The following is a 110206-nucleotide window of genomic DNA, read 5'->3' on the forward strand; positions in this document are numbered from 1 at the left end:
TCTAGGAGGTAATCCCAACTCTTTTCTTCTTTTGGCTTCTCCCATATTTAGTAAAAAAAGGTCTGATGCTCCAAGATAATTCAACTTTGAAACTAAGCCTAAAAAAAATAAGAAACTCTACTTTTATTAAAGTATTAGAAAGACATCTTTAATGGTGATTTTAATATCAGTTTAATTAGGGTAACTCTAAAAGGTTCTTAATACTTAGAGATCTTCCCAAGTATAACCGTCGTAATTTTTGAGCCATTTGATTTAGATCTTTATAAGACCATATTTTTGTCTTTGTCTGATCTAAAAAATTTTTATTAGCAAGTGTCATATATTGAATAGATTTTGAGTAATGTAATATATGCCTCTTGTGTAATTTAGGCTTCTCAACCTCAGGCCACTTATCATCTACAAAAGATGATATCCAGACCTATCGATTAGCAGATATAAATCATTATCTATCTATGTAAAAATTTTTCTTCTCCCAATAAAGGCAAAGAAAAAAATCTCCCAATATTGAAGTAACGACTAAAAATATTTACATGTATAAATGGTATCAGCGTAAACCGATAAAAGGGCTAAGTTGACAATCTTATCAACTCATGAATTTCATCTATAACTGATATTTTAAACGATTTTGTTCTATTCCTTCCTTAGGTTTTAATAATCAATATTTGATTGCCTATTCCTTTTTAATTCACCTCTTTTCTTCTTTGACTCAATTCTCCTCCTCTGTGATGAGCGAGTAGGTATTGTCTCCCTTCTTGTCTTTGGAGGTGGCTTTAAAAGATCTCGTAAGGTTGAAGTAAGTCTATTTATAGCTAATTGTCTATTTTGATATTGTGTTCTTTTATCTTGAACAGCTATACAAATACAACCATTAGAAAGCTTGACTTCATCCTGAATTGAGATTCTAAATTTCTGGTATGGAGTTAAAGTTTTTGATTCAGATACGTTAAATACAATTTCAGCTCGACTGTCTGCCTTATTTACGTTCTGTCCACCAGCTCCTGATGATCTAGAGAATCTCCACTTTATTTCATTACCTGGTATTTCAAGATTAGAATTAATCCTAAGATTCATTTGTCTACTTTATCCAGCCAATCGAAGTGAGCTCATTTCTAATGGATTAGGCTTTTTGGGTTCTTTAATCTCATTCGGAGAAAAGAAAATGGATGACTGAGCATTGGTTACCTCTCGACATTTTTTATTAGGGCCACAAACAAATAAATATGTATCCACATCAACACTTGCATCTGGAAGCTTTATGCAAGTAGCTCCGAAGTTCTTTTCAAGCAATACCCACATTTTCTTTTTATCTATACATTCTTGGAAGAGGTCATTAGGATTATTTTCACTAATAACACCTCTTACATTTAAAACAAAATAACGATTAATAAAAATTTCTTTTGCTTTAATTTCAGACTCTTTGCTAGATATTCGTGCCATATAATGGCAGTCATCTAAAACGTATTCCTGACTATCTAATTTAGATAGTATCCATCCAATATCTTTCGAACTTACCCCTTTCTCAATAAGAAAAAATTCGAATGCTCGTTTATCAGTAGGACCTCTCCCCATTTAAAAGGTTCCAACAATTTGTTATTGATTATGACACATAGAACTAATTTGGTTCAATAAACATCACCCTCAAAACGTTTACAAACGAATTAGTTCTTTAAATAAAAAAACGAGCACTTTCATCAGTCGATGAAAGATTAAATAGAGAAACAAAAGAGAGATTAATGATTGGATAAGAAAAAATTATTCGTACCAGCAGATTTACTAATTCCCTTTGAAAAAATTTTGGTGTGTTTACCCATCCGATATATCTGATTTAGAAGCTAAATTCCATTTGTCAGATTTTTTATCTGATCTTATTTATTGCTCTCTCGAGCAAATACTTAACGCTCTTTTTCATGACCACCATTCAGCAGCAGCGTTCTTCGTTGCTCAAAGGTTGGCCACAATTCTGCGAGTGGGTTACTTCCACCAACAACCGTATCTATGTCGGTTGGTTCGGTGTTTTGATGATCCCTTGCCTTCTTGCGGCAACAACTTGTTTCATCGTTGCATTTATCGCTGCTCCTCCAGTTGATATCGACGGTATCCGTGAGCCAGTAGCTGGTTCATTCATGTATGGAAACAACATCATTTCTGGTGCTGTTGTTCCTTCAAGTAACGCTATCGGCCTTCACTTCTACCCAATCTGGGAAGCAGCAACTCTTGATGAGTGGCTATATAACGGTGGCCCTTACCAGCTTGTAATCTTCCACTTCCTTATCGGTATCTCTGCATACATGGGACGTCAGTGGGAGCTTTCATACCGTTTAGGTATGCGCCCATGGATCTGTGTTGCTTACTCAGCTCCTGTATCAGCAGCTTTCGCTGTATTCCTTGTTTACCCATTCGGTCAGGGTTCATTCTCTGATGGTATGCCTCTAGGAATTTCTGGAACATTCAACTTCATGTTCGTTTTCCAGGCTGAGCACAACATCTTGATGCACCCATTCCATATGGCTGGTGTAGCAGGTATGTTCGGTGGTGCTTTGTTCTCTGCAATGCATGGTTCTTTGGTTACTTCATCACTTATCCGTGAGACCACAGGACTTGATTCACAGAACTACGGTTACAAGTTTGGACAAGAAGAAGAGACATACAACATCGTTGCAGCTCATGGCTACTTCGGTCGTTTGATCTTCCAATATGCAAGCTTCAACAACAGCCGTAGCCTTCACTTCTTCTTGGCTTCATGGCCAGTGATTTGTGTTTGGTTGACATCTATGGGCATCTGCACCATGGCGTTCAACTTGAACGGTTTCAACTTCAACCAGTCTGTAGTTGATACTTCAGGCAAGGTTGTACCAACCTGGGGTGACGTACTTAACCGTGCAAACCTTGGTATGGAAGTAATGCACGAGCGTAATGCTCACAACTTCCCACTTGACCTAGCAGCTGCTGAGTCTACTTCTGTAGCTCTTGTTGCACCTGCAATCGGTTAAGTCTTTAACTTGATTTTCTTAAAGCCCTCTTTTTGAGGGCTTTTTTTTTGACCTTTTAGGTTTAGTAAAATAAAAGGAGAGGAACAAGAAATTCTTTATATGGCGTTGTAACTGTTAAGTCCTATATCTCAACCTCTATGCAAAACCTATTAGAGGTTTATAAAGAAATAACTGTTTACTACTCATCTTCACTTGGCTCCGCGAAATGAATATATCTAAATTTCTATTAATTGATGCTGTATTAGTAATTGCAGCAATCCCACTTATTTTTTTTGTTTCAGGTGGCAAAAGAAAGTCTCCATTTTTACGAAGTTCAAGTAAAGAAGAATTATTGAGAAAGGCCTCAGGCAAACTCCCTGACAAAGAAAAGCTTAGAGAACTTGAAAAATTTGCAACAGAACAAGGTAGTGGAATTGAATTTGATTCAATTATTGGAATTTGGAAATTTATATCAATATGGAAAAAAGACATCGACGAAGAAGATCCCATTTTTAGTTCATTGCTTAGAGTCTTCTCTGCAAAAATAGAGTTCAGGAAAGACCTTTTAACTAAAAATTCAACTGAATTGTCTGTTATCGCCTCAATTCAATTTGGACTGTTCAGTATAGGGTTTTCAGGAACTGGTTATTTAAAAGGAAAACAACCTTTATTACCATTCTGTTTAAATCTAATTGAACTCAAAGCGGGTTCAGATATTTTATTGAGAAGATCTCTTAAAGAACAGGAAGACAAGGAGAAGTCTTTTTTTGCCATGATTGCATTAGAAGAAAACGAAGAATTACTTTCAGCCAGAGGTCAAGGAGGTGAAGTCGTGATTTGGTTGAAAGATTGAATTCAAGAGCAAAGAAGATCAGATTAATCTTTATAGTCATTCATGAATTTTGTATAACCATCTAGTTGGACGCATTTAAATTGAATACTGTTTAAAATTGAACTTTTAAATGCCCGAAGGACCAGAGATTAGACGAGCTGCAGATAAGATAAGTAAAGTTTTAATTGGCGAAGAAATTATTGAAAGTAATTTTTACTATGAACGAATAAAGGAGAAAGAGGAGATAGTCAAAAACCAAAATATCAAAGACATAACAACTAGAGGAAAGGCAATGCTTATCCGATTCAAGAATAATTGGTCAATGTATAGCCATAATCAGTTATATGGAAGATGGACAGTAAATTTAAATACAACAAAAGTCAAATCAAGAAGAGCTCTTAGAGTAGTTTTCACAACAAATAAACATGCTGTTAGATTGTGGTCAGCGACAGATATTGATTTAATTCCAACAGATGAAGAGAATGAACATTCATTCTTAAAAAAAATTGGGCCTGATGTCCTGAGTGAATCTTGCAGTTTAGATTTAATAGAAGAAAGATTAACGTCAACAAGTTTCCATAAAAAGAAAGCCTCAACTTTGATGCTTGATCAGGCTTTCTTTGCTGGATTAGGTAACTATCTTCGCTCAGAAATCTTATTCGATGCAAAAATACATCCAGATGATAGACCGTTTGATCTTGATAAAACGAAAATTACCCAATGGGCAAAATCAATAAAAAACATCTCACAGTTAGCCTATAAAACTGGAGGTTTTACAGTCTCAAAATCATTAGCAGATAGAAACAAAGAGAATGGAGAGCCAAGAAGATCTTATAGACATGCTGTTTTCATGCGACACCAATATGAATGTTTAAATTGCAAGGATCGTATAGAAAGGAAATGGTATGGGAAAAGGAAAGTTGATTATTGTCCGAGCTGTCAAATTCAAAGAGGTAAAATCAAACCCACCAAATAATGGTTTTTTTAGCACTTGGCGAATAACAAAAATTTAAGACAACATATGTTTTTGATGAACATATATAAAAGGTAGACGTACTTAATTGTTTATAGGATTAAAAAAATCGGCTATCAAAAGATCCTCTCTTTTTAGCAACGCAAACGTTGTCCCCTTATAGCCTCTACATACTCGCAATTTATCAGTCAAAACGGTTGTATCTAGCCAACCCGTTTGAGCTGTTTTAATTTCCGATAAAAAGACCATATTTTTACCAAACACCTGTGGTCCTATTATCCCTGCTTTTTCAAAGGTAACGTTTATGCGTTTTTGATCAATAATATCCAACTTTGCCAAGATATTAGTCGATAAAAGTTTGCCAAGAAATCCCTTAGGGCTCAGAAAGTTAAGTGCTCTGCTTTTGTCTAGGTCTAATATTTGAAAATTATTTAATAACGGAGAATAATTTAGAACAGGAGATTTCGAGCTACTCCACCTCAATTCCCAGACACCCATAAGTCTCTCAAATTGATTTGGTATGTCTACAGCAGATTCAAATTCCGATAATTTAATCAAATTTTCTATTTTTTTTTTGATTTTGGCGATTTCTCAAGAGTTTCTATTAATTTTGAAATGCTATTCATGATTTAACCCATTGATTATTAAAATAAAAATGATGATAAAACTGCTTCTCTGAAGTAGAGAGAGTGAAATAATTTTCAGTCTCTCTACTCGAACAAATGAAATATGTGAACTTTTTAAGGGTTATTATTAAAGTGTTCTTGTTCACATTTTTTTTAATCTTATTAGATAAAACTAACTTCTGAAAGGAGAGTTATAGTAGGCTTTATTAACGGTATAAAGAGTATACAGAGAAACAGCTATACCTAAAAAGCCAACGACTAAAATTGGTGAAAAAGATGGGAAAGAATAGGTAGGAATTGAAGTCATAATGAGCGATAGATTTACATTTACGTTCTAAAAGATCTAAATTTCAGATGCCAGGGGTTTTCACGGTAGTAAATCACGGTTAACCCTCCAATGGATTAAGCGGGAGAGAGGAGGTAATAGCCCTCTTTTTTTTATTATTTATGCTTTGGAGTCTTAAGAAGTTCTTTCTTTAAATTGGTCAGGTATTGGAAAATCCTCTCGTATTTGTTTTAAACGTTTTTTGTAAATAGTTTCATAATCTGGATCACGGCTTTTATATGCGTTGTAATTTTGCCCTTCAAAATCTTCTTCTTTAATTAATTCTTCTACTTGCTTAATAAGGTCTCTATAGATATTTGCTCCTACTTTCTGTTCTTGAGTAAGTTCGCTTCCGTGAGAATCAGCGTATTGAATAATCCCTTTGTAAGTAAAAAGCCATTGTCTCCTTGCCAGTGGATCTAATGCGATAACTTCTTTAACTATAAAACTTGTACAAAGTTTGAACTTTACTTCTAAATCGTTAGTGTCAATCACAAAGGAAGAAAATTATCGCCTCTGAATTGTAGATGGAAATTTCAAATTCATTCATTCGGTTTGAATCCCTCAACAGAAATAGTTTTAATTTCATTATCAGTTGAGTGATATTGATTCATTTTTTTCTTCATCTCCGAGTTACTAGCCAAGGGAAATACTCCAAGTGCCGCAATAAATGGGAACAGAGTTTTTATTGTTTTCATTATTTTTCCAGCAAAACGATCTCTTTAACCTACATGACTTTTTCTTAATCAATAAGCTCAAGAGAATAGACAGTATCTTCGTATCCATTTGCCTTATCCCACTCCTTCATCTCTGGAGTACTTGTAGCGTCAGCAAAACCATCGTGATCTATGACTTGAAGTATTAAGTGACTTTTACCGTCATTTACTTTAATGAGTTCATATTCTATGACGTACTTATGACCTTCCTCTTGATGGAAGTCAGCTACAAATTTCTCGAAAGATTCAAAAGGACAGGTAAAGGTAGAAACGATAAGGGTATTCATGAAGACTACGTGATTATTTTCAACAGCTTTGCACAATCACCTTGAAATTTCTGCTCGGAAGGATATCTCTTCATCCTCTTCTGACATTTCAGGATAAATGATACCTTCGGCTCTACAAGTATGGGTTGGTGAATTTCATTAGCATTTCATGGCCTCTTCGATGATAGAAATCTCTCTTGTGTTTCTTCTAGTAAGTCCACGCAGGTCTAATTGAAAACGTATTACCTCCAATGCAAGCTTGTTAAATCGAAAGGTGGCTTGAACATATCCATGTGAGTAATCAGATTCAAAATATCCAAAACCTTTCAAGCCTTTTACGAGTAAATAGCTATCAAAAATTTTGCTGTACCACCTGATCAGCATACTGTTATCCATAATGTCAGCGATAGCTATACGGGATATGGTCTTAGTTCTTACAGCAAAGTAATCATTAAGGTCTTGGTAAATAGGTAAATAGAATTTCATTAATCCTTTCTAGCTGATCTTAATCTCATAACAAATGTAATATGTAATCTCCATTTTAAGGCTATAAAAAACATAGGAGGCTTAATAGCTTCATTTAATTTATAGGACTATTGATCGATGGTTTCATTTGCTAGAGCAAGAACAAGATCATTACTATCAAGGCTATGGCCTGTAACAGAAAAAAACCTCAACAATCAAACAATTGAGTCGCACAAGTCCAAAAAGCTGATTGAAGATATTGCCGAGCAAAACAAGTGTTTCCTAGAAGCAAGCAAGAATGGTGGGATGTGGTTTTCTTAGAACATTGACTTAAAGACAGAGTGGAGACCTATATCTCAATGATATGGGCGTAAGGATTAGGGCCTGAGATCAAGCTCTTCAAAAACAAGATAATAGTTTTTGTTGAATTTATTTAATTGGAATCACCAAAATAGATAAAAAACTATTTTGGTGATTCTTTAAACCTGCAAAGTATTGAAACTTAAAATATCGAATTCTTTTAAAAGAAATAAATTATTGAACATCAATTATTTACTTGCCTCTTCTTCAATGTGTTTTTTAAGGGTATAACCATGACAATCAAATGGATATTCGGCCCTGGTCATCTCGCTTGCCTGAGTCTTATCAGCATCATTACCTCTAAATTTTCGACAATCACATATAAAGTCCATCTTGGTTCCATCTTTATAATCCTTCACTCTCGCATCTAACCATTCTCTTGCTTGCTCTGGCATCTCATCACAAGCAATCCATGAACCCCAGAACAGTGCATCAAACATTTGTATTGCTTCTGCTCTTTTATTTGGTCCTGCCAAGTCCTCACAAAAATTTCTTACTGGACAGTCTTTTCTGCTGATATAAAACTTTTTAGCTTGATTCTCATAACCTCTAACATATGTTTTTTTATTATTTACTGCATCCAAAGCAGCGTTTAATTGATCTCCTCCAAATGTATTGGTTATTCGCGCTTTATCAATTGATATCTGACCAGTCAGTTCCGTTTCGCTTTCATTAGCGACATCATCTCTTCTGACATCAAATTGTCCAAGCACTTCAATTTGTTCAGTCATCGAGGTGAAACTCTTCTTCCAATAGATTGAATTTTAATCTAATTTGTTCAAAACGATCTATGGCTTAAAAAGAAAAGTCCTTTTAATTATTAATTGATGTCTCTTCCCAATTATCTCGCTTTTTGAAAGAACTTTTCCATTTCTGACTTGGTACTCTAATCCAATAAATTGATTGCTTAATTGATCCATTTGACAGACTCTTTTGGAAACTCTTTTTATTTTCCATTTCCTTTGCATTCCACCATCAACTTGTTTCCAGTCTTTTTTCCAAGTGAGATAAGTTCCTCCTTCATGAACCCATTTATCACATTCTTTTTTAGCCTCTATTTCATCAAAAGTATCTGCATTCAGAGGAGGGAAAAGAATCAAGGATATTACGAGCAATAACGTGCGTTTCATAAAGCAATCATGATTTGAAAGTTTATTTCTCAAACCAAATTAAGTCGTGTAATCCAACTCCCAGATAAGAAAAAGAAAAGTAGAGAAAAATGAATTAATAAGATTATCAATATTAATCCAATTTTCTTCCAAAGGAAATATCAGATTAACTTTATAAATTTCTAGCTGACTCTTGATGCTGCAGTTACAACTAAGAAGTTATGACTAATTGATTTTCACACCATTACAGTTGAAGCCGCTGCACTGAAGCTTGAATAAGAGAGATAGAACAAAATGATGAAAACTCGGAACCGCCTTATCTAGACCAATGAAAAATATTAACAAAGAAATTAATGTAATTGATAGATATTGCATCCAGTGAATACCAAGTCTATCTAACCCATGGTTATTAAAATCTTTGATCTCCATTAGATTTATTTGGAAAATCCTAACTTAAGAAAAATTATGTAGTGGCTTTAGTTAAGCGAAACTTTAGGTAAAACTTATTTATTGGATCCTTTGTTGAAAAGATTTTTACGCAAAATTCATCTAAATGCTGAATTAGCGGCTTAAAAGGGTTCATATCCATTGTCTTGTCCTATAACTAAACGATTACTGAAGAACCAACTTGGAATGCACCAGCCAAAAGAAGTAAAGCAGGTAGGTTCCAAAGCACTAGAACTTTGAGAGCAGTCTTTTTATAGGTTGCAGCAGTCATTTTGATTTTAGGAGGAAAGAATTTCAGAGAAATACAGACCTAAATCTCTGATGGAACAAAGTTAAGAAAGTACTTGCTTTGAGTGAGGTTCGGTCGGGGTAGGGCTAACCGTGGAATAAATTTTTCTTATGGATCTGAAATTCTTTAACCCTGCATCATGTAAACGAGAAATACAGTAAAAATTGCAAGTTTTACTGCTACAAAATAGGGAATAAGCTTTTTAATTCTTGTTTCGGCTATTGATTTCGTAGTTGAAGTCATATGAGACCTAAGCTCCCAAAAGTGAAACCAATTCCGCAGAAGAAAGCAAATTCAGCTAAATCTCTGCATCCTGATGGGATTGAATTTAATGCAACGTTAATTCGTTGAGCCATTTGACCTTGTACTCGCAGGTGAATGTGGAAAGATACTACAAAAGTAAGAACAAATACCCAGACACGTGACAGTTCAAAGGTGGGGTTTTCGAGAATTAGTTAAACTTATGATTCAGAATACCTTTCACTTCAACGTAGTTGTAAAAAACCAGCAAATAAATTGCTCCAAAAATAATCACCCATTGAGCAGAATCCTTTAAAAACTCTTTTCCTTTATTTTTCATTGATATGTTGAGCATTAAGGAAAATAGCTTTATAAATCCGATAATGCAGCTAAAAAAGTTTAATTTCTTTTGACTTATAAATAAGCATTTTCAAGTCAAAAAATAGATCACCCATACATTGAAAGTCCCTAAAAGTGGGAGGTGCTGTCTTCAATAAATTTCTTTAGCTAAATATTCAATATAATTTTTCAAAGTAAAACCATGAGAATCATCATTACCTTTTACAAAATCAATATCATCAATAAGGTCTAAATTATGTCCCGCCATTAGCTCCTTCACTCTGGCATTAAACCAATCCTTGAGGGGTTTCTCTATTGCATCTTTTTGATGTTGAGACCATAGATAGGTATCAAAAGCTTTTACAGCATCCTCTCTACTCCACTTTGGTAGACCAAGAAAATGATTTTTAACAGGACAATCTTTTCTATTGATATAGTGCCTTTTCGCAGTCTTAGACATTCCTCTTACATACCGTTCTTCTGCATGTGTATTTTTAACTAACAACTGACCTGCCGTATTTTCATCTTTAACTTGAACCTCCCTCCTCCGATCCTTGAGACCTAAAACTTGTATTGGATCCATAACTAGTTGGCTTTTTTAGTATCACTGAATTTCGAACGAAAATTTTTGAATACATTTTTCCAGTAATTAAGCACAGAATCAGGGATAGGTTTATCTAGGGGCATTTGGTAAAGAGAACTTCAAACATTATTTTTAGCCGCTTTTCATGCCCAGACAGAATTTGTTTCACTTCCTCACTATGAACAAGTTTGATTTCGCCTGAATCAAGGTTTGTGACTTGAAAAGGTTTGGAGGCAGCTGGGTCTCTAGCTCCTACAACAAATGAAAGAACTTTCGCAATCTCATCTTCATTAACAAGAACGGTATCTCCAAGTTTAACTTTTAGAAATTTAGGCTAACTCATCTTTTTATTTTGTGCCGTTTCTGATTAATGGTTTCTTTGGAAAAAAGGACGTGACTAATAGATCAAAAAACTTTTCCTAGTAAGACGAATCAACCTCCACCAACATAGATGAGTAGGTTTGCTTGTTTAGAGACTTCAAGGATTGAAATCAATCTTTTTTTAATTTTCTTGCGATCAAGACAAAAGATAGTGCCCCTGAGACAAGGACAATATCAACAAGCAAGTGATAGTTTATATCCATTCCTATTTAAGAAAAGGAAGAAATTTGCTGAAGGTTGCAGGAAATGATCCAATGATCAGAGCCAACACTCCAAGGACAACAGCCACAATCGCAGCATCTACTAAAAGATCCTTCCAGTTATATTTCATAAACGCATCATATTGCTTTTCCTGTTTAATTTTGATGGGATTAAAAACCAGCTTTAACGGTTGAGATAAATCTTGCATCACTGTATAACCCACCCTCGATTCTAAAAGTAATAGTGATTTCTAAAGCAAGAACCTATGATGATCACCCATACCATCAAGTGGGTAGTCGTTTTCAAGCTGTTCAACAACTTTAGTTGAAATATTAAATTTACTAATTAAGTTAAAGATCCTTTTGTTAATCAAACGAAAAATGAAGGCCATAAAACTTTTCAAGTTGTGTTTGTTATAACCACAAGCCCGATACTTGCAAGTAGTTAATACGGAAAAGAAGTTTTATTTAGGTACAACAAAAATCTGATTAAGGTTTCCCAACCACTGTTATGCAATGGTTTATTTGTTAGACGAGTGTTTAAATGTGCAGGCGAGCTTCGACACTCTTGCATAATTTACTTTTTCTCTCTCTGACAGTATTACTTAGAGGATGCATCACTTCTTGAAGTGAAGCTGGAGGAAGCTATCCAACCGGTTGGAATCCATCTTTTCCTGGTCAGCCAGGAACTTTCACTTGTGATGGTGCTTCTGGCCAATATGCTTAATTCTATTGCGAGACAGGTGAACACCCCAACATGTGTGATTGCTAGGTAATTGTCTAAGACTTAATTAATTGATAGCCTTTCACGAGGTTATATAGCCCCCATCCAAAACCTCCAAGTACAAGGCCATAAAAAACAAATGGAACTATTGGATTTTTATACAAAAAAGACCTAACTTTTTTTTGAATATTTTCTTTATCAAGTACCGGCAACTTTAACTCAACTGGTTTTTCTCTTGGAGGGAGTCCCAATTCTTTTCTTCTTTTAGCTTCTCCCATAAAAAAAGAGGACGTAATTCTCTAAAGATAAATCGGAGTTAGTCTTTGGCTTAAAAAGATTTAGACGGTTTAATAAAAAAAATCATTCATTAAGCATGACTGAAAAAGTTGACCCAAAAGAATATGAGGCCGCATGGGAATCTGTTTTAGATTGCGTGGATGGGATGAAAGAAGAGTTCAGTTGGTCAAAAGATGTAATTGCCAAGATGCTTAGAGAACTTGCTGAAAAAGTAGAAAGCGAAGAGGGCTAAAAAAGATTAAAATAATTTCATCAAGTTAACGACTTAGCTCTGCTAGCAACTGCTAGCTCAGGTCTAAGAAGTAAAAGACCTCCCCTAAAAAGGAGGTTTTTTTGCGTGTGTTGCTCTGGTTGGTGATATGAATTGACAATCTCTTTGATTTTCGAAGCATGAACTCAACCTAGTTCTCCTTTGTCCAATTCATTGGTATTACTTAATTCGTATAGATTTTAAGGGCCACCAACTTTTTTAAATTAGCAAATTTTATACATGCGAAATACATTATGTGAATACCCTCTAAGTAAAACAAATAATTAATTCTAGAAAGGGATAATTAAATCTATTCTGAGCAAATGGGACAAGAGCTTAATCATCAAGTAATAGCGAGAAATTTAGCAAAGGCTATGGCAGACAAGGCAAATCAAAATGAACTTAGAAGGTTGTACGAAGAGACAATGTATCAGCAGTTCATCTCAATGGAAAAAAGTGAATTATCTGAGCTTTTATGGCATGGATAATCAAACTCAAACACTTGGGTTTTAGAATTTAAAAAATCTTGTATTAGCAAATCATGCAATATCTTTTTGGTCTTACTCTTTCAGAAATGGGAATAAGTCCTTTATTACTCGCCATAATAATTTCCTTTAGCATTTTATTTATCGTTGCCTTTGGTCTTAGCTCAAAAAATATGGATAGTGATGGAATTATGAATTGGATGATGAAAAAGCCTGAAGACTGGATAGGAAATAAAAAGTCATAACGCATCCGTCAAACTTTCTTGTTCAATTTCCTTTAACTTTAGGTTGATATCGTTCAATCTATTTTTAGCCATAGAAATATATTCTTCTGCACCGTATCTTCCTTCAAAGGTTTTAGTTTCTCCTTGAAGAAATTCCTTGTACATTTTTATATCCCTCTCCCATTGATTTCTGGCTTCAATTAAAGATTTATATTGACTACTCATTTTAGATATTCAAAAAATTGTTTGATTGGGCTTAGAAGTAACAAAAAATGAAATAAATGAAATTATGTTTGCACTCAAGCGACCCATAGGTGTTGAGATTGATAAAGATCTTTCAAAATTCCTAACTAAATCTAATCTTGACTGCTTTATGGTCTTTTCACCTCTGGTATTTAAAATGTCTTCAATTATCTTATGCATTTGCTCATGCATGGGGTGTGAGTTGTTAATACTCCAATATCTATCTAAAGCATGAAGCTTACTATTACTAAAACATTCCGCTCGACTTTTAAAGAAGACAGAATCAGCAGATGACAAGAACATATACTTTCCTAGGCATGAAAAATATGTTTTTTTAATTTTCGCTCCTACTAGCAAAAACAGTCTAGAAAAAATGAAACAAAACCTTGTTTCTTATTTACATTAAGGCATCGTTATGCAAATGCTTCGCATGAAGCTGGTATTCCTTTAGCTAACATTCCGGCTGCTATGGATCACACCACAGAAGTGCATCATCAAAGTTATGAAAGATTCATTCCAGACGGTACGGTTGATCTGTATGCCAAGTGCAACGCGAGGGCCTCATAAATATGGAAAAAAGACTCAACTCGCTCAAATACTTTGCTCCTCTAGTTCAGATAGTCCTATGCCCTGTAACTATTCTGTTTTTATGGACTGTGTTTACAGGTTCTGAAGTAATCCCTGAAGTTAAGGAAGAATCAGTTCGTAAAGAATAGAAAAACGTCTAATATTGACATCTCATCAAAAGTGACTGAAATTAATTCTCAAGTGTTAATTCAATCAGAGAAACCCGTGGACTTTAATACCACCAAAACACAAGAAGGTTTTTTATCTAAAATATTTTCTCTTATGAATAAGAACCCCAATTACAAAATGTTGGGAGCACTTGGAATGATGCTAGTGAATTTTTCTGTCTGCGTAACAATCGCTAATTGGCTAAAACATTCAAGTCTGGTTTCCTAAGGGGCAAAAGGTTTAGTCATAATGAGAGCATGGCACTAGATCAACTCAAGGCTTTTCTTACAGAGCTTCAAAAAAATAAAGAATTACTCAATGCCATAAGAGTTGCTGCTACCGCGAATGAAATTGCAGAAATAGCATCGGGATTTGGTTATCAATTTTCTGGTAATGAATTAAAAGCAGCCTCAAAAGAGAATATTCCTGGTGTAAAAATCAAAAAACAAGACACATCTCCCTCTTATAGCTTTGGTGAGAGTGGAATAGATCCAAATGAAAAAAATTATAAAAGTGGTAACTAATGGGAATAGCAATCACATATGCCATTGCAAATCTTTCAGTCCTTGGAATTTCTTTTTATATCACTTATAGAATGACCAGAAAATAAAAACCTTTATATGAAAAATCAATAACAAAAAAATATAGTCAATTTAATTTATTTTAAATGTGAGATGTTCTTAAAACAGAAATTAATTAGCCGAATTTAGAAGCAACAAAGATAGCAAGTATGGATAGTTTTGCAGCGATGCCAAAAGCAATTACTTTTCCAAAACTTGAACCATCTCTTGTCTTAGATGTATCAGCTGAAGTCATGAGAAAGAATAAGTTGAACCTCGAGCGGTGTTAAATCACTATTTTCTATTCCCCAAAGCTCGCCATTGTCTGAAGCTTCAAGGATGGATTCGTAAAAATCAGGTGAAAAATTTGAAGGCATTGTTTTAATTAAACAATTACAGAAGAAGCAACATCAAAAGAACCTGATGCAAGTAGAAGAGCAGGGATGCAGAAAAGAGCTAGGAACTTAGCTGCTGAAGAATTATCGATTGAAGTCATTTCAGGTAGGGGGTGATGATTTTTCGGTGATACAGGGGTTGAACATTCCATTCACCGATGTGACAAATATAAAAAGTAGTCTTTAAGTAGTGATGTTCGGTCGAGGTAGTGCTTTCCACTCCCTTCGTACAAATGGGAGAAGAGGACGAACGTCTAGCAGGTAGGGCCCATGAAACTCTTTACTCCTTTCACCATTTCAGAAAAAGACAACTGAGATCGTTGGAGAGTTATAACTAACAGAAGAAGAGAAGATGAGAACCCATTTAGGACAAACCACTTCGATAATTAAATAAGCTTTTCTTATAAATAAAATTAATTCTCATAATCAGAACGAGTGGGTAAAAACTCACAGTACAGTAAAGTTTTCTTTATATTTATTTTATATTTAGAGTACAACCATGACTCCTGAAGCAGAAAAGTTTAACGGTTGGGCAGCAATGCTCGGTTTCGTTGCAGCCTTTGGTGCATATGCAACAACAGGTCAAATCATTCCTGGAATCTTCTAAATGGAGCTCAACCCATTTAAGCCTTATCAACAATTTTTTCAAAAATTATTGAAAAGATCTAATAAAAATTCTTAACGGTCTGGTTAAGAATTTTTTTATTGGAATTTATTAACGACTAAAGATTCTATAAAACATTTGAAAAGTCTTGCCGTAAAAAATAGAACACGACGGTAATGCAGTTATCTTCCTTCAGGTAACTAAATTTGAAATTTTCATCAAAATTTTCTAAAGCAATAAAAAGGCCTCTTCCGTAATGACAGAGAAGAGGCCTTTTTTTATTTGATTTGAAAGGTAGGACTATACAATTCCTGGGATGATCCAGCCTGTAATTCCGTAATTAATGACTGCTGCAAAGAAGCCCATCATCGCTAGACGACCGTTCATTTGCTCTGCTGTTTTCCAGTAGTTAGTTTCTTTGTTCATTACACAACACCTGGGATAATTTGACCTGTTGTTAGATATGCACCGATGAGTGCCCAGCATCCAACAAAAGCTGCGTAGCCATTGAGTCTTTCTGCAATGACTTTGCCTTCTTCTACTCTTGGAGTTTCAGTCGTTTGGTTTTTCATTAAACAACACCTGGGATAAGTTGACCGGTTGTTAGGTAGATACCTGTTAGAAGAACGAATGCCATCATGGCTGGTCTGCCGATGCTTCTTTCTAGGATTGTTTTGTTAGATGGTTGCATTGTTTTTAATAGTTACTTATTAGTAGTTATTGGTTTAGAAAATTCCAGGAATGATTTGACCTGTTGTGAAGTATGAAACCAAAAGGCTGACCATCCCGATCATTGCCCAACGGCCATTTGTCTTCTCAGCTTCTTCTGGATAGCTGGTGTAGTCCTCTACAAGCTGTGGCTGTGTTTCACGGCCAAAGATGTTTTGCTTGCCGTACTCAGTGATTACCTGAGAAGAAGCTGCGTTGGAAGAAGTTGTCATTACTGGGATTGCGTTGATGTGAATGAATGTAAAGTATGAATTTTCTAAATGAAAGATACGGTCGGGTACGGCTTCTTCTAATAATCAATAAAAATAAGTCTCAAACACTAAATACAACAACTACTTAGAGAGATATTGATCCAATGATTAGATCTATTGATGACTCTAATAAGTATAAATAGCCCGAACTGGATAGCCCTACTTCAACCGTCCTACTACTATTAAAAGCTTCTATTATGTTTTATTCATCTTTTTTAAATCTACTAAACCAGACTTTTAGTCATGCTTGCAATCAACAAAACTACTGCTGCAAAACTAATCATTCTCTGGAATCTTCCTGCACTACTTTTATTAGCTAGTGCTTATGAAGTTGGTACTACCGTATTTGCTTAACTCACAATGACATCATCTAAAAACAGCCCAAAAAATTGGTCCGAGTGGAACAACGCGAAGCATTTCACTGATTATTCAAGAGATTCAGGCACAGGCAAATTTGTTCGCTTTACGATTGCTGCCTTACTCTTCGTTCCTGTTGGGTTCCTTGCTTACATGACAACGATCTAGGTTATTAAAGCAACCTAAAACAATTGATTGAATACTATTTAGACTGGTTTTTATTGGTCTGTAAGCTTTTTGAGTTGTTCAAGTTAATAAAAAAATTTAAAGTCTAAACCTGAGAGAAGAAGGGGGTCAGATTGACTGAAGATTGAGAAAATAATAATCAGAATTTTCTCTCAAACAATCGAATTTAGAGATTTTATTAACTTTACTCATCAGAGAGTTGATTAAAACAATTAAATTTTAGAAGTATGATTAAGAAGATATTTTGAATAACTTTCTTTAAGTTGTTTAACTTGACATCCATTCTGCAATAGAAAATCCGTTAAAGCAGAATTGATAAAACTTTGTCTATCAAAGTCAGAACTTGATTCAATAAAATTCTTCATCTCTGAGAAAAGGAGCTCTGGAATCTCTGTCTCTAAGCTCATATGTTTCCTCTCATAGATTTTTTACAAAACATACTTTGAGAATAAAAACGTCTCATTTCTATAGATGTGACACCCTTTTCCAAAAGGTAACCAGAGATGGCCGCTTGCATTAATCGATGTTGATCCCAGTTTGGATGTTCATCTATAAATTTTCTAATTGCATCATTCAGATAGACAGGTACATCTTCTATAAAACTAACTATCGACTCAGTTTGACTATTAATAGAAAGACTTTTCCTCTGATCTATTTTTTTTTGTTGCACCGTTTCTAACCCAGGATTGTGCATTAAATATTTCTCGGTTGAGAGACCAGTATCAAGGATTTTGGTTTCAAGTCAAGGAACACAAAAGGTCAAGTCTTAAGGTGTCTCATCAAGAGATCCTTTGGGAGAAAAGGGTGTCAACAGGAAAGAACAAATATAAAGACTAGCTTGTATATATCATCACCAAAAAAGCATTATTTGAAGGATTTTCCCCTGAAGTCCAGCCTGAAAGGGTTTATTTGTTCTTCTCTGTGGAAAACATGTTGAAAACAAATCAATTTCTCTTAGAAAACCATTTAAAACTTGATTGATTAGATTATCTTATGAATGATATAAGATTTTTTTTAAGACTCATCAATTAGTTGGATAAGGACAATTAAACATTATCTAGTCTATTTGTATATTCATTTTTTGAGGAACATATAAGCCTAGGTGAAGGATCTGCTGATTAATATTCTTTCTCTAGATCAGTTTGATGCGCTTTATCTGAAGAAAAAAGGACTAATCATAAACTTAATTTTTATTCTTTTGAAAATAATATAAAAAACTGAGAGATGGCTTTATATAGTTGATCTCTCAAAAACTTATGCTTTAAAACTCTATGAATTTTTCTATGTTTTTGAATTCTTTGAAAAGTTGGGATCAAATATTTTAAATTGTGGAAAAGTATTGAGTTATACAAAGAATAGTTTTGGAATGTAAACACTTTCAAATCAAATCTTTAGGGGAATATCCAAGACAAACAACCGAGTTCAAAAAAGTTTTTCGTTAAAGAAAATATAAATAACGAAAACTTGTAGGTAATAGGTTGCAATTTCATACGGAATCCATTTGCTCCTGAATTTGATTTTCTTCTAGGAGGACTTTTTAGTAAAGTGCTTTGAAATTTTGCAGCTGCATTTGATCAATAACCACTAGAAGGCAATCTAGATGTGAATATTTTTAATTAATTAACTTCTGTTCAACACAAAACTCTTAATTACAAATGTTTTAGAGGTAATTTCCATACATATGCATTGAATAGAGTCAATCAACCAATGACTAATCCAGTCGAATCAATGGTTATCTCGTTAGGTAATGAACCTGCAGAAGTCCTTGGATTCAAAACAGAAGAACAAATAGAAACAGCCTTAATCCCCTTAATGGAAGAAGTTTTAACAAATGAAGCCATTTCTCTTAAATAAACCAATTAATGAAGAAGAAGAAGACTGAAAGAATGCGAGACTAAATCACCTTATAAATTGTAAAAGGTCCTGGTATAGACACAAAGAGTATTAACTCCAATTTCAAGTTCAAGATTACTAGCTAGATATTAATTAACAGATAAGTCTTAGACGAATGAATGCTGATAAGCAGCTTAAAGACATCTTGCATATGGCAGTCAATAATGCTGTTTCAAGAATGAAAATTTTAAGAAGAGCTGCCGATCGTCGCTGCTTATTCAATGAATACAAGGAATGGCTAGGAGAAAGTATTAATGATGAAGTTTTAGTAATTCCTTCAGAGATCATTCAAAACGAATTAGATAAATAAAAAAGACTTTCTAATCACCTCAGGGAAAGACTACAAGAGACTAGATTCAACTTATTGAGCTTGGAGATAAGTTCCTAAGCTAAAGATTAAAATTACTCATAGATGTAAATATTACTAATTCAACTAAAAGGGTCTTTTATAATATTGATTCAAAGATTGCTTGGTAGGGTCAATAGCAAGCTCATCATGATCATCTATTTCGAATAGCTAATAAAAATGACAGAAGACTGGACCACAACTGATGAGCTAAAGAAAGAAATTATAACCGCCGTTTATCAGGATATAAATTCTCAAATAGAGGAAATGGTTGAAGATCTTGGCTGTCCTAGAAGTTTTGCAGAAAATTTATTAAAATCCATAGCTGACAACTTTAAGGATGGAACAAAAGCAGTCAAGAATGAATCTTCCTATTCTTCTCGTCATGCATCAACACCAGAGCATGAGAAAGGTGCTGAAGAAATAGTGAGCAAGTATGAGAGAGAAGCAAAGAAGGCATCCTCTGATTTATTGAATGTTTTCAACAAAAAAATAAAAGTTACTGGAAATAACGATGAACAAAGTTCTTTATATTCCTCTCGACATATCTCAACTCAAAACGAAGAAAAAGGAGCTGAAGCAATAGTTACTAAGAACGAGGAAAAAATTAGGAATGCGATGAAAAAGGAAAGGTCGTAATCCGAAATAGGAATCACGGCTGGAGCTGGAGAAAAATGACTGGGTTTATTGGGTAAGATCTACTATTTTCAGTAGGTGGGGATTGGCATGATTCCTCTTGACTTGTAATAAGAATTTCTTATTGTTCCTCTGTACTTATTTTCTGATTTTTAAAAGATGACTTTTGCAAATACATATATCTATAGCGATAGAAGTATTTTTGATCTAAAGACTTTATTAGAGGCAATTAGATTTATTATTGTTAATTCTATTTTGGCCTTTATTTTTTTATTTCTTACTGTTGAAGAATTTGAATGGTCAATATTTTCTTCTAGAGAAAGAATTAAAGATAAGGTTATTGACGAAACGTCATGGAATATCAAAACATTAATCTAAAAGAGGTTAGGACTGGAGCTGGAAAAAGATTGCTGGAATTAATGAGCTTTGTCTAACTAGTATTTAGTATTCGTAACTGGTCTAAGGCTTAGCGTATTATTTTTATTTTTGTTCTTGATCTTCTTGTTCCCATGCTTGAAATTGGAAATAAAATATTGCGCAAATCGCTACGAAGATTGAAAGCAGTCCCGCCCAACCCAAAAACTTTTGTTCGGTAAAAAGATTAGTCAGCGATGACTGTTCGACATAACTAGCATCCATCTCGTTTTGAATATTCCCAGTCCATTCGTCAGCAGCAAAATAAATATTCCTAAGTAAATCAAGCATTTCAGCACTGGTACTTAATAAGAAGACTAGTAAAAAGAAAACCCTCACTGTGGAGGGTTGGCTAAAATTGTGTGAAGGGAAAGACCACACTTTTTAATTTAACGAACTAAGGAAAAGGATTTCACCAGCCATCCCCTGATCTGACTGAAGCCAAACAAACCTTTCAATACTAACTTCCAACGTATTAATTCCTTAAAAAGAAGTTCTCTTAAACTGAAGTTTGGTTGAAGTAGTGCTTTCTACTTTCTTCTTACAAATAGGAGGAGTAGATCAAAGGCGAAGCAAAGAGTGGTTATAAGACAATCAACACTCCTTTCACCATTCCTCAAAAAGACAATTGCGATCTTTGCAAGATTAAAACTAACAATAGAAAAGCAACTGAAAATCGATTCTTAGATAAATTGTTTAAACTCAACTAAAGAGACAGTTTTGATTTTGTTTTCGACTGACCTCGGTCAATTGAAAAAGTGATCTTTTGGTTTATAAAAATGAAATGCCTAAAAACGTAAGTGATAAAGAAGAAAAAATCAAAAGTAGCTCAGTAAATTTCATGTAGGCGTTGGAAGTTATTCTGGCTTAGAGCACCATCATTAAGCTAGCCACGTCAATCTTTTTCGACTCAGATTTTCCACAAATAAGGGGGTTCAAACATTAAATCGATACAAGTTAAAGCTGGATATTGAGCAAGATTGCAAAAATCTATGGAGTAATTCCTAATACTTTCATGTGATGGTCTATGCCTTAACGCTTCCTGAGATAAATAAAGAAATAAACAATCCAAAACACAGCTATATAAATAAAAAAAACTGCTATTGGGTTTAACCCTGCCACCGATGCATATTTCAGCCCTAAAGGTATTGAGGCAAAAATAACACTATATCCAATCAGGTGATTAAAAACTCCCCAGCTTCGGAAGTAGCAAGACAAGGCAAATCCCATGAGAACTAAAACTGCGAATATTGCCATCTATCTTTTATCCTTTTTCATATCGTAATTAAATTTGGTAGAAGCTTTGTTGCCTTGCCAACTAAGAGTGCCTTGATACATGTCCTCACCTTGTAAATATCTAATTGCCTCATTCGACATTGGATCAAGTGAAGGTGCTTCAACTATTCCCTCTTGAGGCATTGGCCCAACATCTTCTGCTTGAGCTGCAAGAGGGCAGAAAAACAAAAGAAGACCAAGAACAAAAGAAAAGAGTTTTTTCATCTAATCCAAACTTTCCGCATAATCTCTGAGAATTTCTGCAATCACATTTGATGGAATTTCTTCTTGAGCGTCCTTGCAAAGATCAAAGAACTTATCCATGAACTCTTTTCTGGAGGCTCTAATAAATAATAGATAAACGTCTATTCTGAACTGAAACTTTATAAGAAATTTGCAATAATTCCATATACTTGTTTTTATTCTTGATGTCTCTAGAAACAACAATATTCACTTTTAAGATTTCAGTTCCCTTTGAAGAATGGGCAAAAGGATTTGATAGTCCAGACATTGACGCATTACACAAGGCGAATGCAGTTACACCTTTATATCGTGGAGTTAGTAAAGATGATCCTCAATCTGTGGTAGTAGTCCATCAAGCAGAAGAGGGAGTTGCGAAAGCAATGTTTGAAGGAGCAAGAGAACCAATAGAAGCTGGCGGTCACATTTGGGATTCAACCGTTATTACCAGTTACTTGTCAGAATAAGAAACGTCTATTACTTCTTTTGGGTCCTTTGTTAATTAAATCAATAGGGGTCACCCATTCGAAGTTCACTTAGAAAGTTATTCCAGATTTATTCCAGACGGAAATGCTGATTGATACGCTAAAAAGAATTAAGCCGCTAAAATTACAGTTTGAGTGCACCTTTATTTTCAAGTGTTAGGTCTGGAGATACCATTCTGGTTGGCGAGAATGAAATCTGCAAAGTTCTTTCATTTACTGGAGGTTCTAGAGATCCAGACGCTCCCTCACTATTCCAAGTGGCGAATGTTGATACAGGTGAAATTAAGCACGTTCATGCTGCTGAAGTGAAAGAGATAGTTTGCAGATGGGAGAAGGAAAGACTGAATCTTCCTGCTGAATTGCCACTAAGTAACTTCCTTCCAACGGTTGAAAACTATGAGAAAGAAGTAAGTAAAAAGAAATTGAGAGGCAATGAGGAAAGCAAAGATTGGAAAGACCTACATCATATAACTGAACCTGAAGTCCATCCAAAGAAATATTTTGACCAGATAGAGGTGTTTGGATCCATAGAGAAGCGTTCATGGATCCATGGTCCAAAGTCACCAAAAAGTTTCTTTATAAATGAATCAAAATGTCCTGTAAGAAACCCCTTCGACAGAATCAATGGCTTAGTAAGGGAAGAGGGAGTAAAAATGTTTGATGGTTTGGTTTGACAGAGTTGGCATGAAGATGGAAATATTCCAAAAGAAGCTAAAGAGTGGTTTGATGCAAGAGTGGAAGATTTTATAGCTGGAACAGATATTGATCTTGTTTGTAATTGTCGAAGATTTAGAGGTCAAGATGATTCTGTAGGTCTACAAGCTAAACACCCTTGCGATTGTCATGGCTATACATTGAAAAAATATATTGAATTTTTAGCTGACAATTAGGAACAAGAATTTCCTTTGCCTAGTCTTCAAGCCATAGACCACGGACTGACATTTTCAGGTCAGTCGAAAACAAAATCAAATCTCTGCCTATAAAGGTTTCTAAAAAGGTTATCTAATAATGGATTCTCAACTGCTTTTCTTTTTTTAGTTTTAATTCTGCAAAGGTCGTAATTGTCCTTTTTTGGGATAGTGAAGGGAGTAAATAGCTTCATAAACCTCTTATGGCTACACCTATGGTCTACTCCTTCTTTGTTCTGGTTAGGAGTAGGAGAACACTACTAAAATGAGAATAAAAGATTAACTCTTTAAGCCATAGACCAGCTTCGAACAGAAGTTGAACTAGATCTCTAGATCAGCTGGAAAGGTTTTAGGAAACTCTCATCACTTCAATCATATTTTTACAAAAACTCCATAAACTCAAAAACTTCTCAATAAGAGGATAATATTTTTAGGATTATTCTAGAAATTTGATTTATCCAAAGACATTACAACTTGAATCTGGAAGTGATCTTCTTAATAGTCTTCAAGCTCTGGCGACAAAAGAAAATAAATTAGGATATGTTTTGAGTGTAGTAGGTAATTTATCCATAGCTAAATTTCAATGTCCGGGGAAAGGAGAAGCTACTACAATTAAAAATCATCTAGAAATAATAGGCTTGAATGGAACAATATCTCCAAACAAATGTCATCTTCATATAAGTCTTTCAGATGGAGAATGCAAGGTATGGGCCGGTCACCTAGAGGAGGGGACGATAATACTAAAAGGCGCTGACTTATTAATAGGATTTCTTGATGAGACTATAAGTAAAAAAGAAGTCAATACTAATCAGCAAGCAGTTGAAATATTTATACTTCCAGATTGTCCATGGTCCTCGAGAGCTGTTCGGATGCTAAGAACATTACAAATACCACATGAAATAAAAGTGATCGAAAATGATGAAGATTTTAATTCCCTTCATAAAAGAAGTAATTATTCGAGCTTTCCTCAAATTTTCATAGACGAAGAATTTATCGGTGGCTACACAGAATTATCTGAACTTCATGCTTCAGGCAAATTAAGCAGTTTTTAATGATGAAGAAGTTATCAAAAGGAATAAGAAAGTTTCAGAAGAAATAGCAGCTATGGAAGTTATGCCAGGACTGGAGCAATATTGCAAAAAATTATGGAGCTAATCCTAATTCTGTTAGTCGGAGATCTATGGCCTAGAAAGTTTATTGATAGTCTTATCAGACTTTTTTAAAATTTTTAGAGCCTCTTTTCTTGAGGTACAAGCATCAGCCTTTGCTTGAAGTTTTAAAAGTTTGGAGTGTTGTTTTTCTAAGTTCATCCAACGATAGGATAAAAACGAAGATGGAAAGCTAACAACTTTTATCATTAACCGAGAGAGGTCTAATCGTAAAGTTCTCTAATTTGTATATTTTGAGCAAGACAATAGAAAACCCCCTTGTTTAAAAGGGGGCTAACTAACTTTAATAGTTACTCAAAGTTCCTAATAGTGTCTTGAAGAGGTGACGCCTAGAGTAGGAAATGAGGCTAATCAACTTTTCTGGAAGACTTTAGGTTTTGTTTATCAAAAAAAGTACAGACCTACTTTTGATGAATTTGCGAAGAGAGGACAGGATTTCACCGACTGTCCCCCGATCTAAACTGATTTGGTGATGCTCACGTACCACGCCATCAACTTGTTATTAGCTTAAAAAGAACTTCTCCACTCCTGATGTTCGGTTGAGGTAGGGCTTTCCAATCTTTGCTTGTTTTTTAAGTTGATTTCACCTATAAATTAATTGAGGCCAAGCCTCATCAAGACATAAATTGACTTCATATAGTACGAGTCAATTTAATAACCCCTTTAGTTATTGGAATTTCTAGAGGGGTTTCTTGTTTTAACTTTTTTAATTGGATCAATAAAAATGGGGGCCAATGCCCCCAAGACAAATCGACTGTCAACCGAATTTTCACCTTAACTGCTAGGTGGTGGTCTTTGGCCTAAATGTATCGAAGGATGCGGCAGCCTAAAAATACGTGCGATACAAATACATCAAGAGTTACCTCTCCACAATGGCAAAAGAACTTAAGGTTTCTTCGTCCTTGCTAACTGTTGGCGTAAGCGTACTTCTGACGCTGGAGCAGCTACATTCTCTAACTATTTAAATTCCTTTACTGGGATAGGTTTGACTTCGTTTTCGACTGACGGCTTTTGATTCATTTGTTTCCACATAGGCGAATTACTAGCCAAGAAGAAAACTCCAATAGCAGCGATAAAAGGGAATAGATTTTTAAATTGCTTCATTGCTGCTGCTGTCGCTTATGAATTTCTTCCTCATAAGTGGAAACTATCTCTTTCACTTCAGCAGCATGAACGTGCTTAATTTCACCTGTATCAACATTCGCCACTTGGAATAGTGAGGGAGCGTCTGGATCTCTAGAACCTCCAGTAAATGAAAGAACTTTGCATATTTCACTCTCGCCAACCAGAACGGTATCTCTGGATCTGACCTTTAAAAATAGTGGCTCTTCGCATGTATCAATTTTTTTTTGATCCATAAAGATGGGGGCTAATGCCCCCAAGATAAATCGACTGTCAACAATTCAATTCTGAATTAAGAATCCATTGATGCAACTTCTTCACGAAATTGCTTTTGTCTTTCTTCAAAAACTGAAGGTTTGTAAGAAGTAAATACTCCTTTTTTAAATGTTGCAAGTTGAGCGGCATGAAGCATTTCAGCTTTCTTGATTCGCTTCTTGGTTAGGACTAGGTTGTTCATGACCTTTTCAATTACTGGAAATCCCGTTCCCTACTTCCATTTGATGCACCCCATGAGTTGAGGCGAACGTATTGATAATCTAACAAGCTAATTAGAAAGAATGAAATAATCTACGAGTACGGTTTCTTAGATAATCACCAGTCCATTAAATTCCCTCAACTCCCTTTATTTCATAAAGTTCATGGACGCATTATGGATGCAAAGAAAATAAGCATTAAAAAAGACACTGATTTAATTTGAAATCAGATATTTGATGATTGAGAGAAGTGTGATGGTAATTATTCCGTAGGTCCAAATAGAACTGCTATTTCTAGATAAGTTATCCATCCAATTTGGAAGTTCATTGTTCTCCGAGATAAACACGAAGAGGAATCCAATAATCAGGATTGGGGTAATGAAAGCAAGAATGAGGTTCATTTATCAATTTTCATTAAAGAGATAAAGAGTTATCCACAGATACTCTGAAAAACTATTGGTTAATTTTAGCTATTACAGCCTTTTTCAATAAAAAAGACCCTAGGTATGGTGTCCTACGGCCTGGGTGATGGGGATACTATTTCTAGCCCCGTTTCCTCGAAGAAGCAACCCCCGCCATATATGGCGCTCAATAGTGAAGTTTTGTTATGTGAATCTTTATATGGTGTTATGAGATCTTGAAAGATTCTGAGTCCTTACTAAGGTTTCTATGACTGGGTGATGGGTCTCAGTCCTTTGGTTCATAAAGGTCCAAGCATCGGTAACACAACATGAGGCTTGACCTTTACTTCTTTCAAATTAATTCTATGAATCTTGGATTGCTTTTTCTTAAATCAATTTCAACTGGTGTGATTACTTCAGATGAAATGAATTGGCTAACATCAAATCAGACTCACTTTTCACGAGTTGAAGAAGCGACAGCTTTGAAGCTTGGTCGACTACTAGATCGAGGCTTAATTCAAGTTGGTTGTCGTATTGGTCACAACTAAATATTCATTCGACTACTAAAAACAGAATCAAATCAAGTCAAGCTTTGGATCAGCCCTAATTGTTTGACCTAATTTACTGCGCTGACTATCATTTTTAGCATCGCTGGGTGATGGGGATCAGTCAGTTAAAGTTCCTAGCCCTTTTCTTTGAGGGCTTTTTGATTGAAGAAATATTTTCATAGACATCTATTTTCTTTAATTTCCTTTGTTCATATTATTTACTGGATGCATCACCTCTAGAGGTGGGATGGGGGAACTATCCATCATATGAGAATCAATTCCGACCTAGTAATGCAGGTGATTATTCTTGTAGTAGGTGTTCTTCTCCTGTTTATTCTGCTTCATGAGAGCACTACGAACTAAGCAACTGTTAAGAGGTAATCTATATCTTAAAAATGAGCGTAAAGATCAAACAAAATACCACCAATTAATTCCCCTAATGAAAAATTAAATCCATTATTTGATTTGGTTGGAGTAGATGTATTATGAGATTTTATAGAAGTCATTAATTAGCCGAATTTAGAAGCAACAAAGATAGCAAGTATGGATAGTTTTGCAGCGATGCCAAAAGCAATTACTTTTCCAAAACTTGAACCATCTCTTGTCTTAGATGTATCAGCTGAAGTCATGAGAAAGAATAAGTTGAACCTCGAGCGGTGTTAAATCACTATTTTCTATTCCCCAAAGCTCGCCATTGTCTGAAGCTTCAAGGATGGATTCGTAAAAATCAGGTGAAAAATTTGAAGGCGTTGTTTTAATTAAACAATTACAGAAGAAGCAACATCAAAAGAACCTGATACAAGTAGAAGAGCAGGGATGCAGAAAAGAGCTAGGAACTTAGCTGCTGAAGAATTATCGATTGAAGTCATTTCAGGTAGGGGGTGATGATTTTTCGGTGATACAGGGGTTGCACATTCCATTCACCGATGTGACAAATATAAAAAGTAGTCTTTAAGTAGTGATGTTCGGTCGAGGTAGTGCTTTCCACTCCCTTCCACAAGTAAAAGGAATAGTTCAAGGTCTAGCAGGGAAGATTGACTAAATTATTTATGGTTTTATTCTCGATCTTCTTGTTCCAATAATCGCAAATCAAAGAACATTGCGGTTAATGAAATTAAGATTAAAAATAGTCCAGGTCAGAACCAAAACCTATCTTTGCTGGAGATGTAGTCAGCGTTGAATGGACAACACAATGAAATTACTGGTGTCAATAAGGGGCTTGAATGAAATTATTAACTGTCTGATCAATATTTAATTCTGTTCTGCAGTAGACATTTCAAAGATCGAGGCAGCGCTAACAACAAAGAGTATTCCGAACATTATTCCGTGAGATGGCGTAAACATAAGGATTCAAAAAGGTGTATTCAAATAAGAAGTTAAAAGGGTACTTCGTTGTAGTAAAAATACGACTTTTTTTTAGGGAGTTCTGCACACTGACAGGACATACAAATCCGTTAGAAGATAGGTGTGTTTGAAAATTTGAAACTGTTTACTTTTTAAGTATTCCTAAATCAAAATGACCGATCTTTGACGTACCAAAAGTTGACAAAGAAAAACATACAAACATGTTCAAACCATCTATCCAGCCACATGAAATCATCTAACTTTTATCTCTCATTTTTCAGCCGAAGACCACTAGAAATGAGTTTGTTTTTTGTTTATTGCGGAGCATTAGCTTGTTTCGTTAGTTCTATAGGTCATTATTAAGAAATCAAAATGAACTCTTCTAATAATTTTTTTCAAAAGCCAATAGCAATGACGTTCGCTTTTGTTGTCTGTACTTATTTAGCTGATTCTTTAGTTGGTAGCTTTGTATGAAAATTCCAACTATTAGCCTTAAAAGAGCCCTTGAAGTGACAATGAAGGATGCTGTAAAAAGAATAAATGAATTAGATGGACTGAATGAAAAAGCACTTAGAGAGGAATACAAAGAATGGATTGAAGCAAGTGAAGGTAGCAAAGACCAGCCACATGTCCTTTATGCCAATCAAATCAATATTGAAAAAAGTTAGCTCATAAAGAAAAGATCAATAAGATACTTAATTTTAGAAAGTATCTGTAATTCAAAAGAAAACAAAACTTTTAGACAAAAGGGATTGATTGATTCATTTAAAATAAGGTAAAGAAATATTGACAGAGCATAGGAAATAGCTGATCTATACGAAGTACTACTACACTTGTTAGATGTAGGCTAAGTCAATCTTAAATTTAATACACAAATCATTTGTACATTGACAATGATTATCGTTTTAGCGAGTGTGTCTGTATCGATCCTTACTTCGACTATGGATTCTTACACCAAAGATATTCATAGATATGCTTTCGCAATGTTCAAGGCTGCAAGGTCTATGCCAGCCGATCTTGTAGAAAAGCTTGATCACATTAAGCAATTAAGATTTAACGTTCAATTACAGGTATTAAGAAAAAGAATCAACAGACGTATCACCTAGAAATTAACTTTTTATTCAACTTTTCGTAGTGTTCTCCTACTCCTAATATGCAAACAGAAGGATAAGACCAAAAGTCTAGCAAGGAGGGCTTGTGAAACTTTTTACTCCATTCACCATCCTTAAAAAGGAGAATTGCGACCTTTGCAGAGTTGAGAAAACTAATGCTAAGAGGGGAAATAACCCCTCTTTCATTTTTTTTGTTGCTGATAGTTACTGTGTGAGTACTTCTACTGTTCAGCGGTGTAGTAATTAAATTTCTTTTTTAGTCAGTTTCTCTTGATCGAGTAAACATATAGTCTTCCCATGCTTCATAGTCGTGATTGCATAATGCTCTTATAGCCTGATTCTTTAAACATTCTTCGTAGTTCTCGGCTTCTTTAAGCGAGTCGAATCTTGTACCGTCAAAAGATTCGTAGATAGTAATTTCTTTGACCACATTTTCAAATTACCCTTCTACATCTATAAACAAATGATTGATTAATGACAAGTTTCAGGTGAGACCTGAAAAGAAAAAATACCAAATAAAAACGATTGCGTTTAAGCCAAAGGTCACTGAAATCCCAATGATCTTGAATTTCCTTCCAACATCATCTGAACCAGAATTTAATTTCACATCAGGCATCGTTATTCTCATTTGATTGATTTGAGGCTTTCTCAAGGAACTCGACAAATTCTTTTTGCTTTGGAGTAAGTTCCTCTTTCTCTTTCTTCCCATTTTTGATTAATGGATTGTTTGGGAAAAAGAATGTAACTAGTCGCCCAAAGTAAAAAGCTCCTAGTAAAACAAAACCACCACCACCCACATAAATCAGCAGGTTGCTTTGTGTAGAAGTTGCAAAAATTGGAACCATTAATCCTTTTTCCCGTAAACGAATATTTGAAAAGGACTGATCTAAATCAGCCCTTGTTATTCAGAGGGCCATCGACTGTCGACCTTCTTTATTCAATCAGAAAGCGTTTATTTATTCAGTCGGGACAGTGGTCTTTTTACCTTTAGCTCCTGCTGAGGCGCTAAAAACCACCATCTCTTCATCACCTATGTTTTGACAATAATGAGCAGTATCCTGAGATGAAGCGAAGCTTTCACCAGCTCCTAATGTCAGTGATTGTCCGTCACTGGTTTCACAATAAAGAGTTCCTCTCTGAACATAAATAATCCCAGGCTGTGGATGTAAATGAAGAGGTGTTTTAAAACCAGCTTGAGCAGTTATTTTTTCAAGTTTCATTTCTGCTTTCCCTCTCGGGTACTTAAAAGAATCTCCATTCCACGATTCAGTTGCACTGATAAGAGTTTCTACTACCACTGGTTCAATGGATGTTTGCTTCTTTGGACTACAGGCAACTATTGGGATAGAAATTCCTGCTGTTAGTGCAAGAAGTAAAATGCGTCGCATAAAGCTATATAAATACCAGCTCGTTATAGCTGATCTAGATCAATCAGACATCTATTAAAAAAGGGATGACATAAAAACCCGAACTGGTTAGCCCTACCTGAACCGGCCTGTAGGAATATGGGCATTGCACTTATGTTGTAGACATCCTCACACATCTAGGAACAGCTTTTAGCCATGCTTGCATTAAACAAATCTACCGCAGCTAAACTATTAGTACTATGGAATCTTCCTGTACTTCTTCTATTGGCAGGTGTTTTTGAAGTTGGATCTAAAGTAATGGTTTAAGCTGATAATTATTTTTTACTTCTACGATTTGCTTTTCTAGTTCCGCCGTATCTATATCCCTCATTTTTAGTAAATTCTTGCCAACAATCCTTACAAGTAAAAATCCAATCTTTTTGTTTAGCACTGACAACTCGATATTGAACTAGGCCGTTCTTTTTACAAATATCGCAAAACATTTTAGTTAGATTCGGTTAACCAGACTTAAAATCTGTGGATAAGTTAGACGTTCAAATATTTAATTTATCTAACATAGTTATACGTCAGACAACTGTTAATCGAGGACTATAACTAGTTGGTTTCTGAGGAGGAGCACTGACGTTTTAAATTCACAGATCCACTCTTTAAAGCTCAGTAATAAAAAGAGTGGCCTTATTAAATTTTCAAAATAGTAAGAACTAAAGCTATTCAATTGTGTAGAGATAAATACTCATTCAGAATAAAGTTCGGATTCTTTTTAGGAAGTCATTAGTTGATGTAGTTATTCATAAAGTCCTTATCGTTTGGTTTTTATATAGAAACTCTCTAAGGTGCTTTTATAAATAATTAATTTTTGGATGCCTAACCCATTATTTGCAGTACCACTCAATATGGGTACAGGTACTTGGATCGTAACGATTGTTGCTGGTTTAAGTTTTGTCGTGATGTTTGGTATTGCTTCTGCTTTTGGCGACTTCCAAGGGTTGATAAATACAACATTAGAAAATGATTCAATTGCAAGAGAGAACAGGCAAAACAAAAAATAAAAAAAAGACTGAGCCAAGTCACTACCGATTTCTAGAGAGACCTTCTTCTTTTATGGGATGCATCATTGAACTAGCAACAAAAAGAGGCATGATGATGAAAATACTCTTTTTGTAGAAATGGTCTTAATAAGATTGATTAAGGCGGATAAACTATTAGCCGAGGGTATTCAAAAAAAATTTAATTTAACCAACTATCAAATGCTTTGCCTTAGTTGGGCAATCGGTTTAGTAATGGGAATAGTTATTGCAATTCTCTTTTTCTAAATCATCGTGGGAAAAGACAATACGTTTAAGTGGTTCTTAATCACCTATTTAGCAATTCCAATCTTTCTCATAGTTACTGTTTACGGATATTTAATTCTTAAGTGATGGATGATTATCGTTTAGGAGTTTTATTTTCAGTTTTTGATTTAAAGCCATTAGCAAGCTATAAGAACAAGATTTAATTGTTATCACTCCGATAGGTGGAGTTGTAAAAAGAACAGTAAATATTTGAAGTTGCAACTACAACTTTTAGGTAGTGATATATGGCTTAGTAGCGAGCATAAAAATTAAATAAAATACCATAAACAAATACCCCCAGTCTGAACAAAGACTTTTTAATTATTTTGGTGGTAATAGATGTAGTCATTACATGCACTGACGAAGTCTTTTAACGAGGATTGTTGAAAATCCAATAAACAACCCAGCGGGTACTGCCAAGCTTGCAATAATTACTGCTTCGTTAACTCCGTACATGGTTATACCTAGAAAATTTTTGCGAAGAGAGGACAGGATTGCACCAACTGTCCCCCGTTCTGATTTGATGATGCTTTCGTATCACGCCATCAACGTTCAAATAAACTAAGAAGAACATTTCTCACCTTGATGTTCGGTTGAGGTAGGGCTTTCCTATTTATTTTTTTTGTTGTACTTAGAGCTCTATATTGATTAGAAATTTTATGTTTTTTCAATTGGTGCCATTGTTAATCCTTTGCTGATCAGTTGCTGATGATATAACTCTGCCTGTTCAAAGGGGCCTCTCCATACTTCCGCTAAACCTTCCCTATCTACTTCGACTGCAAGTTCCCATGATCTTTTTTCACTCATTCCTGGGATGATTGTCACAAGACAATTTGCCACATGTTCAAACGTATTAAAATTATCATCAAGCACTATTATTCTTGCTTCTGGATATTTTATTTTTGTTGTCTTTGGGTCTAAGACTGTAGTAGTTGAATTGGTTGAAAATTTCATAGCTGTTGCTGCTGTTAATTGCAAAACATCCTTCAACATTGAGGCAGTGATCTAAGCATCAAAAAGCTCTCTTTATTCTTCCCTTTTCCACTCCCTATACCATTGGCGATCATCAAGCCATCTAATGAGAGGCCAATTAATGAGTATGGATGCAAACAGAACTCCAAAAGTAGAAAATCTTCCTGAATTAATAACAAATAGAAGAGTTGGAGGTATGGACATGATTACTGCTGTAAGGCATGCTCTTCTGGCGGACATTTTTGTTCTCATAACAAGATCTTATCCTTTTTTAGACCTACAACTATTCGGCTTGAACAATAAGTAAATAACCTGACAGTGTTAATACTCAACTTCCGGTTTTTTCTAGACAAACACTGTTTGATGTGACCAAAATGCCCTTACAAGTCCTTACTTCGACTATGGATTCTCATAAAGAAACTCATAGGTATGCTTTCGAGCTAGTAAAAGCAGCAAGGTCAATGCCAGTAGATCGGGCTGAAAAACAACCTCATATTCAAGAAATAAGAACTCAATATCAAAAACAAGCTTTAAAACTTAGAACAAATAAAAAGTTCAGCTAATCGTGTATTAATTCTGACTTCCCGAATTCTCTACAGGGGATATGATTTAAATTCAAACTTTTAAAATTAATGCTTCAAAAGATCTTCAGTCTTATAGCCTTTATGGCTTTCTCATTGATGAGTTATGCACCTAGTGCTATTGCAGTTGAAGATAAACCCCCTGTAGATGTACAAGAACTTTTCACAAGCACAAAGCCAATTTATGGAGAGTCATTTACATATCCTGAAGGTAAAGGAGAAATGCGTCTTTATAAAGTTGATGTTCAACCAGGTGGTATTGTCCCCCTTCATTTTCATGAGGCACCATTAACCAGCTATATCGAAGAGGGTCAATTAACGCTGAAGACGAAGAAAGGTAAGAGCACAACTTTTCGTGAGGGAGATTCTTTTGTATTGTCAGCTGATACTCCTCCTCATACCATGGCGAATAATGGAAAAGTACCAGCAGTCATGTGGGTAACTGTTGCTGCAGCTGAGGGAGTTCCTACTCTCACCAATGTTGAAGGATAAATATTTTCGATTTCCACCAAATTGATATTTCTATAACAGGGGCTGACTTCGGTCAGTCCTTTTTTGAGTAATACTCGAAGTAGCTAGATCTTCTCCCACTTTGTTCTACAGCTGCTCAGCGGTGGAGTAATAAAATTCTGAATCAGGATTTAATTTGACTTCAGCCATAGGTCCCTTTTCTCTGAATACTTTTTAGCTCTTCTCTATTTAGGGAACCGCTATAAAGCCAAGGTGGTATTTCTACACATGCAATCTTGACTCACTGCAGCTAGAACTAGAATGTAAAGGAAACATAAAGCCAATCGCTCCTCTGGTGCTCTTAAGTCTGACATGTCAGATCTTCCTTCAAGAGAGCGTGAAGTTCCTACGAAGAAAACTCTGTAATCATGTCCCTAACAACAATTAAATACATAATCAAACCTGATGGGAATGTAGAGGAAGAAGTTCAAGGAGTATTCGGCCATGACTGCCAACGTATTACTAAGTCAATTGGAAATGAAGTAGGAGAGCTTGTTAGCCGTGATTATCTGGCATCATTCTTTATTACCGATTCCAATCCAACCGAAGCTAAGATTCAAAACCTTGAAGATGAAGACTGGCGTGAATGCTGTACTTCTTGGAAGTGTGCTGTGTAAATTATTTTATTAGCAAAAAACACCCATTAGAGAAAGCTATTTGAAATATCTTCTTAATCATTCTTCTGATCTTTGATTTTCAAATTAATTCTTTGGTTTTCGTAATTTATAACCAAATCAATAAGTTGATGATATGTCAATTTGATTTTTATGGCGTTAATAAATAGACGTATCCTTTTTCTTGATTTTGACGATTACTATCAATTTTGCTTTTTCAGCCGACCTCCAATAGACAAAATTACTGCTGTAAAAAAAGATTTCCTATCGCGTAACAAATAAGTCATAATAAGCCAAGGTTCGTCTTGGCTAAAGTGTCTGATCTTTTATTCAAGGTAAATATCGAAATTGATCAAGTTCAGAAAAGTTTTGATTGCAAATCAGACCAAACTGTATTAGAGGCTGCTGCAAATGCAAATATTGAGCTACCGAGTTCTTGCCTTGTTGGGATGTGTTGTACATGTGCAGCCTTTCTCAAAGAAGGTTTAGTCGATATGGAAGCAATGGGGTTGAAGAGTGAATTACAAGAGCAAGGTTATGTCCTTTTATGTCAGGCCTATCCCAAATCAGATTTAAAAATAGTTGCGAATCAATTTGATGCTGTTTGGGATCAACGATAAATTTAAAAAACATCCTAAATTGAACTACATTTTGCAAAAAAGTTCTTACATAAAATGACTGTTCATCCAGATTACGAAATTAAAATCAACATTAATGAGTTGATAGAAAAGAGAATTCCTTGCTGTGATTTACTACATCCTGATCACTGTTTGACAGAGCACCAGGTTTCGGAGATAGCACATGCTGTTAGTAAGGACTTAAATCTACATGACATTTACAAACAAGTTGATCAGCACATTATGAATTATGCAACTGCAGCTGGTGTTGATAATAAATCTCATTGGATAGAGCCAAATCTTCCCGATCTAGATAGGGATATGAAAGAAGAAGTAGAGATTGATTTTGAATAGTTAATCTGATTGTGTAGTCATTAATGCAATCAAGTTATTAATACGCTTATATAAAATAGAGATATTTGGAAAATCTTAATGAGTGGAGACAATCAGCATGTTTCTCAGCCTTTAAAGTTCTATATAGAAGAAATGACAGAAACAAAAAGAATTGCCATAGCTCACTTAGAAAAGAAATTATTTCCTGTCGCTAACTCTGTAATTTATTTAGACCAAAAGCGCAATGAATCAAGAGTTACTGAAGCTGCATAGCATTTAAAGGTAAAGATCTTGTGAGAGATAGAACTTTCATTGGATTCAATTGTGAGGCTTGGTATCTATTGAAAAATCAATTCAATTCGATTAGATGAATCTCTGGCTTTTTGTAATTGACCAAGGAACTGGTATTTCGCTTCCCACCGGAACATCATTAGATGGTGTTCCGATTTGTGAGTTGGTTCCTTATGGTGCGATATCTTGATCTGCTTGGCAAGAATTTGAATGTACTAATTTCTTGAAAAGGTCAACCTTTTTATGTCTCAACGTATTTTTTAATACTGCAGAAATTAATTGAGCTATTAGATTTATTAAAATTATTTAAATCATATGAATTCTTCTCTTACTACAGCCAGAAATATCAAATTAAACAAATTCTCCAAGATCGCGCTTACTATGACCTCCTCAACTTTTTTTCTTTACGGATTAGGTCAAGCACCGATATTTAAGAATTTCCTTGCTAGTGCTTTCTCTTGCTCTGGTGCAGGTTAATCAAACTTGCGATCTCAAATCTTATAGTGACTTGGGCTGACTTAGGTCAGTCCTTTTTCATGAGATCAATCAGAAGTTCTAAATGTCTATTTCAAATGTGAAGAATCATATTCCTTAGTCCTTTGCCATGATGTAAATATGAACTTCGCTGATAACTGGGCACGGGTTTTTGTTGTGATTACTTTCCTGACTCTTGGAGAATCCCAGATCATTGGAGGCATCGTCCCAAACCTGATTGCATTTGGATTGTTTCTTGGAGCAATTGGATACTTTGCTTCAACTGGAAAAATGGCTGAAATGTTCGGCTGGAAAAGGAAGTAGAACAATCAGCTTTGATCTCATTCCTGACACAAAAACCTGTGCTAGAGCAAAGACATTTAAAAAGACAGGCTGGCAAACTTGTTTATGACTGATCGGGGAGCTCAGGATTAGAGCCTGCTACAAAATGCTCCTAAAGCACTGAACAGCATATCGGTAATACTAGGTTTTTGAGCTATAGTAATATCGTCAAATTTTGCCGAGTTTGTCATGACAAATAAAGCAATATTTGTCTGCAATTTGTCCGCATATTTAAAATAGATAAAAGGTAACTTTGACAAAATGGCTACCAGAATTAATAAATATTTAAGTGAAGTCGGTTACTGTTCTAGAAGAGTCGCAGATAGACTAATTGAAGAAGGAAAAGTAGTCATTAATGGTAAAATTCCAGAAAAGGGTACGAAGGTAGAGGAAGGTGATCAAGTAAAAGTTGACGGTCAAAGAATAGAAAAATCAACGAAACAAAAAAATATATACTTAGCCTTTAATAAACCTGTTGGGATTGTTTGCACAACCGATAGAAGAGTAGAACACGACAACATTATAGATTTCATTAAATATCCTACAAGAATTTTTCCTATTGGAAGATTGGATAAGCCCAGTGAGGGACTAATTTTTTTAACTAACGATGGAGATATCGTAAATAAGATACTCAGAGCAAGAAATAATCATGAAAAAGAATACATCGTAAGCGTTAATCGTCCGATTAATAGAGACTTTATTCAAAGTATGAGTAATGGAGTTGAAATACTAGAAACTATAACTAAGAATTGTTTCGTAAAACAATTGGGGGCGAAAAAATTTAAAATCATACTCACTCAAGGACTTAACCGTCAGATCAGGAGAATGTGTGAGTCCTTAGGCTACAGAGTAGAATCATTAAAGAGGGTAAGAATTATGAATATTAAGTTAGACGTACCAATTGGAAAATATCGCGAATTTACCAAAGAAGAACTTTTAGAATTAAATGGATTACTCGAAAACTCTTCAAAAACATTTGACTAATCAAATATCCCCTCTTTTTTAGCTAAACAAGATTACATTTGTTTTTCTGTCTGCTTTTGTTGCGGACAGAATTTAATCAATAAAAAAGACAGGCTGGCAAAACTGTCTGTGATTGATAGCGGATCACAGGATTAGAGCCTGCTACCAAATGCTCCCAAACCACTAAAAAGGGCCCCTTCTGTAATGACAGAGAAGAAACCTTATTTATTAGATTTTAAAAACTAGACTTAAACAATTCCTGGGATGATCCAGCCTGTTAATCCGTAGTTAATCACAGCCGCAAAGAAGCCCATCATCGCAAGGCGGCCATTCATTTGCTCGGCTGTTTTCCAGTAGTTAGTTTCTTTATTCATCACACGAAACCTGGAATGATTTGACCTGTTGTTGCATAAGCACCAACTAGAGCAATGCATCCAAACAATGCTGCATAGCCGTTAAGTCTTTCTGCAGTTACCTTTTCAGGATCAATGTTTCTTCTGTTGTTGTTGTTTTGAGTAGTCATTAAACAACACCTGGGATAAGTTGACCTGTTGTTAGGTAAACACCTGTTAGAAGAACGAATGCCATCATGGCTGGTCTGCCGATGCTTCTTTCTAGAATTGTTTTGTTAGATGGTTGCATTGTTGTTAGTAGTTGTTGATTTAGAAAATTCCAGGAATGATTTGACCTGTTGTTGCGTATGCACCGAAGGCTGCAACGAAGCCCAGCATTGCTGCCCAACCATTAAACTTTTCTGCTTCTGGAGTCATTACTAGAATTGAGTAGATGTGTATGAACATAAAGTATTAACTTTGTGGCTTAAAGATACGGTCAGGTACGGCTTCTTCTAACAATCAATAGAAAGAAGCCTTAAACACTAATGACAGCAACTAATTAGAGAGATATTTATCCAATGATTAGATCTGCTGATGACTCTAATAAGCATAAATAGCCCGAACCCGTACCCCTACTTCAAACCCAATCGATTTAAGTAACAAAGGACGCAATAGACGTTTTATTTCCCCTCAAGACAAACAAAATTTTAAAAAGCCCCGCAGCTTTCATATCTTTATAAGCTTCTCCATTTTTTATGCATTGATCTAAATCTCTCATTTCATTATTATCCAAACCAGACTCTCACATGTATAGGTCTTAACCAAACACTTTAAGCATTAGAAGCGATAAGAGAGAGAAGCCCAGCAGTTAGGGCATCTAGTAAAAAGCGTTTCATTTTAATTCTTTTAAAACAGCTCGTGAAAATTCGAAAACCCCCTGAACGAGAACCCTTGAATAGACGGAAATAATAGCTAATGTCCAATAAGCCAATGGAATAACAAGGAGAATCCACCAAATCCTGAAAATATTTGACCAGATAAAATTTAAAGTTGGTATAACTCCAACAAATACCAAGCTTAAAAGAAAAGCCAATATCAAAACAAATTTTTTACCACCTTTCGTCTTGATAAAAGTCAGTAAGGGTCTTATAAATTTTTCAGGTAGCAAATCTGCCCAACAAGATGGTCGATACTTTATCCAAAAGCCCATATCTTTTCTTATCTGTCTGTCATAGGCTGCAAGAATTTCTTTTAGTGTCTTCTTATTAGTCAAGCGGTTCATCACCAAAGTCTCCTTTTGCCAGTCCAGTTATATAGCAACCAAATTACAAACCCAACCATAAACAAAGGCATAAAACTATCGAGTAATAAATAGGTTGAATAGACGATTAATGGAAAGAAGATGACACGTTTTATATTGAGACGTCTACCTCTCGATAGTTTTTTGAATGGTTTAAGGAAGAAGCGGTTCATTTTTTCCCTTTTAGCAATCCATAAGTACAAAAAACTGGGTTTGCAATTAGAACAATCCAAAACGGTGGTGGTGGGCCAGCATCAACAATGACTCCTGCATTAAGAGTATTGAATACGGCAACTATTAAGAGGCAAGACATTAATGCCAATTCACCTAGTAAAACTTTCTTGGCAGATTCGTGATCTCTGATGGAACTAGAAATTATCAATAAGAAGCCAATACCTATATTTGTTGCTGCAACAACATCTGCTGTCCCTCTAATAAATAACAATGTTTCTGCTGAGACTGATGGGGCAATGGTATCAACAGAAAAAATCAACATGTTTATTAGCAGTAACCCCAATAACAAGTGAAGAGATCCAACAGTTTTTAGAATTGTTTTTATTTTCATTAATAGAATTCGAAAGTTGAAGTCACAGAACTTGTTGGTTCTCACTCGGCATTAAAGCATTTTCAAAAACTAATGACATCTTTTGCATGCGTAATGGCATAGCTTGTTGCCTTGCTAACGGTTCCACTAATGCTTTACATCAGGGTGTTAGATACAAAAAAACCAGAATCAACAAATATAAAATTTACGGCTGGACTTGGAAAAAGATAGTTGATATTTATGGCTTTAGTCCTACTACTGCTAGGCGGTGGCTTTGGCTTGAAGACTAGGCAAAAGCAAACCCCATAGAAATCAATTCAACCAACCAAGCCTGTCTTTTGATAAGTCTCATCAACATTGGTCATTTCTTCATCATCTTCATGAAATGAACATGTATACATAAGATTTATCACACGGTCCAGGTCAATCTTTCTATCTGCAACATCCTGCCAAAGCCTCTTAGTTAACTCTTCATCACCTCGGGCAAATTGAGCCTGTACTAAATCCCGTACAACCTGAAAAACAGCTTGGCGGTCATTTCTTATTCTTGCCTCTTGGGTTCCTATTGGAGCTTGCGATGACTTTGAAGAGAATTTGTTTTTTAGATTCATTGTATTTTCCTTAATGTTTGTATCTATTTTTACAAAAAATTGATTTGTGGCAATCAGTATTTATTTTGATCTTTCAAAAGTTTGATAGAACAAATGAATATTTCTACTACTAATGTTCGTTTGAGTTAGGGCTTTCCAATCTATTTTTTCTTTTTCTTGCTGTAATCCCGTTTGGTATCAACCTTGTTGCCTCGCAAATCAAGAGTACCTAAATACATCTCCTCTCCAAATAAATCGTTTAGTTGCTTTTCCGTAATTGGTTCAAGGGCAGGTGCCTCAACTATTTCTTCTTGGGGCATCATCTCAACCTCCTGTGCTTGTAATGAAAGAGGGCAGAAAAACAAAAGAAGACCAAGAACAAAAGAGAAAAGTTTTTTCATCTCCTTGAATCGACTGTCAACCAAGCTTTGAATCTACCAATCCGGATATTCCCCTTGGACTGGTTCTTCATAAAAATCACCTTTTTCTATCCCAGAGAAATATTCAATTAAAAACTCTGGCTGCTTTACTTGGTCTTCCAACTTATGCGTCAGTTTCTTCTACTTGCTCAGTTTTTGTTTCTTGATTTGCTTTGTCTTTAGAGCAACCGCCTTCACCCCAACCCCAAGCAAGAGATGGACCAGCAATAACTGAAAGAGCAAAAACTATTGGAATAACCTTTTTCACTTTGAATTCAAAAGTAGGATCCATATCTTAAGGGTATTTTTCTAAGTCCGTTAATTGCAGTTGATTCAACTACTTTTGATCATATTCCTGGCGCATATCTGACACAAACGGCTGTGTTAGCCTTGAAAATAAAAAACAACGGCTGGGAACCGCTGCTTAAATTTTTAATTCGGTCAAAAATAATACTTCTCCTATTTTTAGATTTTTGATATGAATGAAATATGGATACTCCTCTATTTTTAAAAGTAAAATGCGGTGACGCTGTTCTTTATGAAAAGGACCAGATTGGAAAAGTTCTTACATTTGTTGGCGGCTCTCGTGATCCTTATGCACCCTCACTCTTTCAAATTGCGAACGTAGATTCTGGAGAAATCCGCTGGATTCATGGTGAAGAAGTTACTGACATAGTTAGCGAATATCGGACAACAATCAAAAAGCCTTCTTCGCTTTACTGGCAAATACAGCAGCAACAACAACAACAATAAAAAGAGGGGCTATTTGCCCCTCTTTTTATTCTTTCTAACCCTGCATAAGTCGCAGTTTCCCTTTTGTGGGATGGTGAAAGGAGTAAATAGTTTCATAAGACCCCCTCTTTCTACACCTTTGGTCTAATCCTTCTGATTGCTTATTAGGAGTAGGAAAACACTACAAAAAGTTGAATAAAAAGTTAATTTCTAAGTGATCCTTCTGTTGATTCTTTTTCTTAAATTCTTTAGTTGAACATTGAATCTTAATCGCTTTATATGATCTAGCTTTTCAGCAATATCACTAGGCATGGTCCTTGCTGCCTTAACCATTGCGAAAGCATACCTATGAGTCTCTTTGGGAAAAGAATCCATGGTCGAAGCACGGTTTGGTTTTAATACGATGCCGAAACGATAATCATTTGTCTATAAAGAAAATTACTTAAATTGCCCACCTCCGAGCAAGAGATAAAGAAAAGATTGGATAGCTCTACCTCAACCGAACAGCAGTAGTGGAGAAGTTCTTTTTAAAATGTTCTTAACTTGATGACGTACTAAGAGGCGTAATCAAATTAGATCGGGGGACAGTCGACGAAATCCTGTCCTCTCTTCGCAAAACTTCCTCACACAGTTTTAGTCAACCCTCCGCTGAGAGGGTTTTCTTTTATGGCTTCATTTGATAAAGCAGCATTCGAAAAGAAAGCTTTTAAGTTTGTTCCTTATCTTATTTTGGGAAAAATTATATTTGCCGCTTGGTTTATTTCCTACTTAGTGAAGCTTTAACTTTTGCCTAGTTAGCAACTCATGTCCCACCGCCTAGCAGCAGTTTGACTAATGCCATGTATATCAGCGTAACTTTATTTATAACAAGAGTATTAATTGAACTAGATCAGCCAGAAAGGTAGAAAAGGTAATTTGATTAATGCCGATCGGAATTATTTTTTTAAGAATTTAATTAGCCGTAGACAACTGTTTCCACAAGAAGCTAAAAACAAATTCACTAGATTTTCACCTCTTGTCTATATCAGTACTTCTTTTTGTCCTGAAAGTACGATCAAGGAATTAGGAATCAAAAATCGGCCGAAAAGGACTTGTGATGAAAGTCCTTTTAATTGGATATATGACAACAAGGAGACTTGCTACTGTTTATCAAGCTGGTTTAGAAACTTTCTACTTCTCTCGTGTCTTGCATTAGAAAAGAAGATATTTGGAGGAGATGTTTCTATGACTTTACCTGAATCCATAAATAAAACTTGATCACTGACGTCTTTAGCAAAACCAATTTCGTGTGTTACAACAACCATTGTCATTCCTTGCCGAGCAAGTTTTCTCATTGCATCGAGTACTTCGTTGATTCGTTCTGGATCTAGAGCGCTAGTGGGTTCATCAAATAGAAGTAGTTCAGGCTTTAAGGCTAAAGCTCTAGCGATGGCTACTCGTTGTTGCTCTCCTCCGCTAAGTTGACTTGGGTATTTTTTTGCATGTGAATCTATTCCCATTTGATTTAAAAGATACATGCCATATTCTTCCGCTTCAGCTTGACGACGTTTTTGCACATGTACTGGAGCGAGAGTGATGTTTTCAAGGATTGAGAGATGAGGGAATAAATTGAATTGTTGAAAAACCATTCCTACTCTTCTTCTTATTTTTTGGATTTTCCTTTCATCATGAGTGGAATCTATTTTTATTCCTAGAATATTTAGTTCTCCTCTATCAAAAGTTTCAAGACCATTAAAAGTTCGAATCAGAGTACTTTTCCCTGAGCCTGAGGGACCCATGACTACTAGGACTTTCCCTTGATTAACTGTAAGAGAAACATTGTCGAGAGCTCGTAATCCTTTTGTGTAAGACTTAGAGAGATTCTTCGCAACAACAATAGGTTCCATGAATTATTAGAAATTAGCTTGATTAATGGTCATTCTTTGTTCAAGATGTCTTGCAAGAACAGCCATGATTGTACAAACGATCCAATAGACACACGCTAGCCAAACATAAACTTCAATATATTGACCAATAAATTCTGGATTAGCCAGGATACTTCTGCCTATGCCTAGTAACTCCACTAACCCTAAAATAGCCATTAACGATGTATTTTGAAAAAGTCCAATGGATTGATTTGTGAGAGCAGGTAATGCAATGCGTAAAGCTTGAGGAATTAATATGAATTGTATGATTTGGTATTGATTAAGGCCAAGACTATTTGCTGCCTCTATTTGAGTGTTGGGAATTGACTGTAGTCCGCCACGAATGTCTTCCGCTATGTACGCTGAGACAAATAGCGTAAACGCAAAGATAGCTCTCCAAACACGATCAATTTCTATTTCAACTGGGAGAAATAAAGGTATTAGTAGTTGACCAAAGAAAAGCACTGCAATAAGCGGTATTGCTCTCATAACATCTATAAAGATTGAACTTAGCTTTTGAATTATTGGTAATGAACTATGTCGACATAGTGCTAAAATTATTCCAATTGGTAATGATAATAACGAGCTACAAACAGTTAGCAGTATAGTTAGAGTTAATCCACCCCATTGTCTACTCATTATAGGCGATAAGCCAATTCCACCATAAAGTAAATATAGACCCAATGGTATTGTTCCTACCCACAGTATTAGTAGGTGTTTACGTAGCCATTTCCACTCAGGACCATAAAGAGTAAAGATACTGAGTGAAAGAAGACTGATGATCCAAGTAGCAGGTCTCCATTGTTCATTAGATGGAAAACTACCAAATGCGTATAAAGGGAGATTTGATATTACAACTTTCCAATTAGCCTTAAATATGAGCCATTCAAAAGTATTAAAACAAGCTACGCTAAGAAATAATATAATGAGCAAAGTAATAATTGTATTGAATAAATTTGAAAACAATGTTTTTCTTGCATTCTTGAAGAAAATTATTAATGAACTTGTATAAATTCCGAACATATATCAACTGTATCTTTGTGATTTTAAAATTAATCTATTTATGATTTCCATGGCATTAGTTATCAATAAATTTAATAGCAAGAAGCTAAAAAGTAATATAATAAAACACTCGATAGCTCTACCTGTTTGATTAATGATAGTATCATTAATTGCGTAAATATCTGAATATCCAACGGCTATAGCTAAGGTACTATTTTTAGCAAGGTTAAGGTATTGACTTGTTAGTCCAGGAATGATCGCTGGTAATGCCTGTGGAAGTATTATGCGGATAAGTCCTTTTCTTTCTGAAATTCCTAAGCTCCTAAACGCTTCCCATTGCCCTCTCGAAACAGAAAGAATACCTCCGCGGATCACCTCTGCTATGTAAGCACTTGTAAAGATACTTAGACCAAATAATAATGCTAGAAACTCCGAAGAAAAAGTTAATCCTGAAAACTCTATTCCTTTATTTGAAATATTAAATATATTTTTTATTTGGATAAACATATTGTCTTTTAAACCTAAGAACCCAACAAAATACCAAAACATAAGTTGAAGTAAAAGAGGGGTTTGTCTAATTATTGTGATGTAACCAGCCGAAATGAGACCTAGTAATGAATTCGTACCTGTCCTTGCAAAGCCTATCAGTGTCCCCAAGAAAGTAGCCAATATTAATGATGAGACAATAACTTTAAGACTGTTAAGCCAACCTATAAATAAAGCCCAAGCATAGCTATCTGAAGAGGTATAAGGTAAGGGGTGTTCCGCTAAAGCAAAACTTGCTGGTTTAAAAAGCCAGCTAAAATTAAAACCAAGACCTGTTCTTATTAGATTTATTGTTAAATTATTAATCAGTATCCCAAATAAACCAAAAAAGATAATAGATATTCCAAATTGCAAAAATAATTTTTGATTTTTTTTCATTCCCGCAATAAATTATTTTTAGTTAAATGGTGGTGAAATATGTACACCTCCTTTCTTGTACAACTCATTTTGTCCTCTTGGAATAGGTACTTCGCTATTTTGTCCTAAATGTCTTTCGTAAATCTCTCCATAATTGCCTGTTGAGCTAATTACTTTAACTACGAAGTCATTGCTAAGTCCAATTTTTTCTCCTAGTCCCCCATCAATACCTAAAAATCTTCTTAAAGGTTTTAACTGAGGATTATTCTTTGCAATTTGAACTTTTTTATCAATATTTGATTTTGTTATCCCTTGCTCTTCTGCCGATATAAGGGAAAAGACAACCCATCTCATTGCATCAGCTAGTTTCTGATCTTGGCCATCAGAAGCAGGAGCAAGTGGCTCCTTGCTCAATACATCATCAAGAATAATATGTTCTTGTGGATTCTTAAAGCCAGATCTAGCTGCAGCCAACTGTGAACGATCAGAAGTCATAGCTGAACAACGACCCTGTAAATAACCAGCAACCACTTGATTAAGATCTTGATATTTGATTGGTGTATAAGGCAGTGAGGCACTCTCAAATGCATCATTTATATTTTGCTCAGTAGTGGTACCTGAACCTACACATATAGATTTATTTGCAAGATCTTTGAGACCACTAATTTTACTTTCCTTCTTGACCATCAATCCCTGGCCATCATGGAAGACAACTGGTGCAAAAGTTAATCCATTTCCTCCTGAGGAATCTCTACTGAGAGTGAAAGTGGTATTTCTTGACAAAAGGTCAATTTCCCCAGTTTTAATAGCTGTGAATCTTTCTGCTGCAGTTAGAGGTCTATATTGAATTTTTTCTGAATCTCCTATGATTGCAGCAGCAAATGCTTTACATATATCGACATCTAGTCCTTGATAAGTGCCATCACTTTTCAGAAAACTAAATCCAGGAATCTTTCCACTTACTCCACAAATCAACTCATTACGATTTTTTATTAGGTTAAGTCTAGAACTATTGTCTTGATTTGTTGTCGCACAGCCAGCTGATAGAGCTGCTAGACCAACTATTACAGATACCAATCGACGCATAATTTTTTTAATCATTAAATTTGATTTTCGCCAGTTATTTCTGTTTCCTAGGCAATTAAAGAAAATCTTTTACTTTTTCTTCATTGAAAGTTGTGATCCCAAAAATAAAGCTTACTAGATGTAATTTCTAATCTCCCTCAGTTTGATTTGGTCTTAATTATTGTGATTTATTTCCCTGTCTGGTGTTTACTTTATTTTTCTTTCTTGTGCTTTAGAACTTCTTTTTCAGTGGCTATTTTTGTCGCTAAGGGTAGAAAAAATTACGCAAAAGTAGTCGAAGCCTTTCCGCTTATGCAAACACTTATTTAAGCCATAGACCACCGACTGAAAGTACTAGGAGAAACACTATAGAAGTGAGAGTTTCTTCCAGCTCCAACCATATTCTTACCTGTTAATTTTTGTTTTCTTAGTGACTAACGCCTAGATAAACAGCATTAGTGGAACCATAAGCACAGCGCAAAGCCATGCGAAAGCACAAGTAAATGACATTAATTTTAGAAATACTTTTGTTAGAAGAGCCTGAAGAGATGGCCTTCTGTGCTGAAACTTTAAAAGAAGTATGTAACCCTGTTGAAGATTGTCACCACATTTAATGAATACCCTGATCATCTCCACCTTTAGCTGCACTTTCGAGTCCTTTGAAAAAGATGTAAGTGGATTTATTACTGACATGGGTAAGGAAGTAGTTTCAGATTATGAGTTCGTCAAAGTGAATGACCATAAATCTCATTTACTTATGAATGTCTTAGATATGGATGCACTTTGTACTGAAATGACTTCAGATAAAGCTAAGGAGTGGGATAAAGCTAATAACTGCGAAGATACTGTTTATGGCATTGAGCTTGTTGAATAAAAACGTCTATTCCGTCTATTGGGTCCTTTGTTAATTAAATCGATGGGGAGCATACAATCGAAATTCACCTGGAAAGTTATTCAGATTTATTCCAGACGGAATTGCTGATCTTTACGCAAGTAGAAATTCAAAAGTTAAAGCGGCTTGATTTGATCTCTCTGTAAATAAGTACTTTTGTTAGAAGAGCCTGAAGAGATGGCCTTCAATACTGAAACTTTAAGAGAAATATGTAATGGTGAGATTAACTGAAATAAATTAATGTCATTCGGAGCCGAGACGCCCTTTATTCTTCTTGCTCGTCTTCAAGTTAAGCCAGACAAAGTTCAAGAATATTTATTACTTGCAGCTAAAACTGATAAGGCTGTTGAAGATTCAGAACCAGGAATGATTCACCATACTTTTGATCAAGATTCTGAAGATCCTCTTTGTTTTGTTTGGTCCGAAGTTTATAAAAATGACGAGGCTTTCCTTGCTCATTTAGCAAATCCACCTGTAGAAGAATATTTACAAGGTCATGCAGAACTTGGCGATAATTTCACTGTGGAAGTTTATGGAACTGTTGGAGATAAATGTAAAACAGCTATGGAGGAAACTGGATTGCCATTAAAAATCTTTGAAAGCAAGCTTGGCTATAGCAGGGTCTAATTAAATGGAAAGACTATTTATTGTATGTACTTTTGACTGCTCGTTTGAGTACTACGAAGAAACCATAGAAAAGTTTGTAAAAGAATATGGAGATGGAGTTGTTATTGACTATGACTTAAACAAAATCAATGACCATAAATCACATTCTTTCTATAACGTCACAAGTTTAGAAGCTTTTGCAAAAATCCTCGATAATCCTTTCGCTAGAGAATGGGATAAAGCTAACAACTGCAAAGATATTGTTTATAAGCTTGACGGACCTTTATAGATTATTTGTTAATTGTTAAAAATTAGATATAGATATGAACCGCTTCTTACTCCTCGACCTAACCGCTGGCTTTTATCCCCTTTCACAAGATTGTTAACGACTACAAAGATTCATTTACCGCCATTACATTGAATAATTGCTACGACTGCTGAATTATATTTCTGACCTAGCTTTTCCATGCAATAAATTTCCGCTGTGGTTTTAATGGCTACTGGAACTTGAGTTAGAGCTAAAAGCATCAGTGCAAATCCAGTCCCTGGTGCATGAATATTTAATTTAAAACCGCTCATCCATCTTCTCTTAGACATGCATTTCAATCATTTACTCCTTGTTTATAGCTATCCCTACGCGATAGTTAATGCTTGTATTAATTTTTACCTTTATCAAAGTCTAAGTCATGAAAGCAGGATGAATTAACTAAAAAATCGTTTTTCAAGTTAAAAATATTCTGCAAAATAAATTCTCAATGGCCTCTAACTTTTATATCGTTCATCACGAATTCAGAGCTGGTACTTCCTCTAAGTGGTGGGAAACTGCTTATGCAGCAATGGCTCCTGGTGGAGGATGGGATGAGGCTGTAGCAGCCAACAAAGAAAAAGGGTTTTTCAACCATTCAGCTAATGCTGTTACTGCAAATGGTCCTGTCTACTGTATTTGGGAAACAAAAGAAGGGATTTCCATAGAAGAATTCCAGGAATTCATTGATGGTCCTACAGGGCCTGGTTTTGGACTGAGTGCATTAATGAATATCTGCAAGCCAATAGATACATCATTAATGAACGGACAAACTCCATATCCAAGAGTTTTCTCCTAAACCTGTCAAAATAAAAAAGGTTGACAGCCGATTGCCATCGGAACAAGTGGGGCTGACTTAGGTCGGCCCCTTCTTTGTTCCCTATCGAAATAATAGGAAGTTGTACTTGAGTAAAAGCCGAGGTGTTTAAATCACAAGGAATCAAGTAGAACATATTCACCCGAACAGGAGGTTTATGAAGCTAAGAACTCCATTTTCTGTAATCAAAAATGCTTTGAGTGATATTCGAGTAATGCATGATTTTAATTACGAAATTCCTGCAGAAACCAGAGATGAGTTTTGGAAAGAAGAATGTGAGGTCCACCCAACTTCTTCAACATGCAAAGTTTATGACAACTAAAAAAACAAAATTTTAATGGATCCGTTTGATCCTGCTCTTCAAAGTACTGCCGTATCCGGAGTCAGGCCTTTACTGACTTTGGCAATATTTGCTGGATTAGGATCTTTTTTCCTTGGAGCACTTGTTACTGCTATTAGAAGGGGAATGAAAGAAAACGGTTGGTTTAAATTTAACCAAGAGAAAGAGAAGCAAGACTAGGCAATTGCTTCTTATAGTCCCTAATCTAAATAAGTCAATTTGGAGTCGATACAGATATATGGAATTTTTTGATGAGTTTAAAATTATTGGCGGGATCATTCCTAACTTGATTGGCTTAGCAGTTTTTTGCGGGGTGATTATTTATTTCGATCAAACTAGAAAAGCAAAAGTCAGACGAGGAGAAAAAGTCCCCCCTCATCAATAAAAAAGATTCTTTTTGCTAAATCAGAAATAATTGGTGGCATTGTTCCAAATCTGATTGCTTTTAGCTTGTTTCTTGGAGAAATTGGATATTTTACTTTGACTGAGAAAATGGCTGAGATGTTTGGTATTAGAAAACGGCCCAAATCAGATTAGTCCTCCACCGTTTGACCGCCGATTCCTATCGGAACCAGAGGGCTGACTTAGTTCAGTCCTTTTTATGTGAGAAGGAAACTGATCGAGGATTCCTAGATTCTTTTGTAAAGATCATGTGCCAAAGATTTCTAATAACACTACCCTCAGCGTATACTCATGACGAATTAAGTGACCTCAACGCTAGATAGGCCGTTTATCTATTCAGAAATTGTCACCCATACTACTTTGGAACTAATGACCAAGTTGACCGAATATCCATCTCAAGCGAAGCAAGAAGCACTTATAGAAGCTCAGAGAAGTAACGAAGAAGTTCGTGTGCTTAGGAAATCTCATTCATAACAAGCGATTAAACAAGAAAATATACGTAAATGGATTCATGTAATAGCTATTTAATAGTTATGGCTGGAATTGGAAAAAGATTGCTGATATTTATGGGGTAAGTCCAATTACTGCTAGGCGGTGGTCTATGGCATAAAAAAGAGGGCTTAATTGCCCCCTCAATAATCGACTGTCAACCGAGCTTTTATTTTACAATTAACAGTCATCCCCAAGACTTAAGGGATTACAGCAACCCAAGAGAAAGCAAGTCCTATTCCTATCCAAATCCCTGCAAATAAATTGCGACCATTCAATCCAAATTTATCAATAACTGATTGAATGGATTGTGTGACCAGTAAAAGTAAGAATAGTTGCGCAAGAAGAAGGCCTAAAAAGTAACCAATCAGCGGTGTAGGTTCTGCACCAACGATGGTGCTTCCAAGTAAGTAGCCATGCAATGAAAACATTGGCAAAAGCCATTTAGTGCTCACAAGATTCAGAACAATTAAGCCCTCTACAGCCAAAGTTAGAGAAACAAGTGCTTCTGCCCAAGGAGCTACTAAATCAGGCAAGGGCTGTAGTTGTACTAGTGCACTTCCTCCTAATCCAACAGCTAAAAGTGGGAGAATCCATTTTATGGATCTCTTTAATCCCACCAGTGCGATTCCTAACATAAAAAGTAAATGATCAGGTCCAAGTAATGGATGACCGATACCACTAAGGAGAGCTTGCCATGCTGAAAGATCAGTACTCTCTCCCATTCCAAAAGGATGATGAGCTAAAGCCGTGTTAGATAAAAAGGTAAGTAATAAAAATAATGGAGTTAAAACTGCAAGAGAATACTTGTGCACCAAAAAGTGAAACCTCATAGGTCGATCCTCGTCGAATAGTAAATAAGGCGGGCATTCTGACTGGTATCGAAGAAGATCGATACATCACAGTTGCGGGACAGCAGCGGATTCGCACCACTTTTCCCCATTACTTCAAATAGCTGATCACTATTCGAACCTCAGAAATAATTTAACCCTCGAGTGCCAAACATTATTAGAACGTAATAGCACCGTTACACCTAAGTCCGTTAAATCCCATTAGATCCCTTTATTTCAGGTAGCTCTTGGACGCAGTATGGACGCAAAGAAAAATAGGCATTAAAAAAGACAGGCTGGGAAACCTGTCTATGACTGATCGGGGCGACAGGATTCGAACCTGGGACCTAGTGCTCCCAAAGCACCAACTTTCCATAATGAGACAAGCTTGTAATAATGATAGTCAGGCTATGACTTAATAGTCAAGATAGTAGTAACTATAACGAGTCTCAGGGTTGACTTATTACTGGCCAAAGGTGACCGTAGAGTACCAATTGATCGCTCAAGGATCGCTCGCCTTAGGCCCTTGCTTCGACAAAAATAGATTATCAAATCTCATATCAGCCAAATCCTGTCATTTCAGTAAATAATAATTTGTTCTCTATTGATTCAGAAAAGCCTAAAAGCACTTCATGTCTAGTTTCTGCTCCATTATTTAATTGATTAGACCAATACAATAAACCAGATAAATCTGCCACTCTTCCTAAAACATTTTGATATAGATTATTAACATACACTTCTGTACTAACATTCGTTCCATACTTAGTAGCAAACTCAGGAGACTTTAGAAAAGACATAGCAACCGCTCTCTCATCATCTTCACCAGAACTATATTTCCCAATCCAATACTTAAGGCCATCTGAATCTGGGAACCGCGCAAAGGCTGCGTTGTACAGACGAAACATCTTCCCTGAATCAGTATTTAATCCTGTAATCTGATCAAAAACCCCTATAATATCGTCTAGGACACTAGTTGTTTTATCTACAAATTTGAGCTTATCAATACCTGTAATCTCATCATACCTAGAATCTACTTTAATTTCATACCTTCCATTACCTCGATTATAAAATTTATATTCATCGAAATTATTTGAAAAAGTTAAACTATTTGAATCATCAAAGCTTACATTTGAGCTTAAAATAGTAAAATTCTTTGAATGAACTCTATTTAATTTTTCAGAATCATTATATACGTTAAAACTTAGATCTTTTACGACTTCATCGTTAGAGGAATTAATATAAATTTCAGTTTCGTATTTGTCACCAGAGTAGAATCTCAAGGTACCCGAAGATCTTCTAAAATCTTTTGAATCAAATTTCTCTCCCTTAATATCCCAATATAATTTACTAGTACTCCAATCAGTTTTTGGCAACCCATTCGGCTCTATAATAACTTTAAAGTATTCTCCATAATTAATAGAATCTGATATATTAATATTAAGATCTATATCCCAATCTTCTAATTGGAAAGAAGTTTGGGCAAGCAGTTCAGCTTCAAGACGTTTTGAATTTGGATATAGTTTGAAATATGCTAATTCATTACCCTCATTATAATTATCATCCTGTTTAGTATATATATTTATAGAAGCCTCACCATTTTCATCAGTAATAATTGAGCTCCTTCTATAAGAATATGAAATGTCGCTACTATCTATTTCAGAACCTGTTATCTCCCAGTAAAGGTAAGAAGACATTTTAACAGGATATGTTTTTACTTTAATATTAATTAACTCGGACTCAACATAAGAAGGTTTATTAGTAATGATTTCATAATCATATTGTAGTGGTTGTCCTATAGAAGTATCAATCAAATAAGGCCATACTGTTTCACCAACCTGCTCAGTATTTTTAGCATCCTTGAAAAGCTTTATACGAAGCAATTCATTCCCTTCAGTAGTTAAATCATTGGCAATAACATGGGAGAAAGTAAACGTTCCATCAGCACCAACTTTCCCGTATCCATCTAATAAACCAGGAGTGAAATCAGTAGAGTGAATGCCAACTCCTGAAAGATTCCAATATAGGATTGTACCCTCAGCTAAGTTTGTAGTTTCAACGGTTGTCGTAAGAGTTTCACCTTCATCAAGATTCAAAGAAGAAGCCGAAATTTTATAGGTTGGAGGTAATGATGTAGAGGTGTCTAAAATAGTAATTAAATCAGATTTAGCAATCTGATTTTCTCGACTTGGATCATTAAAAAGAAAAATATTGAATGTTTCCGTTCCTTCCGTCGCCAAGTCATTAGCAAATTTATGAGATAAAATTATTTGATTATTAACAACACTATCTGATCCAAGCAACTCACCTAAAGAGAGATCAGAATCTTGAATATTTTCCCCTAAAATAGACCAATAAAGAATAGTTCCATCAGGTACATTAAAAGTACTGATATTTGTTGTGAATGAACTACCTTCATCAGATTCTAATGTAGACGTCGATATTGAATAAGGCTTCCTTGTTAGTGGAGGAGAATTATACCAATCATCAGTGAGAGGATTTGCGAAACCAACTACACCACTAGTCAATTTTGCTGCAATATCATCACTATGTGTAGTTCCTGAACCCCATGTAATTACTGACCCATCATTTTTTAAAGCTGCAAAAGAAAGTCCTGAAGCATAGATCTCAATGACATCGCTCTGAAGTAGATGTGTTGGACTTGTACCCCCAAAGTCTATATAGGGTAAATTCGGACCACCTCCCCAAGTAACTACTGATCCATCATTTTTTAACGCAGCAAAAGCACAATTATTTGGAACAATACTAACAACATCCTTAGTTAAGGAAGAAAAGACTGAAGAGCTATCTCCCCCAGAATCACTCTTGCCCCAAGTAACAACTGATCCATCATTTTTTAACGCAGCAAAAGCATATTCAGTTGCATAAATCGTCTTAACCCCACTAGCAAGTAAATTAGCTACTGAACTACTATCTCCTCCTGCATTTTTACTACCCCATGTAATTACTGAACCATCATCTTTTAATGCCGCAAAAGCATCTCTAGACGTAAAAATATCACTAACTGCCTCTTGTAGTAGATGTTTAACATCGCCAAATAAGATTAAATCCTCATGAAAAGTTACTCCATCAATTGGATAAGGAGTATCAAACTCAGAACCGGAAAGAGGTTCTATATCAATACATCCCCAAACGACTACTGAACCATCATTTTTTAATGCAGCAAATGCTTGCCCTGATGTGAAAATTTTACTAACGCCTGTACTTATTAATGAGCTAACAGAAGAACTATCACCACCATGAGTATCTCTGCCCCAGGTAACGACTGAGCCGTCATCTTTCAGCGCAGCGAATGCTTTATAGGTCGAATAAATAGATTGAACATTACTTTTTAAAAAATTAGCTACTGAACTAATGTCTCCACCGTTTCCCTCCTCCCCCCCTGGATGAGTCCAAGCCACGACCGATCCATCATCCTTAACTGCAGCAAATGATGAAACAGTTGAATAAACATCTCGAACACTATTATCTAGTTGAGATCCAACAGTGTCTGTATAGTTTCCCCAACTGATAACGACAGAGCCATCATCCTTTAATGCTGTGAAACCATTTCCAGAAGAAAAAATCTTTATAACACCACTATTAAGTTTTGGCTCATAAGCACTCCAACCCTCTCCACCTTTGCCCCACGTAACGACTGAACCATCATTTTTCAAAGCAGCAAATGCTTTGTCACTTGAAAAGAGCTGAATTACTCCATTATTAATCTGATCACTAACAGAACTACTATCTCCACCATGTGCGCTACTTCCCCAAGTAACGACTGAACCATCATTCTTTAAAGCGGCAAAAGCCTGATTATTTCTAAATTCACTATGTGATTTTCCACTAAAAGCAAGGATATTTTTTTCTACACTATGGCTTGTCATTGTTAACTAATAGAAATCAAGAAAAAACAAAGCATATTAATCTTTCAATATTACTATTTTGTATAGAAGACTATAAACGAACAAAGGTATCCCTTTAAACCCAAGGGTAATAAATGAGCAAATGAGATGGCTAAGCAGAAAAAAGCAATTAATACTTTTATGGGCTACTGATGAACGATTTCTTGCTATTAGCCCTTATTAAATAAAGAAGATTGACAGCCGATTGCAATCAAAGCAAGTGAAACTGACTTATTTCAGTACTGATTAATTTAATGCCTCATTGAACTAGATCAACTATTAAAAAGCTAAAAGGTCTCTATGACAGAAGAAAATTATGCCAAAGCCACCCAAAGATACCCATAGGATCGCTCACTGATCGCTCAGTCTAATTTCCCATTAAAAAAGCAAGGGCTGGGAACCCTTGCTATTACTGATCGGGGCGACAGGATTCGAACCTGCGACCTAGTGCTCCCAAAGCACCCGCGCTACCAAGCTGCGCCACGCCCCGCAACTATTTAATCTTAAGGCTTCAAAGGTGCTTAATTACGAGGATTAAAAAAATATTTCCAAATCAACCCCTTCGAAAAACCATTATTTATATTCTTGGTATTGTAAAAACATGCAGCTAGAACAACCAGAAAAAAATCAATATCAAATAAAAAGCAGCCTAAAACAATATGAACTCGTGGGAATTCCTCCTAATAGCTAGGATTGAATTCATTCACAGTGAACCCATTGGCCCCTCATTTAGATCACCCTTTTTTAATATTGACTTGGCACTTACTTGTTGGTTACCTTCTTACTGTTAGTTGTGACTGGAACTGGATTCCTTTGACTAAAGAGGAAAAAAAGAGAGGTCCATCTCTAGATCAAGTTAGAGGTAGAATATTTGGCTGAAAAGTCAAAATATGATAGACATTTATTCGAAATCTAAATGTATTAAATCATGAGGAATTTAATACACTTTTTTTAGATTTGCCTTGCAAATAAAGAGACTACGAAAGACAAAAAAGGAATAAAATATTCGAAAATAGTTTTCATTAATTACTACGAAAAAATTTCAATGATTTTGTCAAAAATCAAAGTTAAATCAACTGGACTTCAATGAGTTGGGATTAATGAAACTCAAAATCCAAACATAAATTTTTATGGTATCTATAACAAAACCAATAAGAAAAAAAAAAGCTAGTGAAACACATATTTTTAAATGTTACGAATACTAGAGGTAGAGCAATTAAAACCTTTACTTAAATTTTTCTATAAATGGGTTAGCTAATTAAAAGCAGTTTTTTTAATTGATTTTAAACTGACTAATTTTTAAAGACTTCTTATTTAAAAATTTAATAGATTCTTTTAAACACATTTAAAATATTAGTCATAGTTCACTCCTTTTTTATTCACGGAAAGGATAAAAATCTTTCATAATTTGAATATATATACTTAGGCCGGTCAGTGAAACTGATACCAAATTTTGCGGAGTTACTGCATGAGGTAAAGCTGCCTGCGGCTGAAAAATGCTTTTCTATTGAAGAAGGCGATGAAAAGTACATCGAGCAATGGATAAAGGATGGAGAAATAACATGTGAATTGGAAAAACTCTTCAATTGGATAAACCTAGAATACAAATTAAAGAGAACAGATCTAAATGATGAGGAAAGACAACTTGCTGAAGAAGTAAAAAAGAGATTCCCTGTAGACCAATGGCGTGTTATTAAAATTTTTAGTGATCATCAAAAGAAATATCGTTACTACAAAAAGGCAATTGAAGATGTAAAAAGACGAACAACACCTCGAATGAACGAACAAGCAATTATGACCATTTTCAGCCCTGGCTGGGGTATAAATACCTAGCGTGGTATAATTACCTATAAGTCGTAATGGATTCTAATCTCATGATCAAAGACTACCCTTTGCTTCCTTTCCTTATTTTTGCAGGAGCATTAGTCAGCACAGCAACAATTGGTTTGCCTGTATTTGCCGGATAGATAAAAAACACCACAAATTAAATTGGCTAACCTTTAACTTAAAGAAATAAAGTTAAAACAAATAAGTATTTGCGGGTATATTTTGAAATTAATAAGAATATATTTTAATAAAGCCCTTTTATTCAGTATTAAAATTATTTTTCTAAAATTGCAGACCAATAATTAAAAAGAAAATAAGAAGAGTATAAAAACATTCCGAGGTAAACCCAGTTAAGCCATGCTGGACGCTTATTACCGGTAGTCATCAACTCTATCAATATATTATCAATATATTATACTTATACATATGAGGTTTGACTGAAGGATTCTAAAGCTTTACGTTAATTCTAAAAGTTCAAAACCAAAAGTAATTACATAAGGGGAGGTATTTATGAAAAAACGATATAAGTTTCTCCAAAAGCATATGAATGAATTCATCACAACTTTCAATAGTTTAAGAGGAAACATATGGTCATTAAACTTTCCAGTTTTTCTTTTTGATAGAGATTGGTTTAGGCTCAAAAAAGTCACCCTTTATGATTTAGCCAAAGAACTTAAGCCGGACAACTCTCAAGAGGCCCCTGAATTAATTCAATATCAACAATTACTCAAAGATGGTCACGAACATTTGCTTGCAATTCAAGAATGTTGGAACGAATTTGGAATAGAAGATTTTCACAGATCCCTTAGAAACTCGTCTGAATGGAAATCAAAAGGAAACAATGGATGGACATTCAAAAAATACGCTGAACTTCTAACTGGATATAGAAATATTATTGAAAACAAAGAAATTCGTATACCAATAATTATTTTAGGCAGGAACCCAAATGAAGATCATCAACTTGAATGGATAAGCGAAGAATTCATTTCTGAACTAACATTCGCGGATTAAAAAATATAAATCAGCTCTATAAAAGATCGATCAAGCAATAGTTAAATCATCCGATCTAGTACCCCACTCGGTATCTTCTAAAAGATCAGAGTAGCAAGAGGCATTTACTAGGTTATATTTTTGAAATTTCCAATCTGAATCTTCGAGATAATCTGAGTACTCAAATGTTTTGGCAAGAAGAGAGAATTCCTTACTAAAAGGGCACATAGAGATTATGTATTTTTTCAATCATTCACACTACTAAGGATAAAAGCAACTAAATATAATAATTCCTAAAGATTTAGATAGAAAAAATAAAGTAGCAAAATAAGAAATGACATCCATTTAGATAAAAACCTGTCATAGAATATTAAAACGAGAAAAGGCTTAGTAAAAACGAATGGGTTACATCAAAAAGGAAAAGGAAGGAGAATTTGATTTCGACAAGCTCCCAGAAGGGATTTATTTCTTTTCAGGTCAAGAGGGATTTGTGAAAATCGAAGTAAATAAAGATGGACATCAGTCTTGGGATCTACAAAATTGGTTTGCCTCTTTAGATCCAGACAAAGATGAGGCGCAACATCAAAAAACAATTGAAGACATCAAAAAAAGATTAAATGCAGATACTGGAATAATTAATCCTTCTAAAAAACAAGAGAAAAGAAATTTTTTAAACATTTTTAGCCAATAAGCAAAATCTAAACCTATTCAAAAAATATAATTACTCGATTTACTGCGAATCCAATTAGAAAATATCTTAACAACGTACACCAAGCATATAAATATACACATTCATAATCTGTCTTTGAGACTTCCTCTCCTTTATGTATTAATAAAAGATTAAATCTATAATTTGAATTATTTTTAATAATAAGAGCGGCACATAATACTAATGATAGAAATACATTACTATTCAAAAAGAAAATGAAAGCAATAAAAAAAGAAATATTTGAAATCAAGTCAATTGAGGGAATTAATATAGCAGGCAAAACAAACAGATTAGAGAATATATATACAACTCTGCTATGTTTTAGCCAAGAGGACATGTTCTAAAATATATATATTTATATTTAGCAAACAATTAAGGTTATGGCAATTTTTAAGTCAAAATTGATTAAAAGAGAAATCAAAAGCCTATAAATAATCTAACCTATTAAGAAAAGGCTGAAGATCATATTCGGAAATAAAAGGTATGAACAGAAATATAAGTTAATTATCTAGTACGTCTTTATATATTTTTTTTTCATATATCTAGAAAAGCCATCAAAGAAGTTAAGATTAAAGAGAAATACCTAAAAGAATGAGAATATTTTTGCTTCTTTCTTTAATCATTTTAACGATTTTTTTGGTTTTCAAAAAAGTTTTTTATTCGGCAAAAAGAAATCTTTTCAAGGATCAAGCTGAATGGTTTAGCAAAGATATAAAAATAAAATACAGTAAATCGAAAGAAAATTCGACATCAGACAAACATGATAACTATCTAAAAATAATTGCTGACGAATCAAAATTCTATCTAGAAGAGCAATCAAATCAAGATTAGGAGTACAACCAATTAAATAACCTATAAAAAAATAGAAAGTCTTAAATTAATTAAAAATGTACTATCAATTATTATTCATTAATAATATTTATTTCCTTTTAATAAAGGACATTTTACTTGATATGACGATAAATAATCCAATTTTTATTTTTGCCCTAATAACAGTTATTTGGTTCATTCCAGGAATTTTAGTTAGAAGGATTAATGAATTAAAACAGATAAAGAAATCAAAAAAGAGACAAGCTGATGCTATTAATAAGCTATATCCCAATTCCAAAGATTCCTCTAATTAACAAAAAATATAGGATTTATTAAGTTTATACTATATATAAACTTATTCTTAGATTATTAGATCTTTTTATAAGTCACTTTTGTTAATTATAAATTAAAGCCAAGTCATCAAATAAATATCTTTTAATATTAGAAGTATTATTTTGATATAATGAGTTAATATTAGAAAAAAAAGAGAACCATTGATGATTATAAGGAAGCTAGGACAATATGGTGGCTACTTACTTAGTGGAATATTAATTGCATGGCTAATAAATCCAATAGCAGCGCTAGGTTTTCTTGAGATCTTTTTTAAAATGACGTTATTAATATCAATTCCCATCTCAGGAGCTTATTTTTTAGATAAGATTATACTATTAAAGTATCAAAAAGTATGGAATATAATTCTACCTCCGTGGATAATATTAAGTATCTATTTTAGTTTTAGGCTAGTTAAATTACTAGAAAGCCTTATTAATTAAATAATTTTATCATTTATTAGAATTATTGAGGAATTATGTTTTATAAATCGATACTTAATTTATTTGGCGATTATAGATTTCTTCTAATTTAATGAGCCACATTACCCCAAAAAAAGTTTTCCATAAAATCCTTAGCATTTCTAGAAGTTAAAATATCAGACCTTGTAGAAAGAATTCGTGCTTTATGGATAATGATTAATAGAGTAAAAAATTTGAACAACATGGTGCTTCCTTTTCTTACTGCAATATTTTTCCCTGATTATGGTTATCAGGGTATTCCTTGGGACTTGTACTTACTTCATTTTTTCTTCTTTGCAATTGTAATTCCATTTCATGTAATTATTTTTGCTGCCCGTAGTGCTCAGATCGTCAAGCCAAACGGAGTTAAGGACTGGCTTAAGTGGGAATCCAAGGCAACTAAAGACGACTTAGATTCAATGTTTCCAAACGATTTCCCTACCGCTTAACTCTCTAAAAAGCCTTTTAAAAATGTCCGAATTTATCAAGGTGCTACAACTTCATTAAATTTGGGCAATTTTAGGTTTATATAGATACCTGCATCTAAAAAAAAATGCTTCATTTGCCATTCTTAACCTTTGCTTTAGGAGGGGGAAGCCTCTCAGCAACAATTGTCGGCGTTGGATCCCTTGTTCTCTTTGCACTAGTTGGTGTAATTGCTGGGCCAAATCTTTCTAAATTTGATTCTGAAGCTTAGGAAGATAGCCATTAGTCAAAAGTCTTTTAGCTAAACTTCCTAATATAGAAAATATTTCTAGATTTTAAAAATCTATTTATTGAATCAAATTATTTAACCAAAACCTTTTTCCACCAGAGTTTTTAACCTTGGTGGAATTTTTATTTAAATTTGAAAAAAACAAATACTTCAAAATTCATTACAAAAATCACTGAAAATCTAGATTAAAATGAATATTGCAGAGATATTCAAAAAGAGCGCTATAGATTAGTAAAACTTATAGCTTGTATGATCATCCACTATAAGGCTTGATTAGTTGCAGCTTTGGCTTATAAATTCTTATGAAATAAATTTTACAAAGTTTAGTCAAATGGAAATGAATCCTTATAAACCTTTGATACAAGCTTTAAAAAAAATCTACAAAAACTTTAAGTAAAAGGTCAGGAAAGTTTAAAGCGCTGTTAATGAGCCGATTTAAACTCCCCACCTCTTCCTCCAGCTTCTGATGCTTGTCCTATTCGAGAAAATAAATTCAAGCTTTCATCATTTAAATTAATCACTTCAACCTCAGACCCCCCTAGTTTTATTCTTCTGATTACTTGGTCTAGAACCGTTACGCCGCTTTGATCCCAAATATGAGCTTCGGCCATATCTATTGTGATTTTTTTAGGATGTTCATGCAGTTCAAACCCTTGTCTAAAGTAAATGCTACTAACAAAAAATAATTGGCCTGAAACTTTATAAATCCTGTGGTCTTTCCCATTCAAAGAAGACTCAACCTTAATAACTTTTGCGACCTTTCTACTAAATAATATTGCTGCAAGTCCAACACCAGAAAGAAGACCAAGAGCTAAATTATGTGTAATAACAGTTACGAATACAGTCAAAATCATAACTGAGCTATCGCTTCGAGGAATTCGGCGAATATCTTTAATTGAGACCCAACTAGCAGTATTTATAGCAATCATTATCATAACTCCAACCAATGTTGCCATTGGTATTTGATTTACCCAATCCTTAGCCGCAAGAATCATTGCTATTAAACAAACACCAGAGCTTAATGTTGAAAGACGAGTTCTTCCCCCATAACCAACATTCATAACCGATTGTCCAACCAAAGCGCATCCAGCCATACCTCCAAAAAGCGAACTAACAATATTTCCTATACCTTGCCCTCGAGCCTCAACATTTTTATTTGTACTTTTATCAGTCATATCATCAAGAATATCTTGAGTGAGAAATGTCTCCATAAGACCAACCAAAGAAATTGCTAGTGCTGTTGGAAGTATCAAACCAAGTGTTTCGAAATTAAATGGAACTTTTGGAATACCAAAGCTAGGTAATCCATTTGGGAGAATCCCTAAATTCGATACAGATGGAACATTTAATTTAAATACAATTGAAATCGCTGTACAAATAAAAATCGCGACCAATGCTGATGGCAAAAGCTTGGTAAATTTTGGTAGCAAATAGATAATTAACAACGTAAGTATGGTCAATCCCCAAACAGCAGGTAGCTGGACCGCAGTAACAACTTTCTCAGAATGAGCTATGTCAATCCCCAAATGAGGCAATTGAGCAAGGAAGATCAATATTGCTAAACCATTTACAAAGCCATCCATAACAGGTTGAGGTACAAATCTCATCTGATGAGCAAGTCTTAAATACCCCCAAGCAATCTGAAGAACTCCCGTAAGCAATCCAGCAGCCAAAAGATATTGAAGACCAAGGCCAGGGCTAATATTTTCACCCTGTTGAACAATCCCAGTCATCAAAAGAGCAGTTGAACCAGTTACTGAGGTAATCATGGCCATTCTGCCCCCAAAAATTGCAAGGGTGACAGAAAGCAAAAAAGCACCAAACAGCCCAACTCTTGGATCAACGCCTGCGATACCAGAAAAAGCTATCGCCTCTGGGATCATTGCGAATGCAACCACAAGACCAGCAATAACATCGCGGGAAGGAGAGATAATTCTTTCCTTTGCCAATAAATTTTTCAATTTCAAAACTACGCTTCTACCATCCTGCCTTATTAGACATGCCAATTCATATTAGTAAGAAGATCTTCTTACTAATATGAATAAATGAATGATTAATCAGACTCCTCTTTCCTTTCAATAAATGAATCCATCAATTTTTTATATTCATTCTCTCTTGAGCTTTTTGCAAAGCCGACAATAAACACGATAGATGAAACGACTATCAATGCAAGTATTGTTGGACTTAGACCCATTTCACTAGCAGTTAAAGCAAAGAATAAATGAGTTAGCATTAAATGCAAAGATAATTTTAAAAAGACTAAGTTGAATAGGACAATCTTGAAAGATTTTTAGACAGAAGTTTATTTTTTACATAAATTAAAACCAATAATAGGAAAATAATTAAATCTATTTTTCTTTTATTAAACGAACAAACTCTTCAGTAGTTAAGGCAGGTTTATACTCCCAAGTCATTCCAAATTTATCTCTCCAGGATCCAAAAACCTTAAATAAAATTGATGCACTTGAAGCTCTGCAAATGATCACACCTGTTCCATCTTGTGGCGTGTGTGCCCAAGTAATTCTCTCATAGCCATCAATAAGATCCTCAGATTTTCCACTTTCAACATAATCTACAAATGCTTCCGATGAATAATTTTGATCCTCAGAAGATTCGAATTTCCAAGTAACTATATACAGCTGCATTGTTTTTTTTTGTAGAGATTTTATTCTATCTGAAAATTATTTTTTATCCCTGAAACCTGGCTCAAACTGCCTTCGTGCTGCCTGTGTTCTGAGTATTAACTGCCTTCCAGAACTAGAAAGAGTAAACCTCAAAGCTTTTCCAGACTTAAACATTGCCTCTCCAATTGCCCTCGTTCTTGATAATTCAATTTGGTAGGCCCTAGTAACGGCTCTCTCTGCATCAACATTTGCCAACTTTGCCTGTTGGGCCAAACGTTTAGTTTTTGATTTCGGAATTACTGAGAGTTCGCTTTCAGGTTCTGCCCACCTCCATAACCAATTAGAATTGGATTTTGTAATCGAAGAAGATTTCTTAACCATACCCCCATTCCCATAAAACGAAGAGTCATTTGATGACTCATAAAGACCTTAACCGCTATAGGCAAGAAAAAAGGATTAAAAATGCAAAAAAAAATGAAAGTTAAAAAAGTGCTTGATAATCAAAAACTAAAAAACTACTTTTTTAAAAAATGAAAATATCGTCTACCTACGATCATAAGAACAATTGTTGAAATCTAAAAAATAAAGTTCTTAAAAATTTAAAAAGATAGCTATGTAAATAAAATTATTGTCCTTTTTTCCTAATCAAAATTTAAAGGGTAACTCCATTAAAGCCCAAAAATACAAAGATAAGTTAATTGCAATTGCAGCTCCTACTGTAAGTTTTTTCATACAAGGAAAAATTACTATATTTACAATTCAGCAACAAACTTTAATTTGAGAAAGTATTTATATTCTCATCAACACATTAGTCCTATATCTTTATAGGTTTTCAGGTAGAAAAAGTAGTCCTGACCTGCAATCATCAAGAAGTTCTCTGATTTTAACTAATTTTGAATCAAGTACTTGGTTAGCCTTTACAGAGATCCAAATAGGTTCTATCAATTCATTTTCTGGTCCAAGTCTTACGCGAGCTCCAAACCAATTTGCATGTGAAGGTATTGATGCTCTGCATTGTGTCTCATTAATAGTTAAATCAACCTTTCTCTCTATAAGCCAATCATCAACAAAAATCAAATTAGTAAACTTATTCAACCCAGCATTAACTGAATTAGTAAGACACGAAATCAAGAGGGCCCAAAAAAAATAGTTCTTCAAAAACTCAGAAGTGCTTATCACTTCAGTTTATCTAGAAATAGTCTTAAAAAAAATGGGTCGCCTGAGATTCGAACTCAGGACCAGCCGGTTAAAAGCCGGATGCTCTACCACTGAGCTAGCGACCCCTTTCAGACCAATCTAATAGTCCAATATGAAAAATATCATGTTGGCGAAGCATTAATGACTTTAATGTTCCTTTTTGAGGACTATAAAACAATAAAAAGATATTTTTTTTCCTTCCTCATTGATTTTTAAGATATTTCTGAAGTCTTAATAAATAGTTGAGGGACATGAGAATATTATTTAATTAAGCTTCTAAAAAGAAAAACACGACAGCTTGAAAGAATATCCATCGGTAACGGTAATAGGCGCTGGTCTAGCAGGATCAGAGGCAGCATGGCAAATAGCAAGCGCAGGAATAAAAGTAACCCTCTTCGAAATGCGCCCAAAGAAGAAATCCCTAGCTCACCACACATCAGAATTTGCAGAATTAGTTTGCAGTAACAGTTTTGGAGCGCTTAGTAGTGATAGAGCAGCAGGGCTTTTACAAGAAGAGTTAAGAACATTACAGTCCATTGTTATTAACAATGCTGATAAATACTCTGTCCCTGCAGGAGGGGCACTTGCAGTCGATAGAAGTCAATTCAGTCTGTCCATCACAAATGAAGTATCTTCTCATCCCCTAATAACAATCATTAGAGATGAGTGTCCTTGTCTACCGAAGGCTCACCAGATAACAATTTTAGCCACAGGTCCTTTAACAAGCGAGTTGCTTGCGAAAGACATCAAAGAATTTACAGGTGAAAAAGAATGTCATTTTTTTGATGCCGCTAGTCCAATAATTACTGGGGAAAGTATTGATTTTTTAACAGCATTTCGGGCAAGTAGATACGACAAAGGCGATGCTGATTACGTTAATTGTCCGATGAATGAAGACTCATATATAAAATTTCACTCTGAATTAATCAAAGCTGAACAAGCTGAATTAAAAGATTTTGAAAAAGAGTCTGCTAATTTTTTTGAAGGTTGCCTTCCCATAGAACAACTTGCAAAAAGGGGAATAGAGACTATGCGTTATGGGCCATTAAAGCCAATAGGAATTTGGGATCCTAGATGGGGTGATGTGAATGACAAAAGTATTCGTAGGCTTAAAAGAGCCCATGCGGTCGTTCAATTAAGACAAGAAGACAAGGCTGGTAAATTATGGAATCTCGTTGGATTTCAAACAAATTTAAAATGGGGAGAACAAAAACGTATATTCAGGATGATTCCAGGCTTATCAAAAGCAGAGTTTATTCGTTTTGGTGTTATGCATAGAAATACTTTCATTGAATCTCCAAAACTCATAGAACCAACGCTCCAGTTCACAAATAGAAAAACGTTGTTTGCTGCTGGACAACTTACTGGCACAGAAGGTTATGCTGCTGCTGTTGCGGGAGGTTGGTTGGCAGGAACCAATGCCGCATTGTTAGCCAAGGGATTAGATACAATTACTTTGCCATCGTCTACAATGATTGGAGCATTGACAAATTTTGTAAGTAATAGTCAAGCAAGTTTACGAGTTAAAAATAAAAAGAACTTTCAACCAATGCCAGCCAATTTCGGAATACTACCTGAACTCGATATTAGAGTTCACAACAAACGTGAAAGATATAAAGAATATCGAGATAGAGCCTTGAGACAAATAAAGAAGCTTCGGGAAACTTTATTGGATAAAAGCTCTTCTCCTACGAACATTTAATTTTTTTCGCACATTATGACTCAATTATCAAATAAAACAAAAGATTCTTGTAATTGGGATTCGATAGTTATTGGTTCCGGTCTGGGTGGTTTAGTAACTGCAAGTCAACTAGCAAGCAAAGGTGCAAAAGTGCTTGTGCTGGAACAGTATAAGATTCCTGGTGGAAGTGGTGGATCATTTAAAAGAAAAGGATTTACTTTTGATGTTGGAGCATCAATGATCTTTGGGTTTGGTAATAAGGGATACACAAATTTACTAACGCGAGCTCTTAAAGATGTTGGTCAAAAATGTGAAACGATCCCTGACCCAACACAATTGGCATATCATCTACCCAATCAATTAGAAATTTCAGTTGATAGAGATTATCAAAAATTTATTACCAAGCTAATAAATTTATTTCCCCATGAAGAGAAAGGAATAAAACATTTTTACGAAACATGTTGGGATGTATTTAATTGTCTAGATTCAATGCCTTTACTTTCAATAGAGGATCCTGCATATCTTATGAAAGTTTTTTTTAAATCACCTTTATCTTGTCTTGGATTGGCTAGGTGGTTGCCAGTAAATGCAGGTGATGTTGCCATGCGATATATTAAAGATCCTGATCTTTTAAGATTTATAGATATTGAATGTTTCTGCTGGTCAGTTATGCCTGCCAACTTGACTCCTATGATAAATGCAGGAATGGTCTTTTCTGATAGGCATTATGGAGGTATTAACTATCCCAAAGGAGGTGTAGGAGTTATTGCAGAAAAGTTAGTGAAGGGAATTAAAAATCTGGGGGGGGAAATCAGATATAAATCCAGAGTAAAAAAAATAATTTTTGAGAAAGGAAATGCCATAGGTGTTTCCCTTGAAAATGATGAAGAAATTTTCAGTAAAACAGTGGTCTCTAATGCTACAAGATGGGATACTTTTGGTGGTCAGGGGATTAAGAGTCCACTTGTAGCAACAGAGAACAAACCAACTTCTGAGAAAAAATGGGAAAACAGATACATCCCCTCCCCCTCATTCTTATCTCTACATTTAGGAGTAAATGTAGACTCTATACCTGCTAACACACATTGCCATCATCTACTTCTCGATAAATGGGAAGAAATGGACAAAGAACAGGGAGTTACTTTCGTATCAATACCAACTCTCTTAGATCCCACATTGGCACCTTCAGGTAGCCATATTGTTCATGCTTTTACTCCTTCTTCAATAGATAACTGGGATGGATTAAGCAATAAAGAATATCTTGCAAAGAAAAAAGAAGATGGGGACAAACTTATTTCAAAGTTAGAGCGATTATTTCCTAACCTAAGTCAAAATATTCTTCACAAAGAGATAGGAAGTCCAAGAACACATAAAAGATTCCTTGCAAGAAACAAAGGAAGTTATGGACCAATTCCATCAATGAGATTACCAGGCCTTCTCCCTATGCCATTCAACACTACTAAGATTAATGGACTTTATTGTGTTGGAGATTCGTGCTTCCCTGGTCAAGGTTTAAATGCCGTGGCTTTCAGTGGATATGCATGTGCTCACAAGATCGGCACAAAGCTTGGTATGAACAAATGGGAGCTACCAGAATAATTACAAAGATAATTCTAGAAATTATGTCGGCAAATTATCAAGACTAAACCTATAGCCATGCTGGCGAACAGTTGTAATTCCTCCGCCATCACCTAGACCTGCTTGTTCCAGTTTTCTTCTAAGCGTCAAAACCTGCGTATCAACTGAGCGAGGACCACCGCTAAACGGTGGCCAAGCCATTCGAAGCAGCTCATGACGGCTTCTTACCATGCCAGGCGGCATCAACAAGGCACACAACAAAGCAAATTCCCTTGGACTTAGTTCTACAGGTTTCTCGCGCAAGGTGACCTGTCTGAGAAGAAGATGAACCTCAAGAGGACCAACGGCGACACGTTCTTGTAAACCAATTCTTCCTCTCTTAAGTAAAGTCCTGCACCTTGCAGCTAGTTCTTCCAAGCCAAAAGGTTTCCTTAAAACATCATCAGCGCCATCATCTAAAAGGCCTACAACAGGTTCAACTCCTGTTCTTGCTGTTAGAACAATCACTGAACATCCCAATTGTTGTGCCAGTCGGAGAGCAGAGCTTTTTTCTAATAGCTCTGCACTAACTAATAAATCAGGTGATTGGTCTCGACATAGGTCAACGGCCTCCTCAGCTGAACCTACTGCTGCGGCCAGCTGTCCATCTTGCCTAAGCCTTTGAACCAAAACAGTTCTGAGAGTTGGATGTGGTTCTACAACAAGCACCTTGGATGGTGATTGTGTGGTTGCTTGAATAGGAGAAGAACCTGTGGGAGATCCTTGGATTTGCTCAGTGGCAAGCTGATCTGCAGGTATTAATGTCACAACTTAGAAAAGTAGACCCTTAGACTGGAAAAGATATTAAAGCAAACTGTTCGCTGACTATCAAGAATAGTCTCTGTCTTAGCAAACCATGACATCTTTTGATTCTCCAGAGAGCATAAAACACTTCCAATCAATTTGTGATGCCTGTCAAGAGTTAACAAGCCGATACTATAGTCCATCTGAGCTAAGGATCTATGCAGATGGATATTTGCATTCCCTCAGGAATTGCAAGCGATTAGACTCTAGGGATCAAGAGAAGTTAGAAGCATTAATTGATAGATGGATTATGGATCCTTCAAGCTTTGTTGGTCCTGATGGCGACATTAATAACCTCTTTTTCAAAAAAGAACAAGGATAAAAATCAAAAGTCACAAGTTATGAAGCTAGTGCAATTTCTAATTTTTCTTTCAATTCTCCAGAGTTATACATGCTTATCAAAATATCTGACCCTCCCATAAATTCTCCTTTTAAATAGACTTGGGGTATTGTCGGCCAATTTGAATATTCTTTTATACCCTCTCGGATTTCCATATCAGAAAGGACATCAAACGTTTCAAAGCTCATCCCCAATGAATTTAGAATTTGAACAACATTGTTAGAAAAACCACATTGTGGCATCAATTTATTGCCTTTCATAAAAACAAATATTGGTTTTGAATTAATTAAGCTTTCAATCTTTGAGCGAGTGTTGGAATCCATAACGAGAAAATTAATGAGGTGTTGAGGTTTTCAAGGCCAAAGCATGAATTGTTTCGGTTCTCAATTCATTTTTTAACGCACCATAAACAAGTTGATGTTGCTGTACAAGAGATAAGCCGGCGAATTTTGCAGATACTACATTTACTTCAAGATGATCACCTCCTCCCATATCTATTACATCAATTTGAGCATCTGGAAGTGATTGCTTTATTAAAAGAGTAACTTCTTTGGCTGTAATCATTTTCAAATAAAAAATTAAAGTGAATTAGGAGGTAATAAATTCAATGTGAATGCTAGAGAATCAATTAAATAAATTATATTATCTTCTACCAACAGCTAACAAAGCCGATTGCTCGGCACTTCTCATACTTTTGGAAAGTTCAATATTAAAGTCATTTGTAGGTTGCTTAAAATCCCTCGAAATAATTATTGGTTTAGAGAAACAAATTGATGCAGATCCATAAAACTTTGGGATAACGTCACTATAGGCCAAACCTACAGGAACAATTTTAATTTCCAATCCTTTGTTAGAGGCTAGTTGAGCTAAGCGAATCAGGCCTTTTTTAAGTTTTACAGGCTCGCCAAGTCGATTTATCTTTCCTTCTGGGAATACAACTAATTGCTGACTTGAAATCAACAAATCCACTGCATATCTAAGAGTAGTTAAAGAAGGTCTTCCTTGATCAATTGGGAAACAACCCAACCTGTTTAAGAACCAACCTTGTACCCCTCTCATTTCTGATCTGGTGACCATGTATCTACAATCTCTATTTGTAATCCTTCTCCCAGCAGCCATAGTCAACATCAAAGCATCCCATCTAGATCTATGAGTAGGAGCAAGTACAACAGAACCACTTAAAGGTAAATTTTCACCACCAATAACTATTCTTCTTCGAAAAAAATTGTTCAAAGCAATATCCTGAGTCGCAACCATAGCCAAGCGACTCCAGAAAGGATCAACTCCAAGGCAGATTTTTTTTTCTCTATGAAGAAGGGGCAAAAAATCCCTCTTTATCAAACTATGTAATGAAGTTAACTCCGAAAGCTTTATTATTAACAGTTGGACTGGGCAGTTACTCCAGCGGCTAAACCTTATTTTGCTTTTGATGAATACAATCAAAGTATATTTTAAATACCTATGGCAAGTCTTGGCGTAAACATTGATCACATAGCAAATGTCCGAGAAGCTCGTAAGACATTTGAACCTGACCCAGTAAAAATGGTTCTTTTAGCGGAATTAGGTGGTGCTGACGGAATAACTGTTCATCTAAGAGAAGATAGAAGGCATATTCAAGATAGAGATCTAAATCTTCTAAAAGAGACTGTACATACTCGACTAAATCTTGAAATGGCTGCAACTGAAGAAATGACTTCAATAGCACTTAATCTCAAGCCAGATATCGTTACATTGGTTCCTGAAAAAAGGGAAGAGGTCACGACAGAAGGAGGACTCGATGTCATTAAAAACAAAAGAAAATTAAAGGAAATAATTCAACGTCTGTCAGGTGAGGACATTCCAGTTAGCCTTTTTGTTGATCCAGTCCAAGCTCAATTAGAAAATTGCGCTGAAGTAAAGGCCGCCTGGGTTGAACTACACACAGGTAAATATGCAATCACAAAAAAAAAGGCAAGAGATTTGGAATTATCCATTCTCAAAGAGAGCACAGCTAAAGCAAAATCATATGGATTGAGAGTAAACGCAGGGCATGGATTGACATATCAAAACGTTGAACCAATTGCAGCAATTGAAGGGATTGAAGAATTAAATATTGGCCATACAATTATTTCTAGAGCCCTTTCAGTAGGTCTATCTCAGGCAGTAAAAGAAATGAAAAGCCTAATTATCAATCCAAGAAAAGACAACTTCTTACTTTAAAGATTTTTAAATCGCATTTTGACTCTTGCTAACAATTTATCGAAGTAATAAAGCTGAATGGTTAGCAGAGATACTTGGACAGGAACTCCGATTAAACCCTCCTGAAATAACAGAAGAAGTTAATATTATCGTAAGTACATGGCCTTCAAGCAGATGGCTAAGTGAAAAACTTTCAATAATTAATAATATCAATGCATTAGTTAAATACCCTTTCCCTGGTACATATTTAAAAAGATTAGTCAAGAGAATTATTGGTATTGATCCTGATGAAAAAGATCCATGGGAAAAGAATCAACTTGTTTGGAATATTTTAGAATTATTACCAGAATTAATGAAAGTGGAAGAAGCCCAAGTAATTCGTTCCTGGCTAGAAATAAGCGATAAAAAAGATACGCAAATTAATCTGAAGTTATGGGATCTAGCAAACAATATTGCAGAGACATTTGATGATTACATACTTTATAGACCTGAAATTATCAAACAATGGTTAAGCAAGAAAATGAAGAAAAAATCTAGAGAAATTAGTGTTAATAAAAATATCCTTTGGCAAGAAATATTATTTAATTTATTATATAAAAAGATAAACAAAGATCCGTTCTGCATCCAAGTCGAAAAAGCTATTAAACGTTTAAAGAAAGATGATATTTCTAAACTAGATTATCCAAAAAATCTATACGTCTATGGACTTAGTAGTCTTGCACCATTGCAAATAGATTTAATTCAAGCATTTTCAAAGGTAATAAATATAAAAATTTATATAATTTCCCCTTGCAATGATCTTTGGCAAAGATGTGAAGCGAGAAGACTGCAATTTAGAAACACATGGAATACTCCTCCCGACAGGCAATGGTTACTAGAATCTCCAAGACTTGAAGCCTTCCTTGGACGGATGGGGGCTGAATATCAACAGTTACTAGAAGGGAGTGGTGAATATCAATTGGGAGATAGAAACGAGGAAGATATTTTTTCTCTTACAGCAGATATCGCCACTAATAAAGGGAACAAACCAAATTTATTAGAACAACTACAACAAGAATTATTATCAACAAAAAGTGAAAATATTTTAACTAAAGAAAAATCTGACAAATCACTCCTTTTCCTTAAATCTCCAGGAAAGTATCGACAAGTGGAATTAATAAGAGACCATATATTACAGCTCTTCAGCGATGACATAAAAATTCAACCTAGAGACATTTTAATAATGACACCACAAGTTGATAGCTATGCGCCAATAATTACCTCAGTATTTAATAATATAGATAAAAATACTACTCAGCTACCCTGGGTAATCACAGATAAAAGTCAAGAAGATAAAGTAGGTTTAATACATTTTGTGTTAAATCTGTTTGAGATTTCCGTATCTCGTCTAACCGCATCAATTTTTGAAAACTTATTAATTAATCCAGCATTACGAACGCAACAGAATATAAGTATTGACGAGGTGAGTGACATAATCAAAAGCCTTCAATCCGCTGGGTTTACTTGGGGACTTGATTCCTCAGAAAGATATGGGGAAGAAACTCATAGCCTATGTTGGTGTCTAGAAAGGTTTCTACTTGGTCTTGTTTTACCAGATAATCCAATTAATGGAATAAGCCATATCTCCCCTTATTCCGAAAATATTTCAAGTGCAGAGTTTACAAAAGCTTGGAGTATACTTTCAAAACTTTGCAATTATATCGATGCGATTCGTAGTAAACGTTCATGTAAAGAATGGATAAAACTTATAACATCGCTCGTAAAGGATTTATTTGGAGATGGTGGAGAATGGGCATGGGAAGAGCAACAACTACTAACTGTTGTTAATAATTGGGGTCTCATAACAGATAATTGTGAACTAGAAATTGATTGTCTAGTAGTTAAAGATATTATCACCAAGGCATTAAGTTCTACAAATAGCAAATTTGGTCATAGAACAGGGAAAATTACGATCAGTGCCTTAGAACCAATGAGAGCAATCCCTCATAAAATCATTATCATCATGGGACTAGAAAGTAGAACTTTTCCAAGAATAGAGAATAGAAGAAGTTTTAATCTCCTAGAAAGAAAAAGAGAGCTTGGAGATCCAAATCAATATGATAAAGACCGCTATTCATTGTTAGAAGCTTTAATCTCAACTCGTCAAAATCTTTTGGTTTCTTGGAATTCAAAAGATGAAAAGACAGGAGAAGATCTTGAACCTCCAAGCCCTATTCAACAATGGCTGAATTACTTAAAAATTAAATTAGGAGACAATACCTTTAAAGATATTCTCATTGAGCCACCAGCAAATCCTCTTGATCATTTCAACTTTATAAAAACAGAAAATTCACAAATCATGAGTTGTGATAGGAAGAATCTAGAAGCTAGAGAATGGCTTGAAAAAGCAATCCCGACTAAAAATATCTCACTAGCATTACCGCTAAAGATGAAAGAAATAAACGTAAGCAAATTAAAATCTTATTCCTTCGAGAAAACCAAAGAATGGTTACTCAATCCGCAAATAACATGGTTAAAAGAGCATGAAATTCAATCAAGAGAATTTGTCAATCTTATTGAAGACAATGATTTTCTGGAGCTTTCAGAATTAGAAAGATATAAACTTCTAAAACATCGACTTCAAAGTAGTGATCTCTTAAATATTAACCATACAAAAAATGACTCTAACCACTGGGAAGAGAACTATTCTGGCAAAGGTGTTTTCCCCCCAAAAGGCTCTGGATTAATAGAGAAGGATCTTCTTCAGGAGCGGTGGAATAATTTAATATCAGCAATATACGCTACCGGGCAAATCACGAAAAGGAGTATTGAGATGCAAGAGTTAGAGGGTGAATTCTACTTTGGAGGGAAGAATTTAATACAGATTGAAGTTGGAAGTTTAAAATATAAAACCCTTATGAATGGATGGCTAAATCATTTATATTTATCTGCAAATAGTTCATTTAATTATAAAACACTGATAATTTCTAAAAAAACAGATCATAGAAAAACAATTCAATTCGAAGTAAGCAAGGAGATATTACCAATCAATACAAAAGAAGCGAAAAAAATTTTAAGCCAAATACATCAATTAGCAACCGTAGGAAGAAATAATTGTTGGCCCATACCACCAGAAAGTGGCATGGATTATGCCCTTGCTACAAAAGACAATAATAAGAATGAGCAAGATTTATTTCAAAAAAAATGGGAAGGTGATTTATATAGGCAAGGAGAAAGAGAGACACTAGCGATGGAACTTTGTTTTGGCAAAAAATGCAAAGCCTCTACTTTTTTAGACTTTGAATCATTTAATGATGTGTTGATGACTCTCTATGAACCAATCCTCAAAAACACCACCTAACTAGCAACTAAAATGAAGCTTAAAAGAAATCTGTTTAAGGATATTATAAATCTCTTATCAAAATGGGGATTTAGTAAGCAGGGGCTATTTAATAATTCAAAAGGAGAGTGGTATTTATTTTCTCAAATCGTATTAATTCTCCTACATTTAATACCTCCCTACCCAGAAATAAAGCAAATCCCATTTTCAATAAATGCTTTTTGTATAATTATTGGATTAGCAATTTCAATTCTAGGTCTATTCATTGTCATTAAAGCATTCATAGATTTAGGAGAAAATCTAACACCGCTACCTTACCCAATGAATGAAGCGAGTCTTATAAAAAATAATTCATATCAAAATGTTCGGCATCCACTTTATAAGGGATTATTATATATTTCATTAGGAATATGTATTTTTTCATTGAGTCTAATACATCTATCTCTACTCTTATCATTAGCTTACATTTTAAAAATAAAAGCCTTGAAGGAAGAAGAAAGGTTGAAAATTAAATTTCCTGAATACAAAAAATATATCAAAGAAGTGCCAGCTATTATAAAAACAATAAAATATTTAGACTGGAGATCCTAAATGTTAGTTATAAACAATTTAAAACATCAATATCAAGGAATAATTGAAAGCGAAATGGTTAGTTCTTATTTTATTATTATACCTAAGAAATAAATATGACTAATATAGAATTTTTTCAACCGAATAAATATCCTTTATCGAATGGAATACGTCTAATAGAAGCAAGTGCTGGAACAGGGAAAACATTTTCTCTTTCTCATCTTGTCTTAAGGTTATTAACTGAAAAAGAATATTCAATAAACGAAATACTAGTTGTTAGCTTTACAGAAGCAACAGCATCAGAAATAAAAGCAAGAATTATTGAAAGATTAATTCTTGCTTTAAAAATAATTGAATCAATAAATACAAACGTAAAGCCCTATAAGATAGATAATGTACTAAATGAATGGGTTGACTTAAATATAACATCTAAAGAAAAAGCCTTATATATAGCATCACTACTCTTAGAAGCATTAGAGAGAATTGACAATGCAGATATCACAACAATTCATGGATTTTGCAGTAAAACACTTCGTAGAGAAGCTATTGAGAATGGAAATAATTTAAACCCAACCATCGAAAAAGATTCATACTCACTAATAAATGAAATTGTTGAAGAATATTGGAAAAAAGAAATATTAGAAATAGAAATTTCAGAATTGAAAGGTTTATTTAAAAGTAATTTTAATCGTAAGAATTTGATTGATGTTCTTAGTTCATTGGATAATGACCCAAATAATAGTTTTAAACAAACTTTTAATGACTTAAAAATAGAAGAAAGTCTTTCAAGTCAATTAAACAACTATAGTGAATCATTATGGATAAAATTTACGACTATATGGGAAGAAAAGGGCCAGGAGCTTGAAGATAGCTTCAGAGAGATTGCTAAGGATCTAAGATCTCAGGGTATCAAAGATACTAAGCCATACTCATCCAAGCCCAGAAAAAATCGTTATGAGCTTTTAAGTAACTGGATTGAAGAATATAAAGAGAAAAAGCGACCATCATATGAAGATATTCAAAATCAAAAACTTATAAATGAATATTTTCATCCTAAAAATATTTACCAACTAGATATGAAGCATAAAATTAATGCTTGTTCAAAAGAAATGGAGCCAATTCTTGATATTATAGGAGATTTATATGATAGTCCAGGGGAATTAGTTTGGGAGCATGCTTTATTATGGACTAAAAGAGAACTTGAAAAAAGAAAATCTAAAAAGGGTTTAATAAATTATTCTGATCTACTTAAATTATTAGATCCTAAAAACCAAAATAGTAATGCAATTAAAGATAAAGTTAATCATAATAATATCTATAAAAATCTAGAGCAAAGATATAAAGTAGCCTTAATTGATGAATTCCAAGATACTGACCCAGTCCAATTAAGATTACTAAAAAAAGCCTTTGGTAACCGATCATCGCATCTATTACTAATGATTGGAGATCCAAAGCAAGCAATCTATAGTTTCAGAGGTGGAAGCTTAAATACCTATATGAAAGCAAGAGAAGCTTGTGATCAAATTCATTTAATGAATGCTAATTATAGAAGTACAAAATCTCTAATTTTAACACTCAATAAATTATTCCTTGATGGTTTAATAAGATCAAATCTATCAACTCAAGAACTTAATCCATGTTCACAAGAAGATCTACTAGAACTAAATGGAATAAAAGAACCTTTTAAGATATTAAATCTAATAGATACTAATCAAAAGGTAAAAGATCAAAGAATAAAATTAGATTCAAAAAGCAAAATAGAGGATAAAATTCCGAAAGTTATTGGATCTTATTTGTTAGAGCTATTAAGCAATAATCCCAAAGATTTAAACCCCTCAGATATTTGCATATTAGTCAATAGACACGATCAAGCTAAAAACATCCATAGCTATTTATCAAAAATAAGAATCCCTTCGCAACTCTTGAGTAATGAAAATATATTTACTAGAGAGGGTGCTCAAATCCTACAGATTTTCATTAACTGTATCGTCAGCCCGCATAATCAACAAAAACTTGCTCTACTAGCTTGTTCTGAGCTAATGCAATGGACAAAGGAAAAACTTATCAAATCAAAAATTGATGGCGATTTTGATTCATTATCTTCGAAGTTCTATGAACTTTCAAAATTATTTCCAACGATTGGATTATTAGGCTGTTTGTCTAACTTTCTTGAAGGGAAATCAATAGCTGATCTTTCTAATAGAGGAACTTTATTAGGTGATCTTTACCAAAGCTCTCAGTTAGTAGATGAGCAAATCCATCGACAGAAGTTTAATGCATTAAGAGCATCACAATGGCTTAGTAGTCAAAGGTTCCAGTCAATTGAGCAAATACCTGAAGAATATCAACCTAACAGTGCCATTAGTAATAGCTCTGTAAATATAATTACAATTCACAAGAGTAAAGGACTTCAATTTAAAATAGTGATTTGTCCATACTTGTGGCAAAAGCCTCCAGATAGAAAAAGTCTTTTATGGAAAGATAATCAAAATCTATTGATTTCTAAAAAGTATAAATGGAATAAAAAATATAGTTCATACCAAGATTTTATTAGAAAAGAATCCTTAAATGAAGCAGAGCGGATAGCTTACGTTGCTTTTACAAGAGCTAAAAAACAATTAATAGTCCTGTGGGCAAATGCTGCTGGTCAAGAAGGGAACCCTCTTTCAGGATTTTTATTTGGCTCTGAATCAATAAATCTAAAGATAGAAGACCATACAAAGGAAATGATGGAAAATTCATTCATGAAAAGAGAACTAAAAGTTGATATTCAAGATATAAAAACAATTGAAACAAGTAAGACATGGTCTCAACCTAAAAGTGAAGTCAAATTATCGCTTGGAGCCATTCCTACCCATCAATTTGAAAATAGTTGGGGAAGGTATAGTTTTTCAAAATGGATAACACAAAAAAATGACGAATTAATTCTAAAAGACTTATCGGATGAGTTAAATGAAGATCATGCATTTAAGGGTGAAATTGAGGATATGTCTTTCCAAGAAATTGATCACTTACTTGTAGACAAAGATCAAAGTATTGACAGATTAGAAGATCAAGGATGGTCTAAAGAAAGTCCTATTGGTGATTTTCCAAAGGGACCTATAGCAGGGACTTGTCTTCATAAAATACTTGAAAGAATAGATTTCAATGATATTGAAAATCAACTAAAAGTTTCAACTATAATAGAAGAAGAATTAAATATAGTTAATATAAGTAATTCATTTATTGAACCAATTAATATTTTATTAAAGAGAATTGCAAATATCCCTTTAGGAGGTCCTTTAGGTAAATTTAAAATGAAAAATTTAAATACTAAAAGCTCTATCAAAGAATTAAAATTTGATATTCCGATTTGTCATGAAGCGAATCCAATTAATACTCTCGAATTATCATCAATATTTAAAGAAGATGTTCAAAATAAATATGGCTCAGACTACATAAATAAACTGATAGATCTAAAAATCCATAGCAGCGGTTTCCTAACCGGATCCATAGACCAAGTTTTTGCAGACAATCCAAATCATGAAATAGCTAAATGGTGGGTTTTAGATTGGAAAAGTAACTGGATAGGAAGTTCACTATCAAAAGAGCATCGTTCTTCATGTGGTCCCTCAAATTATTCAATTTCCAGAATGGATGAAGAAATGTACCATCATCACTATCCACTACAAGCCCACATATATTTACTTGCTTTACATAGATTTTTAAATTGGAGGCTCCCCGATTATTCACCTCAAAAACATCTTGGAGGTTACATTTACGTATTTTTGAGAGGGCTTCCAGATAAAGAAGAGTTAGAAGAAAAGAATTTTCCTCAATGGACTCCAGGCTTAATTGTTGAACCTGCTCCTATTGAAAGAATAAAAAAATTAGATTTGTTGATTAAAAGACAACAGAAATGAGATATTCCTTGGAAAAAATTTTTTCAACTGATTTAAATAAAGCATTATTAGCTACCCTAATTCGCTATTACCCACCCATAGAGTCTAATGAAGCTTTAATAGATATTGTAAATGTATTAATGGATGGATTATCAAGAGGCGATGTTTACATAGACATGAAGAAAATCCCTGAAAATCTTGAACTTAAATATAAAGATTGGCCCAGCTATCATATGAAAGCATTATTAGAGAGTGGCTGGACTAAAGGAGATAACTCCCCAATAGTTTTAAATGGAGATTTGATTAGTTGGCGGCGTACACATAATGAGATAGTTGAGACCATTCAAAAAATATTATTAAGGAATCAACCTATTAATCACCTATCTAAAGAATTACCTGTTCGAATTGAAGCTAAGAATCTAGAGCATCTAAATATTCAACAAATAGATGCTGTTAACCTTGTTAAGAGTGAACAAATCATCTTATTAAGTGGTGGCCCAGGCACAGGCAAGACTAGTACCATACTTCAAATGCTTTTAGAAGCACTAACAAGAAATCCAACTCTTAGTATTGCAATGGCTGCTCCAACAGGGAAAGCCGCAAAAAAACTAAAAGATACTATTCAGGCAGGAATTGAAGATTTTGATGATCCTATAAAGGATAAGCTTTCTAACATTCCTTCTAAAACATTACATAAATGGTTAGAAGCAGGACCAAATGGCTTCAGAAGAAACTCTCAACGTCTATTAAAATTAGACCTAATAGTCATAGATGAGATGTCAATGGTTGATTTATCAACCATTAATGGTTTGCTCGATGCATTAACAAAATCATGTCAAATAATATTAGTAGGTGATCCTGACCAATTATTACCAATAGGAAGTGGTGGCATATGGCAAATTTTGCAAGAGAAAGAAACTAAAACAAACTTTCAATCTAACTCAGTCAAACTAACAAAGTCATACCGAAATAAAGGAGATATCGCTTTATTAAGAAATATACTAAAAGATAAAGGAGTAGACGCCTTTTGGCAGCTGCTTTCAAAGAAAGAAGATTCAACAAATACACTTCATTACCTTTCATCCATAAAAAGTATTCCAGATCCTGTCGTAAGGACTCTTGTAAGCTATAGAAAGAAGCTTAAAGAATTAACAGAAAATTGTATCAATTATATTCCAGATGAAGCCTGGCAATCAAGCATGATTGAGGTAGATCAATCAGTTGAGATACAAAAACTCTTTAAATTCATAGATAATCTTCTTATACTTTGTCCGCAAAGATATGGGCCTTGGGGTGTAAAAAAAATCCACGAGTTCCTTTTAGGAAAGAGATTTGAGAAGGAAGTACATAAGTGGGGGGAGGCAACACCAATAATGGCAAAAAGTAATCAACCTGAAATAGGTTTAGCGAATGGAGACGTTGGGGTAATTATTGGCAACGGTGAGAAAAGACGTTTTTTATTTAATGTTTTTTCTGAGGAACAAAGGCTAGTAACTCGACTAATAAACCCATCAAGGTTAAATAGATATGATGCGGCATATGCAATGACAATTCATAAAGCACAAGGGAGTGAAGCTGATCAAGTTCTTTTACTTTGGCCAACGACCTCAAAAGTTTCAGAAGAGAAGACTTCCAATAAATTTTATTCTGATGATTATGAAAAAAGAATGCTTTACACAGCAATAACTCGCGCAAAAAAACAATTAATGGTAATTACCAATAAAGAAGAAGACTTTTAAATATGTGCTCAACTTTTTCCTAAAAGGATTTTTGAAATGATAAAGTGAATTTATATCCCTTTAACAAGGCGAGTCAGCAAAGCACGGTTATACACCGATCGGAAGTTGCCTGCCTAATTTGAAGGACAAAAAGGCAACCATTATTAGATGACAAATAAAAATCCACATGAGGATTCCTCATGTCCAGTAGAACAAGATGTTCTCGAGGAATCTTCTGAGGAAATATTAGAGGAAATTGAGCAAAATTCAGAAAATGGATTTTCTGAATTTAATTTTAGTGAAGAACTAATTCAAACAATCTCTGATAAAGGCTACTCATCGCCTACTCCGATTCAAAAAGCTGCAATTCCTGAATTGCTTCTTGGTAGAGATTTAGTTGGACAAGCTCAAACCGGTACAGGGAAAACCGCCGCATTTGCGTTACCAATCCTAGAGAGGTTGAAAAAGAATGTAGGACATCCACAAGTTTTAGTACTTGCTCCAACCCGCGAGTTGGCTATGCAAGTAGCTGAATCATTTCGAACATATTCGGCAGGTCATCCGCATTTTAAAGTGCTTGCAATATATGGAGGCTCTGATTTCCGAAATCAAATCAACACTCTCAGGAGGGGAGTCGATGTAGTCGTAGGGACTCCGGGACGAGTCATGGATCACATGCGTCAAAAGACTCTAAATACTAGTCATCTGAGTTGTTTAGTTCTAGACGAAGCTGATGAAATGTTAAGGATGGGGTTTATTGATGACGTTGAGTGGATTTTAGAACAATTGCCAGAGGAGAGACAACTAGTTTTATTCTCAGCGACAATGCCATCTGAGATCAGAAGATTATCAAAAAAATATTTAAATAGTCCTGCAGAAATAACTATAAAAGCAACTGAATTGAAAGAAAGGCTTATCAGGCAAAGGTATATAAGCGTTCAAAATGTTTATAAAGTTAATGCACTTCAAAGAGTACTTGAAGCTGTATCAGAAGAAGGGGTAATAATATTTGCTAGAACAAAAGCTATTACAATCGTAGTAGCTGAAAAATTAGAATCATATGGATATAACGTAGCTGTTTTAAATGGAGATATTCCTCAAAATCAAAGGGAACGAACTGTTGAAAGATTAAGACAAGGATCTATCAATATTTTAGTAGCTACAGATGTCGCAGCAAGAGGTCTTGATGTAGATCGAATTGGTTTAGTAATAAATTACGATATGCCATTTGATCGCGAAGCATATGTTCATAGAATTGGCAGAACTGGACGTGCAGGAAGAAATGGTGAAGCAATTCTTTTTGTTAATCCAAGAGAAAGATCATTTTTAAGTAATCTTGAAAGAGCGGTAGGTCAGCCAATTGAAAAAATGGATATTCCAGACAATGACCTTATCAACAATAACCGAATTAAGAAATTACAAGCAAAATTAATAAAAGCCGCCTCAACAGAGAGAGACAACCCAGAAGAAGCAAATATTTTAGAAGAATTAATAAAAAATGTTGAAAAAGAATTAGATATAGATCCAAAAGACTTAACACTTGCCGCATTAAATTTAGCAGTTGGTTTTAATGCACTCCTTGAGAAAGGGAATGAGGATTGGATCAGACAATCAGCTCAAAGGAATACAAGAAATGATCGCAGAGATAATAATAAATTCAAGCAACGTAGAAGAGGTGATTTTGATAACAACAGGCTTGAAGATGAAATGGACAGATTCAGGGTTGAAGTTGGACACCGAGATAGGGTTAAGCCTGGAAATCTAGTTGGAGCAATTGCCAACGAAGCAGGACTGAAAGGGAGATCAATAGGAAGAATAAGAATATTTGAAAATTACAGCCTAGTAGATCTGCCAAAACAAATGCCTGATAAAGTTTTTCAAGCCCTAAAAAAAGTCAAAGTAATGAATAGAGAATTACAGATAAACAGAGCAGACTAAAAGCCCCAGAAATGCTCTACAAATTAATATTCAGCAGCATAACTACATTACTTATCTTAGAGATGAGTAACCTTTTAGAGATTCAAGCAGAGCACAAAAATACTCTGATTAATAAATTCTGCATTGCATCCTTAAAATCAAAACTTGATTTTAAGGATGCACAAAAGATAGATGAAATTAGTCATTTTACCTGTGAGTGTTTTTTAGAAAAATTTAATTCTGGCAATTCAATAAAAGACTCACGTATTTACTGCAAAAATAAAACTGCAGATAAATACAATCTCTAAAAGAATCACACTAAAAATAAGATGTATAAATCTAAATCAAAAAAAGGAAGAATCCCATTAGCAAGACTTTTAAGTAATCTTAAAAGTCAAAAGCGTCTAATTTATTCAGCTATTATTTGCTCTACATTAAATAAATTTTTTGATCTCGCACCACCTGTACTAATTGGAATATCTGTTGACGTAGTAGTACGAAAAGAAAGTTCATGGCTTGGATCAATTGGCTTTAATACTGTCCCAGATCAGTTAATTGCGCTCTCAATCATTTCCTTTTTGATCTGGACAGCTGAATCATTCTTTGAATATTTATATGGATTAATGTGGAGAAATTTAGCTCAAAAGACACAGCACTATTTAAGAATCAAAGCATATGACCATTTACAAAAATTAGAGATGACATTCTTCGAATCAGATAATACAGGAAGGCTTATGACTGTACTAAATGATGATATTAATCAACTGGAAAGATTCTTGGATGAAGGAGCTAATAAAATTATTCAATTAATAATTACTGTTTTTATAGTTGGAGGGGCAATGATTTTATTAGCTCCCGGAATTGCATTGCTAGCATTCATACCTATTCCATTTATTCTTTGGGGCTCGATTAGATTCCAGAAGAACCTAGCTCCTCGCTATCGTGAAGTCAGAGATAGGGCTGGAGATCTTGCTTCAAGACTTAATAATAATCTCAGTGGAATGCTAACTATTAAAAGTTTTGCTACTGAAGATTGGGAACTAGAAAGATTAAGACTAGATAGCAATTTATATCAAGAAAGTAATAGAAAAGCGATTAAGTTATCAGCAGCATTTATCCCCTTAATTAGATTCGCGATACTATTTGCATTTCTTGCAATATTAATTGCTGGGGGCTTCCAATCTTGGAAAGGATTAATGCCTGTGGGAACTTATAGTTTTTTAGTATTTATAACTCAAAGATTATTATGGCCCTTAACGACATTAGGTCATATCCTGGATGATTATCAAAGATCAATGGCCTCAACAAATAGAGTATTAGATTTAATAGATACTCCAATTAAAATTAAAACTGGCAAAGTCAAGTTAGATCCATTTAATGTTAAAGGTGCAATCACATTTAACAATATTGATTTTACATATGAAGGAAGGTCTCAAGTCATAAAAAACTTTAATTTAGATATTAGTCCTGGGAAAAAAATAGGTATTGTAGGTGCCACTGGTTCTGGCAAAAGTACACTTATAAAACTCTTGTTAAGGCTGTATAAAATCAGTAAAGGTTCAATAGAAATTGATAATAATTCAATTGAATCATTGGATTTAAAAAGTCTACGACGTTGTATTGCATTAGTAAGCCAGGAAACATATTTGTTCCAAGGTACAATTGAAGAAAATATTTCTTATGGATCGCAAAATATTGATAAATCAAAAATAAAAAATGCTGCAGATATTGCTGAAGCAACTGAATTTATTAATCAACTTCCACAAGGCTTAAACACAATAGTGGGAGAAAGAGGACAAAAGTTATCTGGTGGCCAAAGACAAAGAATTGCAATCGCAAGAGCAATCCTAAAAAACGCCCCTATTTTAGTATTAGATGAGGCAACAGCCTCTGTAGACAATGAAACTGAAGCCGCGATTCAAAGGTCTCTAAAGAAGATAACAACTAGTTGTACCACAATTGTTATTGCACATCGTTTAAGCACAGTAATAGATGCCGACGAAATTATAGTTTTAGATAAAGGTAAAATTATAGAGAAAGGCACACATCATTCTCTTCTAAAAAATAGAGATTTCTATTACCACCTTTGGAAAATTCAAGCTGGTGGAAATAATACTTAAATCATATGAAAAACGTAAAAGAACTAACTACTCTTTTAAAAGTATCTTGCATTTTTGACCAGCGTTGTTCACTAGTGCTAGCTGCAAGCGTATATAAATAACCTCTGTCTACTACCACAGTAGCGAATTCGTGCCTGCGGTTTACTTCTGAATCAACAGAGTATTCAAGATCATAGAATTTGCGTTGCTCAACTTCTCTCTCTGAAACATCAATCAATTGAATAGGATTGTTACTATTTTTCTCACCGAAAAGTCTTTCCCCTACAGCATCCGCTCCACCCAAATCATCTAAATCCACTTCATTTTCTAATTTAGAAATAACAAGACTGAGAGTTTCATCGGAGTTAATCAAGTCATGGTAAACAACCTCTGGTCCATTATCGACGGCCACTCTCGTCCACCCTGTTGGGAAAAGAAAACCATATCGTCCATCTTGACTTTTAAAAGGTTCCAAGCCTGCGGATCCCCCTGTAGAGCAAGCTCCGAGCGTCAAGACCAACGCTATAGCCAAAAGGGATTTAAAAGATGTTCGAAAAAGTTTGATCATTTTGGAGACTCAAGCATCACTATTTTGATACATTTCTAATTTAACTGACGGTAATCTTCTTTAAATTAGTGCAACCCAGATAAAACTCTGACTACATTCAAGTTAATTGCTTCTGAACTCTGAGCGGCTTCACTAAACCATTATCAAAATTAATTGATCAATTTGAGCAATTGCCCGGTATCGGTCCAAGAACTGCTCAAAGATTAGCTCTTCATCTTTTGCGTCAGCCAGAATACAAAATCAGATTGTTTTCAGAAGCTCTACTTAATGCGAAAAGTCAGGTAGGTCAATGTAAGACGTGCTTTCATCTAACCGCAGGAGAACAATGCGAAATTTGTCTAAACAAGCAAAGAAATCAAGAACTCATTTGCGTTGTTTCTGAGTCAAGAGATTTACTTGCTCTTGAGCGCACTAGAGAGTACAAAGGGCTTTATCATGTAATTGGTGGGTTAATTTCTCCGATGGATGGGATTGGACCTGAAATGCTTGAGATATCAAGTCTTATCAAAAGAGTCGATAAAGCAAATATAAAAGAAGTCATCCTTGCCCTAACACCAAGTATTGAAGGGGATACGACTAGTCTTTATGTGGGTAGATTATTAAAACCATTCACAAAAGTCACTCGTATTGCTTATGGACTTCCTGTTGGAAGTGAGTTGGAATATGCCGATGAAGTAACACTCTCACGTGCTTTAGAAGGTCGTAGAGACTTAGATTAACCATCAAACATATGACAACAACAACAAGAAAAACAACAAAATACAGTAGCTTCCTCCCAGAAGAGCGTTTACCTAATTGGATCAAACCATCGATAGGTAACGCAACTCAACTAGAGAAAGTTCAAAAGCTCGTAAAGGAAAACAGATTACATACGATCTGTGAAGAAGGCAGATGCCCGAACAGAGGTGAATGTTATGCCGCTGGTACGGCTACTTTTTTATTGGGCGGCTCAATATGTACAAGGAGCTGTGCCTTTTGCCAAGTAGAAAAAGGAAAGTCGCCAGAGAAAGTAAATATTTTTGAGGCAGAGAAAGTAGCAAATGCTGTTCAGGTATTGAATCTTAAATATGTGGTACTAACAGCAGTCGCAAGAGATGATTTGCCGGATCACGGTGCAAGTCTATTCACGACAACAATGGATGCAATTAGATCCTTGAATCCAGGTGTCGCAATAGAGGTACTAACACCAGATTTCTGGGGTGGCAACAACAAGGACAATGTCGAAAAGCAAAGAGAGCGCCTTAAGCTAGTTCTTTCGGCTAATCCGATTTGTTTCAACCATAATCTTGAAACTGTCAAAAGACTTCAAAGAGAAGTCAGGAGAGGTGCTACTTACCAACACTCACTCAATCTTCTCAAATTTGCTAGAGAAATCGATCCAAAAATTCCTACAAAATCAGGAATAATGCTTGGACTGGGAGAAAAATTTCATGAAATAATTCAAACCCTTAAAGACCTTAGGAAAGTAGACTGTCAATATTTGACTATCGGTCAATATTTACGACCTTCACTTGCTCACATCCCAGTTTCTCATTATTGGTCACCAACAAAGTTCAATGATTTTGCAGAAATAGCAAACGGATTAGGTTTTAAGAAAGTAAACAGCGGTCCTTTAGTAAGAAGCAGCTACCATGCGAAGGAGACCTTAGATTAGCCTCCTTAAAAAATCTAACTACTCCGACCAACTCCGATAACTTCTTTCAAACACTTTCTCACAATTACCTACCATAAAAGCGCCTGCACCTCCCCAAACAAGTCTCAAAGGTAAATCCAAGGGAGAGGATCCAACTTTTCGCACAGTATTAAAGCCACGCCTACGAAAATAACGTTGCAAGATTTCATGCTGATTATTTTCATCATAAATAGCCAATAACCTCGCACTACGACAGGGAGTCTCTTCTAAAGCCCAGGCCATAGTTGAAGCCCATATCAAGTCACCTATTTTAGAGTTGACGTTCTTGCCAACCTTCATCGTATCAAGCTGAAGTCCTTTAGTATTTTGATATGCCCATCCTTTCATTTCACCCAACAACTGAATTTTAGTATTACTAGTTATTTCGCCAACAACCAGCTTAAACGACCAAATATTGAGAGGTCTCCTAACTTGTATACGCAGCAACAACCCCCTTTCAGATGCTTCTTTTTCTAATAAAGTTAAATTAGGTTTAGTCATGAAGATGGCCATATAGAATTTTCAGGTAGACGTTTCATTATTTCATCAATTTGACGTTGTCTTTCAGCAAATCTAGCTCTATCGCTATCTGTGAATTTGTTAACACAAGCATCACATTGTAATCCTTTAATATACGTTGGCTTTTTCAAGTCCTCGGGAGAGATGGGTAATCCACAAGCATGACACATCCGATGTGAACCTGGTAAAAGCTCATGATCTAATGAGACACGTTGATCAAAAACAAAGCACTCTCCATTCCATAAACTATTCTCAGAGGAAACATCTTCTAGATATTTTAGTATTCCACCTTCAAGATGATGTACGTCAGAAAAGCCTTCTTCTATCAAATAAGAGGTAGCTTTTTCGCATCTTATTCCGCCCGTACAATACATTCCTATTTTTAAAGAGGGATTCTCTTCGATTAAAGGTTTTAAATGCTTTTGCACCCATGCAGGAAATTCACGAAATGAACTTGTCTGTGGATTTAGAGCTCCTGCAAAATTTCCAATTTTTATTTCATACTCATTACGAGTATCAATAACGACACTATTAGGATCTTCTAAAAACTGATTCCATTCACCAGCTTTTATATATTTACCAACAGATTTAGTAGGATTAATTTCTTTTAGTCCAATCGTAACGATTTCTTTTTTCTTACGAGCTTTAAAGCGGCGGAAAGCCTGTTTTTCACTCCAACTATATTTGACATTAATATCCGATACCTTTAAAAGTTTCTCTAACGTTTCAATGAATTGAACTATCGCATTTTCAGGACCACATATCGTACCGTTAACACCTTCAGAAGCTAATAAAATAGTGCCTTTTATTTTTTGATTCGTTGCTAACTTCGTTAATTCTTCTTTGATTAAAAGAATTTCTTCATCAATAATCGAAATAAAATTGTAAAACGCAGCAACTTTATATTTAAATTTCTTTAGTCTATCATCTTTTTTCATACCTACTTAGTCTTAAGAGAAATTAGCCGTAATTCCAGCATCCGCTAAAAGCTTACGGTCTGCTTCCACCTCCGGATTGCTTGTAGTTAAAAGTGTATCTCCATAGAATATAGAATCAGCTCCAGATTGTAGACATAGAATCTGAGCTTCCCTACCTAATTGTTGTCTCCCTGCACTAAGTCTTATTCGGCTTTTAGGCATGATAATCCTTGCTGTCGCGACCATACGAACCATCTCTAATGGATCAATAGAAGACAAATCCTCCATGGGTGTCCCCTCCACTGCAACCAATGCATTAATAGGTACACTTTCAGGATGCGGGTCTAAAGTTGCTAAAACTTTAAGTAAAGATGCTCTATCTGAAACAGATTCTCCCATGCCAATAATCCCACCACAGCAAACTGTAATTCCAGCCATGCGTACTCTTCTCAATGTTTCAAGTCGATCTTGATATGTTCTTGTTGAAATGATTTTGGAATAATGCTCAGGACTAGTATCTAAATTGTGGTTATAGGCTGTTAAACCTGCTTCTGCCAATCTAGAGGCTTGAGAATCAGTAATCATTCCAGCGGTGACACATGCCTCAAGGCCAAGCTCTCTAACACCTTTTACCATTTCAAGCATTGAATCGAATGCGTTTCCGTCTTTGATCTCACGCCAAGCCCAACCCATGCAAAATCGATCTGCTCCTGCATCTTTTGCCGCTCTTGCTCTATCAAGAACTGACTCAACTTCAATTACAGGATTAGGTTGAACAGTTGTTTCATTGTGAACAGATTGGGGACAATATGCACAGTCTTCTGAGCATCCACCTGTCTTCACACTTAGAAGAGAAGCAAGCTGAACTTTATAACCGGGATTGTAAGACCTATGAACTATTTGAGCTCTCCACAACAAATCCATTAATGGCAAATCAAGTATTTCTTTGATTTCTTCTGAAGACCAATCATGTCTAATATCTCCACCTTTTATGGAATTAAAATCTAAATATGATTCGTCTTTGAACTTGAGTTTATTAGATTCCTGGATATTAGGATTAATTAGAGTCATAAAAGAATTTGAATATGAAAAATTTAATTGCTATTTAGTTTTAGCCGATAATCTAAAAAAAATCATATAACTCAAGATATTCAATTAATTTAGTTATACACCACCAAATCTCCTTCTTCTAGATTGATAGTCAAGTAGTGCCTTGGCAAGAGTATCGGCATTAAAATCTGGCCATAATACGTCTGTGATATGGATTTCAGCATAAGCTAATTGCCACAAAAGAAAATTACTTATCCTTTTTTCTCCACTAGTTCTAATAAGTAAGTCTGGATCAACCTCACTAGCTGTAAACAACTCAGAAGCAAATACATTTTCATCTATCAATGAAGGATCTAATTCGCCTTTTACCGAACGTTCTGCCAACTTTTGAGCAGCTCGTACTAATTCCCGTCTTCCTCCATAATTTGTGCAAACATTAAAATGAATACCTTTACTATTAGAAGTTGATTCAACAGATTCTTTGATTAAGTCCTTTAAGCCAATAGGCAAAGGGTCAAGATCACCCATGAAATTAATTTTTACTTCTTCGAGTTTTAAATTAGTCAATTCACGCTTGAGAACACTTTCAAAAAGTGTCATTAAGAAATTCACTTCTTCACTAGGTCTGGACCAATTTTCAGTTGAGAAGGCATAAACAGTTAATGCACCTATTCCCCAATTACTACATAAGTGCAAAGTAGTTTTTAAAGCCTCAACCCCAGCTGTATGTCCAATCGTCCTTGGTAAACCCTTTTCTTTTGCCCATCTACCATTTCCATCCATGATTACCGCAATATGCTCAGGCATACGAAGACGGTCCAAATCTTTAGGTAATGGCGATACCTTTCTAGAATTATCGGTGGTTATTACAGAAGGGTAAGTCAATTCAAAGACTCCTTGCTGTCATTATTTTTCACAAGATTAACTCTGGATTGAGCAACTTTAGTTTCAATATTAGAGGAAGTTGTTTTCAATGAAGAATTAATGCTGTTGGACTTAGATCCAGATGCATTTGAAGGATCCAACAATTCCTTCAAAAGGTCAAGTAAACGACTGCTTGTAATAGGTCTTTCAAGTCGTCCTTGATTAGCTAAGGATAAAGTACCTGATTCTTCTGAAACTACAACACAAATACATCGATCAAAACGTTCAGTTATCCCAAGAGCTGCTAGATGCCTAGTTCCATATCTACTAATTCCTTGCCTTGAGAGAGGCAAGATTACACCTGCTGAAATAATTCTATTTCCCTTCACTAAAACGGCTCCATCATGCAAAGGGGTGTCAGCCGCAAAAAGATTTAATATCAATTCAGACGATAATTTAGCATCAATCGGAACTCCAGAGAAAAGGAAATCTTCTGGGCGCAAGTCACTTCCCATGTCAACAACAATCAATGCTCCCTTTCTATTTTGCGATAAGCGACCTGCGGCTTCTGTTAATTGAGCAAAAGTATTAGAACTTGCCCTGAATTCTTTTTGGGTATTTCCAAGAATCACAGCCAGTCGTCCAGTGCCTAATAACTCCATTAATCTCCTTAATTCTCCTTGCCATAAAATTGCTAAAGATAATGAGCAAGCCAGAACTAAGGCATCAACAAGTTTTGAAGTAATTGGTAAATTTGCAAACCTCTGAACGAACCACGCTAATGAAACCAAAAAGAGATAACCTCTTAAAAGCCATAACGTTCTTTGCTCTTTAACTCTTGTAAAAAGAAGCACTCCAAGAGAAGAAGCAAACAATACATCAAGGAAAACACGCAAATTTATAAACCACCAGAAATTCACTCCTACACCCCAACGTTATTTCAACTTACCTAATTCTTGGGAATAAAGCGATCAGGTAATACATCTAATTGCAATAGATCTTCAGGAAGTTCTCTCCTTTGAGTCAACTCGGCCAAACCTTTCCCAACAATAATTGTCGCAGGTCTAGGTATTCTGTTGTAATTGGAACTCATTGAATAGTTGTATGCACCTGTTCCAAACACAGCAAGAAAATCGCCACTTTCGCAAGAAGGAAGTAGAAAATCTTTCAATAAAACATCTCCAGACTCACAATGCTTTCCAGCTATTGTGACTTTTTCAAAATTTGTATTCATTGGTTTATCAACTAAACATGCACTGTAAAGAGACTGATAGGTTATTGGACGAGGATTATCACTCATCCCTCCATCAACAGATAAATAAGTTCTGACACCAGGGACAACTTTTTTAGCTCCAATCTTGTAAATAGTGAGCCCCGAATTAGCGACAAGAGATCTTCCCGGTTCACACATTAATCTTGGTAAATCAAGATTTCTTTCCCTACAGGCATTAACAACAGCCTTAGAAATAATTTCAACCCATTTTTCAATAGAGGGAGGATTATCTTCTTGAACATATTTAATCCCTAAACCGCCTCCTAAATTTAGATCAACAACTGGATGACCAATTTCCTTGGCAAGCTTTAAAGCATCAGCCATAACGCCAGCAAGATCAATATGGGGTTGAACCTCAAAAATTTGAGACCCTATATGTGCATGTAAACCAGTTAAATTAGCCCACTTATACGTTTTTAATTCTTCTAAAATTGACTTAAGCTCATCGGGATCAAAACCAAATTTACTATCTAAATGCCCAGTCCTTATATATTCATGAGTATGACATTCAATTCCAGGAGTAAACCTCAACATTAACTTTGCTGGCTTGTTATCGGAGGCAATATTTTTTAGTAACTCAATATCATGATAATTATCTAAAACAATCGTCACATTATTACTGTAGGCAAAATTCAACTCATCCTGAGATTTGTTATTTCCATGAAAAACAATATCTTTCTCTTTTACACCTCCATTTATTGCAGTAAGTAATTCACCCTCTGATACTGCATCAAGCCCAAAACCTTCAGAAGAAATAACTGCACAAATAGCAAGGGAGCTATTTGCTTTTGAAGCAAATAGAGGAAGTGACTTTCCTGGGTAATGTTTATTTAAAGAAGATATATAAGTTTTGCATGCAGTCCTAAGTGACAACTCATCTAAAACATAAAGAGGTGTGCCATATTTTTTTGCGAGTTCACTAAGTTGACATCCTCCAACAACTAATTTTTTACTCTCATTAATTTCTGAAGAGATCGGAGCTATATTTCGATTTGGACTATCAATATCCACATTGGGTTCATAAGCTTTTGATTCGTGCATAGAAATTTTTCACAACGATATCTGGTCAATCTAGAGATCAATCAACGAATTAGTATTCTTTTTCAACAAAGAACCATTCATTAATAGTTAGATATGAATCTTAAAATAATTCAACTTGGGGAAATGCATTTAAATGATTGCGTGGATCTAGACCAAAAATCATCTAATGGTCTTTGGTCAAAATCTCAATGGGAGAAAGAACTTACTGACCCTAAGAGGATTTGTCTGGGAATCATAGAATTGCAAACTAAAAAACTTTTAGGCCTATGTTCCGCTTGGTTAGTAATAGACGAATTACACATAACTTTTATAGCTGTCGATCCCAGGAATCAAAGGAAAGGAATAGGAAAATTTCTCTTGTCAGACTTAATCAAACGCTCAAAATCACTTCAAATAAATCACATATTTTTAGAAGTAAAACAAAATAATGAGCCCGCTAAAGCTTTATACAATTCGATGGGGTTCAAAACAGTAGGTAAAAGATCTAATTTTTATCAAGACGGAAGTGATGCTCTACTTCTAAATAAAGAAACCAATAACAGATCATAAACTCAATAATTAAGTACGGTTAACCGAAATCCAAAACCAAATAAATAGCCGGTTCTTTGCATCAATTAATACTTTTAATTATTTTTCAACGAACACTTTATATTTACCCTTTATAAAAAAAAACCTAACCGTACACATTTCACACTTAACCCTGATAAATTAGATTAAATAGTTAAAGGCAAAAGCTAAATGTTTGAGAGGTTTACAGAAAAGGCAATAAAAGTGATCATGCTTGCCCAAGAAGAGGCAAGACGCCTTGGGCATAATTTCGTGGGAACAGAGCAAATCCTACTTGGGCTAATTGGTGAAGGTACTGGTGTTGCAGCTAAAGTTCTTAAATCAATGGGTGTTAACTTAAAAGATTCAAGAGTAGAAGTTGAAAAGATAATAGGAAGAGGTTCAGGATTCGTTGCCGTAGAAATTCCCTTCACACCAAGAGCAAAAAGAGTACTTGAACTTTCATTAGAAGAAGCTCGTCAACTAGGTCACAATTACATTGGTACCGAACATCTATTACTTGGTCTCATAAGAGAAGGTGAAGGAGTAGCAGCAAGAGTTCTAGAAAATTTAGGCGTTGATCTAACAAAAGTCAGGACGCAAGTTGTCAGAATGCTTGGTGAAACAGCAGAAGTTACAACAGGATCAGGTTCATCCAAAGGATCAGCGAAAACTGCAACACTTGACGAATTTGGAACAAACCTAACTCAGCTAGCTAGTGAATCAAAGCTTGACCCAGTAGTGGGAAGACATTCAGAGATTGATCGTGTAATTCAAATACTTGGAAGAAGAACAAAAAACAATCCTGTTTTAATAGGAGAGCCAGGGGTAGGGAAAACAGCTATTGCTGAGGGACTTGCTCAGAGAATTCAGCAAGGAAATATTCCTGACATACTTGAGGAGAAGAGAGTATTGACCCTTGATATTGGTTTACTTGTTGCGGGTACTAAATATAGAGGTGAATTTGAAGAAAGATTAAAAAAAATAATGGAAGAAATCAAATCGGCTGGGAATGTAATCCTAGTTATTGATGAAGTTCATACATTGATAGGCGCAGGTGCTGCTGAGGGAGCAATTGACGCTGCAAACATTTTAAAACCTGCCCTAGCAAGAGGAGAACTTCAATGTATTGGAGCTACAACTCTTGATGAATATCGCAAACATATTGAAAGAGATGCTGCATTAGAGCGAAGATTCCAACCCGTAATGATTGGAGAACCTTCAATTAAAGATACGATCGAAATACTTAAAGGATTAAGAGAGAGATATGAGCAACATCACAGATTGAAGATTACAGATGAAGCTCTAGATGCTGCTGCTAATCTTGGTGATAGGTATATCTCTGATCGTTTTTTACCTGATAAAGCTATAGACCTTATAGACGAAGCAGGAAGCCGAGTAAGATTACTCAACTCCAAATTGCCTCCTGAAGCAAAAGAGGTTGATAAAGAATTAAGAAAAATACAAAAGAGTAAAGAAGAAGCAGTAAGAGATCAAAATTTCACCCAAGCAGGAGAGCTCAGAGAGAAAGAAGTTGAACTTAGAGATAAGATAAGAAATCTTTTGCAAAATATAAGACAAAAACCATCAACAAATGAAAATCCCAATTCTAATAATGTTCCACAGGAAAATAATGAATCTTCAGACCAACTTATTACTCAGTCTGACGACTTAAAAGTTTCTCAACCGGTAGTTAACGAAGAAGACATTGCTCATATTGTTGCTTCATGGACTGGCGTACCTGTTCAGAAATTAACTGAAAGTGAATCAGTCAAACTTCTAAACATGGAAGATACATTGCATCAGAGACTGATTGGTCAAGACGAAGCTGTGAAAGCTGTTTCCAAAGCAATTAGGAGAGCTAGAGTAGGCCTAAAGAATCCAAACAGACCAATTGCTAGCTTTATTTTTTCTGGTCCAACGGGAGTTGGAAAAACTGAATTAACTAAAGCTTTAGCGGCCTATTTCTTTGGTAGTGAAGAAGCAATGATACGTCTAGACATGTCTGAATTCATGGAAAGACACACTGTTAGTAAATTAATAGGTTCTCCTCCAGGCTACGTAGGTTTCAATGAAGGTGGACAACTAACAGAAGCTGTAAGAAGAAGGCCCTATACAGTAGTTTTGTTCGATGAAATAGAAAAAGCTCATCCAGATGTGTTCAATCTTCTCCTTCAATTACTTGAAGAAGGGAGATTAACAGACTCAAAAGGAAGAACTGTTGATTTCAAAAATACTCTAGTAATAATGACCTCTAATATTGGATCTAAAGTTATAGAGAAAGGCGGAGGCGGATTGGGATTTGAATTCTCTGGTGAAAATTTAGAAGATACTCAATATAATCGAATTAAATCATTAGTAAATGAAGAACTAAAACAATATTTCCGCCCTGAATTTCTCAATAGATTAGATGAAATAATTGTATTTAGACAGCTTTCCAGAGACGAAGTCAAAGACATCGCAGAAATAATGTTGAAAGAAGTATTCTTGAGAATAAAAGATAAAGGAATATCATTAACTGTTTCAGAGGATTTCAAAGAAAGATTAGTTGAAGAAGGATACAATCCTTCTTATGGTGCAAGGCCTTTAAGAAGAGCTGTCATGAGGTTATTGGAAGATAGCCTTGCCGAAGAAGTTTTATCAGGAAGGATAAAAGACGGAGACAAAGCGGAGGTAGATATTGATGAAAGTAAAAAAGTAATTGTTAAACATCTTGGGAAAGATGGTTCCAAACCAGAATTAGCAAGCGCCACTGTTTAACTTTAAAATAGAAAAGTTATATGTTTATAAATAATCACAGCATTTCACCTTCAAATGTCGTTAGAGGTGAAGGGGCATGGGCTGACTCATTAGATCTAATAACTAAATTATGCAAAAGGCCTTTAATAATAGGTAGAAGTAGCTCTACAAAGAAAATAAGAACTTCATTCAAAAAAGATCTTCTTTTAAAAGGTATTCAATCAATCTCACTAGATTTAGACCATGATTGCTGTGAATTAGATATCAAAAATGCATATCTAATCTCAAAACACAATAACTGTGATGGGATTATTGCGGCAGGAGGTGGGAAAGTGCTTGACGCAGGAAAACTAATCGCTGATTTACTTGGTATTAATTGCATAACTGTTCCATTAAGTGCCTCCACATGTGCTGGATGGACCGCTTTATCTAATATTTACACTCCTGATGGAAAATTTGTAAAAGATGTAACTTTGAAAAGCTGTCCAAACTTATTGATCTTTGATCACACAATTGTTAGAAACGCCCCACCAAGAACACTTGCTAGCGGCATGGCCGATGCTGTCGCAAAATGGTACGAGTCTTCCCTAACAAGCAGTTCAAGCCAAGATGGCTTTGTTCAGCAAGCAGTTCAGATGGCTAGGGTTTTACGCGATCAATTATTTTTAAACGGTCAAAAGGCTTTCTTGGATCCATTAAGCAATTCTTGGGAAACTGTTGCAGAAGGATGCGCCTTAACTGCTGGAATAATAGGAGGGCTTGGGGGCGCAAGATGCAGAACAGCCGCAGCTCATCCTATACACAATGGATTAACACAACTCGCATACACTAATAAACCACTTCATGGAGAACTTGTTGGATTTGGCTTACTCGTGCAATTACATCTAGAAGAAAAAAATTCAACCAGTCAATTACCAAAACAAGCTAAATCACAACTTTTAGAGTTCTTCTCGCAACTCAATCTCCCTATTTCAATTGAGTCTATTTGTCTTAGGAATACCACCTCGAATGAACTATATAAAGCATGTAAATTCGCCTGTAATGATGACTCTGATATACATAAATTACCTTTCCCAATAAATGAAAAAGACCTTTTAGAGGCTATTCAAAGTTTACAATCCTTCCCAACAAGCTCCAGAATAAAAATAAATAATACTTAAGAGCATTGAATCAAGAAGTAAAGAAAAATATAGATACAACAAATGCTACGAAGGCATATATAAATGAAATACGAAATCAAATTATAGACAATCAAGCTAGTAAACTTTTTGAAGATTTAAAATGGATACAACTAGAGAATATTTCATCAAATAAATCTGATTTATTTCCAACAGTCTTAACAGGTAAAGGAAACAAAATTCTTCTTATTCATGGCTTTGATAGCTGCTTTCTTGAATATAGGCGTCTCATACCTATTCTAAAAAAGAAAAATAAATTAATCATTCCAGATCTATATGGATTTGGTTTTTGCCCTAGATCTAGTGGTAACAAATATGGATTTAAATATTTAATGAAACATTTGAATTCTATTTTAAATCATTTTTCAAATAATCAACCCATAGGAGTAATAGGTGCCTCAATGGGAGGAGCTTTAGCTCTAGAACTAGCGAGACAAAACCCAAAGAAAGTCAATAAATTACTACTTTTATCACCAGCAGGATTAGCAGGCAAAAACCCAAAAATCCCATGGCCATTTAATCATTTGGGGGCTTTTTTCCTTAGTCGACCTTTTGTCCGAAGGGGATTGTGTAAACAGGCATTCGCTGATCCAACAAATAGCGTAGGTCCTGCAGAAGAACAAATCGCCTCAATACATTTAAAAGTTCCGGGTTGGCAATCATCTCTAGCAGATTTCGCGGCAGATGGCGGAGTATCTGGCTGCGGACTCCCAAAACCCACTCAACCTCTAAAAATTATTTTAGGTAAATATGACAGAATCATTCCTAACAACGAAAAGGAAGAAACCTACAGAAACTATAACTCCAACATAGAAATAGCATTAAATTCAGGACATCTTCCACACCTGGAAGAACCAAAGTTAGTTGCTGATGCTTGGGGAAAACTAAAGAAATGAAATGATAGCCAAGTGGATTAAAGAGAAAGGAATTCTTACTAAATTATTAGAGAAAGGTATAAAGTTTCTAGTCATAAAAGAGTGTAAAAAGATTAGAAATCTTAAAATAGATATTATTTCCACTTCTACTCAAATATTTAAAGGTGTAATACAAAAAATTAATATTTCCGCTGAGGATATTAATTATAAAGATCTTTTTTTTGATGAACTCCAGATAGAAGCAGATAATCTTAAAATCAATTTTATATTAACCACTAAAGAATTAAAATTTACAAATGATCCGTTAATCAAATTCAAAATTTCTTTAACTCAAAGTTCACTCAGAAAAATTCTATTGTCAAAAAATTGGCATTGGATCGGAGATAAAATTAGCAAGGAAATATTAAACCAAGAAAAATTAATAGATATAAAAATAAGGAATGGTCAGTTATTAATAAAAACTTCTAAAGATGATATCAATATTATTAAAGAGCAACATATTAATGTTACAGCAGAGAAAGGTAAAGTCTATCTGAATAATGAAGCTTATAACAAGATAATTGAGATACCGGTTGAAGATAAAATATATATTAAAAAAATATATATAGAAAATAAATTAATTAATATTTTCGCAAGTTCATCTATTAGTTTTTAATTATTTCAGGAAATAATTAATGGTGATAATAATAATACTATATAAAATACAATAGCTGGAGTAAATAAATAACTATCGATTCTATCGAGAATCCCTCCATGACCAGGTAAAAAATTACCTGAATCTTTTAATCCTGCATTCCTTTTCAGCATAGATTCAGTAAGGTCTCCAACCAAAGAAAATAAAGCTACTAAAACACCAATAAATATTCCAATTAATATTCCAAATTCCCATCTAAGTAAATATCCAAAATAGGATCCTATTAATATTGAAAAGAATAATCCACCGATAACACCCTCAATAGTTTTAGAAGGTGAAATCGGAGATAGAGAATGATTGCCAAACTTCTTACCAACAAAATAAGAACCTATATCAAATCCAACTATCATAAAACATGTAGAAAAAGTTATTAGCATTCCAAAAGTGATGGATGGTGACCAATCAGCGGGAATCAAGTTGAAGTTATTTGTTAAATCAGTCTCTAAAAGATTTCTTAACTTAATCCAATGACTTGGCAAGAAACCTAAATAAAATAATCCGAATATTGATGCTGCTACATCAGCAATGGACCCAGTAACAGGTTGGAGTAATAACCAACCACAAATAGCAGCCCCAGATAATGGCAAAATAGCATCTGATATTTCAATAGATATATATCCTTGAGAAGATAATTGAGTGAAAAAAAGTAATATTTGACAGGCTAATAATGTTGTCTTAGTGGCTGGTCTTATTCCAGTAAATTCTGCCATCCTAAAGAACTCTAGAAGAGCTAAATGAACAATTATACTTATTGCAATAGAAAACCACCAATCACCAAGAGAGACTATTAAAAATCCAAAAACTCCAACGATAAGTCCACTTAATAATCTCTTTTTGGAAACAGCTAAAAACATTAAATCAGGTAAAAAAATATAGCTTTCGTTTATAAAACATACTTTAAATGGATGGTAATAATAAATTTTATTATAGCTGATGAATAGATATTATTAATCACGAAATAACTCTTACAAAATCAGAAATTTGTTCAGGCCAAAAGCTTTTTTGCTCTATCAACCAATCAACACGAGCTTCGTCCAAAATCTCACCAGGAATCAATAAAGGTATGCCAGGAGGATAAGGGCAAACCATCTCAACAGAAATTCTTCCAATAGCATCTTTTAGATTCACCTTCTCAAAATTCGATCCCCAAGAGTCAGAATATGACTTGTATGGCTTAGATACGATACCGAAAGGTGGTCTTTTAAAAAAACAAGGTTTTTGTTTGCCACAGGCTTTAAGGATTTCATTCCAAATTCTTACAAATCTTTTTCCTAATCTCTTGTGAGATGAGAGCCCAAGACAAAAAGTTAGCGTTCCTGGCTCAGCCAATTCGCCAATCATTCTTTTTCTTATAAAGCTTTTATCAACTTCAATACCACTCAAACCAAATTTTGACGTGTGAAGAATTATTTTTAGTGGATCGCTGTTTTTAAGAAGAGGAACTTCATTTTTAATCAAAAAATCTTTTAACATCTCAGCTTCTTCAATACATAATCTTAGTTTCTTTATCCCTTTAGATTCAAGAAGTTCCTTTATTGAACTTTCACAAGAAGCTAACAAGAGAGAGCTTGGGCTTGAAGTTTGAAGCAACTCAATAGCTCTTTCAATTTTAAATGGATCAACCTTGTCACCTTGCGACCATAAAACCGCGGATTGAACTAAACCTGATGCAGATTTATGTAGAGAGTGAACAACAAGATCTGCACCAAAAGATATAGCTGACTTAGGTAAATCTGGTCTTATTTGACTGATTAAGTAAGCTCCATGAGCTTCATCAACCAAAACTGGCAAAGAATGAGAATGAATCTCTTTAATTAGAGATTCCATATCTGCAGAATATCCTTGGTATGTAGGGTTAACTAAAACTACCGCAGCTATATCATCTTCATATTCTTTTGCTTTTTTTAAAACCCTCTGAAGCCATTTCCTATCCATAACAGAGGCATGGCCTCTATCAGTTAGATAAGGGACATCGAAAAGTAATGGTGTTAAGCCGCCAAAGAGGCATGCTTGAATACAACTTTTATGTATATTTCTTGGCATGAGAACAGCTTGCCCAGGATGAGCTAGAGCAAGCAATGAACTTTGGAGTAAACCTGTCGCTCCGTTAACTCCATACCAACATCTATCAACACCCACTTCATAGGCAGAAGACTTTTGACTTTCGGCTATGGCTCCTTCACTAATCAACGGGCCGCCAATCTCAAAAAGCTCAGGCAAATCCCAAATACCTGGTCTAAGCCTCAATAGAGTTTTTATGTTTTTTGGGAGAGAATTTCCTCTTCCATGTGCAGGTAAAAAAAGATTTTCGTTTCTATTAGTAGAAAGCAAGTTTAAAAGCCCCATGGAATAAAAGATTTACCTAAAATCAATGTAGTTAAATTAATCAGTAAGCAAATCAAAAGATCTTCTTAGATGTGTAGCTGAAAGAACTTATGATGAATTCATGAAATACGATTTCCAAAGAGATTTAACTTGGTTGATTTCAAGGCCATGGATATTGGTTCCTAGATTTATTCAGATAGTTGGTGCAATATCACTTCTACTAGCAAGACTTATATTTCAAGGTTCAAGCAATGAAGACAAAACTCAAAAGAAACTAGCTAAATTTCTACTTAAAACACTTATTGATCTGGGTCCCTGTTTTATAAAAGTAGGGCAAGCACTTTCAACCAGGCCAGATCTAATAAGAAAAGATTGGCTCGAAGAATTAACAAACTTACAAGATAATTTACCATCATTTTCTCATGAAAAAGCACTTGAGATAATTGAAAATGAGCTAGGCAAGCCAGCAAGTGAACTTTTTGAAGAGTTCCCATCTAAACCAATAGCCTCAGCAAGTCTTGGGCAGGTTTATAAAGCAAAATTATTTGGCGATTATTGGGTAGCAGTAAAAGTTCAGAGGCCTAATCTAATTTTCAACATTAGGAGAGATATCGTAATTATAAAAATACTTGGTGTTCTTAGTGCGCCAATACTTCCATTAAATCTTGGGTTCGGACTAGGTGAAATAATAGATGAATTTGGAAGAAGTTTATTTGACGAAGTTGATTATAAAAAAGAAGCTAATAATGCAGAAAAATTTTCTAATCTCTTCCACAATAATAATTCAGTAACTATACCGACAGTAGAAAGACATTTATCAACTATAAAAGTATTAACTACAAGCTGGATTGATGGCACAAAACTAAAAGATAGAAATGAATTAATTGAAAATAATTTAAATCCTTCAAAACTTATAAGAACTGGTGTTATCAGCGGCATACAACAATTATTGGAATTTGGATATTTTCATGCAGATCCTCATCCAGGAAATATGTTTGCACTGGAAGGTCATAATGGTGATTTAGGAAATATAGCCTATGTAGATTTCGGAATGATGGACTCAATTTCAGAGGTAGATAGATTAACTCTTACTGGTGCAATTGTTCACCTGATCAATAATGATTTTCATTCTGTTGCGAAAGATTTTCAAAAGCTAGGTTTTCTAAGTAAAGAGCAGGACCTTAAGCCTCTAATACCTGTATTAAAAGAAGTGCTTGGAAGTGCAATTGGTAAAGATGTTGCATCTTTTAATTTTAAAGAAATTACCAACAAATTCTCCGAATTAATGTTTGATTATCCCTTTAGAGTACCCGCAAGATTTGCATTAATTATTAGAGCAGTAATTAGCCAAGAAGGACTTGCCATCCGATTAGACCCTGATTTTAAAATTATAGATTTAGCATATCCATATGTAGCGAAAAGATTACTCACTTCAGATACTAATGAGATGATAAATATATTATTAGACGTCATATTTGATCAGAATGGACATATAAGAGTTGAGCGAATAGAAAATTTATTTGATGTACTAGTCCAAGACTCGAGCACACCAGCTAAAGAACTAATACCAGTAGCAGGAGCAGGTTTAAAGCTTCTAACAAGCTCTAGAGGCTCACTAATAAGGAAAAATTTATTAATGAGTATTATTAAAGACGAAAGGATCGATACTAAAGATATGAAGCAATTAATCAAATTAGTACGGAAAACCTTCAATCCTTTAAAAATGGTTTCAGCTCTTACCAAACAAAACAACACACAAGTTGCGTAGATGATTTTCATAAAATATAATAAAAATTAAAAACATGTTAAATATCAATATTCAAAATATAATCACATTTATTGCAATCAATTTGGATGATCCAAATGTACCGAATATAGATGAATTTATTTCCGATTATCAACAAATAAAGCCTATTGAAGATCCAATCTTCTGGCTTTCTTGTGGTGCATTTATTTGTCTAATGTCTGGTTTAATATTTGCAGATATTATGAAATCAAAACTAAATAAATGGGCAACATATAAGATATCTCCAATACCTCTAGAGGACCCTAGAACAATATCAAGTTGGTTTTCATTCTTCACGGGTCTAACAATTATTTTTGTAAGCGCCTTAAGCATTATAAACTTTTCAATTATAAAATCTCTAATATTTTCCTCAATAATCTCAATTATTTTTGGCATAAGCATGTGGAAAGCCATCAAAGATTTATTAATCCAAGTAAAAGCGGGAACAGTTAAAGAAATAGATGATTTCTTCTGATTAATTTTGATTCTATCTACTTTTTCCAAACCTAGCTAAAATAAAAATGAATACATAATTTAGAAATATCTATGTTTTATGGCATTAAATTTTCCTTTTAAAAAATCCTCGTCAGGTTTTTCTGATTCTCATGATAAACCTTCCTCTGATAATGAATTTTTTGAGGCAATTAATTTATTTAAAACTCAAAGACTGAAAATTGGAATTTCATTAGAGACACTTTCAAAAGAGACAAAAATCTCAAGGAATGTACTAATAGCTATTGAAAATGGATGGAAAAAATATTTACCCGAAAAAACTTATTTAATTTCAATGATCAAAAGTCTTGAGCTTAATCTCAATTTAGAGAAAGGAAGTTTAAATGGTTTGTCAATACAAAAAGATAGTATGAATAATGTATCGAGATTTAAACTTAATTTTATAAATATAGACTTTCTTAATAGCTGGATTGGAAGCCTATTGTATTTTATAATTATGCTTTTATCAATATTAGCTCTTAATAGTCAGCAAAAATATCTTATAAAAATAAATAGTATTTCCACAGAACCTATTAAGATGGAAAAAACTTTTATAGGAGATGGGAACGTAATTAATAGAGCAAAAGAAAACTAATTTTATCTTTTATTTGCTTTAGCTAAATCACCATATTTTTTCAAAGCATCTCTAATATTTAAATCATTTCTCGGTAATCTCCATGACCAATTATTTTCTGTTGTGCCAGGTTTATTTAAACGACAGCTATCATCAAGATTTAACAAATCTTGCATAGGTGCTACAAATAATTTGGCTTTAGTTTCCATGCCTATTCGAATCAATTCCCAAGAAGTGAAATTCTCATAATCAAAAATCCTTTCTCTAAGTTGTTCTTTTCTACCTTGATCCATTTCTCTCCACCATCCAAGAGAAGTTGAATTGTCGTGAGTTCCTGTATAAACAATCCAATTTTCTTCTTTAATATTCTCTGGCAAATACGGATTATCCAAATTCCCATCAAAAGCGAATTGAAGTATCTTCATTCCTGCTAATTCATAATCATCGCGTAACTTCTCTACTTTTGAGGTTACGAGACCTAAGTCTTCAGCAATTAATGGAAGAGAGCCGCAGCAATCTTTTTTGATTAAACTTAGTATCTGTTTTCCTGGAGAGGGCAACCAAAGTCCATTCTCTGCTGTTTTATCTTTGCCGGGAATTGCCCAAAAAGCTTCGAGGGCACGAAAATGATCAAGGCGTAAAAAATCAACCTGTTCTAGATGTCTTGAAATTCTTTTTCTCCACCATCTATATCTACTTGCTTTGTGCCTACTCCAGCGATAAACAGGGTTACCCCAGAGCTGACCGGTTTCAGAAAAATAATCAGGTGGGACTCCACTTTGAAGGAATGTATCTGAATTAGTCAAAATAGAAAATAATGACCGATTCCCCCAAACATCAGCACTATCTTTTGATACATAAAAAGGGACATCTCCAAATAAATAAATTCCTAGATTTTTCGCAAGCTCTCTGATTGATTGCCACTGCCTGTCTAAATGCCACTGGAGAAGTTTATGGCCTAATAATTCTTTTTGGTTATTTTTTTTCCAATTTTCTAATTCTTTCTTATCCCTACATGCATATTCTTCTGGCCATTCCCACCATGGAAGATCATTGTTTTGAATCTTAAGTTCCATAAATATGGAATGATCATCTAACCAAAATTGTTTTGAGCACCATATTTCAAATTCTTCTTGAATAGTTCTATTCTGTTTATACCAATCATCAACCAAAGAAAAACGTAAGGACTTAACTTTTGAATTTGCTAAATGAAAATCAACTCTATTTTTAAAACAATCATTTGCAGAAGAAAAATCTTCCAGGTTATTAGCTAAGAATCCGTCCCTCACTAAATCATTTTGGTCAAGGAACCATGGGTTCAAAGCAAAACTTGATGGAGAGCTATATGGAGATCCAAGTGAATCAGTAGGAGCAAGAGGTAAAAATTGCCACACACCTATTCCAAAGGCAGCAAGTTCATTAAGCCATTCTCGAGCAGGTTTACCGAAACTTCCGCAAACAGGACTATCAGGTAATGAGGTTGGATGAAGCAGGATTCCTGAATTTCTTTCCAATTTCACTTTTTGTTATCTCTAAAAAATAGAAAAAAAATAGTAATAATGCTATTTTTTTATTAAATTCAAAATGAATACCATTTAGATGGGAAATCTTTTTCTTAAATATCAAAAAAAATAATTTAGTAATTTCATATTAACAAATTATTTAATAATATAAAAATTAAATTTAAAAAACTCAATTTCTTCTTGAGTTAAAACAAGATCCTCAAAATATTTCTTTCCAACAATAGTATTATCTAGATAAACGGTTTAATAAGATTTTGAAGTAAGCCGTACAAGCGAGGGATGATTTAACTTGAGATTTTATATTTTTTTCATTCCAAACAAACTCTTGCTTTAAAGACCCAATTACATAAATCAAGCTCTCTATAACTAAGTGTTTCCGAAAAAATCACGGTTAAAATCTTTAAGCCTTTACCTGAAGTCAAATTATTAATGTTTTCAAAAGAAAATTCTTCAGAAGAAATTACTTTCACATAGCCACCCCAAACAAAAGGCAGGCCAATGATTCCCAGTTAAAAACCTTAAAATAGAGTTTTAAAAGAAAAAATATAAAAAAGCTTTTATACGATCATGTCTCAACATAACGGTAGATTAGTAAATATCATTTGTTGCTTGCTGTGGAACCGTGACCAGTTTTATTACTGCAGCGAATCCTGAGCCTACTAGTCTCGAGCATGACACTAATAGACTCAGATTAATTAGTGGGACATCCAATACAGCACTAGCTAAAGAAATTGCGACTTATATGGGGATAACCAATGTCCCTCTAGTTTCAAAAAGGTTCGCAGATGGGGAGCTCTATGTGCAAATCCAGCAATCAATTAGAGGATGTGATGTTTTTCTAATACAACCAACCTGTGCTCCTGTTAATGACAGCTTAATGGAGCTAATGATCATGGTTGATGCTTGTAAAAGAGCATCTGCCAGACAAATTACAGCTGTAATTCCCTATTTTGGTTACGCCAGAGCAGACAGAAAGACAGCTGGTAGAGAGTCAATAACTGCGAAGCTAACCGCAAATATTCTTGTGAAGTCAGGAGTAGATAGAGTACTCGCAATGGACTTACATTCCGCACAAATCCAAGGTTATTTCGATATCCCGTGCGATCACATATATGGTTCACCTGTTTTAGTTGATTATCTGTCAACCATGAAGCTTGATGAAATAGTAGTCGTCTCTCCGGATGTAGGTGGAGTGGCCAGAGCCAGAGCTTTTGCTAAGCAAATGAAGGACTCACCTCTAGCAATTATTGATAAACGTCGATCAGGGCATAATGTTGCCGAAAGCCTCACAGTGATTGGGGAAGTCTCTGGCAAAACTGCAATATTGATTGATGATATGATTGACACTGGAGGTACTATTTGCGCTGGGGCTGAATTACTTAGGAAGGAGGGTGCTAAAAAAGTTATTGCATGTGCATCTCATGCTGTTTTCTCTCCACCTGCTTACGCGAGGCTTTCAAAAGAAGGCCTTTTTGAACAAGTTATTGTTACTAATAGCATTCCGGTGCCAAGTAATTTAGATTTCTCACAATTGAAGGTCTTATCAGTTGCAAATATGCTTGGAGAAGCTATTTGGAGAATTCATGAAGAAAGTTCTGTTAGCTCAATGTTCAGATGAATTTTTAAATTTAATTCAAAATCAGTTCCACTACCTCTCTTGTATTAGAAGATATATTTGCTTTATTTAATTTTAATAGTGATTCATACATCCCTTCCTTATTTTTATTTATATAAGTTTTCCATTTACTAAAAACTTTTACCATTCTTGAAGCCGTTATTGGGTTAATTTTATCTACCTCTATTAATTTATCTGCCATAAATAAATAACCTTGTCCATCAAGAGAATGAAATAAATCAATATTTTTACTAAATCCTCCGAGAACAGCTCGTATGGCATTTGGAGCCTTCCAATCAAATTTAGGATGTGATAGTAATTTTTCAATCACATTAATTCCTCGCTTATGAGGTCTTGAGGCCTCATAAGCGAACCATGAGTCTAAGACCACTGGATTTTCTTTCCAAAGGTTATAAAACAGATTAGAAGCTTCTTCGGTCAATGTGTTATCGAGTGGTTTTAATGCTCCTAAAGCCGCCCTTGATATTGTCATTGAAGAATGACTAATTGATTCAACACAATTTTTTTGCACATCTATATCGCCCGCAAGAGATAAATAAAACCATATAGTCCCTAGTAGTTTTCTCTCTCCTCTACCCATTGGCCATTGATGATCAATATTAACTAATAAATTTTTAGATATTATTCTTAGCTCTTGAAGAATTTCATTACCAATTAAAACTTGGAAATCTATTGATTCTCTATAAATTCTTATTGGATCAACTTTTGTGAATAAGGATTCCAATTCTGCAAAACCAGGTATTGCTATAAGAGTTGCTAAGAAAAAAGGATCATTAATTTCTAAGGATTTTATGGTTTGTTTAATAGCATTAATAAACCTATCTTCCAATGAATAATTGGCTTTATTGCAAAGCCTAGTCTTCAAAATTTCACGCATCAAATACTGACCAGAGTCCCACCTCGAAAAATAATCATTGTCATTTAAGAAAAGGAAAAGATAGTCATCTATAAGCAAATCAGATTCCCAAACAACAGGTGAAGAAAATCGTCTAAAAAGTGATAGAACTGGAGCCTCTTTCTCACCTGGGAGAGTATGTATTTTTAGATTTTTCTTATTTTTGTCTAAAATAAATAAATTATCCTCAGCTATAGGACTAGCACCTTTTTCTCTGCTATAGCAAGAATAAAGAATTGGAATAACCATTTCCGTATTTTCACTAGTTTTTTCGCTATCTATCTTCTGCTCAAAAGAGACATTCAAAATTGAATTCTTTGAATCCCAAGATTGATTTATATAAACTTTCGGTGTACCTGACTTATAATACCAATTAAGAAATTTATCTAAATCAAAAGGACAGTTTTTTTCTTCCAAATAAGCACCTTTTATTAATGAATTAATAAAATCCTCAGTTGTAGCGGCACTACCATCAAAAGTTCTAATATAGAGATTAATACCTCTAAAAAACTTTTCTTTTCCTAGCAATAGCTCAAGCATTCTTATCAACTCAGCACCCTTCTCATATATTGTTGTTGTATAAAAATTGTCGATCGCTACATACTCTTTAGGCTTAACCGCATGAGAGGTAGGACCCTTATCTTCAGCAAATTGAAAATTTCTAAGAAATGATACATCTTCTATTCTTTTTAGTCCTTTACTATGTAGATCTGAGGTAAAAGATTGATCTCTAAAAACTGTCAGACCTTCTTTTAATGAAAGCTGAAACCAATCACGGCATGTAATTCTATTGCCAGTCCAATTGTGAAAATATTCGTGTGCTATAACACTTTCTATTCTCTCTAATTCATCATCAGTCGCAGTCTTTGAGTCAGCTAATACCAACTTGGAATTAAAAATATTTAGTCCCTTATTTTCCATCGCTCCCATATTAAAATGCCTTACAGCAACAATTTTATACTCATCTAAATCATATTCAAGACCGTAATTTTCCTCATCCCATTTCATTGCCTTTATTAGTGAGTTAACGGCATGTTTTGTATATTTCTCATCTCCTTTTTCCACATAAATTCTAATATCAATTAATCTTCCCGTATTTGTAATATATGTATCTGAGACTGAATTTAATTTACCAGCAACTAAAGCGAATAAATAGCAAGGTTTTGGGAATGGATCTTCCCATATAAATTCATGTCTAAGATTATTACTATTTAAATTACCTGAATACTTTTCATTCCCATTAGATAATAATATAGGATACAAAGTTCTGTCTGCCTCTATTCTTACTGTATATCTACTTAAAACATCTGGCCTATCTGGATGAAAACAAATTCTTCTAAACCCTTCTGCCTCACATTGAGTAGTTAACATTCCTGAGCTTAAATATAATCCTTCTAATGATGTATTTCTAAAAGGATCTATTAGAGATCTTATTTTTAATTCAAATTCTGATCCTGGAGGACTATGTATAATCAAGCCTTTATCGGAAATAGAATATTCAGGCAACTTCAATTCTTTTCCATTTATTGATATTGATAATAATTTAATTTGATTACCCTTAAGAACAAGCTTTGAAGATTCTTTCTTCTTTGGCTTAATTATCATTGAAGATTGAACAACAACGTAATCCGTACCGATATCAAAATCTAAATATATACTGGGTATTAAGAAAGGATATTCAACATAGTCTGATAATTTAATAGATTTCTGAGTTGACATATTAAATAATTTTTTAATTAGAATTATTTATTTTGATTTAATTGTTCAACAGTTTTTAAGAATTTTTTCTGATCTTCTTCTGGGACCATGTCAGGACAATTTTTCATAGCTCCATCAAGAAGCTGCAATATCGCTCCATTATAAATATTTTTGTCTGGTATTTTATCTTTTCCTAATTCTTTAATTAGCCCACCATGTCTACTCGAGATAAGCAATGCATAATTTTTTGCTGC

Annotated in this window: 142 protein-coding genes, 2 tRNA genes, 2 pseudogenes and 1 riboswitch (2 of these 147 cut by a window edge); of the genes and pseudogenes, 70 read left to right on the forward strand and 76 right to left on the reverse strand. The window is 34.6% G+C overall.

Features of this window, described 5'->3' with window-relative positions; genetic code table 11:
* The 3 genes from PMN2A_RS05865 to PMN2A_RS05875 form a co-directional block, all read right to left on the reverse strand.
* Window positions 1-45 carry the start of a hypothetical protein gene (locus PMN2A_RS05865; protein WP_041711201.1) on the reverse strand. The gene continues 138 nt to the left of window position 1, outside the view, so 45 of the gene's 183 nt are visible here — the first part of the coding sequence; the start codon lies at window positions 43-45; the stop codon falls past the left edge of the window.
* A gap of 603 nt (window positions 46-648) precedes the next feature.
* Window positions 649-1071, reverse strand: a complete 423-nt coding sequence (gene arfB / locus PMN2A_RS05870) for an alternative ribosome rescue aminoacyl-tRNA hydrolase ArfB (protein ID WP_011294651.1) — start codon at window positions 1069-1071, stop codon at window positions 649-651.
* 9 nt (window positions 1072-1080) lie between these two features.
* Window positions 1081-1569 carry a hypothetical protein gene (locus PMN2A_RS05875; RefSeq protein ID WP_011294652.1) on the reverse strand — a complete coding sequence of 163 codons (489 nt, stop codon included), beginning with the start codon at window positions 1567-1569 and terminating at the stop codon, window positions 1081-1083.
* Window positions 1570-1907: 338 nt separating this feature from the next.
* Between PMN2A_RS05875 and psbA the strand changes: the two genes are divergently transcribed.
* From psbA to nei, 3 genes are all read left to right on the forward strand, one after another.
* Window positions 1908-2990, forward strand: coding sequence for a photosystem II q(b) protein (gene psbA / locus PMN2A_RS05880; RefSeq protein ID WP_011294225.1), 1083 nt, complete (start codon window positions 1908-1910; stop codon window positions 2988-2990).
* Between the two features lie 205 nt (window positions 2991-3195).
* Window positions 3196-3822 carry a hypothetical protein gene (locus PMN2A_RS05885; RefSeq protein WP_011294653.1) on the forward strand — a complete coding sequence of 209 codons (627 nt, stop codon included), beginning with the start codon at window positions 3196-3198 and terminating at the stop codon, window positions 3820-3822.
* 109 nt (window positions 3823-3931) lie between these two features.
* Complete coding sequence (gene nei / locus PMN2A_RS05890; protein ID WP_011294654.1) at window positions 3932-4777, forward strand: endonuclease VIII; 846 nt, start codon at window positions 3932-3934, stop codon at window positions 4775-4777.
* 81 nt (window positions 4778-4858) lie between these two features.
* On the opposite strand, the gene PMN2A_RS05895 is transcribed toward nei, so the two are convergent.
* The 3 genes from PMN2A_RS05895 to PMN2A_RS05905 all read right to left on the reverse strand — a co-directional run bounded on the left by PMN2A_RS05895 (window position 4859) and on the right by PMN2A_RS05905 (window position 6728).
* Window positions 4859-5332: a PAP/fibrillin family protein gene (locus PMN2A_RS05895; protein WP_011294655.1), complete on the reverse strand. Its 474-nt coding sequence runs from the start codon at window positions 5330-5332 to the stop codon at window positions 4859-4861.
* 528 nt (window positions 5333-5860) lie between these two features.
* Window positions 5861-6220: a hypothetical protein gene (locus PMN2A_RS05900; RefSeq protein WP_011294657.1), complete on the reverse strand. Its 360-nt coding sequence runs from the start codon at window positions 6218-6220 to the stop codon at window positions 5861-5863.
* 247 nt (window positions 6221-6467) lie between these two features.
* The gene (locus tag PMN2A_RS05905; RefSeq protein WP_041711204.1) at window positions 6468-6728 is read right to left on the reverse strand and encodes a hypothetical protein; all 261 of its coding nucleotides are present in this window, start codon (window positions 6726-6728) and stop codon (window positions 6468-6470) included.
* Window positions 6729-7310: 582 nt separating this feature from the next.
* Here PMN2A_RS05905 and PMN2A_RS05915 point away from each other — a divergent pair.
* Window positions 7311-7493, forward strand: coding sequence for a hypothetical protein (locus PMN2A_RS05915; protein WP_011294660.1), 183 nt, complete (start codon window positions 7311-7313; stop codon window positions 7491-7493).
* A gap of 227 nt (window positions 7494-7720) precedes the next feature.
* On the opposite strand, the gene PMN2A_RS05920 is transcribed toward PMN2A_RS05915, so the two are convergent.
* The 6 genes and pseudogenes from PMN2A_RS05920 to PMN2A_RS05945 all read right to left on the reverse strand — a co-directional run bounded on the left by PMN2A_RS05920 (window position 7721) and on the right by PMN2A_RS05945 (window position 12122).
* Window positions 7721-8263: a hypothetical protein gene (locus PMN2A_RS05920; protein ID WP_011294661.1), complete on the reverse strand. Its 543-nt coding sequence runs from the start codon at window positions 8261-8263 to the stop codon at window positions 7721-7723.
* Between the two features lie 57 nt (window positions 8264-8320).
* The gene (locus tag PMN2A_RS05925) at window positions 8321-8662 is read right to left on the reverse strand and encodes a hypothetical protein (protein ID WP_011294662.1); all 342 of its coding nucleotides are present in this window, start codon (window positions 8660-8662) and stop codon (window positions 8321-8323) included.
* A gap of 1445 nt (window positions 8663-10107) precedes the next feature.
* Entirely contained in the window at window positions 10108-10539 is a 432-nt protein-coding gene (locus PMN2A_RS05935) for a hypothetical protein (RefSeq protein WP_011294665.1), read from the reverse strand.
* Between the two features lie 94 nt (window positions 10540-10633).
* A pseudogene (locus tag PMN2A_RS10130) lies at window positions 10634-10855 on the reverse strand (DUF3104 domain-containing protein); the annotation flags it as partial.
* Between the two features lie 270 nt (window positions 10856-11125).
* Entirely contained in the window at window positions 11126-11332 is a 207-nt protein-coding gene (locus PMN2A_RS05940; RefSeq protein ID WP_144043272.1) for a hypothetical protein, read from the reverse strand.
* A 568-nt stretch (window positions 11333-11900) separates the two neighbouring features.
* Window positions 11901-12122, reverse strand: a complete 222-nt coding sequence (locus tag PMN2A_RS05945; protein ID WP_011294666.1) for a DUF2839 domain-containing protein — start codon at window positions 12120-12122, stop codon at window positions 11901-11903.
* 95 nt (window positions 12123-12217) lie between these two features.
* Here PMN2A_RS05945 and PMN2A_RS10710 point away from each other — a divergent pair, with 95 nt between their 5' ends.
* The 3 genes from PMN2A_RS10710 (at window position 12218) to PMN2A_RS05950 (ending at window position 13121) form a co-directional block, all read left to right on the forward strand.
* Entirely contained in the window at window positions 12218-12373 is a 156-nt protein-coding gene (locus tag PMN2A_RS10710) for a hypothetical protein (RefSeq protein ID WP_011294667.1), read from the forward strand.
* A 341-nt stretch (window positions 12374-12714) separates the two neighbouring features.
* Window positions 12715-12879, forward strand: coding sequence for a hypothetical protein (locus PMN2A_RS10715; RefSeq protein WP_011295023.1), 165 nt, complete (start codon window positions 12715-12717; stop codon window positions 12877-12879).
* A gap of 53 nt (window positions 12880-12932) precedes the next feature.
* Window positions 12933-13121, forward strand: coding sequence for a hypothetical protein (locus PMN2A_RS05950; RefSeq protein ID WP_011295102.1), 189 nt, complete (start codon window positions 12933-12935; stop codon window positions 13119-13121).
* Here PMN2A_RS05950 and PMN2A_RS05955 read toward each other — a convergent pair.
* Both PMN2A_RS05955 and PMN2A_RS05960 read right to left on the reverse strand, forming a co-directional pair.
* Window positions 13116-13325, reverse strand: coding sequence for a hypothetical protein (locus PMN2A_RS05955; protein ID WP_011295036.1), 210 nt, complete (start codon window positions 13323-13325; stop codon window positions 13116-13118). The two genes, PMN2A_RS05950 and PMN2A_RS05955, sit on opposite strands and share 6 nt — an antisense overlap.
* Before the next feature lie 9 nt (window positions 13326-13334).
* Complete coding sequence (locus PMN2A_RS05960) at window positions 13335-13646, reverse strand: hypothetical protein (protein ID WP_041710997.1); 312 nt, start codon at window positions 13644-13646, stop codon at window positions 13335-13337.
* Between the two features lie 629 nt (window positions 13647-14275).
* Here PMN2A_RS05960 and PMN2A_RS05970 point away from each other — a divergent pair.
* A complete protein-coding gene (locus tag PMN2A_RS05970; RefSeq protein ID WP_144043273.1) occupies window positions 14276-14602 on the forward strand; it encodes a Nif11-like leader peptide family natural product precursor in 327 nt (108 codons plus the stop codon).
* Between the two features lie 278 nt (window positions 14603-14880).
* Here the strand turns inward: PMN2A_RS05970 and PMN2A_RS11040 are convergent, their stop codons facing one another.
* Window positions 14881-15015, reverse strand: a complete 135-nt coding sequence (locus PMN2A_RS11040) for a hypothetical protein (RefSeq protein ID WP_011295125.1) — start codon at window positions 15013-15015, stop codon at window positions 14881-14883.
* A gap of 8 nt (window positions 15016-15023) precedes the next feature.
* Entirely contained in the window at window positions 15024-15185 is a 162-nt protein-coding gene (locus PMN2A_RS10720; protein WP_011295187.1) for a hypothetical protein, read from the reverse strand.
* Window positions 15186-15532: 347 nt separating this feature from the next.
* Here PMN2A_RS10720 and PMN2A_RS05975 point away from each other — a divergent pair, with 347 nt between their 5' ends.
* A complete protein-coding gene (locus PMN2A_RS05975) occupies window positions 15533-15640 on the forward strand; it encodes a high light inducible protein (RefSeq protein WP_011125327.1) in 108 nt (35 codons plus the stop codon).
* A 297-nt stretch (window positions 15641-15937) separates the two neighbouring features.
* Here the strand turns inward: PMN2A_RS05975 and PMN2A_RS05980 are convergent, their stop codons facing one another.
* From PMN2A_RS05980 to PMN2A_RS06005, 6 genes are all read right to left on the reverse strand, one after another.
* Complete coding sequence (locus PMN2A_RS05980) at window positions 15938-16063, reverse strand: chlorophyll a/b-binding protein (protein WP_011294605.1); 126 nt, start codon at window positions 16061-16063, stop codon at window positions 15938-15940.
* Window positions 16063-16209, reverse strand: a complete 147-nt coding sequence (locus PMN2A_RS05985; protein ID WP_011294648.1) for a high light inducible protein — start codon at window positions 16207-16209, stop codon at window positions 16063-16065. The genes PMN2A_RS05980 and PMN2A_RS05985 overlap by 1 nt, the downstream gene beginning before the upstream one ends.
* On the reverse strand, window positions 16209-16328 hold the full coding sequence (locus PMN2A_RS05990; protein WP_011294968.1) for a high light inducible protein: 120 nt from the start codon (window positions 16326-16328) through the stop codon (window positions 16209-16211). Before PMN2A_RS05990 ends, PMN2A_RS05985 begins: the two co-directional genes overlap by 1 nt.
* A 34-nt stretch (window positions 16329-16362) precedes the next feature.
* Complete coding sequence (locus PMN2A_RS05995) at window positions 16363-16578, reverse strand: high light inducible protein (protein WP_011294349.1); 216 nt, start codon at window positions 16576-16578, stop codon at window positions 16363-16365.
* 794 nt (window positions 16579-17372) lie between these two features.
* Window positions 17373-17567 carry a DUF2811 domain-containing protein gene (locus tag PMN2A_RS06000; protein ID WP_011294670.1) on the reverse strand — a complete coding sequence of 65 codons (195 nt, stop codon included), beginning with the start codon at window positions 17565-17567 and terminating at the stop codon, window positions 17373-17375.
* Complete coding sequence (locus PMN2A_RS06005; protein ID WP_011294671.1) at window positions 17564-17854, reverse strand: DUF2811 domain-containing protein; 291 nt, start codon at window positions 17852-17854, stop codon at window positions 17564-17566. Before PMN2A_RS06005 ends, PMN2A_RS06000 begins: the two co-directional genes overlap by 4 nt.
* A 1013-nt stretch (window positions 17855-18867) precedes the next feature.
* On the opposite strand from PMN2A_RS06005, the gene PMN2A_RS10725 reads away from it, so the two are divergent.
* The 4 genes from PMN2A_RS10725 (at window position 18868) to PMN2A_RS06020 (ending at window position 20413) form a co-directional block, all read left to right on the forward strand.
* Window positions 18868-19014, forward strand: coding sequence for a hypothetical protein (locus PMN2A_RS10725; RefSeq protein ID WP_011295096.1), 147 nt, complete (start codon window positions 18868-18870; stop codon window positions 19012-19014).
* A gap of 154 nt (window positions 19015-19168) precedes the next feature.
* On the forward strand, window positions 19169-19363 hold the full coding sequence (locus tag PMN2A_RS06010; RefSeq protein WP_011294672.1) for a hypothetical protein: 195 nt from the start codon (window positions 19169-19171) through the stop codon (window positions 19361-19363).
* Between the two features lie 216 nt (window positions 19364-19579).
* On the forward strand, window positions 19580-20038 hold the full coding sequence (locus PMN2A_RS06015; protein WP_011294673.1) for a hypothetical protein: 459 nt from the start codon (window positions 19580-19582) through the stop codon (window positions 20036-20038).
* A 156-nt stretch (window positions 20039-20194) separates the two neighbouring features.
* Entirely contained in the window at window positions 20195-20413 is a 219-nt protein-coding gene (locus tag PMN2A_RS06020) for a hypothetical protein (RefSeq protein ID WP_011295136.1), read from the forward strand.
* A 102-nt stretch (window positions 20414-20515) separates the two neighbouring features.
* Here PMN2A_RS06020 and PMN2A_RS06025 read toward each other — a convergent pair whose 3' ends face one another.
* Window positions 20516-20788 carry a hypothetical protein gene (locus PMN2A_RS06025; protein ID WP_225866292.1) on the reverse strand — a complete coding sequence of 91 codons (273 nt, stop codon included), beginning with the start codon at window positions 20786-20788 and terminating at the stop codon, window positions 20516-20518.
* 918 nt (window positions 20789-21706) lie between these two features.
* Window positions 21707-21949 carry a hypothetical protein gene (locus PMN2A_RS06035; RefSeq protein WP_011294675.1) on the reverse strand — a complete coding sequence of 81 codons (243 nt, stop codon included), beginning with the start codon at window positions 21947-21949 and terminating at the stop codon, window positions 21707-21709.
* 203 nt (window positions 21950-22152) lie between these two features.
* Here PMN2A_RS06035 and PMN2A_RS06045 point away from each other — a divergent pair, with 203 nt between their 5' ends.
* From PMN2A_RS06045 to PMN2A_RS06055, 4 genes are all read left to right on the forward strand, one after another.
* Window positions 22153-22431 carry a DUF3764 family protein gene (locus tag PMN2A_RS06045; RefSeq protein WP_011294676.1) on the forward strand — a complete coding sequence of 93 codons (279 nt, stop codon included), beginning with the start codon at window positions 22153-22155 and terminating at the stop codon, window positions 22429-22431.
* Window positions 22432-22580: 149 nt separating this feature from the next.
* A complete protein-coding gene (locus tag PMN2A_RS10930; protein WP_011294677.1) occupies window positions 22581-23123 on the forward strand; it encodes a DUF3104 domain-containing protein in 543 nt (180 codons plus the stop codon).
* A gap of 60 nt (window positions 23124-23183) precedes the next feature.
* Window positions 23184-23339, forward strand: a complete 156-nt coding sequence (locus PMN2A_RS10730; RefSeq protein WP_011294678.1) for a hypothetical protein — start codon at window positions 23184-23186, stop codon at window positions 23337-23339.
* 467 nt (window positions 23340-23806) lie between these two features.
* Window positions 23807-24409: a PCC domain-containing protein gene (locus PMN2A_RS06055; RefSeq protein ID WP_011294679.1), complete on the forward strand. Its 603-nt coding sequence runs from the start codon at window positions 23807-23809 to the stop codon at window positions 24407-24409.
* Window positions 24410-25483: 1074 nt separating this feature from the next.
* Here the strand turns inward: PMN2A_RS06055 and PMN2A_RS10735 are convergent.
* Genes PMN2A_RS10735 through PMN2A_RS10740 form a run of 3 tightly spaced genes read right to left on the reverse strand, consistent with a single transcriptional unit; the run spans window position 25484 to window position 26105 of the window.
* On the reverse strand, window positions 25484-25630 hold the full coding sequence (locus tag PMN2A_RS10735) for a hypothetical protein (protein WP_011295149.1): 147 nt from the start codon (window positions 25628-25630) through the stop codon (window positions 25484-25486).
* Complete coding sequence (locus PMN2A_RS06065) at window positions 25627-25884, reverse strand: DUF3104 domain-containing protein (RefSeq protein ID WP_041711006.1); 258 nt, start codon at window positions 25882-25884, stop codon at window positions 25627-25629. The genes PMN2A_RS10735 and PMN2A_RS06065 overlap by 4 nt, the downstream gene beginning before the upstream one ends.
* Before the next feature lie 56 nt (window positions 25885-25940).
* Window positions 25941-26105 carry a hypothetical protein gene (locus PMN2A_RS10740; protein ID WP_011295075.1) on the reverse strand — a complete coding sequence of 55 codons (165 nt, stop codon included), beginning with the start codon at window positions 26103-26105 and terminating at the stop codon, window positions 25941-25943.
* 782 nt (window positions 26106-26887) lie between these two features.
* On the opposite strand from PMN2A_RS10740, the gene PMN2A_RS06070 reads away from it, so the two are divergent.
* A complete protein-coding gene (locus tag PMN2A_RS06070; protein WP_144043275.1) occupies window positions 26888-27070 on the forward strand; it encodes a hypothetical protein in 183 nt (60 codons plus the stop codon).
* Between the two features lie 758 nt (window positions 27071-27828).
* On the opposite strand, the gene PMN2A_RS10745 is transcribed toward PMN2A_RS06070, so the two are convergent.
* Window positions 27829-27990 (reverse strand): hypothetical protein, encoded by a 162-nt coding sequence (locus tag PMN2A_RS10745; protein ID WP_011295034.1) that lies wholly within the window; start codon window positions 27988-27990, stop codon window positions 27829-27831.
* A gap of 894 nt (window positions 27991-28884) precedes the next feature.
* Between PMN2A_RS10745 and PMN2A_RS06075 the strand changes: the two genes are divergently transcribed.
* Together PMN2A_RS06075 and PMN2A_RS10750 are read left to right on the forward strand one after the other, a co-directional pair.
* Window positions 28885-29082, forward strand: coding sequence for a hypothetical protein (locus tag PMN2A_RS06075; RefSeq protein WP_011294683.1), 198 nt, complete (start codon window positions 28885-28887; stop codon window positions 29080-29082).
* Window positions 29083-29355: 273 nt separating this feature from the next.
* Window positions 29356-29520, forward strand: a complete 165-nt coding sequence (locus PMN2A_RS10750) for a hypothetical protein (RefSeq protein ID WP_187146436.1) — start codon at window positions 29356-29358, stop codon at window positions 29518-29520.
* Between the two features lie 262 nt (window positions 29521-29782).
* Here PMN2A_RS10750 and PMN2A_RS10755 read toward each other — a convergent pair whose 3' ends face one another.
* The 4 genes from PMN2A_RS10755 to PMN2A_RS10760 all read right to left on the reverse strand — a co-directional run bounded on the left by PMN2A_RS10755 (window position 29783) and on the right by PMN2A_RS10760 (window position 31375).
* Entirely contained in the window at window positions 29783-29956 is a 174-nt protein-coding gene (locus PMN2A_RS10755; protein WP_187146437.1) for a hypothetical protein, read from the reverse strand.
* A 178-nt stretch (window positions 29957-30134) separates the two neighbouring features.
* Window positions 30135-30371, reverse strand: a complete 237-nt coding sequence (locus PMN2A_RS06085; protein ID WP_011294684.1) for a hypothetical protein — start codon at window positions 30369-30371, stop codon at window positions 30135-30137.
* A 111-nt stretch (window positions 30372-30482) separates the two neighbouring features.
* Window positions 30483-30914, reverse strand: coding sequence for a cupin domain-containing protein (locus PMN2A_RS06090; protein WP_011294685.1), 432 nt, complete (start codon window positions 30912-30914; stop codon window positions 30483-30485).
* Window positions 30915-31207: 293 nt separating this feature from the next.
* Complete coding sequence (locus PMN2A_RS10760) at window positions 31208-31375, reverse strand: hypothetical protein (protein ID WP_011295090.1); 168 nt, start codon at window positions 31373-31375, stop codon at window positions 31208-31210.
* Between the two features lie 378 nt (window positions 31376-31753).
* Here PMN2A_RS10760 and PMN2A_RS06095 point away from each other — a divergent pair, with 378 nt between their 5' ends.
* Window positions 31754-31942, forward strand: coding sequence for a hypothetical protein (locus PMN2A_RS06095; protein WP_011295008.1), 189 nt, complete (start codon window positions 31754-31756; stop codon window positions 31940-31942).
* Between the two features lie 939 nt (window positions 31943-32881).
* Here PMN2A_RS06095 and clpS read toward each other — a convergent pair.
* Window positions 32882-33178: an ATP-dependent Clp protease adapter ClpS gene (gene clpS, locus PMN2A_RS06100; RefSeq protein ID WP_011294686.1), complete on the reverse strand. Its 297-nt coding sequence runs from the start codon at window positions 33176-33178 to the stop codon at window positions 32882-32884.
* Between the two features lie 145 nt (window positions 33179-33323).
* On the opposite strand from clpS, the gene PMN2A_RS10290 reads away from it, so the two are divergent.
* The 10 genes from PMN2A_RS10290 to rluF all read left to right on the forward strand — a co-directional run bounded on the left by PMN2A_RS10290 (window position 33324) and on the right by rluF (window position 37942).
* Window positions 33324-33503, forward strand: coding sequence for a hypothetical protein (locus tag PMN2A_RS10290; protein ID WP_144043276.1), 180 nt, complete (start codon window positions 33324-33326; stop codon window positions 33501-33503).
* Between the two features lie 67 nt (window positions 33504-33570).
* Entirely contained in the window at window positions 33571-33759 is a 189-nt protein-coding gene (locus PMN2A_RS10295; protein WP_225866339.1) for a hypothetical protein, read from the forward strand.
* A gap of 69 nt (window positions 33760-33828) precedes the next feature.
* The gene (locus tag PMN2A_RS06110) at window positions 33829-34269 is read left to right on the forward strand and encodes a cupin domain-containing protein (protein ID WP_011294688.1); all 441 of its coding nucleotides are present in this window, start codon (window positions 33829-33831) and stop codon (window positions 34267-34269) included.
* A gap of 386 nt (window positions 34270-34655) precedes the next feature.
* Window positions 34656-34904 carry a DUF2997 domain-containing protein gene (locus PMN2A_RS06115; protein ID WP_011294689.1) on the forward strand — a complete coding sequence of 83 codons (249 nt, stop codon included), beginning with the start codon at window positions 34656-34658 and terminating at the stop codon, window positions 34902-34904.
* 311 nt (window positions 34905-35215) lie between these two features.
* Window positions 35216-35521, forward strand: coding sequence for a 2Fe-2S iron-sulfur cluster-binding protein (locus tag PMN2A_RS06120; RefSeq protein ID WP_430515581.1), 306 nt, complete (start codon window positions 35216-35218; stop codon window positions 35519-35521).
* A 54-nt stretch (window positions 35522-35575) separates the two neighbouring features.
* A complete protein-coding gene (locus PMN2A_RS06125; RefSeq protein WP_011294691.1) occupies window positions 35576-35872 on the forward strand; it encodes a hypothetical protein in 297 nt (98 codons plus the stop codon).
* 78 nt (window positions 35873-35950) lie between these two features.
* The gene (locus PMN2A_RS10765) at window positions 35951-36124 is read left to right on the forward strand and encodes a hypothetical protein (RefSeq protein WP_011295137.1); all 174 of its coding nucleotides are present in this window, start codon (window positions 35951-35953) and stop codon (window positions 36122-36124) included.
* Between the two features lie 333 nt (window positions 36125-36457).
* A complete protein-coding gene (locus PMN2A_RS10770; protein WP_187146438.1) occupies window positions 36458-36619 on the forward strand; it encodes a hypothetical protein in 162 nt (53 codons plus the stop codon).
* Between the two features lie 174 nt (window positions 36620-36793).
* Entirely contained in the window at window positions 36794-36940 is a 147-nt protein-coding gene (locus PMN2A_RS06130; RefSeq protein WP_225866293.1) for a hypothetical protein, read from the forward strand.
* A 279-nt stretch (window positions 36941-37219) separates the two neighbouring features.
* Window positions 37220-37942: a 23S rRNA pseudouridine(2604) synthase RluF gene (gene rluF, locus PMN2A_RS06135; protein ID WP_011294692.1), complete on the forward strand. Its 723-nt coding sequence runs from the start codon at window positions 37220-37222 to the stop codon at window positions 37940-37942.
* A 227-nt stretch (window positions 37943-38169) separates the two neighbouring features.
* Here the strand turns inward: rluF and PMN2A_RS06140 are convergent, their stop codons facing one another.
* From PMN2A_RS06140 to PMN2A_RS06165, 7 genes are all read right to left on the reverse strand, one after another.
* Window positions 38170-38295 (reverse strand): chlorophyll a/b-binding protein, encoded by a 126-nt coding sequence (locus PMN2A_RS06140; protein ID WP_011294351.1) that lies wholly within the window; start codon window positions 38293-38295, stop codon window positions 38170-38172.
* Window positions 38295-38444: a high light inducible protein gene (locus tag PMN2A_RS06145; protein ID WP_011293952.1), complete on the reverse strand. Its 150-nt coding sequence runs from the start codon at window positions 38442-38444 to the stop codon at window positions 38295-38297. The genes PMN2A_RS06140 and PMN2A_RS06145 overlap by 1 nt, the downstream gene beginning before the upstream one ends.
* Window positions 38444-38563, reverse strand: coding sequence for a high light inducible protein (locus tag PMN2A_RS06150; RefSeq protein WP_011295030.1), 120 nt, complete (start codon window positions 38561-38563; stop codon window positions 38444-38446). The genes PMN2A_RS06145 and PMN2A_RS06150 overlap by 1 nt, the downstream gene beginning before the upstream one ends.
* Window positions 38564-38583: 20 nt before the next feature.
* Window positions 38584-38691, reverse strand: coding sequence for a high light inducible protein (locus PMN2A_RS06155; protein WP_011125327.1), 108 nt, complete (start codon window positions 38689-38691; stop codon window positions 38584-38586).
* Between the two features lie 457 nt (window positions 38692-39148).
* Window positions 39149-39538 carry a hypothetical protein gene (locus PMN2A_RS06160; RefSeq protein ID WP_011294694.1) on the reverse strand — a complete coding sequence of 130 codons (390 nt, stop codon included), beginning with the start codon at window positions 39536-39538 and terminating at the stop codon, window positions 39149-39151.
* The gene (locus PMN2A_RS10300) at window positions 39538-39729 is read right to left on the reverse strand and encodes a hypothetical protein (RefSeq protein WP_144043279.1); all 192 of its coding nucleotides are present in this window, start codon (window positions 39727-39729) and stop codon (window positions 39538-39540) included. Before PMN2A_RS10300 ends, PMN2A_RS06160 begins: the two co-directional genes overlap by 1 nt.
* Window positions 39726-40121 carry a hypothetical protein gene (locus tag PMN2A_RS06165; protein ID WP_011294695.1) on the reverse strand — a complete coding sequence of 132 codons (396 nt, stop codon included), beginning with the start codon at window positions 40119-40121 and terminating at the stop codon, window positions 39726-39728. Before PMN2A_RS06165 ends, PMN2A_RS10300 begins: the two co-directional genes overlap by 4 nt.
* Window positions 40122-40207: 86 nt before the next feature.
* Here PMN2A_RS06165 and PMN2A_RS06170 point away from each other — a divergent pair, with 86 nt between their 5' ends.
* On the forward strand, window positions 40208-40390 hold the full coding sequence (locus tag PMN2A_RS06170) for a hypothetical protein (RefSeq protein ID WP_041711011.1): 183 nt from the start codon (window positions 40208-40210) through the stop codon (window positions 40388-40390).
* A gap of 27 nt (window positions 40391-40417) precedes the next feature.
* On the opposite strand, the gene PMN2A_RS06175 is transcribed toward PMN2A_RS06170, so the two are convergent.
* From PMN2A_RS06175 to PMN2A_RS10775, 3 genes are all read right to left on the reverse strand, one after another.
* Complete coding sequence (locus PMN2A_RS06175) at window positions 40418-40711, reverse strand: hypothetical protein (RefSeq protein WP_011294696.1); 294 nt, start codon at window positions 40709-40711, stop codon at window positions 40418-40420.
* Window positions 40712-40851: 140 nt separating this feature from the next.
* Entirely contained in the window at window positions 40852-41091 is a 240-nt protein-coding gene (locus PMN2A_RS06180) for a hypothetical protein (RefSeq protein ID WP_041711012.1), read from the reverse strand.
* Window positions 41092-41233: 142 nt separating this feature from the next.
* Complete coding sequence (locus PMN2A_RS10775; RefSeq protein ID WP_011294698.1) at window positions 41234-41401, reverse strand: hypothetical protein; 168 nt, start codon at window positions 41399-41401, stop codon at window positions 41234-41236.
* Window positions 41402-41598: 197 nt separating this feature from the next.
* Here PMN2A_RS10775 and PMN2A_RS06185 point away from each other — a divergent pair, with 197 nt between their 5' ends.
* Window positions 41599-41862, forward strand: coding sequence for a DUF3104 domain-containing protein (locus PMN2A_RS06185; RefSeq protein WP_011294699.1), 264 nt, complete (start codon window positions 41599-41601; stop codon window positions 41860-41862).
* 189 nt (window positions 41863-42051) lie between these two features.
* Here PMN2A_RS06185 and PMN2A_RS10780 read toward each other — a convergent pair whose 3' ends face one another.
* The 5 genes from PMN2A_RS10780 to PMN2A_RS06205 form a co-directional block, all read right to left on the reverse strand.
* Window positions 42052-42216, reverse strand: coding sequence for a hypothetical protein (locus PMN2A_RS10780; RefSeq protein ID WP_011295000.1), 165 nt, complete (start codon window positions 42214-42216; stop codon window positions 42052-42054).
* A 764-nt stretch (window positions 42217-42980) separates the two neighbouring features.
* Window positions 42981-43727: an amino acid ABC transporter ATP-binding protein gene (locus PMN2A_RS06190; RefSeq protein ID WP_011294700.1), complete on the reverse strand. Its 747-nt coding sequence runs from the start codon at window positions 43725-43727 to the stop codon at window positions 42981-42983.
* Between the two features lie 6 nt (window positions 43728-43733).
* Window positions 43734-44768 (reverse strand): amino acid ABC transporter permease, encoded by a 1035-nt coding sequence (locus PMN2A_RS06195; RefSeq protein ID WP_011294701.1) that lies wholly within the window; start codon window positions 44766-44768, stop codon window positions 43734-43736.
* Window positions 44769-44771: 3 nt separating this feature from the next.
* Window positions 44772-45671 carry an ABC transporter permease subunit gene (locus tag PMN2A_RS06200; protein WP_011294702.1) on the reverse strand — a complete coding sequence of 300 codons (900 nt, stop codon included), beginning with the start codon at window positions 45669-45671 and terminating at the stop codon, window positions 44772-44774.
* A gap of 18 nt (window positions 45672-45689) precedes the next feature.
* On the reverse strand, window positions 45690-46751 hold the full coding sequence (locus PMN2A_RS06205; RefSeq protein WP_011294703.1) for an amino acid ABC transporter substrate-binding protein: 1062 nt from the start codon (window positions 46749-46751) through the stop codon (window positions 45690-45692).
* A 577-nt stretch (window positions 46752-47328) separates the two neighbouring features.
* Between PMN2A_RS06205 and PMN2A_RS06210 the strand changes: the two genes are divergently transcribed.
* The 3 genes from PMN2A_RS06210 (at window position 47329) to PMN2A_RS06220 (ending at window position 48502) form a co-directional block, all read left to right on the forward strand.
* The gene (locus tag PMN2A_RS06210) at window positions 47329-47589 is read left to right on the forward strand and encodes a hypothetical protein (RefSeq protein ID WP_011294704.1); all 261 of its coding nucleotides are present in this window, start codon (window positions 47329-47331) and stop codon (window positions 47587-47589) included.
* A 258-nt stretch (window positions 47590-47847) separates the two neighbouring features.
* Window positions 47848-48234 (forward strand): putative quinol monooxygenase, encoded by a 387-nt coding sequence (locus PMN2A_RS06215; RefSeq protein WP_011294705.1) that lies wholly within the window; start codon window positions 47848-47850, stop codon window positions 48232-48234.
* A 4-nt stretch (window positions 48235-48238) separates the two neighbouring features.
* Window positions 48239-48502 carry a hypothetical protein gene (locus PMN2A_RS06220; RefSeq protein ID WP_011294706.1) on the forward strand — a complete coding sequence of 88 codons (264 nt, stop codon included), beginning with the start codon at window positions 48239-48241 and terminating at the stop codon, window positions 48500-48502.
* A gap of 110 nt (window positions 48503-48612) precedes the next feature.
* On the opposite strand, the gene PMN2A_RS06225 is transcribed toward PMN2A_RS06220, so the two are convergent.
* Window positions 48613-48810, reverse strand: coding sequence for a hypothetical protein (locus PMN2A_RS06225; RefSeq protein ID WP_225866294.1), 198 nt, complete (start codon window positions 48808-48810; stop codon window positions 48613-48615).
* Between the two features lie 158 nt (window positions 48811-48968).
* Between PMN2A_RS06225 and PMN2A_RS06230 the strand changes: the two genes are divergently transcribed.
* The 5 genes and pseudogenes from PMN2A_RS06230 to PMN2A_RS11100 form a co-directional block, all read left to right on the forward strand.
* Window positions 48969-49316 (forward strand): hypothetical protein, encoded by a 348-nt coding sequence (locus tag PMN2A_RS06230; RefSeq protein ID WP_011294707.1) that lies wholly within the window; start codon window positions 48969-48971, stop codon window positions 49314-49316.
* Between the two features lie 175 nt (window positions 49317-49491).
* Window positions 49492-49656 (forward strand): hypothetical protein, encoded by a 165-nt coding sequence (locus tag PMN2A_RS10785; protein WP_011294708.1) that lies wholly within the window; start codon window positions 49492-49494, stop codon window positions 49654-49656.
* Between the two features lie 15 nt (window positions 49657-49671).
* The gene (locus tag PMN2A_RS06235; RefSeq protein WP_011294709.1) at window positions 49672-49854 is read left to right on the forward strand and encodes a hypothetical protein; all 183 of its coding nucleotides are present in this window, start codon (window positions 49672-49674) and stop codon (window positions 49852-49854) included.
* Between the two features lie 4 nt (window positions 49855-49858).
* A complete protein-coding gene (locus PMN2A_RS10310) occupies window positions 49859-50059 on the forward strand; it encodes a hypothetical protein (RefSeq protein ID WP_011295006.1) in 201 nt (66 codons plus the stop codon).
* 555 nt (window positions 50060-50614) lie between these two features.
* Window positions 50615-50686: pseudogene (locus PMN2A_RS11100) on the forward strand (hypothetical protein); the annotation flags it as partial.
* A gap of 79 nt (window positions 50687-50765) precedes the next feature.
* Here PMN2A_RS11100 and PMN2A_RS06245 read toward each other — a convergent pair.
* The 3 genes from PMN2A_RS06245 to PMN2A_RS06255 form a co-directional block, all read right to left on the reverse strand.
* Window positions 50766-51398, reverse strand: a complete 633-nt coding sequence (locus PMN2A_RS06245) for a HupE/UreJ family protein (protein ID WP_011294710.1) — start codon at window positions 51396-51398, stop codon at window positions 50766-50768.
* An 11-nt stretch (window positions 51399-51409) separates the two neighbouring features.
* Window positions 51410-51556, reverse strand: a riboswitch (cobalamin riboswitch).
* Between the two features lie 399 nt (window positions 51557-51955).
* Window positions 51956-55282, reverse strand: a complete 3327-nt coding sequence (locus PMN2A_RS10935; protein ID WP_011294711.1) for a DUF4214 domain-containing protein — start codon at window positions 55280-55282, stop codon at window positions 51956-51958.
* A 434-nt stretch (window positions 55283-55716) separates the two neighbouring features.
* Window positions 55717-55790 (reverse strand) — tRNA-Pro (locus tag PMN2A_RS06255).
* 218 nt (window positions 55791-56008) lie between these two features.
* On the opposite strand from PMN2A_RS06255, the gene PMN2A_RS06260 reads away from it, so the two are divergent.
* The 3 genes from PMN2A_RS06260 to PMN2A_RS06270 all read left to right on the forward strand — a co-directional run bounded on the left by PMN2A_RS06260 (window position 56009) and on the right by PMN2A_RS06270 (window position 58138).
* A complete protein-coding gene (locus tag PMN2A_RS06260; RefSeq protein ID WP_225866296.1) occupies window positions 56009-56179 on the forward strand; it encodes a hypothetical protein in 171 nt (56 codons plus the stop codon).
* A 555-nt stretch (window positions 56180-56734) separates the two neighbouring features.
* Window positions 56735-57133, forward strand: a complete 399-nt coding sequence (locus PMN2A_RS06265; protein WP_011294712.1) for a hypothetical protein — start codon at window positions 56735-56737, stop codon at window positions 57131-57133.
* A gap of 537 nt (window positions 57134-57670) precedes the next feature.
* Complete coding sequence (locus tag PMN2A_RS06270) at window positions 57671-58138, forward strand: hypothetical protein (protein ID WP_225866297.1); 468 nt, start codon at window positions 57671-57673, stop codon at window positions 58136-58138.
* Window positions 58139-58168: 30 nt separating this feature from the next.
* On the opposite strand, the gene PMN2A_RS06275 is transcribed toward PMN2A_RS06270, so the two are convergent.
* Window positions 58169-58345: a hypothetical protein gene (locus PMN2A_RS06275; RefSeq protein WP_197049666.1), complete on the reverse strand. Its 177-nt coding sequence runs from the start codon at window positions 58343-58345 to the stop codon at window positions 58169-58171.
* Between the two features lie 172 nt (window positions 58346-58517).
* On the opposite strand from PMN2A_RS06275, the gene PMN2A_RS06280 reads away from it, so the two are divergent.
* The 5 genes from PMN2A_RS06280 (at window position 58518) to PMN2A_RS10795 (ending at window position 61124) form a co-directional block, all read left to right on the forward strand.
* On the forward strand, window positions 58518-58808 hold the full coding sequence (locus PMN2A_RS06280; RefSeq protein ID WP_011294714.1) for a hypothetical protein: 291 nt from the start codon (window positions 58518-58520) through the stop codon (window positions 58806-58808).
* A gap of 233 nt (window positions 58809-59041) precedes the next feature.
* Window positions 59042-59170 carry a hypothetical protein gene (locus PMN2A_RS11045; RefSeq protein WP_263892416.1) on the forward strand — a complete coding sequence of 43 codons (129 nt, stop codon included), beginning with the start codon at window positions 59042-59044 and terminating at the stop codon, window positions 59168-59170.
* A gap of 609 nt (window positions 59171-59779) precedes the next feature.
* Window positions 59780-59950, forward strand: a complete 171-nt coding sequence (locus PMN2A_RS10790) for a hypothetical protein (protein WP_187146439.1) — start codon at window positions 59780-59782, stop codon at window positions 59948-59950.
* Window positions 59951-60600: 650 nt separating this feature from the next.
* Entirely contained in the window at window positions 60601-60876 is a 276-nt protein-coding gene (locus tag PMN2A_RS06305; protein ID WP_011294718.1) for a hypothetical protein, read from the forward strand.
* Between the two features lie 104 nt (window positions 60877-60980).
* Window positions 60981-61124: a hypothetical protein gene (locus PMN2A_RS10795; RefSeq protein WP_011294719.1), complete on the forward strand. Its 144-nt coding sequence runs from the start codon at window positions 60981-60983 to the stop codon at window positions 61122-61124.
* A gap of 440 nt (window positions 61125-61564) precedes the next feature.
* Here PMN2A_RS10795 and PMN2A_RS06310 read toward each other — a convergent pair whose 3' ends face one another.
* The 6 genes from PMN2A_RS06310 to PMN2A_RS06335 form a co-directional block, all read right to left on the reverse strand.
* Window positions 61565-63109: a SulP family inorganic anion transporter gene (locus PMN2A_RS06310; RefSeq protein ID WP_049752693.1), complete on the reverse strand. Its 1545-nt coding sequence runs from the start codon at window positions 63107-63109 to the stop codon at window positions 61565-61567.
* A gap of 86 nt (window positions 63110-63195) precedes the next feature.
* Complete coding sequence (locus PMN2A_RS06315; RefSeq protein ID WP_225866298.1) at window positions 63196-63375, reverse strand: hypothetical protein; 180 nt, start codon at window positions 63373-63375, stop codon at window positions 63196-63198.
* A 115-nt stretch (window positions 63376-63490) separates the two neighbouring features.
* Entirely contained in the window at window positions 63491-63787 is a 297-nt protein-coding gene (locus tag PMN2A_RS06320) for a DUF3303 domain-containing protein (protein WP_011294721.1), read from the reverse strand.
* 36 nt (window positions 63788-63823) lie between these two features.
* Window positions 63824-64147 (reverse strand): hypothetical protein, encoded by a 324-nt coding sequence (locus PMN2A_RS06325; RefSeq protein WP_011294722.1) that lies wholly within the window; start codon window positions 64145-64147, stop codon window positions 63824-63826.
* Window positions 64148-64588: 441 nt separating this feature from the next.
* The gene (locus PMN2A_RS06330; protein ID WP_225866299.1) at window positions 64589-64897 is read right to left on the reverse strand and encodes a hypothetical protein; all 309 of its coding nucleotides are present in this window, start codon (window positions 64895-64897) and stop codon (window positions 64589-64591) included.
* A gap of 80 nt (window positions 64898-64977) precedes the next feature.
* Window positions 64978-65049, reverse strand: a tRNA-Lys gene (locus PMN2A_RS06335).
* Between the two features lie 212 nt (window positions 65050-65261).
* Here PMN2A_RS06335 and trmFO point away from each other — a divergent pair.
* Window positions 65262-66665, forward strand: a complete 1404-nt coding sequence (trmFO, locus tag PMN2A_RS06340) for an FADH(2)-oxidizing methylenetetrahydrofolate--tRNA-(uracil(54)-C(5))-methyltransferase TrmFO (protein WP_011294724.1) — start codon at window positions 65262-65264, stop codon at window positions 66663-66665.
* Between the two features lie 15 nt (window positions 66666-66680).
* The gene (gene crtH / locus PMN2A_RS06345) at window positions 66681-68243 is read left to right on the forward strand and encodes a carotenoid isomerase (protein ID WP_011294725.1); all 1563 of its coding nucleotides are present in this window, start codon (window positions 66681-66683) and stop codon (window positions 68241-68243) included.
* A 21-nt stretch (window positions 68244-68264) separates the two neighbouring features.
* On the opposite strand, the gene PMN2A_RS06350 is transcribed toward crtH, so the two are convergent.
* Window positions 68265-69029, reverse strand: coding sequence for a response regulator transcription factor (locus tag PMN2A_RS06350; RefSeq protein WP_011294726.1), 765 nt, complete (start codon window positions 69027-69029; stop codon window positions 68265-68267).
* A gap of 88 nt (window positions 69030-69117) precedes the next feature.
* Here PMN2A_RS06350 and PMN2A_RS06355 point away from each other — a divergent pair, with 88 nt between their 5' ends.
* Window positions 69118-69387, forward strand: a complete 270-nt coding sequence (locus PMN2A_RS06355; protein ID WP_011294727.1) for a DUF6761 family protein — start codon at window positions 69118-69120, stop codon at window positions 69385-69387.
* A gap of 17 nt (window positions 69388-69404) precedes the next feature.
* Here PMN2A_RS06355 and grxD read toward each other — a convergent pair whose 3' ends face one another.
* The 3 genes from grxD to PMN2A_RS06370 form a co-directional block, all read right to left on the reverse strand.
* Window positions 69405-69728 carry a Grx4 family monothiol glutaredoxin gene (grxD, locus tag PMN2A_RS06360; protein WP_011294728.1) on the reverse strand — a complete coding sequence of 108 codons (324 nt, stop codon included), beginning with the start codon at window positions 69726-69728 and terminating at the stop codon, window positions 69405-69407.
* Between the two features lie 10 nt (window positions 69729-69738).
* Complete coding sequence (locus tag PMN2A_RS06365; protein ID WP_011294729.1) at window positions 69739-69969, reverse strand: BolA family protein; 231 nt, start codon at window positions 69967-69969, stop codon at window positions 69739-69741.
* A gap of 78 nt (window positions 69970-70047) precedes the next feature.
* On the reverse strand, window positions 70048-70728 hold the full coding sequence (locus PMN2A_RS06370; protein ID WP_011294730.1) for a lysophospholipid acyltransferase family protein: 681 nt from the start codon (window positions 70726-70728) through the stop codon (window positions 70048-70050).
* 138 nt (window positions 70729-70866) lie between these two features.
* Between PMN2A_RS06370 and PMN2A_RS06375 the strand changes: the two genes are divergently transcribed.
* The 8 genes from PMN2A_RS06375 to PMN2A_RS06410 all read left to right on the forward strand — a co-directional run bounded on the left by PMN2A_RS06375 (window position 70867) and on the right by PMN2A_RS06410 (window position 85108).
* The gene (locus PMN2A_RS06375) at window positions 70867-71604 is read left to right on the forward strand and encodes a pyridoxine 5'-phosphate synthase (protein ID WP_011294731.1); all 738 of its coding nucleotides are present in this window, start codon (window positions 70867-70869) and stop codon (window positions 71602-71604) included.
* Between the two features lie 25 nt (window positions 71605-71629).
* Complete coding sequence (locus tag PMN2A_RS06380; RefSeq protein WP_011294732.1) at window positions 71630-74923, forward strand: exodeoxyribonuclease V subunit gamma; 3294 nt, start codon at window positions 71630-71632, stop codon at window positions 74921-74923.
* Between the two features lie 12 nt (window positions 74924-74935).
* On the forward strand, window positions 74936-75493 hold the full coding sequence (locus tag PMN2A_RS06385) for a methyltransferase family protein (RefSeq protein ID WP_011294733.1): 558 nt from the start codon (window positions 74936-74938) through the stop codon (window positions 75491-75493).
* A 95-nt stretch (window positions 75494-75588) separates the two neighbouring features.
* Window positions 75589-79374, forward strand: a complete 3786-nt coding sequence (locus tag PMN2A_RS06390) for a UvrD-helicase domain-containing protein (protein ID WP_011294734.1) — start codon at window positions 75589-75591, stop codon at window positions 79372-79374.
* Entirely contained in the window at window positions 79371-81092 is a 1722-nt protein-coding gene (locus tag PMN2A_RS06395; RefSeq protein ID WP_011294735.1) for an AAA family ATPase, read from the forward strand. Before PMN2A_RS06390 ends, PMN2A_RS06395 begins: the two co-directional genes overlap by 4 nt.
* A 147-nt stretch (window positions 81093-81239) precedes the next feature.
* A complete protein-coding gene (locus PMN2A_RS06400) occupies window positions 81240-83009 on the forward strand; it encodes a DEAD/DEAH box helicase (protein ID WP_011294736.1) in 1770 nt (589 codons plus the stop codon).
* Window positions 83010-83071: 62 nt separating this feature from the next.
* Window positions 83072-83296 carry a hypothetical protein gene (locus tag PMN2A_RS06405; RefSeq protein WP_041711016.1) on the forward strand — a complete coding sequence of 75 codons (225 nt, stop codon included), beginning with the start codon at window positions 83072-83074 and terminating at the stop codon, window positions 83294-83296.
* Between the two features lie 21 nt (window positions 83297-83317).
* Window positions 83318-85108, forward strand: a complete 1791-nt coding sequence (locus PMN2A_RS06410) for an ABC transporter ATP-binding protein (protein WP_011294738.1) — start codon at window positions 83318-83320, stop codon at window positions 85106-85108.
* Window position 85109: 1 nt separating this feature from the next.
* On the opposite strand, the gene psbP is transcribed toward PMN2A_RS06410, so the two are convergent.
* A complete protein-coding gene (gene psbP / locus PMN2A_RS06415) occupies window positions 85110-85655 on the reverse strand; it encodes a photosystem II reaction center PsbP (protein ID WP_011294739.1) in 546 nt (181 codons plus the stop codon).
* 119 nt (window positions 85656-85774) lie between these two features.
* Between psbP and recR the strand changes: the two genes are divergently transcribed.
* Together recR and lipA are read left to right on the forward strand one after the other, a co-directional pair.
* Window positions 85775-86374 (forward strand): recombination mediator RecR, encoded by a 600-nt coding sequence (gene recR / locus PMN2A_RS06420; protein WP_071813629.1) that lies wholly within the window; start codon window positions 85775-85777, stop codon window positions 86372-86374.
* 11 nt (window positions 86375-86385) lie between these two features.
* Window positions 86386-87309 carry a lipoyl synthase gene (gene lipA / locus PMN2A_RS06425; RefSeq protein ID WP_011294741.1) on the forward strand — a complete coding sequence of 308 codons (924 nt, stop codon included), beginning with the start codon at window positions 86386-86388 and terminating at the stop codon, window positions 87307-87309.
* Window positions 87310-87327: 18 nt separating this feature from the next.
* Here lipA and PMN2A_RS06430 read toward each other — a convergent pair whose 3' ends face one another.
* From PMN2A_RS06430 to lysA, 6 genes are all read right to left on the reverse strand, one after another.
* Complete coding sequence (locus PMN2A_RS06430; protein WP_011294742.1) at window positions 87328-87828, reverse strand: hypothetical protein; 501 nt, start codon at window positions 87826-87828, stop codon at window positions 87328-87330.
* Entirely contained in the window at window positions 87825-88784 is a 960-nt protein-coding gene (locus tag PMN2A_RS06435) for a rhodanese-related sulfurtransferase (RefSeq protein ID WP_011294743.1), read from the reverse strand. Before PMN2A_RS06435 ends, PMN2A_RS06430 begins: the two co-directional genes overlap by 4 nt.
* Window positions 88785-88796: 12 nt before the next feature.
* Complete coding sequence (bioB, locus tag PMN2A_RS06440; RefSeq protein WP_011294744.1) at window positions 88797-89834, reverse strand: biotin synthase BioB; 1038 nt, start codon at window positions 89832-89834, stop codon at window positions 88797-88799.
* A gap of 93 nt (window positions 89835-89927) precedes the next feature.
* Entirely contained in the window at window positions 89928-90698 is a 771-nt protein-coding gene (locus tag PMN2A_RS06445) for an isoprenyl transferase (RefSeq protein WP_011294745.1), read from the reverse strand.
* A complete protein-coding gene (cdaA, locus tag PMN2A_RS06450; RefSeq protein WP_011294746.1) occupies window positions 90695-91597 on the reverse strand; it encodes a diadenylate cyclase CdaA in 903 nt (300 codons plus the stop codon). Before cdaA ends, PMN2A_RS06445 begins: the two co-directional genes overlap by 4 nt.
* A 29-nt stretch (window positions 91598-91626) precedes the next feature.
* Complete coding sequence (gene lysA / locus PMN2A_RS06455) at window positions 91627-92991, reverse strand: diaminopimelate decarboxylase (RefSeq protein ID WP_011294747.1); 1365 nt, start codon at window positions 92989-92991, stop codon at window positions 91627-91629.
* Window positions 92992-93084: 93 nt separating this feature from the next.
* Here lysA and rimI point away from each other — a divergent pair, with 93 nt between their 5' ends.
* The 5 genes from rimI (at window position 93085) to PMN2A_RS06480 (ending at window position 98984) form a co-directional block, all read left to right on the forward strand.
* Window positions 93085-93540, forward strand: a complete 456-nt coding sequence (rimI, locus tag PMN2A_RS06460; RefSeq protein ID WP_011294748.1) for a ribosomal protein S18-alanine N-acetyltransferase — start codon at window positions 93085-93087, stop codon at window positions 93538-93540.
* Between the two features lie 189 nt (window positions 93541-93729).
* Window positions 93730-96297, forward strand: a complete 2568-nt coding sequence (locus PMN2A_RS06465) for an ATP-dependent Clp protease ATP-binding subunit (RefSeq protein ID WP_011294749.1) — start codon at window positions 93730-93732, stop codon at window positions 96295-96297.
* A 20-nt stretch (window positions 96298-96317) separates the two neighbouring features.
* Window positions 96318-97436, forward strand: a complete 1119-nt coding sequence (locus PMN2A_RS06470; protein WP_011294750.1) for an iron-containing alcohol dehydrogenase — start codon at window positions 96318-96320, stop codon at window positions 97434-97436.
* Between the two features lie 5 nt (window positions 97437-97441).
* Complete coding sequence (locus PMN2A_RS06475) at window positions 97442-98350, forward strand: alpha/beta fold hydrolase (RefSeq protein WP_011294751.1); 909 nt, start codon at window positions 97442-97444, stop codon at window positions 98348-98350.
* Window position 98351: 1 nt separating this feature from the next.
* A complete protein-coding gene (locus PMN2A_RS06480) occupies window positions 98352-98984 on the forward strand; it encodes a hypothetical protein (protein ID WP_011294752.1) in 633 nt (210 codons plus the stop codon).
* 5 nt (window positions 98985-98989) lie between these two features.
* On the opposite strand, the gene PMN2A_RS06485 is transcribed toward PMN2A_RS06480, so the two are convergent.
* Both PMN2A_RS06485 and PMN2A_RS06490 read right to left on the reverse strand, forming a co-directional pair.
* Entirely contained in the window at window positions 98990-99877 is an 888-nt protein-coding gene (locus tag PMN2A_RS06485; RefSeq protein WP_011294753.1) for a phosphatidate cytidylyltransferase, read from the reverse strand.
* A gap of 97 nt (window positions 99878-99974) precedes the next feature.
* The gene (locus PMN2A_RS06490; protein WP_011294754.1) at window positions 99975-101369 is read right to left on the reverse strand and encodes a lysine decarboxylase; all 1395 of its coding nucleotides are present in this window, start codon (window positions 101367-101369) and stop codon (window positions 99975-99977) included.
* A gap of 100 nt (window positions 101370-101469) precedes the next feature.
* Between PMN2A_RS06490 and PMN2A_RS06495 the strand changes: the two genes are divergently transcribed.
* A complete protein-coding gene (locus PMN2A_RS06495; protein ID WP_011294755.1) occupies window positions 101470-103116 on the forward strand; it encodes an ABC1 kinase family protein in 1647 nt (548 codons plus the stop codon).
* A gap of 129 nt (window positions 103117-103245) precedes the next feature.
* On the opposite strand, the gene PMN2A_RS10800 is transcribed toward PMN2A_RS06495, so the two are convergent.
* Window positions 103246-103638: a hypothetical protein gene (locus PMN2A_RS10800; RefSeq protein WP_187146440.1), complete on the reverse strand. Its 393-nt coding sequence runs from the start codon at window positions 103636-103638 to the stop codon at window positions 103246-103248.
* 49 nt (window positions 103639-103687) lie between these two features.
* Here PMN2A_RS10800 and PMN2A_RS06505 point away from each other — a divergent pair, with 49 nt between their 5' ends.
* Window positions 103688-104221 carry a helix-turn-helix domain-containing protein gene (locus PMN2A_RS06505; protein WP_011294757.1) on the forward strand — a complete coding sequence of 178 codons (534 nt, stop codon included), beginning with the start codon at window positions 103688-103690 and terminating at the stop codon, window positions 104219-104221.
* A 2-nt stretch (window positions 104222-104223) separates the two neighbouring features.
* On the opposite strand, the gene malQ is transcribed toward PMN2A_RS06505, so the two are convergent.
* Window positions 104224-105720 carry a 4-alpha-glucanotransferase gene (malQ, locus tag PMN2A_RS06510; RefSeq protein WP_011294758.1) on the reverse strand — a complete coding sequence of 499 codons (1497 nt, stop codon included), beginning with the start codon at window positions 105718-105720 and terminating at the stop codon, window positions 104224-104226.
* Window positions 105721-106345: 625 nt separating this feature from the next.
* On the opposite strand from malQ, the gene PMN2A_RS06515 reads away from it, so the two are divergent.
* The gene (locus tag PMN2A_RS06515; protein ID WP_011294759.1) at window positions 106346-107341 is read left to right on the forward strand and encodes a ribose-phosphate pyrophosphokinase; all 996 of its coding nucleotides are present in this window, start codon (window positions 106346-106348) and stop codon (window positions 107339-107341) included.
* 10 nt (window positions 107342-107351) lie between these two features.
* Here PMN2A_RS06515 and pepN read toward each other — a convergent pair whose 3' ends face one another.
* Both pepN and PMN2A_RS06525 read right to left on the reverse strand, forming a co-directional pair.
* The gene (gene pepN / locus PMN2A_RS06520) at window positions 107352-109973 is read right to left on the reverse strand and encodes an aminopeptidase N (RefSeq protein ID WP_011294760.1); all 2622 of its coding nucleotides are present in this window, start codon (window positions 109971-109973) and stop codon (window positions 107352-107354) included.
* 23 nt (window positions 109974-109996) lie between these two features.
* On the reverse strand, window positions 109997-110206 hold the end of the coding sequence (locus PMN2A_RS06525) for a hypothetical protein (RefSeq protein WP_011294761.1). The gene runs 243 nt beyond the window's last position; the window shows 210 of its 453 coding nt (coding positions 244-453); the start codon falls outside the window, past its right edge; the stop codon is at window positions 109997-109999.

The organism is Prochlorococcus marinus str. NATL2A (assembly GCF_000012465.1).
GTDB classification, from domain to species: domain Bacteria; phylum Cyanobacteriota; class Cyanobacteriia; order PCC-6307; family Cyanobiaceae; genus Prochlorococcus_B; species Prochlorococcus_B marinus_B.

What these genes read in the sequence shown, in the direction of transcription:
- arfB (WP_011294651.1), bottom strand. Translation starts at nt 1,071, where the DNA reads ATGAATCTTAGGATTAATTCTAATCTTGAAATACCAGGTAATGAAATA.
- PMN2A_RS05875 (WP_011294652.1), bottom strand. Translation starts at nt 1,569, where the DNA reads ATGGGGAGAGGTCCTACTGATAAACGAGCATTCGAATTTTTTCTTATT.
- psbA (WP_011294225.1), top strand. Translation starts at nt 1,908, where the DNA reads ATGACCACCATTCAGCAGCAGCGTTCTTCGTTGCTCAAAGGTTGGCCA.
- PMN2A_RS05885 (WP_011294653.1), top strand. Translation starts at nt 3,196, where the DNA reads ATGAATATATCTAAATTTCTATTAATTGATGCTGTATTAGTAATTGCA.
- nei (WP_011294654.1), top strand. Translation starts at nt 3,932, where the DNA reads ATGCCCGAAGGACCAGAGATTAGACGAGCTGCAGATAAGATAAGTAAA.
- PMN2A_RS05905 (WP_041711204.1), bottom strand. Translation starts at nt 6,728, where the DNA reads ATGAATACCCTTATCGTTTCTACCTTTACCTGTCCTTTTGAATCTTTC.
- PMN2A_RS05915 (WP_011294660.1), top strand. Translation starts at nt 7,311, where the DNA reads ATGGTTTCATTTGCTAGAGCAAGAACAAGATCATTACTATCAAGGCTA.
- PMN2A_RS05920 (WP_011294661.1), bottom strand. Translation starts at nt 8,263, where the DNA reads ATGACTGAACAAATTGAAGTGCTTGGACAATTTGATGTCAGAAGAGAT.
- PMN2A_RS05925 (WP_011294662.1), bottom strand. Translation starts at nt 8,662, where the DNA reads ATGAAACGCACGTTATTGCTCGTAATATCCTTGATTCTTTTCCCTCCT.
- PMN2A_RS05935 (WP_011294665.1), bottom strand. Translation starts at nt 10,539, where the DNA reads ATGGATCCAATACAAGTTTTAGGTCTCAAGGATCGGAGGAGGGAGGTT.
- PMN2A_RS05945 (WP_011294666.1), bottom strand. Translation starts at nt 12,122, where the DNA reads ATGGGAGAAGCTAAAAGAAGAAAAGAATTGGGACTCCCTCCAAGAGAA.
- PMN2A_RS10710 (WP_011294667.1), top strand. Translation starts at nt 12,218, where the DNA reads ATGACTGAAAAAGTTGACCCAAAAGAATATGAGGCCGCATGGGAATCT.
- PMN2A_RS10715 (WP_011295023.1), top strand. Translation starts at nt 12,715, where the DNA reads ATGGGACAAGAGCTTAATCATCAAGTAATAGCGAGAAATTTAGCAAAG.
- PMN2A_RS05950 (WP_011295102.1), top strand. Translation starts at nt 12,933, where the DNA reads ATGCAATATCTTTTTGGTCTTACTCTTTCAGAAATGGGAATAAGTCCT.
- PMN2A_RS05955 (WP_011295036.1), bottom strand. Translation starts at nt 13,325, where the DNA reads ATGAGTAGTCAATATAAATCTTTAATTGAAGCCAGAAATCAATGGGAG.
- PMN2A_RS05960 (WP_041710997.1), bottom strand. Translation starts at nt 13,646, where the DNA reads ATGTTCTTGTCATCTGCTGATTCTGTCTTCTTTAAAAGTCGAGCGGAA.
- PMN2A_RS11040 (WP_011295125.1), bottom strand. Translation starts at nt 15,015, where the DNA reads ATGCCTTCAAATTTTTCACCTGATTTTTACGAATCCATCCTTGAAGCT.
- PMN2A_RS10720 (WP_011295187.1), bottom strand. Translation starts at nt 15,185, where the DNA reads ATGGAATGTTCAACCCCTGTATCACCGAAAAATCATCACCCCCTACCT.
- PMN2A_RS05975 (WP_011125327.1), top strand. Translation starts at nt 15,533, where the DNA reads ATGACTCCTGAAGCAGAAAAGTTTAACGGTTGGGCAGCAATGCTCGGT.
- PMN2A_RS05980 (WP_011294605.1), bottom strand. Translation starts at nt 16,063, where the DNA reads ATGAACAAAGAAACTAACTACTGGAAAACAGCAGAGCAAATGAACGGT.
- PMN2A_RS05985 (WP_011294648.1), bottom strand. Translation starts at nt 16,209, where the DNA reads ATGAAAAACCAAACGACTGAAACTCCAAGAGTAGAAGAAGGCAAAGTC.
- PMN2A_RS05990 (WP_011294968.1), bottom strand. Translation starts at nt 16,328, where the DNA reads ATGCAACCATCTAACAAAACAATCCTAGAAAGAAGCATCGGCAGACCA.
- PMN2A_RS05995 (WP_011294349.1), bottom strand. Translation starts at nt 16,578, where the DNA reads ATGACAACTTCTTCCAACGCAGCTTCTTCTCAGGTAATCACTGAGTAC.
- PMN2A_RS06000 (WP_011294670.1), bottom strand. Translation starts at nt 17,567, where the DNA reads ATGAGCTTAGAGACAGAGATTCCAGAGCTCCTTTTCTCAGAGATGAAG.
- PMN2A_RS06005 (WP_011294671.1), bottom strand. Translation starts at nt 17,854, where the DNA reads ATGCACAATCCTGGGTTAGAAACGGTGCAACAAAAAAAAATAGATCAG.
- PMN2A_RS10725 (WP_011295096.1), top strand. Translation starts at nt 18,868, where the DNA reads ATGACTAATCCAGTCGAATCAATGGTTATCTCGTTAGGTAATGAACCT.
- PMN2A_RS06010 (WP_011294672.1), top strand. Translation starts at nt 19,169, where the DNA reads ATGAATGCTGATAAGCAGCTTAAAGACATCTTGCATATGGCAGTCAAT.
- PMN2A_RS06015 (WP_011294673.1), top strand. Translation starts at nt 19,580, where the DNA reads ATGACAGAAGACTGGACCACAACTGATGAGCTAAAGAAAGAAATTATA.
- PMN2A_RS06020 (WP_011295136.1), top strand. Translation starts at nt 20,195, where the DNA reads ATGACTTTTGCAAATACATATATCTATAGCGATAGAAGTATTTTTGAT.
- PMN2A_RS06035 (WP_011294675.1), bottom strand. Translation starts at nt 21,949, where the DNA reads ATGAAAAAACTCTTTTCTTTTGTTCTTGGTCTTCTTTTGTTTTTCTGC.
- PMN2A_RS06045 (WP_011294676.1), top strand. Translation starts at nt 22,153, where the DNA reads ATGTCTCTAGAAACAACAATATTCACTTTTAAGATTTCAGTTCCCTTT.
- PMN2A_RS10735 (WP_011295149.1), bottom strand. Translation starts at nt 25,630, where the DNA reads ATGAAGCAATTTAAAAATCTATTCCCTTTTATCGCTGCTATTGGAGTT.
- PMN2A_RS06065 (WP_041711006.1), bottom strand. Translation starts at nt 25,884, where the DNA reads ATGGATCAAAAAAAAATTGATACATGCGAAGAGCCACTATTTTTAAAG.
- PMN2A_RS10740 (WP_011295075.1), bottom strand. Translation starts at nt 26,105, where the DNA reads ATGAACAACCTAGTCCTAACCAAGAAGCGAATCAAGAAAGCTGAAATG.
- PMN2A_RS06070 (WP_144043275.1), top strand. Translation starts at nt 26,888, where the DNA reads ATGAATCTTGGATTGCTTTTTCTTAAATCAATTTCAACTGGTGTGATT.
- PMN2A_RS10745 (WP_011295034.1), bottom strand. Translation starts at nt 27,990, where the DNA reads ATGGAATGTGCAACCCCTGTATCACCGAAAAATCATCACCCCCTACCT.
- PMN2A_RS06075 (WP_011294683.1), top strand. Translation starts at nt 28,885, where the DNA reads ATGAAAATTCCAACTATTAGCCTTAAAAGAGCCCTTGAAGTGACAATG.
- PMN2A_RS10750 (WP_187146436.1), top strand. Translation starts at nt 29,356, where the DNA reads ATGGATTCTTACACCAAAGATATTCATAGATATGCTTTCGCAATGTTC.
- PMN2A_RS06085 (WP_011294684.1), bottom strand. Translation starts at nt 30,371, where the DNA reads ATGGTTCCAATTTTTGCAACTTCTACACAAAGCAACCTGCTGATTTAT.
- PMN2A_RS06090 (WP_011294685.1), bottom strand. Translation starts at nt 30,914, where the DNA reads ATGCGACGCATTTTACTTCTTGCACTAACAGCAGGAATTTCTATCCCA.
- PMN2A_RS10760 (WP_011295090.1), bottom strand. Translation starts at nt 31,375, where the DNA reads ATGTTTTGCGATATTTGTAAAAAGAACGGCCTAGTTCAATATCGAGTT.
- PMN2A_RS06095 (WP_011295008.1), top strand. Translation starts at nt 31,754, where the DNA reads ATGCCTAACCCATTATTTGCAGTACCACTCAATATGGGTACAGGTACT.
- clpS (WP_011294686.1), bottom strand. Translation starts at nt 33,178, where the DNA reads ATGAAATTTTCAACCAATTCAACTACTACAGTCTTAGACCCAAAGACA.
- PMN2A_RS10290 (WP_144043276.1), top strand. Translation starts at nt 33,324, where the DNA reads ATGGATGCAAACAGAACTCCAAAAGTAGAAAATCTTCCTGAATTAATA.
- PMN2A_RS10295 (WP_225866339.1), top strand. Translation starts at nt 33,571, where the DNA reads ATGCCCTTACAAGTCCTTACTTCGACTATGGATTCTCATAAAGAAACT.
- PMN2A_RS06110 (WP_011294688.1), top strand. Translation starts at nt 33,829, where the DNA reads ATGCTTCAAAAGATCTTCAGTCTTATAGCCTTTATGGCTTTCTCATTG.
- PMN2A_RS06115 (WP_011294689.1), top strand. Translation starts at nt 34,656, where the DNA reads ATGTCCCTAACAACAATTAAATACATAATCAAACCTGATGGGAATGTA.
- PMN2A_RS06125 (WP_011294691.1), top strand. Translation starts at nt 35,576, where the DNA reads ATGACTGTTCATCCAGATTACGAAATTAAAATCAACATTAATGAGTTG.
- PMN2A_RS10765 (WP_011295137.1), top strand. Translation starts at nt 35,951, where the DNA reads ATGAGTGGAGACAATCAGCATGTTTCTCAGCCTTTAAAGTTCTATATA.
- PMN2A_RS10770 (WP_187146438.1), top strand. Translation starts at nt 36,458, where the DNA reads ATGAATTCTTCTCTTACTACAGCCAGAAATATCAAATTAAACAAATTC.
- rluF (WP_011294692.1), top strand. Translation starts at nt 37,220, where the DNA reads ATGGCTACCAGAATTAATAAATATTTAAGTGAAGTCGGTTACTGTTCT.
- PMN2A_RS06140 (WP_011294351.1), bottom strand. Translation starts at nt 38,295, where the DNA reads ATGAATAAAGAAACTAACTACTGGAAAACAGCCGAGCAAATGAATGGC.
- PMN2A_RS06145 (WP_011293952.1), bottom strand. Translation starts at nt 38,444, where the DNA reads ATGACTACTCAAAACAACAACAACAGAAGAAACATTGATCCTGAAAAG.
- PMN2A_RS06150 (WP_011295030.1), bottom strand. Translation starts at nt 38,563, where the DNA reads ATGCAACCATCTAACAAAACAATTCTAGAAAGAAGCATCGGCAGACCA.
- PMN2A_RS06155 (WP_011125327.1), bottom strand. Translation starts at nt 38,691, where the DNA reads ATGACTCCAGAAGCAGAAAAGTTTAATGGTTGGGCAGCAATGCTGGGC.
- PMN2A_RS06160 (WP_011294694.1), bottom strand. Translation starts at nt 39,538, where the DNA reads ATGAACCGCTTGACTAATAAGAAGACACTAAAAGAAATTCTTGCAGCC.
- PMN2A_RS10300 (WP_144043279.1), bottom strand. Translation starts at nt 39,729, where the DNA reads ATGAACCGCTTCTTCCTTAAACCATTCAAAAAACTATCGAGAGGTAGA.
- PMN2A_RS06165 (WP_011294695.1), bottom strand. Translation starts at nt 40,121, where the DNA reads ATGAAAATAAAAACAATTCTAAAAACTGTTGGATCTCTTCACTTGTTA.
- PMN2A_RS06170 (WP_041711011.1), top strand. Translation starts at nt 40,208, where the DNA reads ATGCGTAATGGCATAGCTTGTTGCCTTGCTAACGGTTCCACTAATGCT.
- PMN2A_RS06175 (WP_011294696.1), bottom strand. Translation starts at nt 40,711, where the DNA reads ATGAATCTAAAAAACAAATTCTCTTCAAAGTCATCGCAAGCTCCAATA.
- PMN2A_RS06180 (WP_041711012.1), bottom strand. Translation starts at nt 41,091, where the DNA reads ATGAAAAAACTTTTCTCTTTTGTTCTTGGTCTTCTTTTGTTTTTCTGC.
- PMN2A_RS10775 (WP_011294698.1), bottom strand. Translation starts at nt 41,401, where the DNA reads ATGGATCCTACTTTTGAATTCAAAGTGAAAAAGGTTATTCCAATAGTT.
- PMN2A_RS06185 (WP_011294699.1), top strand. Translation starts at nt 41,599, where the DNA reads ATGGATACTCCTCTATTTTTAAAAGTAAAATGCGGTGACGCTGTTCTT.
- PMN2A_RS10780 (WP_011295000.1), bottom strand. Translation starts at nt 42,216, where the DNA reads ATGGATTCTTTTCCCAAAGAGACTCATAGGTATGCTTTCGCAATGGTT.
- PMN2A_RS06190 (WP_011294700.1), bottom strand. Translation starts at nt 43,727, where the DNA reads ATGGAACCTATTGTTGTTGCGAAGAATCTCTCTAAGTCTTACACAAAA.
- PMN2A_RS06195 (WP_011294701.1), bottom strand. Translation starts at nt 44,768, where the DNA reads ATGTTCGGAATTTATACAAGTTCATTAATAATTTTCTTCAAGAATGCA.
- PMN2A_RS06200 (WP_011294702.1), bottom strand. Translation starts at nt 45,671, where the DNA reads ATGAAAAAAAATCAAAAATTATTTTTGCAATTTGGAATATCTATTATC.
- PMN2A_RS06205 (WP_011294703.1), bottom strand. Translation starts at nt 46,751, where the DNA reads ATGATTAAAAAAATTATGCGTCGATTGGTATCTGTAATAGTTGGTCTA.
- PMN2A_RS06210 (WP_011294704.1), top strand. Translation starts at nt 47,329, where the DNA reads ATGAATACCCTGATCATCTCCACCTTTAGCTGCACTTTCGAGTCCTTT.
- PMN2A_RS06215 (WP_011294705.1), top strand. Translation starts at nt 47,848, where the DNA reads ATGTCATTCGGAGCCGAGACGCCCTTTATTCTTCTTGCTCGTCTTCAA.
- PMN2A_RS06220 (WP_011294706.1), top strand. Translation starts at nt 48,239, where the DNA reads ATGGAAAGACTATTTATTGTATGTACTTTTGACTGCTCGTTTGAGTAC.
- PMN2A_RS06225 (WP_225866294.1), bottom strand. Translation starts at nt 48,810, where the DNA reads ATGTCTAAGAGAAGATGGATGAGCGGTTTTAAATTAAATATTCATGCA.
- PMN2A_RS06230 (WP_011294707.1), top strand. Translation starts at nt 48,969, where the DNA reads ATGGCCTCTAACTTTTATATCGTTCATCACGAATTCAGAGCTGGTACT.
- PMN2A_RS10785 (WP_011294708.1), top strand. Translation starts at nt 49,492, where the DNA reads ATGAAGCTAAGAACTCCATTTTCTGTAATCAAAAATGCTTTGAGTGAT.
- PMN2A_RS06235 (WP_011294709.1), top strand. Translation starts at nt 49,672, where the DNA reads ATGGATCCGTTTGATCCTGCTCTTCAAAGTACTGCCGTATCCGGAGTC.
- PMN2A_RS06245 (WP_011294710.1), bottom strand. Translation starts at nt 51,398, where the DNA reads ATGAGGTTTCACTTTTTGGTGCACAAGTATTCTCTTGCAGTTTTAACT.
- PMN2A_RS10935 (WP_011294711.1), bottom strand. Translation starts at nt 55,282, where the DNA reads ATGACAAGCCATAGTGTAGAAAAAAATATCCTTGCTTTTAGTGGAAAA.
- PMN2A_RS06270 (WP_225866297.1), top strand. Translation starts at nt 57,671, where the DNA reads ATGAATGAATTCATCACAACTTTCAATAGTTTAAGAGGAAACATATGG.
- PMN2A_RS06275 (WP_197049666.1), bottom strand. Translation starts at nt 58,345, where the DNA reads ATGTGCCCTTTTAGTAAGGAATTCTCTCTTCTTGCCAAAACATTTGAG.
- PMN2A_RS06280 (WP_011294714.1), top strand. Translation starts at nt 58,518, where the DNA reads ATGGGTTACATCAAAAAGGAAAAGGAAGGAGAATTTGATTTCGACAAG.
- PMN2A_RS11045 (WP_263892416.1), top strand. Translation starts at nt 59,042, where the DNA reads ATGAAAGCAATAAAAAAAGAAATATTTGAAATCAAGTCAATTGAGGGA.
- PMN2A_RS10790 (WP_187146439.1), top strand. Translation starts at nt 59,780, where the DNA reads ATGACGATAAATAATCCAATTTTTATTTTTGCCCTAATAACAGTTATT.
- PMN2A_RS06305 (WP_011294718.1), top strand. Translation starts at nt 60,601, where the DNA reads ATGATTAATAGAGTAAAAAATTTGAACAACATGGTGCTTCCTTTTCTT.
- PMN2A_RS10795 (WP_011294719.1), top strand. Translation starts at nt 60,981, where the DNA reads ATGCTTCATTTGCCATTCTTAACCTTTGCTTTAGGAGGGGGAAGCCTC.
- PMN2A_RS06315 (WP_225866298.1), bottom strand. Translation starts at nt 63,375, where the DNA reads ATGCTAACTCATTTATTCTTTGCTTTAACTGCTAGTGAAATGGGTCTA.
- PMN2A_RS06320 (WP_011294721.1), bottom strand. Translation starts at nt 63,787, where the DNA reads ATGCAGCTGTATATAGTTACTTGGAAATTCGAATCTTCTGAGGATCAA.
- PMN2A_RS06325 (WP_011294722.1), bottom strand. Translation starts at nt 64,147, where the DNA reads ATGGTTAAGAAATCTTCTTCGATTACAAAATCCAATTCTAATTGGTTA.
- crtH (WP_011294725.1), top strand. Translation starts at nt 66,681, where the DNA reads ATGACTCAATTATCAAATAAAACAAAAGATTCTTGTAATTGGGATTCG.
- PMN2A_RS06355 (WP_011294727.1), top strand. Translation starts at nt 69,118, where the DNA reads ATGACATCTTTTGATTCTCCAGAGAGCATAAAACACTTCCAATCAATT.
- grxD (WP_011294728.1), bottom strand. Translation starts at nt 69,728, where the DNA reads ATGGATTCCAACACTCGCTCAAAGATTGAAAGCTTAATTAATTCAAAA.
- PMN2A_RS06365 (WP_011294729.1), bottom strand. Translation starts at nt 69,969, where the DNA reads ATGATTACAGCCAAAGAAGTTACTCTTTTAATAAAGCAATCACTTCCA.
- PMN2A_RS06375 (WP_011294731.1), top strand. Translation starts at nt 70,867, where the DNA reads ATGGCAAGTCTTGGCGTAAACATTGATCACATAGCAAATGTCCGAGAA.
- PMN2A_RS06385 (WP_011294733.1), top strand. Translation starts at nt 74,936, where the DNA reads ATGAAGCTTAAAAGAAATCTGTTTAAGGATATTATAAATCTCTTATCA.
- PMN2A_RS06390 (WP_011294734.1), top strand. Translation starts at nt 75,589, where the DNA reads ATGACTAATATAGAATTTTTTCAACCGAATAAATATCCTTTATCGAAT.
- PMN2A_RS06395 (WP_011294735.1), top strand. Translation starts at nt 79,371, where the DNA reads ATGAGATATTCCTTGGAAAAAATTTTTTCAACTGATTTAAATAAAGCA.
- PMN2A_RS06400 (WP_011294736.1), top strand. Translation starts at nt 81,240, where the DNA reads ATGACAAATAAAAATCCACATGAGGATTCCTCATGTCCAGTAGAACAA.
- PMN2A_RS06405 (WP_041711016.1), top strand. Translation starts at nt 83,072, where the DNA reads ATGAGTAACCTTTTAGAGATTCAAGCAGAGCACAAAAATACTCTGATT.
- PMN2A_RS06410 (WP_011294738.1), top strand. Translation starts at nt 83,318, where the DNA reads ATGTATAAATCTAAATCAAAAAAAGGAAGAATCCCATTAGCAAGACTT.
- psbP (WP_011294739.1), bottom strand. Translation starts at nt 85,655, where the DNA reads ATGATCAAACTTTTTCGAACATCTTTTAAATCCCTTTTGGCTATAGCG.
- lipA (WP_011294741.1), top strand. Translation starts at nt 86,386, where the DNA reads ATGACAACAACAACAAGAAAAACAACAAAATACAGTAGCTTCCTCCCA.
- PMN2A_RS06430 (WP_011294742.1), bottom strand. Translation starts at nt 87,828, where the DNA reads ATGACTAAACCTAATTTAACTTTATTAGAAAAAGAAGCATCTGAAAGG.
- PMN2A_RS06435 (WP_011294743.1), bottom strand. Translation starts at nt 88,784, where the DNA reads ATGAAAAAAGATGATAGACTAAAGAAATTTAAATATAAAGTTGCTGCG.
- bioB (WP_011294744.1), bottom strand. Translation starts at nt 89,834, where the DNA reads ATGACTCTAATTAATCCTAATATCCAGGAATCTAATAAACTCAAGTTC.
- lysA (WP_011294747.1), bottom strand. Translation starts at nt 92,991, where the DNA reads ATGCACGAATCAAAAGCTTATGAACCCAATGTGGATATTGATAGTCCA.
- rimI (WP_011294748.1), top strand. Translation starts at nt 93,085, where the DNA reads ATGAATCTTAAAATAATTCAACTTGGGGAAATGCATTTAAATGATTGC.
- PMN2A_RS06465 (WP_011294749.1), top strand. Translation starts at nt 93,730, where the DNA reads ATGTTTGAGAGGTTTACAGAAAAGGCAATAAAAGTGATCATGCTTGCC.
- PMN2A_RS06470 (WP_011294750.1), top strand. Translation starts at nt 96,318, where the DNA reads ATGTTTATAAATAATCACAGCATTTCACCTTCAAATGTCGTTAGAGGT.
- PMN2A_RS06480 (WP_011294752.1), top strand. Translation starts at nt 98,352, where the DNA reads ATGATAGCCAAGTGGATTAAAGAGAAAGGAATTCTTACTAAATTATTA.
- PMN2A_RS06485 (WP_011294753.1), bottom strand. Translation starts at nt 99,877, where the DNA reads ATGTTTTTAGCTGTTTCCAAAAAGAGATTATTAAGTGGACTTATCGTT.
- PMN2A_RS06490 (WP_011294754.1), bottom strand. Translation starts at nt 101,369, where the DNA reads ATGGGGCTTTTAAACTTGCTTTCTACTAATAGAAACGAAAATCTTTTT.
- PMN2A_RS06495 (WP_011294755.1), top strand. Translation starts at nt 101,470, where the DNA reads ATGAAATACGATTTCCAAAGAGATTTAACTTGGTTGATTTCAAGGCCA.
- PMN2A_RS06505 (WP_011294757.1), top strand. Translation starts at nt 103,688, where the DNA reads ATGGCATTAAATTTTCCTTTTAAAAAATCCTCGTCAGGTTTTTCTGAT.
- pepN (WP_011294760.1), bottom strand. Translation starts at nt 109,973, where the DNA reads ATGTCAACTCAGAAATCTATTAAATTATCAGACTATGTTGAATATCCT.